General features: G+C 37.0%; 94 protein-coding genes, 2 pseudogenes and 2 riboswitches (2 of these 98 running past the window's edge). Of the genes and pseudogenes, 23 read left to right on the top strand and 73 right to left on the bottom strand.

Annotated features, from left to right (window positions below; translation table 11 throughout):
* The 24 genes from NST21_RS12290 to NST21_RS12175 all read right to left on the bottom strand — a co-directional run.
* Window positions 1–1428: the 5' portion of a nitrate/nitrite transporter gene (locus tag NST21_RS12290; RefSeq protein WP_340889348.1), read on the bottom strand. The gene continues 78 nt to the left of window position 1, outside the view; only the first 1428 of its 1506 coding nucleotides appear in the window; its start codon is at window positions 1426–1428; its stop codon lies beyond the left edge, outside the window.
* A complete protein-coding gene (locus NST21_RS12285; RefSeq protein ID WP_340889347.1) occupies window positions 1421–1741 on the bottom strand; it encodes a hypothetical protein in 321 nt (106 codons plus the stop codon). Before NST21_RS12285 ends, NST21_RS12290 begins: the two co-directional genes overlap by 8 nt.
* Entirely contained in the window at window positions 1695–2006 is a 312-nt protein-coding gene (locus tag NST21_RS12280; protein ID WP_053345815.1) for a hypothetical protein, read from the bottom strand. Before NST21_RS12280 ends, NST21_RS12285 begins: the two co-directional genes overlap by 47 nt.
* Window positions 2007–2011: 5 nt before the next feature.
* Window positions 2012–2203: a hypothetical protein gene (locus NST21_RS12275; protein WP_053345814.1), complete on the bottom strand. Its 192-nt coding sequence runs from the start codon at window positions 2201–2203 to the stop codon at window positions 2012–2014.
* Window positions 2193–2720 (bottom strand): Rieske (2Fe-2S) protein, encoded by a 528-nt coding sequence (locus NST21_RS12270; RefSeq protein WP_056527086.1) that lies wholly within the window; start codon window positions 2718–2720, stop codon window positions 2193–2195. Before NST21_RS12270 ends, NST21_RS12275 begins: the two co-directional genes overlap by 11 nt.
* 11 nt (window positions 2721–2731) lie before the next feature.
* Window positions 2732–3292, bottom strand: coding sequence for a 4Fe-4S dicluster domain-containing protein (locus NST21_RS12265; RefSeq protein ID WP_053345812.1), 561 nt, complete (start codon window positions 3290–3292; stop codon window positions 2732–2734).
* Complete coding sequence (locus NST21_RS12260; protein ID WP_053345811.1) at window positions 3293–5461, bottom strand: molybdopterin oxidoreductase family protein; 2169 nt, start codon at window positions 5459–5461, stop codon at window positions 3293–3295. It abuts the gene before it with no gap.
* A complete protein-coding gene (locus NST21_RS12255; protein ID WP_340889346.1) occupies window positions 5448–6530 on the bottom strand; it encodes a hypothetical protein in 1083 nt (360 codons plus the stop codon). Before NST21_RS12255 ends, NST21_RS12260 begins: the two co-directional genes overlap by 14 nt.
* A gap of 322 nt (window positions 6531–6852) precedes the next feature.
* Complete coding sequence (locus NST21_RS12250; RefSeq protein WP_340889345.1) at window positions 6853–7848, bottom strand: 5-oxoprolinase subunit C family protein; 996 nt, start codon at window positions 7846–7848, stop codon at window positions 6853–6855.
* The gene (gene pxpB, locus NST21_RS12245; protein ID WP_445670508.1) at window positions 7845–8612 is read right to left on the bottom strand and encodes a 5-oxoprolinase subunit PxpB; all 768 of its coding nucleotides are present in this window, start codon (window positions 8610–8612) and stop codon (window positions 7845–7847) included. Before pxpB ends, NST21_RS12250 begins: the two co-directional genes overlap by 4 nt.
* A gap of 13 nt (window positions 8613–8625) precedes the next feature.
* The gene (locus NST21_RS12240) at window positions 8626–9417 is read right to left on the bottom strand and encodes a putative hydro-lyase (protein ID WP_340889342.1); all 792 of its coding nucleotides are present in this window, start codon (window positions 9415–9417) and stop codon (window positions 8626–8628) included.
* Between the two features lie 76 nt (window positions 9418–9493).
* Complete coding sequence (locus NST21_RS12235; protein ID WP_340892521.1) at window positions 9494–10633, bottom strand: NRAMP family divalent metal transporter; 1140 nt, start codon at window positions 10631–10633, stop codon at window positions 9494–9496.
* A gap of 118 nt (window positions 10634–10751) precedes the next feature.
* On the bottom strand, window positions 10752–11513 hold the full coding sequence (gene pxpA / locus NST21_RS12230; RefSeq protein ID WP_340453697.1) for a 5-oxoprolinase subunit PxpA: 762 nt from the start codon (window positions 11511–11513) through the stop codon (window positions 10752–10754).
* Between the two features lie 479 nt (window positions 11514–11992).
* Window positions 11993–13117 carry an N-methyl-L-tryptophan oxidase gene (solA, locus tag NST21_RS12225; protein WP_340889341.1) on the bottom strand — a complete coding sequence of 375 codons (1125 nt, stop codon included), beginning with the start codon at window positions 13115–13117 and terminating at the stop codon, window positions 11993–11995.
* A 173-nt stretch (window positions 13118–13290) separates the two neighbouring features.
* Entirely contained in the window at window positions 13291–14850 is a 1560-nt protein-coding gene (gene hutH, locus NST21_RS12220; RefSeq protein ID WP_340889340.1) for a histidine ammonia-lyase, read from the bottom strand.
* Between the two features lie 93 nt (window positions 14851–14943).
* Window positions 14944–16329, bottom strand: a complete 1386-nt coding sequence (locus NST21_RS12215) for an MFS transporter (RefSeq protein ID WP_340889339.1) — start codon at window positions 16327–16329, stop codon at window positions 14944–14946.
* A gap of 504 nt (window positions 16330–16833) precedes the next feature.
* A complete protein-coding gene (locus tag NST21_RS12210; RefSeq protein ID WP_162878834.1) occupies window positions 16834–16980 on the bottom strand; it encodes a hypothetical protein in 147 nt (48 codons plus the stop codon).
* Window positions 16981–17052: 72 nt separating this feature from the next.
* Window positions 17053–18345, bottom strand: coding sequence for a Glu/Leu/Phe/Val family dehydrogenase (locus tag NST21_RS12205; protein WP_201180865.1), 1293 nt, complete (start codon window positions 18343–18345; stop codon window positions 17053–17055).
* Between the two features lie 409 nt (window positions 18346–18754).
* Window positions 18755–20077: an MFS transporter gene (locus tag NST21_RS12200; protein WP_201224740.1), complete on the bottom strand. Its 1323-nt coding sequence runs from the start codon at window positions 20075–20077 to the stop codon at window positions 18755–18757.
* Between the two features lie 83 nt (window positions 20078–20160).
* On the bottom strand, window positions 20161–20421 hold the full coding sequence (locus tag NST21_RS12195; RefSeq protein ID WP_340889337.1) for an arginase family protein: 261 nt from the start codon (window positions 20419–20421) through the stop codon (window positions 20161–20163).
* 186 nt (window positions 20422–20607) lie between these two features.
* Complete coding sequence (gene hutI / locus NST21_RS12190; RefSeq protein ID WP_340889335.1) at window positions 20608–21867, bottom strand: imidazolonepropionase; 1260 nt, start codon at window positions 21865–21867, stop codon at window positions 20608–20610.
* On the bottom strand, window positions 21864–23543 hold the full coding sequence (gene hutU, locus NST21_RS12185; protein ID WP_057215142.1) for a urocanate hydratase: 1680 nt from the start codon (window positions 23541–23543) through the stop codon (window positions 21864–21866). Before hutU ends, hutI begins: the two co-directional genes overlap by 4 nt.
* 195 nt (window positions 23544–23738) lie before the next feature.
* A complete protein-coding gene (locus NST21_RS12180) occupies window positions 23739–25208 on the bottom strand; it encodes a response regulator transcription factor (RefSeq protein WP_340889334.1) in 1470 nt (489 codons plus the stop codon).
* A 506-nt stretch (window positions 25209–25714) separates the two neighbouring features.
* A complete protein-coding gene (locus NST21_RS12175) occupies window positions 25715–27034 on the bottom strand; it encodes an MFS transporter (RefSeq protein ID WP_053345797.1) in 1320 nt (439 codons plus the stop codon).
* A gap of 488 nt (window positions 27035–27522) precedes the next feature.
* Between NST21_RS12175 and NST21_RS12170 the strand changes: the two genes are divergently transcribed.
* From NST21_RS12170 to NST21_RS12160, 3 genes are all read left to right on the top strand, one after another.
* Window positions 27523–28131: a TetR/AcrR family transcriptional regulator gene (locus NST21_RS12170; protein ID WP_340889333.1), complete on the top strand. Its 609-nt coding sequence runs from the start codon at window positions 27523–27525 to the stop codon at window positions 28129–28131.
* Window positions 28132–28289: 158 nt separating this feature from the next.
* A complete protein-coding gene (locus NST21_RS12165; protein WP_340889332.1) occupies window positions 28290–29720 on the top strand; it encodes an FAD-binding oxidoreductase in 1431 nt (476 codons plus the stop codon).
* Window positions 29717–30274 carry an MFS transporter gene (locus NST21_RS12160; protein ID WP_340889331.1) on the top strand — a complete coding sequence of 186 codons (558 nt, stop codon included), beginning with the start codon at window positions 29717–29719 and terminating at the stop codon, window positions 30272–30274. The genes NST21_RS12165 and NST21_RS12160 overlap by 4 nt, the downstream gene beginning before the upstream one ends.
* 257 nt (window positions 30275–30531) lie before the next feature.
* Here NST21_RS12160 and NST21_RS12155 read toward each other — a convergent pair whose 3' ends face one another.
* Together NST21_RS12155 and NST21_RS12150 are read right to left on the bottom strand one after the other, a co-directional pair.
* Complete coding sequence (locus tag NST21_RS12155) at window positions 30532–31416, bottom strand: DMT family transporter (RefSeq protein WP_252431970.1); 885 nt, start codon at window positions 31414–31416, stop codon at window positions 30532–30534.
* Window positions 31409–32377 (bottom strand): DMT family transporter, encoded by a 969-nt coding sequence (locus NST21_RS12150; RefSeq protein ID WP_252431969.1) that lies wholly within the window; start codon window positions 32375–32377, stop codon window positions 31409–31411. The genes NST21_RS12155 and NST21_RS12150 overlap by 8 nt, the downstream gene beginning before the upstream one ends.
* Window positions 32378–32493: 116 nt before the next feature.
* Between NST21_RS12150 and NST21_RS12145 the strand changes: the two genes are divergently transcribed.
* On the top strand, window positions 32494–33837 hold the full coding sequence (locus NST21_RS12145; RefSeq protein WP_340889328.1) for an aminotransferase-like domain-containing protein: 1344 nt from the start codon (window positions 32494–32496) through the stop codon (window positions 33835–33837).
* Between the two features lie 153 nt (window positions 33838–33990).
* On the opposite strand, the gene NST21_RS12140 is transcribed toward NST21_RS12145, so the two are convergent.
* The 7 genes and pseudogenes from NST21_RS12140 to NST21_RS12110 form a co-directional block, all read right to left on the bottom strand.
* Window positions 33991–34590, bottom strand: coding sequence for a nitroreductase family protein (locus NST21_RS12140; RefSeq protein WP_056520999.1), 600 nt, complete (start codon window positions 34588–34590; stop codon window positions 33991–33993).
* A 124-nt stretch (window positions 34591–34714) separates the two neighbouring features.
* Window positions 34715–35692 (bottom strand): ring-cleaving dioxygenase, encoded by a 978-nt coding sequence (locus tag NST21_RS12135; protein WP_328115333.1) that lies wholly within the window; start codon window positions 35690–35692, stop codon window positions 34715–34717.
* 462 nt (window positions 35693–36154) lie between these two features.
* A pseudogene (locus NST21_RS12130) lies at window positions 36155–36367 on the bottom strand (nitroreductase family protein); the annotation flags it as partial.
* A gap of 312 nt (window positions 36368–36679) precedes the next feature.
* Entirely contained in the window at window positions 36680–37549 is an 870-nt protein-coding gene (locus NST21_RS12125; RefSeq protein ID WP_340889326.1) for an aminoglycoside 6-adenylyltransferase, read from the bottom strand.
* Between the two features lie 51 nt (window positions 37550–37600).
* On the bottom strand, window positions 37601–38848 hold the full coding sequence (locus NST21_RS12120) for a dihydrolipoamide acetyltransferase family protein (protein ID WP_445670594.1): 1248 nt from the start codon (window positions 38846–38848) through the stop codon (window positions 37601–37603).
* A 40-nt stretch (window positions 38849–38888) separates the two neighbouring features.
* Window positions 38889–39872, bottom strand: coding sequence for an alpha-ketoacid dehydrogenase subunit beta (locus NST21_RS12115; RefSeq protein ID WP_056520993.1), 984 nt, complete (start codon window positions 39870–39872; stop codon window positions 38889–38891).
* Window positions 39873–39884: 12 nt separating this feature from the next.
* Window positions 39885–40880, bottom strand: coding sequence for a thiamine pyrophosphate-dependent dehydrogenase E1 component subunit alpha (locus tag NST21_RS12110; RefSeq protein ID WP_098174708.1), 996 nt, complete (start codon window positions 40878–40880; stop codon window positions 39885–39887).
* Window positions 40881–41741: 861 nt separating this feature from the next.
* Between NST21_RS12110 and NST21_RS12105 the strand changes: the two genes are divergently transcribed.
* From NST21_RS12105 to NST21_RS12095, 3 genes are read left to right on the top strand one after another with little or no spacing between them, the layout of a single operon-like run.
* A complete protein-coding gene (locus NST21_RS12105; protein WP_328115327.1) occupies window positions 41742–42224 on the top strand; it encodes a MarR family winged helix-turn-helix transcriptional regulator in 483 nt (160 codons plus the stop codon).
* On the top strand, window positions 42221–43945 hold the full coding sequence (locus NST21_RS12100; RefSeq protein WP_340889322.1) for an ABC transporter ATP-binding protein: 1725 nt from the start codon (window positions 42221–42223) through the stop codon (window positions 43943–43945). The genes NST21_RS12105 and NST21_RS12100 overlap by 4 nt, the downstream gene beginning before the upstream one ends.
* On the top strand, window positions 43942–45801 hold the full coding sequence (locus NST21_RS12095) for an ABC transporter ATP-binding protein (RefSeq protein WP_340889320.1): 1860 nt from the start codon (window positions 43942–43944) through the stop codon (window positions 45799–45801). The genes NST21_RS12100 and NST21_RS12095 overlap by 4 nt, the downstream gene beginning before the upstream one ends.
* 268 nt (window positions 45802–46069) lie before the next feature.
* Here the strand turns inward: NST21_RS12095 and NST21_RS12090 are convergent, their stop codons facing one another.
* Window positions 46070–46522 carry a MarR family winged helix-turn-helix transcriptional regulator gene (locus NST21_RS12090; protein WP_340453663.1) on the bottom strand — a complete coding sequence of 151 codons (453 nt, stop codon included), beginning with the start codon at window positions 46520–46522 and terminating at the stop codon, window positions 46070–46072.
* A gap of 125 nt (window positions 46523–46647) precedes the next feature.
* Here NST21_RS12090 and NST21_RS12085 point away from each other — a divergent pair, with 125 nt between their 5' ends.
* Both NST21_RS12085 and NST21_RS12080 read left to right on the top strand, forming a co-directional pair.
* Complete coding sequence (locus NST21_RS12085; protein WP_340889319.1) at window positions 46648–47088, top strand: GNAT family N-acetyltransferase; 441 nt, start codon at window positions 46648–46650, stop codon at window positions 47086–47088.
* Window positions 47089–47090: 2 nt separating this feature from the next.
* Window positions 47091–47732 carry a YczE/YyaS/YitT family protein gene (locus NST21_RS12080; RefSeq protein ID WP_445670507.1) on the top strand — a complete coding sequence of 214 codons (642 nt, stop codon included), beginning with the start codon at window positions 47091–47093 and terminating at the stop codon, window positions 47730–47732.
* Window positions 47733–48058: 326 nt separating this feature from the next.
* Here the strand turns inward: NST21_RS12080 and NST21_RS12075 are convergent.
* From NST21_RS12075 to NST21_RS12025, 11 genes and pseudogenes are all read right to left on the bottom strand, one after another.
* Window positions 48059–48209: pseudogene (locus NST21_RS12075) on the bottom strand (DDE-type integrase/transposase/recombinase); the annotation flags it as partial.
* A 319-nt stretch (window positions 48210–48528) separates the two neighbouring features.
* Entirely contained in the window at window positions 48529–49530 is a 1002-nt protein-coding gene (locus tag NST21_RS12070) for an LLM class flavin-dependent oxidoreductase (protein WP_056520984.1), read from the bottom strand.
* Between the two features lie 285 nt (window positions 49531–49815).
* The gene (locus NST21_RS12065) at window positions 49816–50526 is read right to left on the bottom strand and encodes a GntR family transcriptional regulator (RefSeq protein WP_340889316.1); all 711 of its coding nucleotides are present in this window, start codon (window positions 50524–50526) and stop codon (window positions 49816–49818) included.
* Window positions 50527–50988: 462 nt separating this feature from the next.
* Window positions 50989–52059 (bottom strand): YeiH family protein, encoded by a 1071-nt coding sequence (locus tag NST21_RS12060; RefSeq protein ID WP_340889315.1) that lies wholly within the window; start codon window positions 52057–52059, stop codon window positions 50989–50991.
* A gap of 74 nt (window positions 52060–52133) precedes the next feature.
* A complete protein-coding gene (locus tag NST21_RS12055) occupies window positions 52134–52877 on the bottom strand; it encodes a PIG-L family deacetylase (RefSeq protein WP_340889313.1) in 744 nt (247 codons plus the stop codon).
* A 136-nt stretch (window positions 52878–53013) separates the two neighbouring features.
* Window positions 53014–54372, bottom strand: a complete 1359-nt coding sequence (locus NST21_RS12050) for an aminotransferase (RefSeq protein ID WP_176527411.1) — start codon at window positions 54370–54372, stop codon at window positions 53014–53016.
* A gap of 175 nt (window positions 54373–54547) precedes the next feature.
* Window positions 54548–56311, bottom strand: coding sequence for a sulfoacetaldehyde acetyltransferase (xsc, locus tag NST21_RS12045; protein WP_056520978.1), 1764 nt, complete (start codon window positions 56309–56311; stop codon window positions 54548–54550).
* Between the two features lie 194 nt (window positions 56312–56505).
* The gene (gene phnX / locus NST21_RS12040) at window positions 56506–57342 is read right to left on the bottom strand and encodes a phosphonoacetaldehyde hydrolase (RefSeq protein ID WP_340889309.1); all 837 of its coding nucleotides are present in this window, start codon (window positions 57340–57342) and stop codon (window positions 56506–56508) included.
* A gap of 373 nt (window positions 57343–57715) precedes the next feature.
* Window positions 57716–59128 (bottom strand): amino acid permease, encoded by a 1413-nt coding sequence (locus tag NST21_RS12035; RefSeq protein ID WP_340889307.1) that lies wholly within the window; start codon window positions 59126–59128, stop codon window positions 57716–57718.
* 514 nt (window positions 59129–59642) lie between these two features.
* Window positions 59643–60269 (bottom strand): YitT family protein, encoded by a 627-nt coding sequence (locus NST21_RS12030; protein WP_340889306.1) that lies wholly within the window; start codon window positions 60267–60269, stop codon window positions 59643–59645.
* A 497-nt stretch (window positions 60270–60766) separates the two neighbouring features.
* The gene (locus NST21_RS12025) at window positions 60767–62221 is read right to left on the bottom strand and encodes a sigma-54 interaction domain-containing protein (protein WP_340889305.1); all 1455 of its coding nucleotides are present in this window, start codon (window positions 62219–62221) and stop codon (window positions 60767–60769) included.
* A gap of 217 nt (window positions 62222–62438) precedes the next feature.
* Here NST21_RS12025 and NST21_RS12020 point away from each other — a divergent pair, with 217 nt between their 5' ends.
* From NST21_RS12020 to NST21_RS12010, 3 genes are all read left to right on the top strand, one after another.
* Window positions 62439–63644 (top strand): iron-containing alcohol dehydrogenase, encoded by a 1206-nt coding sequence (locus tag NST21_RS12020; protein ID WP_340889304.1) that lies wholly within the window; start codon window positions 62439–62441, stop codon window positions 63642–63644.
* A gap of 438 nt (window positions 63645–64082) precedes the next feature.
* On the top strand, window positions 64083–65408 hold the full coding sequence (locus NST21_RS12015) for an MFS transporter (protein WP_340889303.1): 1326 nt from the start codon (window positions 64083–64085) through the stop codon (window positions 65406–65408).
* Between the two features lie 901 nt (window positions 65409–66309).
* Window positions 66310–66807: a hypothetical protein gene (locus NST21_RS12010; RefSeq protein ID WP_340889302.1), complete on the top strand. Its 498-nt coding sequence runs from the start codon at window positions 66310–66312 to the stop codon at window positions 66805–66807.
* Between the two features lie 1508 nt (window positions 66808–68315).
* Here NST21_RS12010 and NST21_RS12005 read toward each other — a convergent pair.
* Window positions 68316–68723, bottom strand: a complete 408-nt coding sequence (locus tag NST21_RS12005) for a YbaN family protein (protein WP_223305294.1) — start codon at window positions 68721–68723, stop codon at window positions 68316–68318.
* A gap of 1580 nt (window positions 68724–70303) precedes the next feature.
* Window positions 70304–70603: a hypothetical protein gene (locus tag NST21_RS12000; protein WP_340889301.1), complete on the bottom strand. Its 300-nt coding sequence runs from the start codon at window positions 70601–70603 to the stop codon at window positions 70304–70306.
* 683 nt (window positions 70604–71286) lie between these two features.
* Between NST21_RS12000 and NST21_RS11995 the strand changes: the two genes are divergently transcribed.
* Entirely contained in the window at window positions 71287–73692 is a 2406-nt protein-coding gene (locus NST21_RS11995; RefSeq protein ID WP_340889300.1) for a M14 family metallopeptidase, read from the top strand.
* Window positions 73693–73931: 239 nt separating this feature from the next.
* Here the strand turns inward: NST21_RS11995 and NST21_RS11990 are convergent, their stop codons facing one another.
* Window positions 73932–74207 carry a hypothetical protein gene (locus NST21_RS11990; RefSeq protein WP_053345766.1) on the bottom strand — a complete coding sequence of 92 codons (276 nt, stop codon included), beginning with the start codon at window positions 74205–74207 and terminating at the stop codon, window positions 73932–73934.
* A gap of 74 nt (window positions 74208–74281) precedes the next feature.
* Here NST21_RS11990 and NST21_RS11985 point away from each other — a divergent pair, with 74 nt between their 5' ends.
* Entirely contained in the window at window positions 74282–74611 is a 330-nt protein-coding gene (locus tag NST21_RS11985; RefSeq protein ID WP_340889299.1) for a hypothetical protein, read from the top strand.
* Window positions 74612–74861: 250 nt separating this feature from the next.
* On the top strand, window positions 74862–75107 hold the full coding sequence (locus NST21_RS28810) for a tyrosine-type recombinase/integrase (protein WP_445670593.1): 246 nt from the start codon (window positions 74862–74864) through the stop codon (window positions 75105–75107).
* A 279-nt stretch (window positions 75108–75386) separates the two neighbouring features.
* Here NST21_RS28810 and tatC read toward each other — a convergent pair whose 3' ends face one another.
* The 3 genes from tatC to NST21_RS11970 form a co-directional block, all read right to left on the bottom strand.
* On the bottom strand, window positions 75387–76121 hold the full coding sequence (tatC, locus tag NST21_RS11980) for a twin-arginine translocase subunit TatC (protein ID WP_340889298.1): 735 nt from the start codon (window positions 76119–76121) through the stop codon (window positions 75387–75389).
* Between the two features lie 217 nt (window positions 76122–76338).
* On the bottom strand, window positions 76339–76551 hold the full coding sequence (locus NST21_RS11975; RefSeq protein ID WP_201254572.1) for a twin-arginine translocase TatA/TatE family subunit: 213 nt from the start codon (window positions 76549–76551) through the stop codon (window positions 76339–76341).
* Window positions 76552–76635: 84 nt separating this feature from the next.
* A complete protein-coding gene (locus tag NST21_RS11970; protein ID WP_340889294.1) occupies window positions 76636–78384 on the bottom strand; it encodes an alkaline phosphatase D family protein in 1749 nt (582 codons plus the stop codon).
* Between the two features lie 600 nt (window positions 78385–78984).
* Here NST21_RS11970 and NST21_RS11965 point away from each other — a divergent pair.
* Window positions 78985–80352 carry a beta-propeller fold lactonase family protein gene (locus NST21_RS11965; RefSeq protein WP_340889293.1) on the top strand — a complete coding sequence of 456 codons (1368 nt, stop codon included), beginning with the start codon at window positions 78985–78987 and terminating at the stop codon, window positions 80350–80352.
* A gap of 648 nt (window positions 80353–81000) precedes the next feature.
* On the opposite strand, the gene nikE is transcribed toward NST21_RS11965, so the two are convergent.
* From nikE to nikA, 5 genes are read right to left on the bottom strand one after another with little or no spacing between them, the layout of a single operon-like run.
* Window positions 81001–81795, bottom strand: coding sequence for a nickel import ATP-binding protein NikE (gene nikE / locus NST21_RS11960; protein ID WP_340889291.1), 795 nt, complete (start codon window positions 81793–81795; stop codon window positions 81001–81003).
* Between the two features lie 19 nt (window positions 81796–81814).
* Window positions 81815–82786, bottom strand: a complete 972-nt coding sequence (locus NST21_RS11955) for an ABC transporter ATP-binding protein (protein WP_340889290.1) — start codon at window positions 82784–82786, stop codon at window positions 81815–81817.
* A gap of 15 nt (window positions 82787–82801) precedes the next feature.
* On the bottom strand, window positions 82802–83632 hold the full coding sequence (gene nikC / locus NST21_RS11950; protein WP_340889288.1) for a nickel transporter permease: 831 nt from the start codon (window positions 83630–83632) through the stop codon (window positions 82802–82804).
* A 2-nt stretch (window positions 83633–83634) separates the two neighbouring features.
* On the bottom strand, window positions 83635–84573 hold the full coding sequence (gene nikB / locus NST21_RS11945) for a nickel ABC transporter permease (RefSeq protein ID WP_340889287.1): 939 nt from the start codon (window positions 84571–84573) through the stop codon (window positions 83635–83637).
* 36 nt (window positions 84574–84609) lie between these two features.
* Complete coding sequence (gene nikA / locus NST21_RS11940; RefSeq protein WP_340889286.1) at window positions 84610–86241, bottom strand: nickel ABC transporter substrate-binding protein; 1632 nt, start codon at window positions 86239–86241, stop codon at window positions 84610–84612.
* A 155-nt stretch (window positions 86242–86396) separates the two neighbouring features.
* A riboswitch (cobalamin riboswitch) is annotated at window positions 86397–86585 on the bottom strand.
* Between the two features lie 585 nt (window positions 86586–87170).
* Here nikA and NST21_RS11935 point away from each other — a divergent pair.
* A complete protein-coding gene (locus NST21_RS11935) occupies window positions 87171–87341 on the top strand; it encodes an aspartyl-phosphate phosphatase Spo0E family protein (RefSeq protein WP_152952351.1) in 171 nt (56 codons plus the stop codon).
* 517 nt (window positions 87342–87858) lie between these two features.
* Here the strand turns inward: NST21_RS11935 and NST21_RS11930 are convergent.
* From NST21_RS11930 to NST21_RS11885, 10 genes are all read right to left on the bottom strand, one after another.
* A complete protein-coding gene (locus tag NST21_RS11930; RefSeq protein ID WP_057214893.1) occupies window positions 87859–88947 on the bottom strand; it encodes an ABC transporter substrate-binding protein in 1089 nt (362 codons plus the stop codon).
* An 82-nt stretch (window positions 88948–89029) separates the two neighbouring features.
* Complete coding sequence (locus NST21_RS11925) at window positions 89030–90106, bottom strand: acyl-CoA dehydrogenase family protein (RefSeq protein ID WP_201249616.1); 1077 nt, start codon at window positions 90104–90106, stop codon at window positions 89030–89032.
* Complete coding sequence (locus NST21_RS11920; RefSeq protein ID WP_340889283.1) at window positions 90103–91257, bottom strand: acyl-CoA dehydrogenase family protein; 1155 nt, start codon at window positions 91255–91257, stop codon at window positions 90103–90105. Before NST21_RS11920 ends, NST21_RS11925 begins: the two co-directional genes overlap by 4 nt.
* Window positions 91258–91434: 177 nt before the next feature.
* Window positions 91435–92253: an enoyl-CoA hydratase/isomerase family protein gene (locus NST21_RS11915; protein WP_340889282.1), complete on the bottom strand. Its 819-nt coding sequence runs from the start codon at window positions 92251–92253 to the stop codon at window positions 91435–91437.
* Window positions 92254–92273: 20 nt separating this feature from the next.
* Window positions 92274–93014 carry an IclR family transcriptional regulator gene (locus NST21_RS11910; protein WP_057214882.1) on the bottom strand — a complete coding sequence of 247 codons (741 nt, stop codon included), beginning with the start codon at window positions 93012–93014 and terminating at the stop codon, window positions 92274–92276.
* A gap of 66 nt (window positions 93015–93080) precedes the next feature.
* On the bottom strand, window positions 93081–94268 hold the full coding sequence (locus NST21_RS11905) for a CaiB/BaiF CoA transferase family protein (protein WP_201249619.1): 1188 nt from the start codon (window positions 94266–94268) through the stop codon (window positions 93081–93083).
* Window positions 94269–94570: 302 nt separating this feature from the next.
* On the bottom strand, window positions 94571–96958 hold the full coding sequence (locus NST21_RS11900) for a heavy metal translocating P-type ATPase (RefSeq protein ID WP_445670592.1): 2388 nt from the start codon (window positions 96956–96958) through the stop codon (window positions 94571–94573).
* A gap of 104 nt (window positions 96959–97062) precedes the next feature.
* Entirely contained in the window at window positions 97063–97269 is a 207-nt protein-coding gene (gene copZ, locus NST21_RS11895) for a copper chaperone CopZ (RefSeq protein WP_053345683.1), read from the bottom strand.
* Window positions 97270–97285: 16 nt separating this feature from the next.
* A complete protein-coding gene (locus tag NST21_RS11890) occupies window positions 97286–97642 on the bottom strand; it encodes a metal-sensitive transcriptional regulator (RefSeq protein ID WP_201180927.1) in 357 nt (118 codons plus the stop codon).
* 430 nt (window positions 97643–98072) lie between these two features.
* Complete coding sequence (locus NST21_RS11885) at window positions 98073–99266, bottom strand: nucleoside transporter C-terminal domain-containing protein (RefSeq protein ID WP_053345682.1); 1194 nt, start codon at window positions 99264–99266, stop codon at window positions 98073–98075.
* Window positions 99267–99485: 219 nt separating this feature from the next.
* Window positions 99486–99589: riboswitch (purine riboswitch) on the bottom strand.
* Window positions 99590–100325: 736 nt separating this feature from the next.
* Between NST21_RS11885 and NST21_RS11880 the strand changes: the two genes are divergently transcribed.
* The 3 genes from NST21_RS11880 (at window position 100326) to NST21_RS11865 (ending at window position 104162) form a co-directional block, all read left to right on the top strand.
* Window positions 100326–101207, top strand: a complete 882-nt coding sequence (locus NST21_RS11880; protein ID WP_377374123.1) for a permease — start codon at window positions 100326–100328, stop codon at window positions 101205–101207.
* 14 nt (window positions 101208–101221) lie between these two features.
* Entirely contained in the window at window positions 101222–102058 is an 837-nt protein-coding gene (locus NST21_RS11875; protein ID WP_340889279.1) for a TIGR03943 family putative permease subunit, read from the top strand.
* 1315 nt (window positions 102059–103373) lie between these two features.
* Entirely contained in the window at window positions 103374–104162 is a 789-nt protein-coding gene (locus NST21_RS11865) for a carbon-nitrogen family hydrolase (protein WP_340889276.1), read from the top strand.
* Window positions 104163–104395: 233 nt separating this feature from the next.
* Here NST21_RS11865 and NST21_RS11860 read toward each other — a convergent pair whose 3' ends face one another.
* From NST21_RS11860 to NST21_RS11850, 3 genes are all read right to left on the bottom strand, one after another.
* Window positions 104396–105361, bottom strand: coding sequence for a S8 family peptidase (locus tag NST21_RS11860; protein WP_056522946.1), 966 nt, complete (start codon window positions 105359–105361; stop codon window positions 104396–104398).
* Between the two features lie 416 nt (window positions 105362–105777).
* Window positions 105778–107040 (bottom strand): group II intron reverse transcriptase/maturase, encoded by a 1263-nt coding sequence (gene ltrA / locus NST21_RS11855; RefSeq protein ID WP_053344638.1) that lies wholly within the window; start codon window positions 107038–107040, stop codon window positions 105778–105780.
* 868 nt (window positions 107041–107908) lie between these two features.
* The gene (locus NST21_RS11850) at window positions 107909–109318 is read right to left on the bottom strand and encodes an FMN-binding glutamate synthase family protein (RefSeq protein WP_340889275.1); all 1410 of its coding nucleotides are present in this window, start codon (window positions 109316–109318) and stop codon (window positions 107909–107911) included.
* Between the two features lie 223 nt (window positions 109319–109541).
* Between NST21_RS11850 and NST21_RS11845 the strand changes: the two genes are divergently transcribed.
* From NST21_RS11845 to NST21_RS11835, 3 genes are all read left to right on the top strand, one after another.
* Window positions 109542–110288 (top strand): YqjF family protein, encoded by a 747-nt coding sequence (locus NST21_RS11845; RefSeq protein WP_053345673.1) that lies wholly within the window; start codon window positions 109542–109544, stop codon window positions 110286–110288.
* Between the two features lie 377 nt (window positions 110289–110665).
* Window positions 110666–111019, top strand: coding sequence for a PadR family transcriptional regulator (locus NST21_RS11840; protein WP_340889273.1), 354 nt, complete (start codon window positions 110666–110668; stop codon window positions 111017–111019).
* Window positions 111020–111048: 29 nt separating this feature from the next.
* Complete coding sequence (locus NST21_RS11835; protein WP_340889272.1) at window positions 111049–111810, top strand: HAAS domain-containing protein; 762 nt, start codon at window positions 111049–111051, stop codon at window positions 111808–111810.
* Window positions 111811–112118: 308 nt separating this feature from the next.
* Here NST21_RS11835 and NST21_RS11830 read toward each other — a convergent pair whose 3' ends face one another.
* The 4 genes from NST21_RS11830 to NST21_RS11815 all read right to left on the bottom strand — a co-directional run.
* Window positions 112119–113498 (bottom strand): LLM class flavin-dependent oxidoreductase, encoded by a 1380-nt coding sequence (locus NST21_RS11830; protein WP_340889271.1) that lies wholly within the window; start codon window positions 113496–113498, stop codon window positions 112119–112121.
* Between the two features lie 209 nt (window positions 113499–113707).
* Entirely contained in the window at window positions 113708–114250 is a 543-nt protein-coding gene (gene resA, locus NST21_RS11825; protein WP_340889270.1) for a thiol-disulfide oxidoreductase ResA, read from the bottom strand.
* A 19-nt stretch (window positions 114251–114269) separates the two neighbouring features.
* Entirely contained in the window at window positions 114270–114650 is a 381-nt protein-coding gene (locus NST21_RS11820; protein ID WP_201180937.1) for a hypothetical protein, read from the bottom strand.
* A 136-nt stretch (window positions 114651–114786) separates the two neighbouring features.
* Window positions 114787–115343 carry the 3' portion of an ABC transporter permease gene (locus NST21_RS11815; RefSeq protein ID WP_340889269.1) on the bottom strand. It continues 214 nt past the right edge of the window, so the window shows 557 of its 771 coding nt (coding positions 215–771); its start codon lies beyond the right edge, outside the window; it ends in the stop codon at window positions 114787–114789.

Raw genomic sequence — 115343 nt, 5'->3', positions numbered from 1 at the left:
TATTGCACTAATTGTCAGCCATTGTAGATATTGTTGTCCATCCTTACGGCTATTCAAGATTTCACCTTGCCAGAAACCATTTTTTTCAATAGATTTCCATAAATCCTTATAAAAAGTTTGAGGCTGTTTACCTGACTTAAGTATACTAGGATTCTTTCCAATTACTTCATTTTCCTGATAGCCCGTAATACTTGTAAACGCAGGGTTTACTGAAATGATTTTACCACTGGTATCGGTGATCAAAATGCCTTCTATTGTATGGTCAATCACTTCTTTGGCAAGCTCCATTTTACCTTGGAAATACATCCAGACGACTAAAATCAAACTTGCAAGAGCAACTTCTGACAATGCCATGAACCCGATTGCATAATGGCCTGTGATATTGAATAACAAGGATAGAATTAACGGCGGGAAAAATCCTCCCAAACCGCCCATTGCGGACACAATTCCATTCACAATACCAGCCTGTTTTTGGAAATACATGGGCACTAGCTTAAAAATAACACCATTTCCCATTCCAGCACATAGAGCAATACTTAAACAGCCAAATGTGTACCAGCCAATTGATGGAGCAAAGGATAGGATCATTGCTGAAATCGTATAAACTCCAAAAACAAACATGAGCAGAATAAGAGAATGGAAGCGGTCGGCAAGCCACCCGCCAATTGGTCTCATAAGAGTAGCAAGGACAATAAAGCCTGCGGTCCTTATACCGGCATCAACTTTATCTAATCCAAAGTTCGCTACAAGAAAGTTTGGCAGGTAAATAGTAAATGCAACAAAAGAACCGAATGTTATAAAGTAAAATAAGCTTAGCAGCCATAGTTTTTCATTTTTGTAGACACCCTTAATTTGTTCTAAAAGCGGTGTTTTAACTCTCAGTTCCCTTTTATCTCCTAATAGGAAGTTACCTGCAATAAAGACTGCCAAAATTACAAGGTAAAGCTGCACGGTTGTAGACCAGCCAAACTTCGTAGCTACAACAGGTGCTGCAAACGCTGATATAGCCGTTCCGAGGTTTCCTGCACCGTAAATTCCGTTTATAAAGCCATGGCGTTCCTTAGGATAATACTTTGGTAAAGAGGTTACTCCTACAGAGAATACGGCTCCCCCAATACCAAGAAAAAGCCCTCCAATCAACAAATCAGCAAGAGAGTCCGCGATACTGATATAATAAACAGGGAATAACAGCGATATAAAGCTAATCAGGAAAATTTTCCTAGCCCCGAACTGATTGGCGTAAAAGCCAAGGGGAATGCGAAGAATAGATCCTAAAATAACCGGAACAGCTGTTACCAGTGCAAGCTGACCATCCTGTATAGCGATATCTTCTTTAATAAAAGGCAGCAGGGAAGAAATTAATACCCACACCATAAATCCTACAACGAGATTTAAGGTTTGTAATGGAAGCTGAATTTTTCTAAACATCCTGACCACTCTCTCTTCTAATTATATATTGTAAACCCGAATTTTCATCAAAAGCTGACCACTCATTTTCATTTTTAGTCACATTGGATATCAATGGGACAGCGAAAAAGTTAATGTCGTCAAAATAAATACGCAGATGTGTTATGTCAGGACAAAGCTCCACCTTAACAATCGTTTTAGAAACGAAAGGAGCTTTATCCTGGCCATCATCATCTAAGATGGCTACTCTTGCTTTTTCCGATACTAATGGTTGTATATCTTCTACATTAATTTGTTCCACAGGTATTGCACCCTCTCTTTGCCATGTAAACATTCATCTGATAACCCTGCAAATATTTCCAGAATGTATCTTTTGCATGATTCTCGATAAATTCAATTGTTTCCTCTTCAGACTCCCATCTGCTCATTCCCTTTACTTCGGCAACTACAATATCAACCCCATCTATTGACTTTTCATCTAAATACCAGTTAAGACGGACATCTTTAAAAAGGTCTGAAAGAAGCTTATCGATTTCAGTAGCAAAATTTCCAGATGCTTCTTTTATAAAACAAAAATCAAGGTATGTTTCACTGTTCATTTGATTCACGCCTTTTCATTTTTCGTTTTTTTATAAGTAAATAACGCTAAGGGAAACACCACAATGTTTAATCCCCCAAATATTAATACATTTACATAATTTTCATAATAATATTGGTGAACCATAAATTGGGTAAATACAATATTCATCATAAAGAAGGCACAAAGCAGCGCGACACCAATAAACTTAAGCCTCATAACGCTTCACCCTTACTGCGTATACCGCGCCATTTTCAACTTTCACCTGAATCTCAGGCAGCGGCCTTCTTGGCGGACCGGCAGTTGGAGCACCTGTTTCAACATCAAATTTTCCATGATGACAAGGACAAATCATCTCTCCTTCTTCCTTCACCCAGAAAACCGGGCAGCGAAGATGTGTGCATGCATTTTGGTAAGCTACGTATTTCTTTTCTGACAATCTGATCAAAAGAGCATCATCATGATCACCTGGAAATTTAAACTCTAATGCGTCACCAATTGCAAGTTTGCTTACATCTGTGATTTTTTTGTGAGGATACTCCTTTTCCCCAAGCCCCAGCAATTCTTTAGCCGCTACCGCCCCCCAAGGAAGGGAGGAAATTGCGAATACGCCAGCAGCCCCTACTAATGTTTTCATGAACCCACGTCTGTCAAGCTTTCTTTCATTATTCCGTTCAATATTATGAGTGTAATTATCTTCATTAAAGGGAATTTTATTATTTTTATCTGACGGCATCTTAATCCCTCCTAAAATAGCTTTGTTATCCCCTGTAAAATACCAGGCAAATTTACTTTAACGTTCGTTTCACCTTCAAGATACGGTATGCTAGTCACCCATTTTCCATTATCTAGATTAAATTGTTTTTTCTTATTTTCAATTTCTTCATCTGTTAGCCATTGAAGTGTATTAGACGGACAAACACTTGCACACATTGGCGGGATACTGTCTTTTGTCCGGTCGATACATAAATCACATTTGTACATTAAGTTTTGTTCAGTATCAAATTTTGGTATTCCGTATGGACAAGCAATCGTACAGTTTTGGCAGCCGATACATTTTTCAACGAGAGCTGATAATACGGCCCCTGTTTCATGGATTTGGATTGCCTGGGCTGGACAGCTTCTTGCACAGGCCGGATTCACACAATGAAGGCACATAAGAGGCATGGTTTGCCGATTAACCATAGGGTTTACATCGTAAACGTAGTTTCTGTTCCGCTCTTCATGCCCTCCGCATTGTGTACATGCTGCAAGGCATGAACGGCATCCTATACAGTTTTCAAGTTCTAAGTACAGCCTCTTTTTCATTTATTGCACCTTCTTTATTTCTACTTTTTCCAATTGAGCAGCACATGCCTTATATTCCGGCATACGGGAAATCGGATCCAGTGCTGCAATGGTTAATAGATTGATAGATTGCTCGTGACCAAAGTGGTACGGAACAAATACAGTATCTTTACGAATTGCTTCTGTAATTTTCACTTTATAGATCGCCTCACCTCTTCGGGTAAATAGGCGGACTCTTTCTTCATGTTCCATATTGTATATTTTTGCTGTTTCCGGATGTACTTCGACGTATGGCTCCGGACACATATCACGCAGGAACTGGATTCTTCTCGTCTGGTTCCCTGATAAGTAGTGGTAAACGACACGTCCAGTTGTTAAACGAAGCGGATATTTTTCATCTGGCTCTTCAGCAGGGGGGCGGTAAGGAAGCGCACAAATTTTCGCTTTGCCGTCTGCGTGATAGAATTTTTTATCCAGGAACATATGCGGCGTTCCCTTATCATTTTCATCCTTGCAAGGCCAAAATACACCGTCCTGTTTGTCGATTTTATCCCATGTAGCACCGTAATAATCGGCATATCCGCCTTTACTAGCCAGTCTGAATTCATCAGCTATATCTTTTGCTGTTTTCAAATATGAAAAATATTTTCCTCTTCCGAGACGTTCTGCAAGCTCTACTTGTATTTGCCAATCGGGCTTAGATTCACCGATTGGTTCTTGTGCCTTATTTATCTTAATAATTCTTCCTTCCAGGTTTGTAACTGTCCCTTCATCTTCTGACCACGTTACAGACGGCAAGATCACATCCGCAAACTCTGCTGATTCAGAAAGATAGAAATCCGAACACAACATAAAATCCAGGTTTTTCATCGCGCTTCTGACGAAATTTAAATTCGGCGCGGATACTGCAGGATTAGAACATAGCAGATACAATCCGCGGATCGTTTTTTGTTCCATTAGTTCAAACATTTCATAAGCAGAAACACCCGGCTGAGGCATTTCTTCCGGAGTGATTTTCCATACTTTACAAACTTCTTCTACATGTTTAGGATTTGTAATTTTTCGGTATCCTGGCAATAAATCCGCTTTCTGACCATGCTCTCGTCCACCCTGTCCGTTTCCTTGACCTGTGAATGTTGCTACACCAGACTTCGGACGGCCAATCTTACCCGTTACAAGCGCCATGTTTGTATATCCAGATACATTGTCAACACCCTTATGCTGCTGTTCAATTCCACGGGCAAACATGACAACTGCATTCGGTGCTTTTCCATAAATCTCTGCTGCGCGAATGATTTTTTCCGGTGCCACACCTGTAAGCTCACTCGTATATTCCGGTGTAAATTCTTTTACAAGCTCTTTTGTTTCTTCAAATCCGTTAGTATGATTATTAATAAACTCTTTGTCAGCATAACCCTTTTGAATTAATAAATTTAAGATTCCATTAGCAAGGGCAAGATCCGTTCCCGGTTTCAGGTCAAGGTGCACATCTGCTCTTCTCGCAATAGGCGTTTCGCGGGGATCCACCACGATAATGTATCCGCCTCTTTCTTGAACGTTCCAGACTCGGAACATAGAAGTTGGATGACATTCTGCTGTGTTACTTCCAGCAATAAATAAGCAATCCGTTTCATGAATATCTGTCCAGGGTAATGTTGAACCTCTATCTACGCCGAAAGAACGAAGGAATCCTCCGGCCGCACTAGACATACAGAAACGGCCATTATAGTCAATGTAGCGCGTTCCAAGAGCCACACGTGCAAATTTCCCTGTTAAATAGCATTTTTCATTTGTCATTGATACGCCGCTGAAAACGGATAATGAATCTTTTCCATATTTATTTTGAAGCTCACTGAACTTTTTCACGATTAAATCATATGCTTCATTCCAACTTGCTTCACGAAAGCCTTCCTTTGTTCCCTTTAATGATGCATCATCACGAATAAGCGGTTTTAAAATACGATCATCATGGTTCGTCTGCTGGTAAGCTGTAACCCCTTTTGGACACATTTTTCCAACCGTTACAGGCCAGTCATAACGTGGTTCAACCCCAATGATTTTATTTGTCGCTCTATTTACCCTTAAATTCATTCCGCACTGCATTCCACAATACGCACAATGCGTTTTGACCAATGTTTCATTCGGGTGTATCACATTCTCTACTTCTTTAAAAAACTTATCCCTTTGCATTCTGGTTTGCCTCCTTAACTTTTAACTCATGGATAGGGAAACCGGAAAATTGAGCAATCCGGTATTTTCTTCGGCAAGGTAGGCACATTTCAGCGAGATGATGGCCTTCCTTCGTTTGAAATTCGATATCGTTCACGCCGAGAACCTCTACGACATCTTTTGATTGTTCTGTTGAAACAAACTCATCACCACATACTTTGCATCCTTTCATGGATTGTTCCGCATAATGCTCTCTGTAGTTTCTTGCAAATACACTCATTGGGCGGAATGGTATGTGAGCCAGTTTTCCGAACGGAAGATAAATCAATGTAATAATGACTGACCACTGGTGAATCAGGGACATAGCTGGCTGACCTGCACCGTGCAAAGAGATGTTCATAAACGTTAGTGACAAGCCTGTAACGCTAACTAATAACAGCATATATAATGGAAGAAAGTCATACATGAATTTTTGTTCTGCTCTTGCCTGCATATTTTTCAAACGGCGGTATAGAGCCATGCATACTCCGGCGATAACCATCACAGCTGTAATGTTCAGAGCGTTATATGATAAGTTCGCAATGATTCCATTAGCTGGTACAGTTATTACCCGGATCCCCATTGCGATAATGTTGTAGTGGCCATTGTCGTCCATGGTGAAGTACATCCATCCAAATACTAGAGGGAATGTCACGAAGCAGGAAAGAATACATCCCCATCCGATTAGAATGTGCTGAGTCCATCGGTAAATTCCCCTATTCCAGATGAAATTGTATGTTGCTAAATGTTCAACTGATGTTTTAGGCGTTGATTTTCTAAATAGAAGTTTGATGCCTTTTTTTATAAAAATCTTTGTTGGCGGCCTTTCTCCCCATGCGATAAACCTGTAAAAGAACCCCCCAATAAAAATAATCGTCCCCACCATATAGCCATAAAGGTTTAAATCTACGTGTGTAAACATTCTTGTGCCAAAAAACGATAAGGTTACAAGTCCGCAAACTGCTAGAAACATAGACTTAGCAAAATGTGATGCAAATGCATTATCAATTGATTTTCCTGTTTTTTGATTTGCTGCGACTTTTGCCTGCATTACTATTCCTCCTCATTACTAACAATTACCATACCCTTATTGTAAGAGGTGCCCCGATTTTTCCATATCGGGGAACTTCCCTATCCTAAGGGGAAAATTCCCCTATCTTTGAAAATAAAAAAACAGCTCTGATGTGCAGAACTGCCTGTACTTTATTACAAACTTACTTTTTCTAATTTTTGTAATTTATTTTATATAGAAGGAAATACTGAGGGAATTTTTTCTTGATGTTAGGCTGTTTTCGGAGAATAAACAAAAAAAAGAAAGTGCCCTTTTAATAAGAGTACTCTCTTCCTTTTTGCTACTTCTTGATGTGAAATAACTATATAATATGCTGTTTTTTTAGAGCTAATGAAATTGAAACCTTTAATTCATTTAATTGTTGTTCTTTTTGAAGGAAAAGCTGCTCAGCTTCTTTTAAGGATACTCGTGAAAATTGAATAGCTTCCCCTGGTTTGACCTGAGCAATTAATGGTAAATCTGCAGTTATCACTTGAGCTATCTTAGGATACCCTCCCGTTGTTTGGCTATCCGCAAGAAGAATGATAGGGTTTCCATCAGGAGGAACTTGAACAGACCCGTTAGTTACTGCTTCAGATAATAGCTCACGTTTTTCTTGTAACTCCAGCAAAGGGCCTGATATTCTATAGCCCATACGATCAGATTGGTTTGAAACTTTAAACAAATTCTCTGTAAAACTAACTTTACTAGAGGCCGTAAAATAATCGTACTGGCTTCCATCTATGAAACGAATAACTGGCAAGCGACTTGGCATAAACTCCTTTTCATTGACAAACCACTTTGGAGCGGTAAACGCTTCCTTAAACTTCCGGTTAGCTAGAATAGTAGAAGTTTCATTAAATTCCACAACATCATCTACTTTTAATGCTCTTCCCTTATAGCCGCCAATTTCCCCTCTTAAATATGTACTTTTACTATTCATAACTGTAGAAATAGCGTATCCTCCCGCTACAGACAAATAAGCCCTACAACCTGATTTACATCCAGCGAATCGAAGAATCGTGCCTTTTTTTACATAAACAGGCTTCCACATTGGAACAGCTTGACTGTCAATAGTAGGTGATAAATTTCCACCTGTTATCGCGATCAAGCAATTTTTTTCTATTTTAAGAGTCGGACCCATTAACGTAATTTCCAGGGCCGCTTCACCTTCTTTATTGCCAACTAACATATTGGCAATTCGTAGGGAATATGCATCCATTGCCCCGCTTACAATCACTCCATGTTGCTGAAATCCTTTTCTTCCAAGATCCTGAATACTAGTTAATAATCCCGGCTTAATTACACGCAGGCTCACTGTAACCCCTCCTTTAGAATAATTTCTTTATACTCTTGATTAGAAATTGGATGGAATTTTACAATGTCTCCTGCTTGTAATAAACTTGGAGGATTTACATTTGGTAAAAATAGTTTGGTTGGCGTTTGTCCAATTAATTGCCACCCTCCAGGTGTTGATATAGGATATACACCCGTTTGCATACCTGCAATTCCAACTGCTCCTGTTGGTATGGTCATTCTAGGAGAAGATCGTCTAGGCGTTGAAATTTTTTCTGATAGTCCACCGAGAAATGGAAAACCTGGTGCAAATCCAATCATATAGGCTAAGTACTCACCGTTTGAATGAATATGGATGACTTCATCAGTAGTTAAATTATTATAACGAGCTACATATTCCAAATCCGGGCCATATTCATCCCCATAACATACAGGAATAGAAACTGTTCGATGTGTCAGCTTTTTATCTTCTTTTAACCACTGTAGTTTCCTTTCCATGATAGAACGAACCACTTCATATGGAGAAATTAATTCATCGTTATTGCTTTGTTTTTGTTTCTTATAGATAACTAGAGGATTATAAAAAACTGTCAAATTTGTAAAAGCCGGCACACATTCTATAAATCCAACAAAAGGTTCATCTTCTAGCAAATCCATAAACATTTTAATTTTTTTGTGAATGTCGTATTTAATTTCATTCCCAAATGTAATCACGATTGCAGAATCGCCTAAGGGAGACAGTACGCATGTAGTATTATTCAAAAGCTTTTCCGGCATAGAACTCATCTCTTTCTGTTAGTTATAGAACTCCTAATTTTTCATCACGAATATCCGTTATAAACATATGTCCTGGTGCATGCGTAATCATAATCGCCGGTTTTGTTTCCATTGCGATAGATTGAGGCGTTACTCCACAAGCCCAGAAGACTGGCACTTCTCCTTCACGAATCGTTACTGCATCACCAAAATCCGGCTGCTGAATGCTAGAAACACCAATCGCCTCCGGATCTCCAATATGGATTGGACCACCATGAACAGCAGGAAAACGCGATGTAACTTGAGCCGCTCGCACCACATCTTGCTGAGGAATCGGACGCATGCTGGCTACCATTTTCCCGTGAAAGATCCCGGCTTCAGTACATGAAATATTCGTTTTATACATTGGTACATTACAGTCCTCTTCAATATGACGAATGGAAATATCATTGTTTAAAAGGGCATGTTCAAATGTAAAGCTGCAACCGATTAAAAATCCAACCATATCATCTTCCCAATAATCTGAAATATCCGTTACTTCTTCCACTAATTCACCATATTTATATATCCGATATTTTGGAATATCTGTACGTATATCTCCAGACTGAGCAGCAAATTTAGGAATAGGAGAACCAATTTCTGTCACGTCTAGAAGTGGACAAGACTTAGGATTACGCTGACAAAATAATAAAAAATCAAAAGCATGCTCTTTTTTTAAGATGGCTAAGTTTGCTTGTGCATATCCGTTTGCCATTCCAGCAGTCGGTTTAATCAATTCATTGTTGCGGATCATTGCGCGCAATTCAGCCGGGGTTGCTTGCGAAAGATTAATCATATTATACATCTCCTATAAGTAACTAGCAGTTTTTCACAAACTGCTAGTCGTAATAATTAGATTGAATCTATAGTTATTAAAATAGTGATGGTAGTTGAGTAATTAATGTATATCCACCCATTAACGCCATAACAATAACCACAAATACACCTGATATCGTTAACCATAAAGGATGTTTATAATCACCCACAATATTCTTCTTATATGCCGCAATTAAAAGTGTACCAAGTGCAATTGGTAAAATCAGACCATTAATTGCCCCCACTACAAGTAGTACTTTAACTGGTTGGCCAATTAACAAAAAGCAAATTGTTGAAACGACTATAAAGGCAATTATAATCCAGTTCGCCTTTTTATTTATTTTTTCACTGAATGTTCTGATAAACGAAACAGAAGTATATGCAGCACCAACTACTGATGTGATTGCGGCAGCCCACATAACAACACCAAAGATCTTATAACCAACATTTCCAGCAGCAAGTTGAAAAACGGATGCCGCAGGGTTTCCTGAATCAATTTGCAAGCCTTTAGATACAACACCTAGAACTGCTAAAAATAATGCAACTCGCATAACTGTGGTTATTAAAATACCCATTACTGAACTCTTTGTGACTTCTGGCAGTGCTCCGACACCTTTCACGCCTGCATCCAATAGACGATGCCCACCAGCAAATGTAATATACCCACCTACAGATCCTCCAACTAAAGTAACAATTGCGATAATATCAATCTTGTCGGGTACAAATGTCCTTACAACTGCTTCACCAACTGGAGGGGATGTTGTCCAAGCAACGTACACCATCAAACAGATCATGAATACGCCGGCAATTTGTGTAAAACGGTCCATCGCTTTACCTGCTTCTTTTACAACAAAAATTAATATTGCAATGACGGCACTAATTGCCGCTCCAGCAGTTGGGGAAATTCCAGTCATCGCATTTAGACCAAGTCCAGCTCCTGCGATGTTCCCTATATTAAATGCTAGCCCCCCCATAACTATGAGTGCCGCTAGAACATAACCTAGTCCTGGAAGAACCATGTTTGCAATCTCTTGTCCTCGTTTTTCAGATACAGCAATAATGCGCCATACATTTGTTTGTGCAAAAATATCAAGAATAACTGAAATAAGAATAACAAAACCAAAACTTGCTGCAAGACTTTGGGTATAAACAGTTGTCTGCATTAAAAAACCAGGTCCTATGGCTGATGTTGCCATAAGAAATGCTGCACCTAGCAATAATGTCCGGTTAGTTTTTGGCTTAGAATGATTTTTTGTCTGGTCAGTTGTTATATTTTTGATTGGCTCCAATGGAATCTACCCCCTAGATGTGATTTTATTTAGAAATAGACTTAACTGTAATTTCAGATATTTCTAAGGATTTTTTTACATGACGAGCAAAGGTTAAAGCATGTTCTCCGTCCCCATGAATACAAATTGTATCTGCCTTTAAAGTCACATCAGTTCCTTGCTGTGATAATACCTTTCCTTCTTTAACCATTCGAATTACTTGTGCAACGGCATCATCATCATTTTCTATCATTGCATGCGCTTCCATTCGAGAAGTCAATGAACCATCTTTTTGATATGTCCGATCCGCAAACACTTCACTAGCGGTTTGTAATCCAATGGTCTCTCCAGCACGTATTAATTCACTTCCCGATAAGCCAAATAAAATGAGCTCAGGATTAATTTTGTATACAGCTTCAGCAATGGCAAGAGACAACTCTTTATTCTTTGCCGCCATATTGTACAAAGCACCATGTGGTTTAACATGTTGCATACTCCCGCCTTCTGATTGCAAGAAGCCATTTAATGCACCAATTTGATATACAACAATATCATAAGCTTCTTGTGGAGAAATATTAATATTGCGTCGGCCAAAACCTATTAAATCTTGTAATCCAGGGTGGGCACCAATTTTGACATCTTTCTCTAAAGCAAGTTGAACCGTTTTTCTCATAACGGTCGGATCACCAGCATGAAAGCCACAAGCAACATTGACAGATGTTACATAATCCAAAATCTCTTCATCATTTCCAATTCGATATGTGCCAAAACTCTCTCCTAAATCACAATTCAAATCAACTGTATTCATTGAACACTCCTCCTATTTACAGAAATTTCGAAAATTAAAACTTATAAATATGTAGAAAATCTGTATTTCACTTTCATTCAATTTCACAAATCCCGAAATTCGGAATTAGTGTTTCATATTTCGGAATATTCTCATTCTAGCATGTTTTTTTTATTTCGACAATATAATTTGTTAACTAACCTAACATATGTTTTTGTATTTTTTATTAACCTTGAATATATTGATATATTCAAGGTTGTTAACTTAGATTAAACAGAAGGTTATGTACATAGATTAAAGTGAAAAAATAATATATAGGTGTATTATTAATAGACCGGTAAAAACATATACTAAGCCTTTTTTTCCTTAAAAAAAGTCGTTGATTCCTATGATAAGGAATCAACGACTTGGATTTTCATTCTATATGTAGGTTCATGTTAAACTTGCGACTTTGTATTTTTATCCCGATGGCAAAATATTTTTTTCAAGTCTTCTCATTTTTAATTAAATCGATTTATAGAAAATACTGAGATATCATTCTCACTCTTACCTGAAATAATAAGGTCACTTAAAATCTCTCCAATAACACTACTGAATTTAAACCCGTGTCCAGAGAAACCTGCTGCAATAGCAATGTGTGGATAATTAGGATGGGTATCCACTATAAAGTTCTCATCAGGGGTCATTGTATAGATGCAGTTTTTCCCATATTTTATTTTTTGACCGGTAGGCATAAATTGTTGTAGGAACTGTACCAAATCTCCCTCATCTTCATCCAATTCACCAAACCCTGCTATAGAATCATCAGGATTAATGTAATTTCCCCCATCATGTCTCCCTAATTTTAAACCACTGTCATTTATACTTGGAAAGCCATAGTATGTACCTACAGACGTATCAAAAGTGAAGGCCGGAAAGTTTTTGTAATTATATAATTCATTTGCTTCAAACCATGCAAATGTTTTTCTGATAGGGGCTAGAGGAACATTTAAGTCTAACATCGCTAAAAGTTTTGGTGACCATGCTCCTGCTGCAACAACTAATGCTTCTGCGTAGAAAGTCTGTTCATTAGTTTTAATCGTGACCCCATTTCTATGAACACATATCTTCCTTACTTGGCTATTCACAATGATGTTAGCACCATGTGACTCCGCAAGTTGTTGATACGCTCGAATACACTCTTCACTTTTTAACACACCCGAAGTCGATTCAAAGCAACCAATATAATCTTCTGGTAGTGAAATACCTGGCCATCTTTTATGGATTTGATTTGAATCTAGGATTTCTAAAGGTAAATTAAATTTATTTGAACTTGCGATTACTTGCTTAATAAATGTGGATTTTTGACTGCCTGCATTCAGTACACCTGTTGGAAGAAATAACTGTTTATCCGTAAGTTTTTCTAAGTCATTCCATAGTTTTTGAGATTTAAGTGCCAAAGAAACATACTCTTCCCCTTCACCATAAGCATGTCTTATAATTCTTGTTTCTCCATGATGACTACCTTTATTATGAGGAGGAACATAAGAGTCTAATAATAATACCTTTTTTCCATTTTTAGATAGGAAATATCCTGCGGACATTCCCATAGATCCAGCTCCAATGACAATTACATCATAATGCATTTTTACTTTACTCCTCCTAAATTAGGTGATTAAGCATTTTAGATAGTATAGTTGTGAAAAAACTATGCTTTCTGCTATAAGCGTGAAAATAATAAATTCCTAACTTGATGAAAGATAAAAAAGGAAGCCGCTTTACTTAGATTGGTTAGAGTAAAACAGCTTCCACTATAGTTTTAGAACTCAATTTCACCAATCTTCATTTCGACTAGTTTGACTATTTCTCCTTCGTGAATTTGCTCATAAATCGTTTCGATATCAGGATAAAAAAATCGATCTTCTTTTACCATTGGGACTTGGTCGCGTATTAAATGGTACACACTTTCCGTAATCGGCGACGGTTTCAAGGGGTGATGAAAATCCATTGCTTGCGTGGCCGTCATAAGCTCAATGGCTAAAATATATTCAAGTTTCTTTGAAATCTGATATGCTTTCTTCGAAGCATAATAGGCAAAACTTATCAGGTCTTCTTGGTTAGCGCATGTTGGGACATTATCTACGGTTGCAGGATGTGAAAGAACTCTAATCTCATTCAATAGTCCCGCAGCTGTATATTGTGGAATCATGTAGCCGCTATTTAACCCTGGATTAACTACTAAGAAATTAGGAAGTTCACTAAGGTGATGGTTTACTAGACGATCAATTCTTCGTTCGGTAATTTTCGCTAAATTCGCTAAGGCAATGCACATCGTATCCGCGTAGATTCCTACGTAGGAACCATCAAAATTTCCACCCATGAGTGCAATTCCATCTTCCTCTTCCGGAAATATAATTGGATTGTCACTTGCAGAGTTCATCTCATTCTCAATAGTAACCGCAGCATCCTTCAATACTCTCTTTATGGCACCATGAACTTGTGGAATACATCGTATGCTAAGCGCATCTTGTAATCTATGTTCCTTGTATGTATCAATGATTTGGCTGCCCTCAAGTATTCTTGTTACATTTCTGGCTGTCTTAGCCTGTTCCTCATGTTTCTTTACGGTATGGGAACGAGGATCAAATGCTTTAATTGTACCTTTTAGCACTTCTAAGGACATAGCTCCCGTAATGTCGGCAGTTTTCGCTGCTTGCATGCTATTGTATAAGGCCAAGATAGCCATAGCTGTGACAGAAGTAGTTCCACTTGTAAGTGCCAATCCTTCTTTAGCACCCAACGTAACAGGTGCTAATCCAGCTTTCTCTAACGCTTCTATTCCAGGGATGAGCTCATCTTTATACCATGCCTTCCCCTCTCCAATCACTACTAAGGCCATGTGAGCTTCAGGAGAAAGATATCCCACTGACCCATCACCTGGAACAAACGGAATAATATCGTGATTTAAAAGTGAAGCAATTAGATTTAATACTTTTAATCTGACTCCTGAAAAACCTTGACCTAAATTCACAAGAATCATCAATTGAATGGCTCTCACTACTTCTCTTTCTAGAGGCGGTCCAACAGAAACTGCATGAGAACGAATAATATTTCGTTGAAGAGTTTCTGCATCTTCAGAAGAAATTACCTCTGTCATATTACTGCCAAATCCTGTTGTTACACCATAAATCAATCGATTTTCATCTAAAAACTTGTCTATTAGGCTACGGGATTTATCCACCCTATCACAATATGTTTGAGTAAAGGAAACGATCGCCCCATATCTAGCAACCGCAATCACTTCTTGGATTGAGATAGCACCATCCCCAAGTACAACCTCTTTAATATCTTTAGGGTGTATACAATTTATTGTTGTCATGATTCAACACTCCTCTCCTTTCGAAAATATATTCAAGATTAAACAAGGAGACGATAGTAACGTTTCTTCTCAATTATTTACTAGAAAATAATCTTATGTTATTTTCTTATTTTCTGTAAAGAGAATATCAGTTCCTTTCGGAGAGTTACCCGCTTCAAGCAAAGGGTCACTTGCTTCATGTAAGGAAAGATTCTTCGTTTCAGGTGCCCAGGCAATCGATACAATCAAACCGATTAGCAGAACTACAGCCATACCAATCATTGAAGTACCCAATCCGAATGAATTTAGACTAATAGGCAGCAGAAATGTTCCAATTGCAGAACCAATCCGACTAATTGCTGTTACCATACCTATTCCAGATCCACGAATCTCAGTTGGAAAAAGCTCTGCTGGGTATACTAATGTAAGGTTTGATGCTGCTGACATGAAAAATGTAAAGATCAAGAAGGCTATCAACATTAAGAATTGAGAACCATTATGTAAGAAGCTGAGTGAAAACAATGAAACAGTAAGGATAGTAAAAGCCCCAATGGTAAATCCTCTACGTGAAAATTTTGCAAGCAACCAAAGACCAAAAATTGCCCCAATAAGCAAGAATAGATTTAACATTGTATCGGCAAAAAAGTTTTGTTCAAAACCCATTGTACTTAGTATGGACGGTAGGAAAGTGTAGATTGCAAAGTACGGAATAACAAGAGTTAATTTGAATATTCCACCAAAAGCCAAACGCTTACGAAGCTTTTTACTGAAAAGTCCACGAAATCCTAGAGTCTTTTGATTTTCAGTACCAGTAGTCGTTTCACCCATTTCAACGTTCGATCCAAGGTGTTTCTTTACAATCTGGCGAGCTTCTTCGACACGCCCCATGCTGACAAGCCATCTTGGTGATTCAGGCGTTCCTATTCGTAAGATTAAAACCACAATAGCGGGAAAAGCAGCACTAACAAGCATCCAACGCCATGAGTCTGAACCAACCTGTCCCAAGTAATGACCAACAAAGTTTGATGCTACATATCCAAGCGTCCATACTACGTTTATAGACGCGAGGAGCGAGGAGCGATACTTTTTTGGTGAAAACTCGGCGAGTAAAGTCGTACCGACAGCGTAATCTCCTCCAAGTCCAAAACCAATTAGTAACCGTAAAATCAAAAGCTCTTCTGGACTACTAACAAAAAATTGTAAAATAGTAGCAATCGTGATAAGTAAAAAGTTTACGAGAAAGATTTTCTGCCTGCCTATACGATCAGAAAGCCTTCCAAGTACCAAAGCTCCCGCAAAAAGACCGACTAATGCAGAACTTCCGATCAATCCCGTCCACATTGCATTTAGCTCCAATTGAGGACCAAGTACTGTCAGAGCCATCGCGATGATTCCAAGTGAATAACCATCACAGAAGCTTGATCCAAAAGTAAGGCCAGCAATACGAAAATGAAACTTTTTAAATGGTGCATCGTCAATCGTGAATTTTTGTTCGCTCAAAGAATCCCCTCCATTTTTAGATTTTTCAGATATATCAACTTAAAAAAATACTTTACAATGAAATATCAGTTAGGACATATTCCAACAAAATTACTAAATTTCCCTGCCTCCGCAACAACTAATTCAAAATGAATAATCTATATACAAAATGCCAACTCCAGCATACTGTACATTCATTATTTCACCATTTGTTATCGCTTTGATATACTTTTACCTCCTAGCTATGAACCTAATTTTATTATGAAAATCTCACAAAAAATATTATAAATTAATGATTATCTTATTATTTATATTATACTTCTATTGTATTTTTATTAAAAAACACAAAACATTTATAAATATAAACACTTATAACGAAAATTTCGCTAGTATTATCTCTTTTGTGCCAAACTAATGTAACTCAAGTATTATAGATCTCATCATTTTGCAAATACTTGCAACTATCCTCAATTTTCTATAAAAGAGTCTTCTACCAAATCACCTATGGAACCGAAACTATCATGATTAAGCTAAACAATAATCATTGAAATAAATGACTTCACTAAGGATTTTACACCCTTGTATTCTCTCGAATTTTGCCCGTGCTTCCTTTTCAGTGTCATACTCAAACATTTTTATACTGTTCTTCGCATGGACAGTGATTATCCACATAAAAATTCCCTCCCCTTAGAAGATTTTATTTTAAACCCCTTATTTTCCTATTTAAATAGAGATTTTCACATTTTATACCCAGCCACGGAAAGACGAAGCTTCAGCCGACTTTTTAATTCCAACCATATAGGCGGCTAAACGCATATCCACTTTATAAACCTGTGCGTTTTGATAAATATTTTCAAAAGAATCAATCATTACTTTACGCAGTTTTTCAACAACCTCTTCCTCTGACCAATAATACCCTTGATTATTTTGAACCCATTCGAAGTAAGAAACAGTTACCCCACCGGCACTTGCCAATATATCCGGAACAAGGAGGACTCCTCTTTCATCCAATATTTTGGTTGCTTCGAGGGTTGTTGGCCCATTTGCTGCCTCCACCACAATCGATGCCTTAATACGATGGGCATTTTGTGCTGTAATCTGGTTTGAAATAGCTGCCGGTACAAGAATGTCACATTCTTTTTCAAGTAATTCTTGATTCGTAATAACATTGGTAAATAAGTTCGTTACTGTTCCAAAACTATCACGTCGATCAATCAAATAATCAATATCAAGTCCTTTTGGATCATAAAGAGCACCATTTGCATCAGAAATGCCGATCACCATAGCTCCTGCATTATGCATAAATTTTGCCAGAAAGCTCCCTGCATTCCCAAAGCCTTGAATAATGATGCGTGCACCATGTAAGTCAATGCCTTTTTTCTTTCCCGCTTCTTCAATGCAAATAGTTACGCCACGTGCAGTAGCCGTTTCACGACCTTGTGACCCTCCTAATACAATCGGTTTTCCTGTTATAAATCCAGGAGAATCGAATTCTCGAAGGCGGCTGTACTCATCCATCATCCACGCCATTATTTGAGAATTCGTATACATATCAGGTGCTGGTATATCTTTTGTAGGGCCAACAATTTGGCTAATAGCACGAACATATCCACGACTTAATCTCTCAAGTTCTCCAAACGACATTACCCTTGGGTCGCAAATAATACCACCTTTTCCCCCGCCGTAAGGAAGATCAGTAATGCCGCACTTTAAACTCATCCAAATGGATAATGCTTTTACCTCATTTTCATTTACTTCTGGATGGAAGCGAACGCCTCCTTTCGTAGGTCCTACAGCATCATTATGTTGAGAACGGTAGCCGGTGAAAACTTTAACAGAACCATCGTCCATTTTGACAGGTATACGAACTGTCAGCATTCGAAGAGGCTCTTTTAATAATTCAAATAATTCGTTTGAGTAACCTAGTTTATTCAGCGCCTCTTTGATGACCGTTTGTGTTGAAAGAAATAAATCTAGTGATTCATTTTCCTTTTTCTGTTCCTCGGATAAGCTCTCCGAAGTCTTTATAATTGACATGATATCCACCCCATTATTAGTAATTAAATTTATCCCTCGTTGTCTTTTCTATTGCAGTGGAGGATTAAAAATATTTAGAAAAACAATTTTGAGACGCATCATACAAATAGAACATTTGCTTTGTGTCTCGTACTAATCCATGAAGCGGAAATCAAGAGAAAGGATGTGTAAAGGATTGTCAAAAAAGAAAACATCCAATGCAACATCCACTTATCTTGGATTAAGAAGCTAATCCAACCTCTCTTATATCAATATTTATTGTTTCTCTTTTAGCATCATCTTACAAAAAAGGAGCAATCGCCGTAACCATTGCTCCTTTTAAGCTGTAAGTTCTTATTTATTGGTCTTAATCTCTTCTTTCTAATTTACTATCTTTGTTGAAACCCTATTTCCTAGAAAGACTATGTTTTTAACTGACCATATCATTGGTTGATTTAGACGAGTTACTTTGTTTACCTGGTTTCACAAAAACCATGGCTATCATTCCTATTGTTACTGCAATGGATGCTGCAATAAACATTGCATTATATCCATGTTTTGCTACAAGACTTCCTGTTAGGGTCGGTGCAATAATAGTAGCTAGATTCGCAATAAAATGAGTTACTCCCCCAAAAGTTCCTGCTTTATTTGGCTCTGTATCAAGAACAACAATCCAATAGATAGAATTTGGTAAATAATTAAAGGCATTGCCTATACACATTAATGCAAGTACTGCTGCTGCACTCTCAACAGTTGGGATCAACATAAAACAAACAGCTGTACAAAATAAGGAAACTACTGTGAACCAAGATCTAGCAATACGTAAATTCCCTGTTTTTCTACGTAATATATCCGAGATTTTACCACCTAATAATCCAGTGATAATAGCTCCTACCCAGGGAATCATACCAATATATGAAAGAGATGAAAGTGAATAATTAAATTCATCTTGCAGATATTTGGGAGTCCATGTAAGTAATAAAATATTTACATATAAAAAGGCAAAATATCCAATGGCATTCATTACTAACGTAGGGTTTTTAAAAAAATGATACCACGGTACATTTATTTGTTCGTCTAATTTCGTTTCGCCTTTAATTAATATATCTGCACTTCGAATTTCTTCTAGTTCGGTTTTCGAGACTCTTGGATGATCTTCAGGTAGGTTTGTAAATACTTTGTTCCAAATTACTACCCAAATAAAACCTAATAAACCGAGAATAACAAATGTTACTTTCCAGTTAGTGAATGTTAGAAGACCTACTACGATGGGTGCAGTAATTAATGCTCCAATTGGCGTCCCAACTAATCCAAGTGCTACAGCAAACCCTTTTTCTTTAGGAGATACCCAGTTTGCCATAGTTCGGTTCATTGTTGATAAGGTAGGTCCTTCAGCGAACCCAAATAAAACACGAAACACCGCAAATCCTGCCAATGCAGAACCTCCAAATAATGCTGCACCTATATGACCTGCGAATATTGTCCCAATTTCAAAAAAAGACCATGTAGTTCCAGCAATGATCCACATAAATTTAGGACCTTTCTTATCTGCTAAAGCACCACCAAATAGCGCTCCGAATATATAACCATATCCAAAATATCCTAAGATTGCTCCCCAACTTACTGGATCTAAATTGAACTCCTTGATGATTTCAGCTTGGGCATATGAAAGTGCACCTCTATCAATATAATTTATGATTGTAATAAGAATAATCATAAAAATAATAAAGTAACGATATTTATTTCTCAACATGTAGTTCCCCCCTTGATGTGTGATAGAGAGCAGCAATACTTACTGATTTTAAACATAAAAACAGTAATCAAAAGACCCTTTATCTAGTCTGTATTATGCAACCTGTAATAAATTGCAGCTATGCATACCCTAACTTTGACTGTTTCGGCACCCTTATAGGCTTTGCTCGGATCAAGACAGACGAAATCAATTTGCATGACAATCGGGTGCTGGCCAATATCTAGTAAAATATCAATCAACTCATTAGCTGGCATTCCACCATGGGTAGAAGCATGTACACCCAGCGCAACTAAAATATCAAGTATATCTCCTGCATTGACAACTCGGAATTCTGTTAGACCCACTTTTTCATCCAAGTTGTAGGTAACAAAGCCTTTTCACATCCGCCGAAATTCCAGCGGATATAAAGAGGCTCCTGATACACTGATGAAGGACCGTGAAATGGGTGCTCCATAAAGGATAAGGTAAGGCGTATCTTCTTCTGGTACATTCCAAGATCATCAGGCTTTTGAAGTCATTCTTTCTCTATATTATTTCACCACTTGTACGCCTTTTTTCCATACGGACTTAACGTGGTTAACTCCAAATAAATATTGCAATTCCTGATAGTTTTCTACATTCCATAAAACAACATCTGCTTGTTTTCCGACTTCCAGCGATCCTACCTTTTCCTGCCTATTGATCGCACAAGCAGCATTGTATGTCGCCGCCGTTAATGCTTCTGCTGGGGTGAGCCGCATCGAGATGCATGCTAGATTCATAACAAGGGGCATAGAAGTCGTCGGTGAGGACCCGGGATTGCAATCCGTCGAAATGGCCACCGCTACACCTTCATCAATCATCCGTCTTCCTGCAGCCGCCTCTTCACGTAAATACAGCGCTGTGGCTGGAAGGAGGCAGGCAATCGTTCCTGATTTGGCCATATCTTGAATGCCCTCTTCTGAAGCTTTCAATAAATGCTCGGCTGAAATAGCTCCTATTTTCGCAGCTAATTCTGCGCCACCATAAGACTCAATTTCATCAGCATGAATTTTAGGAATCAAACCGTAATTTTTTCCCGCCTCTAGAATCCGCTCCGATTGTTCAGGTGTAAACACGCCTTTTTCACAAAATACATCATTAAACTCTGCCAGCTTTTCTATTGCTACAATGGGAAGCATTTCATTAATCAAATGATCGACAAAGTCATCTTCACGACCTTTAAACTCATTCGGCACCGCATGTGCTCCCATAAAAGTTGGAACAAGATCAATAGGATGCTTTTCCTGAAGCTTTTTCATCACACGCAACTGTTTCAACTCGGTTTCCAGATTCATACCGTAACCGCTTTTTCCTTCCACCGTTGTCACACCATGAGCGAGAAACGAATCAAGTCGACGTATGGTTTGTTCCATCAATTCTTCTTCACTTGCTTCCCTTGTCATACGGGTGGTTGCATGGATACCGCCACCCGCATTCATAATGTCCATATATGTTGCACCTTCAAGACGCATTTCAAATTCACTTGCTCGACTCCCGCCATATACAACATGCGTATGGGGATCCACTAGACCCGGTGTTACAAGATGGCCAGACGCATCGAAAACTTCAGCTTCTTGCAATCTATCTGCAAAAAGTTCCTCTATTTCTTTAGTCGTACCGACAGCTTGGATCAAGCCATTTTCCATCCACAAGCTGCCATCTTCGATCAATCCAAGGTCAGACATAGCCTCTTTTGAACGGGGACCTTTTTTTACTGATGCAAGAGTAGCGAGATTTGCTGCATATTTTATCCATATTGGTTTTGTCATGACTTATCTTTTCCTTTATCAAGCATTGGGATATTAATTCCTTTTTCACGAGCAGTTTTCTCTGCTAATTCATATCCTGCATCCACATGTCGCACTACACCCATACCCGGGTCTGTTGTCAATACACGTTCAATGCGAGCCCCTGCTTCTTTTGTACCGTCAGCCACAATAACCACACCTGCATGTAGTGAGTAACCCATTCCTACTCCACCACCGTGATGTACGGATACCCAGGTAGCTCCGCCCACTGCGTTCACCATAGCATTTAAAATTGGCCAGTCAGCTACCACATCTGAGCCGTCTTTCATTGCTTCTGTTTCACGATTTGGCGAAGCAACAGAGCCTGAATCCAGATGATCACGCCCAATTACTATTGGTGCCTTTAATTCTCCGCTCGCGACCATATCATTTAGAATTTTTCCGAAACGGGCACGCTCGCCATACCCCAGCCAGCAAATCCTAGAAGGGAGGCCTTGGAATTGAATTTTTTCCTGAGCCATTTTAATCCAATTGCATAAATGTTCATTATCTGCAAATTCACGTAAAATCGCCTGATCTGTTTTATATATGTCTTCAGGATCTCCAGACAGTGCTACCCAACGGAAAGGACCTTTTCCTTCACAGAATTGTGGGCGGATATAAGCTGGAACAAATCCAGGGAAGTCAAATGCATTTTCCACCCCTTCATCTTTCGCCACTTGTCTAATGTTATTGCCATAGTCAAACGTCACTGCACCTTTTTCCATCATTTCAAGCATTGCTCTTACATGTTTGGCCATAGAAGCTTTAGAGCGTTTTACATACTCTTCTGGATTCGATTTGCGCAATTCAGCTGCTGCTTCAAATGACATACTTGAAGGTGTATAACCGTTTAGTGGGTCGTGTGCAGATGTTTGATCGGTTAACACGTCCGGGATAAAGTTTCTCGCAATCATTTCAGGAAGAATGTCAGAAGCATTCCCAATCAGACCAATGGATAAAGCTTTTCCTGCTTGTTTTGCTTCTATAGCTAAACGGATGGCCTCTTCTAATGAATCCGTTTTCACATCCGTGTAACGAGTTTCAATTCTCCGGTCAATTCTTGTCTCATCTACATCAATTCCGATACAGACACCGCCGTTCATTGTTACGGCTAGCGGCTGTGCCCCACCCATACCGCCAAGACCCGCTGTTACTGTGATAGTGCCTCTTAAAGTATTATTGAAATGCTGCTTCGCTAGCTCCGCGAATGTTTCGTAAGTTCCTTGTACAATTCCTTGAGAACCGATATATATCCAGCTGCCAGCTGTCATTTGTCCATACATCATCAACCCTTTTTTATCGAGTTCATGGAATGTTTCCCAATTTGCATAAGCCGGGACAATGTTCGAATTTGCAATAAGTACACGTGGTGCATCGGTATGAGTTTTAAAAATAGCAACCGGTTTTCCAGATTGAACAAGTAAAGTTTCATTGTCTTCCAGTTCTTTCAGTGATTTGACAATTGCATCAAAGCACTCCCAGTTACGAGCTGCTTTTCCAATTCCACCGTATACCACAAGATCTTCTGGGCGTTCAGCTACTTCTGGATCTAAATTATTCATCAACATTCGAAGGACGGCCTCTTGTTGCCACCCTTTTGTATTCAAATCTGTACCTTCATATCGTATAACCTTGTTTTTTGTATTAGCATTCATTTTTTACAACCTCCTTGATGTGTTATATTTTCATTTTAAACTAAAAATTCAATTAATTTATTATAATTTGATGATATTTTTATGAATGGTTTTCATATTTTTTTATTTATTTTATATTTTTATAATAAATTTCAATTTTTTTCATTTTAGTAGCCAAATAAAAAAGCGATTCAGTATTAGCTGAATCGCTTTTTTTCATAATCCAGACCGATAAGCAGATGGTGTACATGCTTCAAGCAGTTTGAATTTTGCATTAAAATATGTTTGATGTGCATAACCCGTTAATTGTGCAATTTCTTCCAATGATAAATCCGATTCCTTTAATAGACGTTTAGCCTCTCTAATTCGAACTTGATGCAGGGTATTGCGAAAAGACTGACCGGATTCGGCTGCAAAACGACGGCTTAGAGTGCTTTTATTAATACGAAGCGCATCAGCGCATGTTGATAAACTCCATTGGGCATCCCAATAGTTAGACTCAATTAACTCCCTTGCTTTTTCCACAAGTGTGCGCGCCCCATTTTGTAATTGCTCATGATCCTGAAGAAGCAAACGGGTGGTAAACATAAGCAGCTCTTTAACAATTTGATAAATAACTGGTTTATGTACTATTTGCTGAAAAACTTCATGATAGATTGCTTCTAAAGAAGAGTTTTGGAGGTTGTATGATTTCATATGCCTCCTGATCTGTGCAAGAACACTTGTAAGGCGAATGCGAACTATTTCAGGGTCAGGGTATGGTTGCTGAAAAGTCAGAAATTCATGCTCGACCCAATTCCTAATCGCTTTCGTATCTCGTCTTTCAAGCATTTCAATCCATTGCCGTTGTTCCAGAGGAGTGAGAAATGGATCCATCTCTTGAGAGGACATTTGTTGACTTTCTGCTAAAATAATATCATAACCTTCGAAAAAAATTCGCCTCGTCAATTCACGAGTTTGCTGGTATGTATTTTTTAACGAATCATCTGAAGTTGCTACTTTGATTATTATGGCAAGAGGCTCATCCATACGTTCTTTCCAGTGAGCAAGAAACGCTTGATACTCTTCCTTATATACATCGACTTCCTTAGTTTCCTGGACGCATAAAATAAAATCCGATAACGCAAATATTTGATTATTGCCGGTAAAAGAATAACGTTGTAATTCATCATAAACTAAAGGAAGCGTGTTATGATGAGGTGTCAAAAATGCGACCATCGTTAACCTACTGTTATGTCTCCGCTCTGTCAAAAAGAAATCAGGGTAACCGATGGCCAACGTATTCTCTACTTCCATTGTGTTATTTGAGAGATAACCTTGACCGTTTCTCAATTGATAACGTAATTGTTGAATATGTTTTACTAAGTCTACAGAAGAAAAAGGACGGAATAAAACATCTTCCGCACGAAAACGAAGCGCTCGATATGCAGTTTGAAAGATTCGCTCAGATGAAACTCCTAACCATCGAATACCTCGTTGCTTTAACTTCACACCCAACATCTCACTTTCACTCGTCCATAAATCCATATCCAAAATGACGAATTCTGGTTGCTGATTTTGCATACCCACTTCAAATTCCTCAATTGTTTTCCACAGAATTAATCGAACTCCAGTAAGATGAGACTCCACTATCCACCGGATTCCTTGAGCTTCTATCTCATCTTTTGCCACCAAATGGATTTCCACATTATTCCCTCATCTCTTCTTGCATTTAACTTTCATCAAGGAAACGTACCTATACATTAAAGTCGCCCTTAAAAGAAAATGAATAATACAATTATTTTCTAAGAAGCTTTCACCTTTCCTTCAATTCTATTCCACACAGAATGTTAAGAACAAGTCTTGTTGAGCAGCTTCATCCATTAGGATTTATTAAAAGTTTTTACAGAAGGAACTAACATTAAGAGCAACTACTGAAGATAACTGCTATCTTACAAAGACTTACCATTAATCTAAATACGAGTTATTGTTCGTTCATGAGTTTCTTATTCTTAGTATATTAATCGTCTTTCCAAGTTTTCAATTCACGCTTTCTAAAAAATGGGTGGGGCAGTAAAAGAGCTTGTTCCTTCATTACGATACAACTATATTAAAAAATAAAAAGAAACACCAGAGAAAAATCTTACACTTTTCAATGGTGTTACTTTTTATATCCCTTTTAAGGCACACAATTTAATTTTCATTTAAATCAGTTATAATTGATTAATATTGACTTCAACTTCTTTTACGATGTTTTCATCTGAAGCACTTGTCAATTTTAATGATAATAGGGTGATGACTCCTATTACAAGTAATCCAGATAAGATAAACATACCTTGAGTAAAAGCAACAGTTCCGAGAATCATCGGTCCTACAAAACCGCCTAAAGCCGCAAATGAATTGACTAGGGCTATTCCAACTGGTGCAGTGGATTCAGTGAAGAAAAATGTCATATATGCAAAGAAACATCCACTGAAACCGTATAACCCGAAAGATGTAATCGTTAACATAAGCACCATCATAAAGACACTATCTGAAAAGCCGCATCCAATAAAACCGATAACTGCTATCATGAGACAAACGAGCAAGTGTGATTTATGTGCATTGGTCCGATCTGAATTCCAGCCTACAAACATAACGGCAGGTATACCGACTAACGATGGAATCATTGCTAACCATCCAATTTCTAAATTGGTTGTTGCATTTTCCGATAAAGATTTTATGATGGTTGGCATCCAGAATGACAATCCATAGATAGATGTGTACCCTGCAAAATAGAAAAGTGCCAACTTCCATATTTTCGAATCTTTCAGCATATCAAGCTTTGTGACTTTATTTATTTTCGAGCTTAGTTTTCTTTCCGCACTCAATTCCCCTTCTAACCAATCACTTTCTTCCTTAGATAACCATTTAGCGTTAGTCGGTCTATTAGTTAAATAGAACACAACAACAATTCCAATAATAATGGCCGGAATGCCCTCAAGGATGAACATCCATCTCCAGCCTGCCATACCAAACCAGGAAATATTGTCAAGAATCCACGTCGACACAGGCGCACCAATCAATCCGCCAATCGGTAAGGCTAAAAGCAAAACCGCTGTTGCCCGTCCTCTTTCGCGGGCCCTGAACCAATAAGTTAAATACAAAATAATACCAGGAAAAAAACCCGCTTCGGCGACACCTAATAGAAAACGGAGAATGTATAAATGCATCGTTGTTTGTGCAAAGCCTGTTAATATTACCACGAGTCCCCACGAAATCATTATACGGGCAATCCACATCCGAGCTCCCACTTTATGCATGATCATGTTGCTTGGAACCTCAAAAAAGAAATAGCCTATGAAGAAAATACCAGAAAGCAATCCAAAAACTTCAGCGGATAAGGCTAATTCAGCATTCATTTGTAAAGCAGCATAGCCTAAATTGACCCTGTCCAAGTAAGCAATGATATAAAGGATCAAGATAAATGGAAGAATACGTTTCATCGTTTTACTGATCGTTCTTTTCTCTATTTCACCACTGGAATGATTCATGATTATTCCCTCCCTTTTCATGCTACTATTTCCCAAAAAATAATCCGTTTACTGCACATCTCTTTTCGTGCTTCCCGACTCTCTGGTTCATTCCTAGGACTATCAATTTGTCCTGATACCACCTCCCTCCATTTACATATACTGAATCCAACAATATTATAAATACAATCCATATACTCAGGGCTAAAGAGGAATAGCCTTTCTACATGACAGTAACCGATTGTATAGGAATCTTCAGAAAAATCTAACGAACCTTTTCACCTAATTCTTCTACTTTGAAAAACCTCCTATATAAACTGAATGAACCTCCCCCATACTTATCTTGAATTTTGTAAATGCCTTCTAAATGTGCAAAATGCAATTAAGAAAGCGTTGTGATTATTCATGATCTACGTTAGATTAAATAGACCACTAACCTTTTAACTAGACTGTAGTCTGATATTAAACTATATAGGAATATTCTGTCAATTAACATTTGGAGGTTTTTTATGATTGAACCCAGAAAGAAACAGCTTAGGGGAGAAAAGACTCGTGAAAAAATTTTAAAAATATCTTTAAAGCTATTTAGCGAAAAAGGTTATGATAAAGTTACCGTTGACGAAATCGTGAAAAAAAGCGGCACATCAAAAGGGTCATTTTATCAACACTTCTCAGCGAAATCGGACATCTTTTTAGTGAGATTCACAGAAGTCGATGATTACTATCGCGAAGTCTTCTGTTCGTTCCCAGTCGATATGGACCCTACCGAGAAATTGTTTATTTTCATACGCAAATTGATGCGTTTTCTGGAAGAAGAAATGGGCAAAGATTTAATGAAAGTGATATACAGTTCCGCTTTAGATTCAAAAGAACATACTTACTTTTTAAATTCAAATCGCTCACTCGTCCAAATTATTCGTTCATTAATTGAAGAAGCGAAAGAACAAAACGACATTGGCACTGGCCAATCAGTTAACGAAATTTCACAACTTATCACCCAAAGCCTGATGGGAATCATCTATCATTGGGGATTAAACAACTCAGAACAAAGCTTGGAATCACTATCCATACCGCTAACCGAAACAATCATTTATGGGCTGAAAAGAACTAATACATAAATCAAAAGATTCATATTCAAAAAATCTGACATTTAATTCAATATTAACCCCAATCTTACTGAATGGTCAGGGTAACTCCATTAATCTATAAAGTTCATACATTTTCATTATTTCACTTGTGTCAGACATTTTAAACGAGGAGTCGAAAGCCAGATATTATGAAACGATTTTTCTTTATCATCCTATATGCAATCTTATTTGGATTATCACTGCAGGCTTTTAATTTCAAGCTTGACCACCCTATTGCAGAAGATATCAGCCGGCTGATGCCAGTTAATATGAAAGCGATAAAGGCAGAAGATAGTGAAGAAGCAATCAAAAAGGTCGTTTTAGAAGCCGGAAAAAACGATGATCATATTTCCATTGCCGGAATGCAGCATAGCCAAGGAGGACAGACATTATATCCAAACGGTATTCTGCTAGATATGAAACAATATGATAAAATACTTGATTTGGATGTAAAAGAAAAACGCATCACGGTCCAAAGCGGAGCAACCTGGGCTGTTCTCCAGGAATATATCAACCCATATGGACTTGCACTGAAGGTCAGTCAATCTCAAAACATTTTTACCATAGGCGGTTCTTTGAGCGTTAATGTCCACGGCCGCGATATTCGGCATCATGCCTTGATAGAAACTGTGGAGTCTTTTAGATTGCTAAACGCAAAAGGACAAATCTTAACAGTGAGCCGCAAAGAAAATTCGGAGCTCTTCTATTCGGTTATTGGCGGGTATGGTTTGTTTGGAGTAATACTCGACGTGACACTCCAACTTACCGATGACGAACTTTATAAAATTAAAACTAAATCACTCCATTATGATGAATATACGTCGTACTTTAAAAGAGATGTTCTTCAAAACGATGATGTTAAAATGCATCTGGCAAGAATATCGGTTGCTCCTGACTCCTATTTGGATGAAATGTATGTAACGGATTATTATAGGGCAAATGACCAAACACAGCTAACTAACTACAATACTCTCAAACGAGAAACGATCATTGCCGTGCCTAAATTCTTTCTTGGCCTCTCCCGTTATAATGACTGGGGTAAAAAAAGGTTTTGGGAAACTCAAGAAACCTACATGGCCAATATTGATGGTAACTTGATTTCCAGAAATAATGTGATGCGGTCTGACTCTGCTTTTATGGATTACAGCCACCCCTCCAAAACTGAAGTTCTGCAAGAATATTTCGTTCCGATTGATCAATTTGCTGATTATATCGATGATTTAAGAAAAACCTTATCTGATGAAAAAGAGTTTAATTTATTAAATATTACCATTCGTTATGTGGAACATAATGATGAATCACTCATGTCCTATGCCAAGGATGATATGTTCGCTCTTGTAATGCTCATCAATCAAGGTACAGATAACGAAAGTAAGGAAAATACGGGAAGGGTCATCCGTAACATGATTAATGTGACGCTTGACCATAACGGCAGCTACTATTTGCCCTATTATGGGTATCCAACAAAGACACAATTATTTGAAGCGTATCCGCGTACCGATGAATTCTTTCGATTAAAGAAGAAATATGATCCTGATAATCGCTTCATGAATCTTTTCTATAAGGAGTATCATCCATGAATTATAAACGTTTTGTTTTTTACCAAGGCATTGTTGGAATGGCTGCCAGCATGATTTTCCCTTTTTATATTTTGCTAATCAAAAATGTAGGCACCAGTTATTCGCAATTCGGATGGGCATATGGAATATTCTCACTGACTGCAGCACTAAGCTATCCTTTAATCGGAAAATTCACTGACAAAGCCGGTGACAAAGCATTTCTCCTTTTCTATTCATGGGGAATGGCACTAATCCTTCTTGCCTTTCCTCTCGCATATGAAATTTGGCATGTCTATCTCCTGCAGATCATAATGGGGCTCCTTGGAGCTGTACAAAAAAACACTGAAAAAACGGTACTTGCAAGATATGTTACGAAGACAACAGCGGGTGAGGAAATTGGAAACTACCATGTCTGGACATCCATCGGTGCTGCAGCTGCGGTGATTGCAACCGGATATTTAGTTGACTTTTTAACGATTGGCAGTATTTTTTATCTAGCATCCCTAATTTTTGCCTGGAGTGGTTTTATTATTATGAAGATGGAGAAAAACACATCACTATATAATGTAGAATAAATAAAAAAATATAAGGATTTATTACTGGTTAGCGCTAATAAATCAGTTACCCCTTTTAGTAGAAGAAGCATCTGCATTAACCTCAGCAGATGCTTCTTCTACTATATAAATCATTTGCGGATCAAAAAATGATCATACAAAGATATATTAAACCTGCTCCCCTTTTCTCAATTTGGTTTCGTTAAATATACGAATTCTAAAATTACTTTGTTTATAAGTATAAAGATAACGGACCAGAGCTCAAATAATATAAAAAACTACTTTCTTATCAACATGGTTATTATTTTTTCGTCTGATAAAACTAATGACATCATAATAACACCCATTCCAATCAACTGTTGAATAGACAATACTTCATGTAAAAAGAAAAAGCCTAAAATCATTCCTATGACTGGCACTATATAATTACTAAATGACGTAAATAACGCGCCTTCTTGCCGAATCAGCCTATTAAATAATGCATAAACAACACCAGCGTGGAAAATGCCTAAAATGACTAAGTAAATAGTTTGAGATCGTTCTAAATCCAATTCGAAAGATTGCTCAAACACAAGGGACATTGGGATGAGCATTGCACTGGCAATAAGTAATACATTTCTCATATGAATAACGGAAGATCCCTCGTTTAATTTCTCCAGGATAATCAATGATAATCCAAAACTCATAGCTGCTAATATCAATAGGATATTACCCTGAATGCTGTTGAAAAGATCTTGAAAACCGTGTGTTGGCCAGGAAAGAAAGACAATACCTGCAAATCCGAATAGGATACTTGTAATCTCCGGCATTGTGCTTTTTCTTTTGAAAAATGCTATTAAAAAGAGGATAGTAAAAACAGGAACCATTCCAATCAACATCGCTGCGACACTGCTAGGCACCGTTTTCTGGCCTTGTGCAATGAATGCAAATGGGAGTACAACCTCGAAAACCGCAATGATTATATACCATTTATAATAACTCTTATTTACTCTTCGCTCTTCTTTCGATAAAAAAAAGCCAATGAAGAGTAAACAGATACCACCAATACATGCTTTGATGGCTGACAAAGTAATAACCCCAACATCATCTATAACTAATGCAATAAAGAAGAATTGAGATCCCCATATACAACTAATCAAGAGTAATAAAACATATTTATTCATTCACTTTACTCCTCTTTTTCATCAAAGGATCGGCAATAGTCTTACTAATATGCTTTGACCGATTACTACCAAAATAGTTTGTGCCAATTACACCAACAAGAATAATCATCGCACCTACAACGTGATAATAGTGAATGGATTCATGTAAGAAAATCACCCCAGCTATGATCGTAATCAGTGTTGCTAAATTACTAAAAACGCTCATTTTAGAGGCAGGTAATATAGATAATGCATAGTTTGATAAAAACCCAGTAAGCAGTGACGATAATGCACCAAGATATACGATTGAAATGAGAAATGAACTACTTGTTAAGGGTAAAAAAAAGCTAATAATTGATTGGTTAATTATATGGTTGATGATGGCCATACTATTAAAAGCAACAAAACCAACGAACGTCATCACATAAGTTAACGTAAATAGTGAATATTGCTTTGTTAATGTCCTTGCTACCACATTATAGAAAGCGGCAGCAATCGAGGATAATAAGATCAGTATCGTTCCTTTTAAACTATGAGCCTCAAGTTGCAAGTCGTTCATGACAAAGATAAAGATAACCCCCATCACAGATAAATAAAGAAAAAATTTTTGACCTTTACCAGCATATTCTTTCAAAAATAATGAAGCTGATAATAACGTAAAAATTGGTATGGTCGCTTGGATAATACCCGCTTCTGAAGATGAGGTATAAACGAGACCAAACACTTGAAATGTAAAGAATAAAATTGGATAAAGGAACACCAACGGAAGAATTTTCAAAGTATCCTTTGCCCTCATCTTCACTGAAGTCCTCCTATACAACAGCTTTAAAATTATAGCGATCAAAAAAGCCATCGTAAATCGATGTGCTAAAGTATCTAGCGGACTCGCTTCTATTAATGATATTTTTGTAAAGATAAATGAAAATCCAATAATAATGGCATATACTATCGCCGCAAAATAGGCTTTTTTTTGTTCTGACATGTGTGTAAATCCTCCTTTTCATCACCCGGCCGGTTGTTAGTATCGTATTAAAAGTTCCACTACGATACAATACAAATAAGAAGCATCTGTAACGGTACAGTTAATAGGAGGTATTCATGCTAAAATACGTAGCTTTGTTTAATGAATTTGAATCTCTCATCCAGAATGGACAGCTCAAAGCGGGCTTTAAACTCCCATCTATTCGTCAATTAAGCGATAAACATCAATGTAGTAAAAGTACAGTCTTGAAAGCCCTGCAAGAATTGGAAAAGAGGCATTTAATCTACGCGGTTCCTAAAAGTGGATATTATGTCGTGCAAAAAGAATTTGATGCTAAAAGTGAACCAACTTCGGAAATCGATTTTGTTACCTCCGCTCCTGCTTGGCATCAATTTCCGTATCATGACTTTCAACATTGTATCAACAAAGCTATCGATACCTATCAGCAAGAATTGTTTATCTATGGCACTCCAAAAGGACTTCCCTCTTTAATTAAAGTAATACAAAAACAATTAGAGCAATATCAGGTATTCGCAAAAGAAGAACAGATTTTCATTACTTCTGGCGTGCAACAAGCACTTTCCTTATTAACGTTCATCCCCTTTCCAAATGAACGTACCCATATACTTGTGGAACAGCCCAGCTATCATCTATTTGTGGAACAATTGAAAGCGTACAAGATTTCCGTGCTAGGAATCCAAAGAACAGCAGAAGGTATTGATTTAGGGGAATTAGAGAGGATATTTAGAAGTCAGGATATTAAATTTTTTTATTCGATGCCTCGTTTTCATAATCCGTTAGGGACTTCTTACTCTAAAAAGGACAGAGAAGAGATACTAAAACTTGCTGTAAAGTATGGTGTTTATATTGTAGAAGATGATTATTTAGCAGATTTCGAAGAAAATTTGAAGGTAGACCCTATTTTTTCCGAGGATACTCATCACATGGTCATTTATTTAAAAAGTTTCTCTAAAATAATGTTTCCAGGATTACGCATAGGTGTCGCTGTATTGCCTAAATCATTAGCAGACAGCTTCCAACTTTATAAAAGAACAGCCGATATTGATAGTTCAATGATTTCACAAGCAGCCTTGGAAATCTACATAAAAAGCGGCATGTTTGAACGTCATAGAAACAAAGTACGTCTGTCCTATTTAATGCGTGCAAACTTGCTATATGATGCTCTAGAAAAGCACTCTACCCTAGGCTTTTATCGCCCAGCATCCATATGTATGAATTCTCATATCGTGCTACCTCATCGATTAAATAGTGCTCACCTCATAAAAAACTTACAGAATCAACAAGTACTTGTAGAGACGATAGGTCAAAATTATATAGACGGCTTTCACCAAGAAAAAATATTAAAATTAAATGTGTCCAATACAAATATACAAAAGCTAGACCAAGGAATAGGTCTCATTTTTAAAGAATTGAATAACAAACAGAACTATTACCTATAAACTAACTTAAAATGCAGCTTTACATTTTGAAATATCATTTTCAGGATAACATTTACATTTGTGATTCTGAAAAAGCATGTGCAAAATGAGTACAAACAAAGAAAGAGCCAATTTAGAATTGGCTCTCAACAAAGTTTTTCTTCCTAGTCCACTTTATTTGTAAAATTTAATACGGTCTTCAAGTGGTTGGAATTCTTTTTCTCCCGCTGGAGCAGTTGGATTACCAAATGGCATTTGCGCAATCAGTTTCCAATTATTTGGTATACTCCATTCTTTTTTCACTTCATCATCAATTAGTGGATTATAATGCTGCAAAGTTGCTCCTAATCCTTCTGCTTCCAGTGCAGTCCAAACAACCAGTTGATGCATACCTGAGGTGTGTTGTGACCAGATTGGGAAGTTATCAGCATAAGTTGCAAATTGTTCTTGAAGCGATTTCACAACAGATTCATCTTCCAAGAATAATATTGTTCCGTATCCAGATTTAAAGGAATCCATTTTTTGTTGAGTACCTGTAAAATCTCCCCCTCCAACCGCTTTTCTTAATGTTTCAGTCGTAATATCCCATAATTTATTATGTGCTTCACCAGTTAACACAACAAGACGGGAAGATTGAGAATTAAATGCCGATGGGGTATGTTTTACAGCAAATTCAACAATCTCTTTAATCTTTTCATCTGATACTTTTACCTCATTATTTATTCCATAAATAGAACGTCTTTCTTTAATAGCTGTATAAAAATCTTTAGTCATAACTCATTCCTCCTGAACTATTTTTTAAATGTATCTTGAATCATTCTTTTCATATTATTTCTACCTGTTTTAGTATTAGGAACAAACCAGCATATAATTCGTTTAAAGATGTAATTCACATCAATTATTCTTTAATGAATTCCTTTGTACTTCTTACTGTATCAATTGGACGAACTAATTTTTCGATTTGTTCACGTTTTGGTTCTAAGAAAGGCGGTAAAGATAATTTTTCTCCTAGCGCTTCGTATGGCTCATCTCCCATAAAGCCAGGGCCATCTGTTGCAAATTCGAATAAAATTTGCGGTGCCACTCTTACGTAAAGTGACTCAAAAAAGTGACGGTCTACATAACCAGACGTTTGAAATTGGAAGCTTTCCATTCTTTTAATCCATTCTTCTAAAACAGAACGGTCTTCAACACGGAATGCAGTATGGTGAACAGTACCAAAACCTTGCCGTGCTTGAGGAAGAATCGCATTATGCTCTACAATTACTTGAGCACCATTCCCACCTTCTCCAACTTCAAATAAATGAAATGATCCTTCTTTACCTATTTCTTTAAATAATAAAACTTTTTCCAACATTTCTTTAAAATAATCAAAGTTGGCAATCCGTATAAAAATCGGGCCTAATCCTGTAATAGCATATTCTAAAGGAATAGGTCCTTTTTGCCATGGTATACCCGCAGCAACGCCTTCATTGTTTTCATCTGAAATCAATTGATATTGCTGGTCATCAAAATCAACAAATGAAATGATTTTTTTACCAAATTGTTCTTGAATTCCGGTATTTTTAACCTCTAAACGATCAAAACGTTTAACCCAATACTCTAATGCCTCATCATTTGGTACACGGAAAGATGTTTTTGAAATTTCATTAGTGCCATGTACTCCTTTTGGAATACCAGGGAAGTCGAAGAAAGTCATATCTGTACCTGGACCACCAACATCATCTGCAAAAAATAGGTGATATGTTTGAATATCATCTTGGTTAACCGTTTTTTTGACTAAACGCATTCCTAATATATAAGTGAAAAATTCATAATTCTTTTCTGCACTACTTGTAATGGCTGTTACGTGATGGATTCCTTTTAATTCATTCATTTATATTCCTCCTATTAAAATCGACAATTTGGATTATTGGGTACTGCTGCTTTTTGTTGATTCAATCATTCGTAATCGGTTACTACATTTTTCCTTTAAGATCGATTGTCTATTCAAGTGATATTGTGTTAGAGTTTTATCTCCATTCAATTATCTCGAATTAATATATCTTTATTTAAAGATAATTTATCATGGATATCATACTCTGTCAACAAATATGGATTATGATTGCAATTATGCAACTTTGTTAATATGACCTTACTTGAACCCAATCTTTTTACTCGCTGTTACTCATCATTATAAAAATCCATTTATTAACAGTTCTCTATCTATTGGCATAGAAAAACCGAATAGAAGACTTTTTTAGTGTCGCTGCCATTCGGGGGTTATGAACTTCTTAGATATATAACTTTTCGCTAATACGTAATGTAGCTACTAAAAGTTATTTCTTCCTAATCCATTTTATTTATAAAATTTAACATGATCTTAAGTGGTGAAATTCTTTTTCTCCCACTGGAGCTGTTGGATTACCAAATGGCATTTGAGCAATTAGTTCCCAGTTACTTGGATGTTCCATTCATTTTTCACTTCATCATCAATTATAGGATTATAATGCTGTAATGTTGCTCCTAATCCTTCTGTTTCCAATGCTGTCCACACAACTAATTGATGCATACGTTTCATACTGATCTAGTTGTATTACTGACAGGAAAAGGCGTCTTTTCTTCTGAGAAGTCCTTAGTAATGCCTGCTTATCCGAGGCTGGGCTATAAATGATGAGTGATTGTATATGGGATAAATTAAGAAGTTGCTTAATTTGAATTAATAGGAGGCTAGTTTCATGAAGGTTCAGTTTTGGGGGAACAGGTAATTGGAGATGTCGCTAGTATCGGAAAAATCCGCTTCCAATTACCTTATACTTCACTTGTTTAGAAATACATCCTATATTCCCCAATTCATTTGTACTTACATGTTTGCTAAAGAAGCTTAAAAAATGTCAGTAGCATTTGGCGATAAGTTTTGGATATGTTTTAGGTATGTAATAACACTCTTTTCATTTTCATAAGGATATTCATAATTCAAATGTTTTCCAACATACATCGCTGTACTATCAAAAAGATCACACATTGAAAATAATGCTCTCCAAACACCATCATAACTTCCATTTGCATAAGTGGAAAGAAGCTTCTGCCAACTCTTTTCTGTCAAAAAACCCTCCAAATATTTGCCGTGTTTACCAACGCTTACTGAAAAGTTCGTTTCAATACCTACCTGCCATTCTAGCATTTGAATGAGCATTGATCTGACATTGTTAAGATGCTCTTGTGCATATAGAATTTCCTTTCTCCATAAACCCTTTGCTACATAAGTTGATACCCACCAAAATTCATTGCAACAATCATCAAAGAATTCGGTAGAAGGTTTTTTAATCCAATAATCTACATCGGTCGGATCAGGAATTGAAGGAAGGCAATTATCCTTGTCCATTAAAATAATCGTAAGTTTATCCTCTTTGCAATAAACATCTTTTTCATCGAAAGAAACTAATAATAAGTCAATACGGTTTCCGTCTGTAAACTGCATTAAATAAGAGAAACGCCCTCCTAATTCTGGTGGAAATAATGACATTTCTTCAGGTTTTTGCATAATGATTCGTTCACCAAAAACATCAATCCATTTATGGTCTCGTATGAAAGATTCCATTTCGGTCACAATATAAACGATATCATAATCCTGAAACACATCTTTTGGAACTTTCGTATTCGTTCGTGAACCATTCATTCCCACAGCACGGACTCGATCATCTTTTTCTGCAATTTTTAATATTAATTCAATCATGTCAGCTTCAGTCCGCATACATTTACCTCCAGTTAATTAAACACGCCTTATATGTAAGGTATATTTTTCTCAATAAATGGAGGCACCTTCCTGAAAGGCAGTTTCAATAATTTCTTTTATTCTAGCTAAAAATTTACCGCATACTAAACCATCAAGTACCCGATGGTCAATCGACAAACATAAATTCACCATATTCCTTACCGCGATCATATCATCAATGATTACTGGACGTTTGACGATAGACTCAACTTGAAGGATGGCTGCCTGTGGATGGTTAATAATTCCCATCGACTGAATAGATCCGAATGCCCCCGTGTTATTAACCGTAAATGTCCCGTTCTGCATATCTTCTGGTTTCAACTTTCCTGTTCGCGTTTTTTGAGCGAGTTCATGAACCTCCCTGGCTAGTCCCTTAATTGATTTTTCGTCCGCATGTTTAATCACTGGAACAAAAAGAGCATTACTCGCAGCTACAGCAATTGATATATTAATATCCTTTTTTTGAATGATTTTATCACCAGCCCACATAGAGTTCATCTCCGGATATTCGGTTAGAGCTTGTGATACGGCTTTGATGAAAAATGCAAAGTATGTTAAATTATAGCCTTCTTTTTGCTTGAATTCAGCTTTTAATGAATCGCGATTCTTAACAAGGTTTGTTGCATCGACTTCGACCATCATCCAAGCGTGCGGGACTTCATGTTTACTTTTCACCATATTGGCTGCAATTGTTTTTCTGATTCCTGTAATAGGAATCTCTATATCGCCAACTGATTGGACTGATGTCTCAATGGAAGAAATCGATTTTTCAGCAGGATCCTGTTTTGAAGCAATAACAGTTGGTGCCAATTCATGACTTTCTTCAGATTTATCCACTCCTTTTTCAAGAAGCTTCACTAAATCTTTCCGGGTGATTCTTCCGTCTCTTCCCGATCCTTTGACTTTAGTTAAATCAATGCCATTTTCCTGTGAAATTTTTAATACGGCTGGTGAATATCTTGTTTTAAGGTGAATAGAGCTAGTTGTTGTTTCAATCGTTTTCACGCTTTCGACTAATTGTTGGTCACTGTCATCCTTCTTTTCACTGACATTTTCCACTTCAATCGCACAAATCACTTCGCCAACTACCATTGTCTCATTTTCTTTTGCAAAAATTTCTATAATCTTTCCGGTAAAAGACGAAGGGATTTCCGCTGTGACTTTATCAGTCATCACTTCCGCAATTGAATCATATTTATTCACATGGTCTCCAGGCCTAACGAGCCACTTGCTGATTGTTCCTTCCGTAACACTTTCCCCTAGCTGAGGCATTTTCATTTGTTGTATTTTCAATTTCCATACCCTCCCTGCCGATAATTTAATAGGCTGCAAGATCCCGTAGAGCTTTTTCTACTTTTTCAGGATTCACCATAAAGGATTTTTCCAATGGTGGAGAATATGGCATGGCTGGAACATCCGGACCGGCGAGTCTCATTATCGGTGCATCCAGATCAAAAAGACAGTTTTCTGCAATAATGGCTGACACTTCACTAATAATGCTTCCTTCTTTATTATCTTCTGTAATTAATAGAACTTTTCCAGTTTTGCATGCTGCTTCAATAATGGCTTCTTGATCTAATGGATAAATGGTTCGTAAATCAAGAATATAAACAGATATCCCATCACTGGCCAATTTTTCAGCTGCCTGAAGCGCAAAATGAACACAAAGACCGTAAGTAATTACGGTAACGTCCTCACCATAACGCTTTACATCTGCTTTACCAATAGGTAATACATAATCATCAGTCGGTACTTCTTCTTTAATTAGGCGATAAGCACGTTTATGTTCAAAGAAAAGAACTGGATCTTCATCGCGAATAGCTGCTTTCAATAACCCTTTCACGTCATATGGCGTGGATGGCATGACAATTTTTAGCCCTGGTTGATTGGCAAAAATAGCTTCTACGGATTGTGAATGATATAGCGCCCCATGGACTCCGCCGCCGTATGGAGCTCTAATGACTATTGGACATTGCCAGTCATTATTAGAGCGATAACGAATTTTTGCAGCCTCTGAAATAATTTGGTTGATTGCAGGCATGATAAAATCAGCAAATTGCATTTCTGCAATCGGCCTCATTCCATACATAGCTGCACCAATGCCAACACCTGCTATAGCCGATTCAGCAAGCGGAGTATCAATAACCCGTTGTTCTCCGAATTGTTCATATAAACCAGTTGTTGCTTTAAAAACGCCGCCTTTTTTCCCTACATCCTCACCTAGTACAAATACACGCGAATCGCGTTCCATTTCTTCGCGTATAGCCATTATCACTGCATCTATATAAGAAATTACAGCCATCTTCTTTCCTCCTTACTTATCTGCATAAACGTATTTCGAGAGCGTTTCTTCGTTTGCATATGGGGCGTTTTCTGCATAATCAGTCGCTTCGTTCACAACGTCCATTATCTCGTCATTAATTTGTTTCTCAAGTTGATCATCTAGGACCCCTGTTGCTTTTAAATAGGCACCAAATGTAATAATCGAATCTATTTTTTTTGCTTCTGCCACTTCATCAGGTGAGCGATACATACTGTCATCATCATCGCTTGAGTGGGGTGTTAACCTATATGAAACCGTTTCTATTAAACTTGGCCCATCGCCTCGTCTGCCTCTTTCGGCGGCTTCTTTTACCACCTGGTATACTTCAATCGGATCATTTCCGTCAACCGTTACACCTGGCATTCCATAACCAATGGCCCGATCCGATACTTTTTTACACGCTAACTGTTTTTCAATTGGAACGGAAATGGCATATTGATTATTCTCGCACATCAAGATAACCGGGAGTTTATGAACGCCAGCAAAATTTGCTCCTTCATGGAAGTCACCTTGATTAGATGAACCTTCTCCAAAAGTAACAAATGAAACGATATCTTTCCCTTCCATTTTTGCAGCTAGTGCAATTCCAACCGCATGTGGTACTTGAGTTGTAACAGGCGATGAACCCGTCACGATGCGATTCTTTTTTTGCCCGAAATGGCCAGGCATTTGACGCCCCCCTGAATTCGGATCTTCTGCTTTTGCAAAACTGGATAACATTAAATCTTTAGCGGTCATCCCAAACGCAAGCACTACTCCAAGATCCCGATAATAGGGAAGAACATAATCCTTTTCACGATTTAATGCAAACGCAGCCCCTACTTGAGCGGCTTCTTGTCCTTGACAAGAAACAACAAATGGAATTTTCCCTGATCGGTTTAACAACCACATCCGCTCATCTATACGTCTTGCTAATAACATCACTTTATACATCTCAAGCACTTTTTCATCACTGAGACCTGCCTGTAGATGACGGTTTTCAACCATACGTCATCATCCCTCCTAATAATTAGTACATTTTTCTTTTAAAACCGAATGTTAATCCTCATACTCGCACCCTTAAATACAAAACGGAGCGCTGTAACCTGAAACACAATACTTTCTCTTTAACTGATTTTGACTGTCGCGACAAAATTAATTTTGGTTATGTATCCACCAGGGATGAAAAGTTCCTATTATGTAATACATGCTTTCTATTTAACACCATTACATTCTCATTTACGTTATCATCTAGTATTATTACCTGGTACTAACTTTAGTAATATTATCCTAACACTTTCTATCACACATTTTCAACTAATTCCACTTTGGTAATCAGATTATTTTCTTGTCTTTTTGAATTAAGAGCAAATCAAACAACCCACAAGGCATCGTTAAGAGCACTGCTTTATCACTATTCTTCCTTCCACTTTCATAACGCTTTCTAGGGTAGCAAATGGATTTTAGTCAAAAGAGAACTCTATATACTATAAAAAAATCACTCTAGTACGCAATTTAATATTGTAAAACAATAAAGCACCCAAGCTCTATCAAATTCGAAGATTTCCTTATTTATCAATTTTTTTAGTTTGTATTCCAGAACTCAATTATTGAATTAGTTGTCCATATCCCCTAACCGAATAATCGAGCCGCATAGATAAATCCCTTACCTTCTTTGTTGAATAAGTTTAGTACTTGACTGAAGTTTAAAACTTGCTTTTTAGGTTAGCACTAAGGGCAAGATACACACTGAAATAATGCAATTGTTTTTTGCTTGACTAAGCGGAAAAATAGATGTAAATTTATATAATTCATAAAATGAACTGTTCGTTATGGAACAGTTCAAAGTAGGAAGAATGGTGATGTTGAGTGGAGAGTGAAAATCAAGAATTAATGCGTTCAGTACAACTATTACGTTCATTTTGGAACGTGCAGAAAAATATCATGCGTTTCGTTCAAAAAACAGCAGTAGAAAATGGATTAACAGTTCCCCAATATTCTATTTTGATGGCCATTATTCTTCACGAGGATATGACTCAAAAAAACGTAGGGGAGAAAACATTTCTTCCAAAAAGCACACTGAGCCAAGCGGTAGATGCTCTCGTTCGAGCTGGCATGCTCCATCGTGAGCATGTGGAGGGCAACCGGCGTGAAATCCAGTTGTCCATCACCGAAAAAGGGAAAAATTTGTTAAAAACGATTCATATGCATGATGGCAGTATTCACCAAATCTTTCAAACGGTCATTGAATTGCTTACCGAAGAACAGTTTGAAGAGTTACTTGAAACGCATCTTCAAATTACAAACTATTTAGAAACACAAGCAACAGAACAAGGAGAGTGTACAAAATGATAAAAATACTGAAAAATTTATCCGTTTATAAGTGGATTATTTTAGCAGTTTTCGGTCTAGTCTTTGTTCAATCAATGTCGGACCTCTTTTTGCCTACACTAATGGCCGATATTATTGACAAAGGTGTCGTTCCTGGAGACACCTCCTACATTTGGAAAATTGGTGGTTTGATGTTGTTAGTTTCAGCTCTTGGCGCTTGTGCTTCTATTATCGCAAGCTACTATTCGTCAAAAGCAGCAATGGGAATGGGACGCGATGTCCGCCTGAAAGTCTTTAATCATGTTGAAAAATTTTCGTTACAAGAATTTGACGAAGTCGGTACCGCGTCACTAATTACACGGACGACCAATGATATAACACAAGTCCAGCAAGTGGTTATTATGATGCTTCGTATGGTTATCAGTGCACCTATTATGCTAGTCGGTGGAGTGATTATGGCCGTTTCGAAGGATGCCAAATTATCCCTTGTTATTGTCGTCGCAATGCCTGTGTTGATTAGTTCAATCCTGCTTATTCTATATAAAGGTGTGCCTCTTTTTCAAACGGTGCAAAAACGATTAGACCGGTTGAACCTTGTATTACGAGAAAATTTAACTGGGATTCGCGTCATTCGTGCCTTTAATCGTGAACCCCAAGAGAAGGAACGCCTTAAGAAAGCTAATAAAGAATTGACAGATGTCTCGATTAAAGTAAATAAAGTTATGGCGTTTATGATGCCTATAATGATGCTTGTCATGAACTTGACGGTTGTTGGTATCATTTGGTTTGGTGGAGTTCGAATTAATAATGGCGGTATGCAGATTGGGGACTTAATGGCCTTTATCCAATATGTAATGCAAATTATGTTCGCACTTGTTATGGCATCCATGATGTTCGTTATGGTTCCTCGTGCGGCTGTGTCGGCAACTCGGATAAACGAAGTCCTTGACATGAAACCTTCATTCCTAGATGAGGGAACAGATAAGGCAGATCGTGAACACGGTACACTTGAATTTGAACATGTATCGTTCAGTTACCCAGGAGCAGAAGAACCTGCATTATCGGATATTAGTTTTTCTGCAAGACCTGGTGAGATCACCGCAATCATCGGTGGAACAGGTTCAGGAAAATCAACGCTCGTCAATTTGATCCCTCGCTTTTATGATATTTCAAGTGGATCTATTCGCGTTAATGGTGTTGATATTCGAATGGCATCACAAGATGAAATTCGTTCAAAAATTGGCTTCGTGCCACAAAAAGCCATCCTTTTTACGGGTACAATTGCTGACAACATTCGCTTTGGAAAACAAACCGCCACACAGGAGGAAATTGAGCATGCGGCTCGCATTGCGCAAGCAGAAGATTTTATAAGCAAAATGAAAGACGGCTATTATGCAGAAATCGAACAAGGCGGCTCAAACCTATCAGGTGGACAAAAACAACGACTCTCGATTGCAAGAGCACTCATTCGAAAACCAGATATTTATATATTCGATGATAGCTTTTCTGCACTTGATTTCAAGACAGATGCCAACCTTCGTGCAGCCCTGAAAGATGAAACAAAAAATGCGACGGTATTACTTGTTGCACAGCGTGTTAGTACGGTTGTAGACGCTGACCGAATCATCGTGTTAGATGAAGGACACATTGTAGGCATGGGTACACACCAAGAATTGCTTAGTACAAACGACGTATACCGTGAAATCGCCTTATCACAGCTCTCAGAGGAGGAAATTGCATGAGTAATCAAAAAAAACCTCAAAGCGGCGGGCAAATGGGGCATGGCCCTGGTGGCGGTAACATGATGATGATGGGTCAAAAAGCAAAAGATTTTAAAGGAACACTAAGACGTCTCTTGGCTTATTTAAAACCCCGACGCAACAAATTAATTGCCGTGTTCTTCGCTGCAATCATGAGTACAATTTTTATGATTGTAGGGCCCAAAATCATGGGAACGGCGATTACAGAATTATTCGAAGGAGCTTATGGGAAATTCCAAGGAGTACCAGGAGCAACTATTAACTTTGATAAAATTGGCCAGATTCTTCTACTACTTGCTGGACTGTATGTCTTAAGCAGTCTTTTCAACTATGTACAACAATACATTATGTCTAGTGTTGCACAAGATACAGTATATGATCTTCGAGATGATGTTAATAAAAAGCTTGAGAAACTTCCTCTCAAATATTTTGAAGGACGTCCTAACGGAGAAACACTAAGCCGAATGACAAATGACATTGATACAATCGGGAGCACCCTTCAACAAAGCTTAACGCAGTTCATCACATCAATTGTAACAATTTTGGGGATTATCATTATGATGCTTTCGATTAGCCCGTTATTGACATTAATCTCGATTGTCAGCTTACCTTTGTCAATATTTGCAATCCGGCCCATTTTAAAAAGATCCCAAAAACATTTTGCCGATCAACAGCGCACACTCGGACAATTAAATGGGCACATTGAAGAAATGTATACTGGCCATCAAGTCGTTAAAGCATTCGGACATGAAAAAAAGGCAAGCGCACAGTTTGTTTTGGTTAATGAAGAATTGTATAAAGCGGGAAGGAAAGCACAGTTTATATCTGGTATCATCATGCCTATGATGTTCTTTATCGGAAATTTGAGTTATGTCCTTATCAGCGTTGTCGGCGGGATATTGGTAACGCAACGTTCGATCTCAATTGGTGATATTCAAGCATTTATCACATATTCAAAGCAGTTCACCCAGCCGATCACACAAACAGCTAACATTGCAAACATTATTCAGTCGACGGTTGCTGCAGCTGAGCGTGTCTTTGAGCTACTCGATGAAGAAGAGGAAATGAAAGAAAAAACGACAGCTAGTATAATGAGAGCAAATGGCGATGTAACTTTTGAACATGTAGATTTTGGATACGGTGAAGACTTGTTAATTAAAGATATGAACATTGATGTCTTGTCTGGACAGACGGTCGCAATTGTTGGACCGACTGGTGCTGGAAAAACGACAATGATAAATCTCTTGATGAGATTTTATGAACTCAATGGCGGAAAGATTAAGATTGATGGTCTAGATACACGGAATATGTCTCGGAATGACCTTCGAAAGAACTTTGGGATGGTGCTTCAAGACACCTGGCTCTTTAATGGTACGATTAAAGACAATATCGCTTATGGAAAAAATGGAGCAACAGATGAAGAAATTTTCGCAGCTGCTCGTACGGCACATGCCGATCATTTCATTCGAACACTACCAGATGGTTATGAGACAGTCTTAAACGAAGAAGCCTCGAACATCTCACAAGGTCAAAAGCAGCTTTTGACAATCGCACGAGCTGTCCTTGCAGATCCACCAATCATGATATTGGATGAAGCGACGTCAAGTGTGGACACTAGGACCGAAGTCTTTATCCAAAAGGCGATGAAGCGACTGATGGAAGGACGTACTAGCTTTGTAATTGCCCATCGTCTCTCAACGATTAAGGATGCAGATTTGATTCTTGTTATGGATCAAGGAAAGGTGATTGAGCAAGGAACACATTCAGAACTTTTAGAGGTAAATGGTTTCTACGCAGATCTTTACAATAGTCAGTTTACTGAAAATGTAGCTGGATAATAAGAAAGAGGCTCAATTTCAAATCGAAATTCGAGCCTCTTTCTTATTATCCACAACTATATAAAATTTTGAACAACTCCATCAATCTTTAAAACACAAAGATTATCCAAATTAATCTCCAGAACGGGTTATAGGTGTTGGAGGTTTTTACTTTATTCACTTTACATATCTTTCTCAACTTAGAAGTACAGATGCAAATTAGCTTATGTTGCTTCACCTAATGCCCCGTTTAGTCATCTATGAAGCAGGGATAATATATAAGCCTATATCAATACCCCCTTTTATTTCCTTTTTTTACGAATTCCCAATCTACCTCAATATTTTTTCTGACCTTTTGAAGAAGATGAAATATTGTTTCTGTTTCTTCAAAAGAAAATCCAGATAATGCAACCTTGTCGGTATACTCTCCTTCTTTCTTTAAAAAGGGATAAACATTTTCGCCCTTATCAGTTGGATATAACTTTTTAATTTTTTTGTTGTTATCATCATTTTTCTTTTCAATAAAACCTTGAATCTCCAGTTTTTTAATTGCACGAGCTGCTGTCGTGCGGTCAACCTTTATCATTTCTGCTACCTTTTCTTGAATGATTCCGGGATTTTCACATATTCGAACAAGATACAAATACTGCCCTTTTGTAAGGTCAAATTCTTTAAATTCTATATTACTTATAGAGTCCAATGCCCTTGCTATCATTCCAATTTCACGAAGTATTTCCTTCATCAAAAAAACACCCCTAACTTTTTTGTTGTATTTACAACAAAAATAATTTCATTTATACTAATAAAAGGTCATAAAGTTATTATGACTTGTACAATTAAATAAATCTAGAAAAGGGAGGAAGATCATTGGATTCAAAGAGAATAACAGTAGATAGCGATTTAAAAAATGCTTTTCATATCAGAAAAGAAGTATTTGTTGAGGAACAAGGTTTCTCATTAAAAGATGAATTTGATGAATTTGATACACTTAATGGACTATCAGAACATATTTTAGTCTATTATAATGAAAAACCTGTCGGAACTGGAAGGTTAAGAGTTGTTGATGGTTTAGGTAAATTGGAGAGAATTTGTATCTTAGAGCCTTACCGTAAATTTGGTCTTGGAAAAATAATTATTAAAACATTAGAAGAAATCGCAAAAGAAAAGGAAATATCCCAGGTTAAATTACATGGGCAAACACAAGCAGAGGGTTTTTATAAAAAACTCGGCTATCAAACTTCATCAAATGTTTTTATGGAAGATGGTAGTCCACATATTTTAATGATAAAAGAATTAGCTAATGAATAAATGTGTTAAATGTGAGTAACACGAAATTTATCCTCTATGTGTTAGGAATCATAATATTAGCCCTTGGTTGTTCTTTAACCATACAATCAGGTCTTGGTACATCACCATTTGATGCCCTTTTGGTCGGCCTTTCTATACAAGTCGGACTAACGGTTGGAAGCTGGGAATTTATAATAGCATTTATTATGATATTTTGTAATTCACTTTTAAAAAGACAAAGACCAGAATTTTTTGGTTTACTAACAGCTTTTATAACAGGTCTTGGAATTGATATATGGCTTTTTTTATTACATAACTTGGTTCAGCCAGAACAAATACTCATTAAACTTGTTTGTTTAGGGGTTGGATTAGTTGTTATAGGACTAGGAACAGCTATCTACTTACATGCAAATTTTGCTCCAATTCCTGTAGACCGTTTAATGTTCATCATTCAAGATTTAACTGGAATGAATATACTGTTTTCAAAAACATTAATTTATCTTGTTTTCTTAGTAATGGCAATCACATTCAATGGACCAATTGGTATCGGAACTCTATTAACCGTTTGTTTAGGAGGGCCAATTCTCAATTACTTCGTCCTATTAATTGGTAATAACCCTAATCCATCAGCAAATAGTGATACAGATAAAAACCATTCGATATAGGATGGTTTTTATTTGCAAAGAATTATCCTTTAGTTTGCACAATAATCTTTAGTCCACAAATCTGGCATGAACAAAGATCAACATGCAATCTTGAACTCCCTCAGTTTAATAATGAAAAAGCTGCCTTAAAGACAACCTAAAACCACAGAAAAAATAAGTAAATCAGTGATATTCATTCGCCTTAACCTTATACTCACCATCTGTTTTGGTGCTCAAGCAAAATACTATTGAATCCGAAAGTATAGAGTATGTATAACCTTGAATTTATCCACCTAATCCCCATTTTACGTAATGACGCGAGGTTTAGAAACATGAAAAGACCGTTAAGCTTTCTTGAAGAAGTGTTTGCAGCCTTTTTGTCTCTTGTTTTACTGAGATAAAAATCAATCGTGTTTCCTTTGGAATCCACTGCACGATACAGATACATTCATTGACCTTTTACTTGATATACGTTTCATCGACTCTCCAGGAGTCATTTATGGTAGCTGCTTAAGAATATCAATAAAGTAATATAAAATTATAATGATAGCTGAATGCTAATCCTCAAGAAAAACTAAAATAGCTTTAATTAACAAAAGTTGATTCTCAAACTATTTATTTTGAGTATAAAAACTTTTTAATTGCCAATATCCTGTTCTATGTAAGCAAAAAGTATTTCGCATAGGAAGTTAGCTTATACAATAATCTTCAACTATAGCGCCCCGATTGTTGAATAACAGTCCAATCTACGATATGGTCCTTCTAGTAAAAAGCAAACCCTATCGCGTAGACAGGGTTTACTTTTTACTTTCATTCGTTAATTGCCATCAACCACTTCTTTTAAAAGTTCATAAGAACGTTTTTGTTTGTCAGGATTATAAATATAAGATACGGCCATGATTTCGTCCACGTTATACTTCTCTTGAAAACTCGTTAACTGTTCTCGTATCGAAAGTTTACTTCCTAACAAAGTCACACTGGACATCGATGTAGCCATTTCTTTCTCTGGCTGACTCCAAATGTGATCCATGTTTTCAATAGGAGGACTTAACAGCGTTCGTGAGCCTCGCACAACATTCAAGAAAAATTGCTGCATCGTCGTCGATTCAAATTTGGCCTCTTCATCACTTTCTGCTGCAATCACATTAAGACATACTATCATATATGGAGAGTCCAGATATTCTGATGGCTGGAATTGATTACGATAAATTGAAATGGCTTCATCCATATACCTTGGTGCAAAGTGGGAAGCAAATACATACGGCAAACCTAATTTAGCTGCTAAAACCGCTGAATCCGTTGATGAACCGAGGATATAAATCGGAAGATTCGTGCCAACACCTGGATAAGCTTTTATATAACCTTGAAGCTCTTCGGGCCCAAAATAAGCAAGCAAATCCTTTACATCTTTTGGAAATGTGTAGACTGAATCATTTTGAGAACGTCTCAATGCACTTGCGGTCATCATATCTGTACCAGGAGCCCGGCCAAGACCCAAGTCCAATCGATTAGGATAGATAGTTGCCATGGTTCCAAATTGTTCGGCTACTACCAAAGGAGAATGGTTAGGCAGCATAATTCCGCCAGACCCAACTCGTATGTGTTCTGTATGTTCCAAGATATGTTTAATTAAAATCGAAGTAGCTGAGCTCACTAGTGTTGGCGTATTATGATGCTCTGCAACCCAATATCGTTTATAACCCATTTTCTCAGTGGCTTGCGCCAAATCAACCATTGCATCAATGGCTTCTTTTGCCCCCTGCCCTTTGCGAATAGGGGCCAAATTTAAGACCGATACAGGTATTTGTATATTTGACATTTAAAATTTGTCCTTTCTTGATGAAGTTTCAATTCTATACTAACAATTAAAACCCTAGAAACAAACTTAAATGCTTGGGTGGAAAATCAAATGCATAATAAGTGCCTCAGGTAGGTCAATCAGGCCCTTTAAAGGAATAACTTGACTTTCGTTTTTATCTGTTCAAAACCATCTAAATCTACATTAAAGATTAGAGAACCAAAAATAACCTAAGCCTCTCTACTTTCTTAGAAAGGCTTAGGTTATTTTATCCAGTCAGTAATACTTATTAATACATTTACAAAATTAGTTGTTCTTTCGGGACATTTTCATCGCAAATGAGTACATATCTGATCGGAATAAACCTTTATAATATTCTACTAAATTACCGTCAGAATCAAAAATCATTCGTTCTGTAATTAGCAAGCACATAGTTTCGGATATACCTAAATGTTCAGCATCTTCTTTAGTTGGAAATCCGCATGTTATAATTTGTTCTGCTTCACAAAAGTTAATGTTTAGATCACCTTCGAGCGCATCATACAAAACAGTAGTACTTAAATCAAATTTCGTTAATTTTTGTCCAAGTTCTAAAGAATAGTAATGCAATTCAATTGCGATTGGTAAATCCCCCTTTAACCGTAGCCTCTTAATATGGTATGATTCATCCTCAAACCCATTTGCATCGGCTATATTTTCAGGAGTCAATACACGACCATGATTTAGTAATTTAATCCCCATATTTTTAGTCGTCTCAGTAAAACTAATCATTTTAAGCCATTCTTGAACTGGTTTAAGAGATACAAATGTCCCCTTACCATGCCTTTTTTCTAATATCCCATCACGAACTAAAATAGATACAGCTTCTCTTACAGTGCTTCTACTAACAGAATACATATCCATGAGTTCTCTTTCACTTGGGATCTTGTCCTTATAATAACCTTGTAAAATTTGGTCTTCTAATATTATTTTTAATTGAACATGTAATGGGATTGGATTGTTAAAGTCTAGCTCCATAAAATTTCCTCCAAACAGAAAAAGACATTGTGATGTTCGTATCAGTGATTATATTGTAAACCAAATTGTAATAATATTCAAATAAATCGGTATCAATTGATTCTTATACTTGTCTAGTTTTGAAATTAACGTGAGATGTTCCCTGTCTTGTGTTCTATTACAACTCTCACTTTCGAACAATCAGAAAAGTTTTGTACATTGTTTGGTCTCTAAACGGTTCCAATGATTATTATAAATAATTTCCTATGTTCATACTCTTCGCATGAATTAAACGAGTATCTATGGATATAGAAAACCCTGAATAGTGCCAACTATTCAGGGTACAGTTGAAAATGGGAAAAGATGTTTTCGTTCAAAAAATACCCTCACTTCCGTATGATGTCATCTGTATTCAATAATACCCTTGTGAATCTATAGACAACACTGGAAGGCTGCCCTCTCCAATTATAAGATCCTCTAGCTCTAGACTATAAAGTACGAGATTATAGAAAGAAGCAACGAGGTAATGGTCATTGCCAAAAGTGGACGCATGGCTTTTGTACGAAGAGCCTGCAAACTGACATTAAGTCCAAGACCAATCATAGCCATAGTCAAAATAAATGTAGTAGTTTTAGAAATACCCTCAATTACGATTGGAGAAACTGAGATATATGTTCCAAACACATAGCTTCCAATTAAACTCATCATAATAAAACCAACGAGGAACCATGGAAAATCAATTTTTGCATCTTTACCCGTTTTTTCCGAAGAACGTTTTTTCATCCAATACATAAAAATGAAGCATAATGGGATAAGTAAAAAGACACGACCTAATTTAGCCAATAGCGCAATAGCTAGCGCATCTTCACCTGCTGGGGCTCCTGCCAATGCAACATGAGCTATTTCATGAAGACTGATACCAGACCATATACCATAATCCATCGCTGATATCGGAAGGATAGGTCGTATTAGGGTATAAATTATAGAAAAAAGTGTCCCCATTAAGGCGATTATACCTACACCTATGGCCGTATCTTCTTCTTTTGCTTTCACGATAGGAGATATTGCTGCGATTGCTGCTGCACCGCACACACCCGTTCCTACCGCGAGAAGAAGCGAAATTGAAGGATCAGCTTTTAACCACTTTGCAATCAGAACCATTACGATTATCGCAAAAGCTACGGTTCCTATGTCACGAACCAATAATGGCAAACCTTGATTAAAAATCACATCAATATTTAATTTCAAACCATATAAAATAATTGCAAAACGGAGAAGTTTTTTAGCGGAAAATTCAATGCCCTTACGGAATTTTTCAGGATAGCCTGCAATTTGGCGATAAATGACCGCAATAATAATTGAGCAAGCAAGCGGTCCAATTCGATCAAATCCTGTAATTTTAGACAGCCCCAAACCTAAAAGTGCGATAAAAAATGTAAAAGCAATACCACCAATCCACAATAGTAAGCTTGATTTCTTTTCTTGAAGAGGTAATTTTGAATTTTGTTGTTCCTCACTTGTTTCCTCTAGGGGCTTATATTTTTCTAATTGCATTCATTCCTTCCCCCTTTCCAGATAAAATTAAGACCACTTGTAACCCGGTTTGCTTTAAAAATCATGGATCATCGCTACATTTCTATTGTTTGAAAAAGATCAGTTTCTTCTATAATATAGGGAGGATTTCCTTTAATAAAATACTCGTATTCTTTTAAAAAAGGTAAAGTAGGTTTTTGATTATCCCATAATTCAGGAACGGCTAAAGTTTGGGAACGATGAGACCTTAAAGCCCGAATCTTTTTTTGCAGAGTTTCTGAGATATTTATTTTAGTCACACTTTTCAGCATGCTCTCTTTTATCCATTTTTCATAATATGTATGCCAAAGGACAAAGTACAGTCTCTGAGCCTTAAAGGCAGAGAAAACAGAATCTGGATAAAAATCTGAATCACCTGATTTTGAAAATGCTAATGTCGCTGCACGACCAATTGCACAATGGTCTGGATGTCCCCCATATTTCTCATTAAACGTTACTATTACTTGAGGTTTAATTTCTCGAATCACTTTTACAATTCGCTCCACTAATAAATCTATATCTTCAAACTCAATTGTTTTATCCCTTAAATTTAAATACCGCAGGTCGTTAATCCCTAATACTTCGCATGCGTTTTTTAACTCTAGTTCTCGTAATTTCGGCAATGATTCTCTCGTTGTAAGAATGGGATTGCCCATACGCCTGCCCATCTCACCTTTTGTTGCGCAAAGTAAGGTTACCTGTACACCAAGTTTAGAAATTTTGGCGATCGTTCCTCCACAAAGAAATGACTCATCATCAGGATGCGCAAGTATTACCAATAACTTTTCTTGAGATACCATAATACCTCCGCTTTTGTATTAGTCTATCAGCATTTATATAAAAAAAACGGACATGGATGTCAAAACAGTTAGACATATCATGCCCACTTTAATCGTGACCAATAAAGTTATCTGAAGCCTTTATCTACATTAAGGGTTAACACAATTCATACAAAACAGATTTAACAGTTTCAATGACAAAGTGTAAATCTTCAACAGTTGAGGATAAAGGCGGTGCAATAATTAATACATTCCCGTATCCAGGAACGGTATCTCCGTTTCGGCCAATAATCAGGCCTTTTTTCTTACAAGCCCCAATTACCTTTCCCATTAGCTCTTCAGATACAGGTGTTTTTGATTTTTTATCTTCTACTAGTTCAATTCCATATAAAAATCCAATTCCACGCACTTCTCCAACTTTTTCTAGAGCAGTCAATTCAAAGAGTTCACTTAGTGTTGATTCACTGAGTTCAGATACTCGTTGAACAATATTTTCATTTTCGATAATTTCAATGTTCTTGAGGGCAACTGCGCAAGATGCAGGGTGACCTCCGTAGGTTGACACATGTCTAAAATGATTTAAATTTCCATTCTCCTTAAATTTTTCATAAATCCTAGAGTTCACAGCTGTTGCTCCTAGTGGAAGATAACCGCTGGTCAATCCCTTTGCCATTGTTACAATATCAGGTTGAACCCCATCAGAGTGCATAAATCCAAACATTTTTCCTGTTCTGCCAAAACCTGAAACCACTTCATCCACAATTAAAAGAACATCATGCTTCTTACAAATTTCCGAAACTTTTGTTAAGTACTCTTTTGAAGGGATAAGGACCCCGCCGCCTGAAATGAATGGTTCAAGTATAACGCCAGCTACAGTCTCTGATCCTTCAAAGTTAATAACCTGATCAAGATATTCTGCTGCAAGGAGGTCAGAGTTCTCTGCGTTTTCTCCAAATGGGCTTCGATAACTATATGGTGGTGGCACATGCAGAAAACCCGGAACCGCTGGGTCATATTTCACTCTCCGATTCGCCTGAGCTGTTGCACTTAAAGCACCGAAGGTATTACCATGATAGGCTCGATACCTAGAGATGAATTTGTATTTCCCCGGGTTTCCATTTTGAGAATGATATTGGCGAGCGATTTTAAAAGCGGTCTCATTCGCTTCAGATCCACTGTTAGTGAAAAAAGTTGTATATGAACCTTTTAAATGTTCACTTATTTTAGAAGATAGTTCAATAGCTGGCTTATGGCTTAAAGTTAATGGGAAGTAAGATAAATTCACCATTTGCTCATACGCTGCTTGAGCAATTTCTTTTCGTCCATGGCCTAAATTCAAGCACCATAATCCAGAAACCCCATCTAAATATTTATCGCCTTTTGTATCGGTAAACCATGAGCCGCTTCCTTCCGTTGCAATCATGGGACTTTCCTTTTCGTTATAACGATGCATCGCATGCCATAAATGATCTTTATCCATTTGAACAAGGTCTTTCGTTTCAGTTTCTAATTTCAATATTGAAACCCCCTTTTTATTTATTGAAATGAATTTTAGTTAAGTTACCTATACCGATCCAACTCAAAATAGAAAACAAGAGTATGAAAATATTGATGTTAAGTAGTAAATAGACGCGATAACTCAAAATACATCCATTAAGTATCGCGTCCGTTATAACATTCTTTTTTAGTAATTATTTATCCCAGTTTTTATGATCTAAATGAGCGTACTTTTCTAATAATCTAGTAGGCATTTTTAAAGCGTCTTTTCTAAATGGAGGCGCTAATTGGGTTCCATCCACCTGAATATCAATGACGGTTGGTTTGTTTGATTTTATTGCCGCTTCTATGACAGGTCCTAATTCTTCAGGTTTTTCCACTCTAATTCCAACTGCCCCCATCGAACGAGCAACTTCTGCAAAATCTGGATTTTGGATATCTGCCCCAACAAAACGATTATTATAAAAATCGACTTGGTTCTTTTTCTCTGCACACCATGCATTATTATTAAAGACGCACGCGATGACTGGAATGTTTTCTTCAACTGCTGTACTTACTTCATGTAAGCTCATTCCCCATGCTCCATCTCCAACGATTGCTAAAACAGGTGTATTCGGCTCAGCTAATTTGGCACCAAGTGCAGATGGATAAGCAAAACCGGTGTTTCCGAATGTAAGGGCAGCGATGTGTCTACGACTCTGGTTAAATTTCAAGTAAGCGTTTGCAGTTGATGATACATTACCAATATCTGTTGAAACAATAGCATTCTCAGGTAACACTTTTGTTAATTCTAAGAGGGCGCGACGCGGGTTAATTGGCGTCCCATCTATCATCGCAAGTTCTACTAGTTCTTCTTCCCATTTTTGTTTTTCATTTGTTACCTCTACCATCCGCGCTTTTTCTTGTTTTAGGTTAGGTTTAATTTCCTTTAACCGTTTCATAATTTCTCGACTAGCTTCACGAGCATCACCGATAATACCAACTTCAACTGGGTGAGTTCTAGCGATTTGTCTTGGATTAATATCTATTTGAATTATTTTTGCATCTTTAGGGAAATAATCAATGTCATAGCATGGTAATGTTCCAAATACGGATAATCTTGTGCCAACCGCTAAAATAACATCTGCTTTCTTTAGTGTATTCATAGCAGCTTTAGATCCCATATATCCTATTGGGCCAACAGCTAACGGATGATCTGCAGGAAATGCATCATTATGCATATAGGATACAGCTACCGGAGCTGTCAAGTGTTCTGCTATATTCTTAATTTCCTCAATACCATCTGAATCAACTGTCCCTCTACCTGAAATAATAACTGGATACTCAGCCTCAGCTAAAATTTCAGCTGCTCTATCCAAGGATTCAGATGACCCGCATCCTCGTGAATCTACGCGATATTGATGTGGTTGAAGAATTTGATCCTCCACTTCACCATAGAAATAATCACGAGGGATATCAAATAATACAGGTCCTCTTTCAGCATAAGCAATTCGAAATGCTGTCCGTAGACAATCAGCGACTCGACCTGGGTGGGTCACTCTCACAGTTTCTTTTGTGATGGCCTTGAAAATGGAAACCTGATCACATTCCTGAAAACCATCCCATCCAACTGTTGGTGTACCTGCTGAAGGAGATATTACTACCATAGGAGTATGAGCTTGATTGGCCGCTGCTACAGAGGTTACCATATTGGTCATTCCAGGTCCGTTTTGACCGATAACAACCCCAGCAACACCTGAGACACGACAATAAGCATCTTCCATATGAGCAGCACTTTGTTCATGTCGAACTCCAATAAATCGAATGCCTGCTGTTGGCAATAAATCAAGCATATCCATAAAAGCAGAACCTAGAATTCCCGATATATGTTTGACTCCCTCTGCCACTAATGTCTCAACAATAGCTTCACTTGGTGTCATTTTTACTTTCGTTCCTCTTAACATTTTTGTTTCGACCATTGCACATTCTCCTTAACTTTAATGTATTTCTGATAATGACGTTGCAACGTCCGTACCAGTTATAAGATGTATAATACTACCATTCCATCGAACAGTCAATGAATAAATTGAATATTTTGAATTTATTTAAAATTAATATTCTTGCACATACAGATAAAAGTGGTAATATCACATTTTTTATTAATATATCTGTTTTAGCCCCCGATAAAAGTTTCTTTTTTTTCTGTCACTCTGTAATTAATTCTATCAATTATTTCTAATAAATCTCCTATTTCATCAATAACGAAGTCGGCACCTGCATTTAGAAAACGATTTTCAGCATTCTTCATTCGCTTTTTGAGCTCATACGGATCCATTTCGTTGATTTCTTGTTCAGAAAGGCCTATTTCGCTGCCGCCTTTTAATACACCAACAGTCCACATTCCAGCATGAATCCCCTCTTTGATGTCACTGATTGTATCACCAACCTTTACAATCTTACTTAGTGGATATACTTGTAGGTTAATAGCTGTTTGAAAGCACATCCAAGGAGCAGGACGTCCTGTAGGCACTTCTGAAGACGCGACAATAGAGTCTGGTTGATAGCCCCACTTTTTTGCCTCTCCTGCTACAACATCTATCATTTCACGAGTATAGCCAGTTGTTGAACCGATTTTTATTCCTTGTTGTCTTAAACTGCTAACGAGTTCAATTAAACCAGGTACAGGCTTGGCGTAATTTTGGAGAACCTTGAATAACAAATCCTCAAAGTCCCTATATAGAGCATTTACATCTTTTTCATTTGGTTCTTTCCCAAATGCTGTAACCCATAAATTCGAGATCCTAGTCATTTTCAGGAGTTCCCTTATGTGGTCAATTTTTAATAAGCCCATTGGTTTTCTTGCTTCCTCAATGGTAATATCAATCCCCCTTATACTAAATACTTCTACAAACACTTGGACCGGTGCAAAACAACCATAATCAACCGTTGTGCCAGCCCAATCAAATATAACTGCCTGAACCTTCCCATTTAGTTCATTTGTACTTTCCAAGCTGTTTCCCCCTCCCAATTTATTGATCCCTCACAAAAAGGGCTTATTCTAAAAAAGCACGTAAAGTCCTCTTGAGACTTTGCGGTAATTGTGGACTGACAATGAAGGAATGTCTCATTTATTATAGAGTAAGACAATATGATTTACCTGAAACTGAATTCTATTAAGTACTTTTTACAGATAAATATTAAGGGAATCATATAGTCTAGCTAAATAATGCTGATATTTGAAGAATGTTCATCTGAGGAAATCCATAGAAGCAAACGTAGCAATAAATATACTGATTTTAATTGGTTAAGTTGAATCCGTATAGCTTTGCAATTGTCATTTTACCAATGTCTATTGATTGCGTAGTAGTTTAGATTAATTATATTTAGAATTTCTCAGAATTAGGGGGGCTAGGAACAATATTTAATTCATTCTCCATATACTTCGCTTTTTTTCGTCGAAATAAAAAGAAAGAACCTATAACTATAAAACTGAATAGCATCGTAAAAATAAACTGTGGACGCTGTGAATCTATAAATGCCATTAATATTAAAACGGAAATCATAGAAATGATGGTTGCATAAGTTAAATATGGAAATAACCACATTTTAATCTTGAAAATCCCAGGATTCTCTTTTTCCATCCTTTTCCTTAAGCGGAGATGAGAAATCGCAATGGCTAGATAGACAAGAATTCCAATTCCTCCAGAAGAATTTACTAAAAAGAAAAATATTTTGTCAGGAGAAATATAACTAAAAATTGTGCTAATAAAGGCAAACAGTGTACTTGCAATTACTGCAAGAACTGGGACCCCATTCTTGCTCACTTTTGAAAATAATTTTGGGGCATCACCCTTTTTTGCAAGAGAAAATAACATCCGAGAGCTCGTATAAAGTCCTGAATTTAAGCAGGAAAGCAAAGCCGTTAGAACTACGATATTCATAATTAAAGCAGCCGAAGGAATACCCATCATTTCAAGAACAGCAACAAAAGGACTTTTAAGCAAGGATGCTGAATTCCAAGGCAAAAGTGTCACTAGTATAGCTATTGAGCCGATATAAAAAATAAGTATTCGCCATACCACGCTATTTAACGCACTTCTTACAGACTTTACTGGATCACTAGTCTCTCCAGCTGCAATGGCGGGAATCTCAACTCCAACGAAAGCGTGAAAAACAATCGCTACACCAACAAGAACTGAACTAATCCCGTTAGGAATAAAACCACCAAAGTTCAAAAGATTAGAAGCGCCAGGTGGCTTTATCGTTGGTATTAAACCCAGAATCACCGCTACTCCTAGACATAAGAATAGAATAATACTGACTATTTTAATAATAGAAAACCAATATTCAAATTCGCCAAATGATTTAACAGAAAATATATTTGTTAGTTTTAATAGAATTATTAATGAGAGACTTATTAACCAGACTGGAACTGAAGGAAGCCACTCATGTATTATCGCTGCCCCTGCTGTTGCTTCTAGTGCAATTACAATAACCCAAAAAAACCAATATAACCAACCTGTAGTAAAACCGGCCCACTCACCAATCCCTTCTCTTGCATAAACAGCAAAAGATCCTGTATTAGGGTTTACTGTAGCCATTTCTCCGAGCATTCTCATGACTAAAACAACGATTAAGCCTGCTAATACGTATGATAAAATCGCTCCGGGGCCTGTTTGACCAATAATAATACCGCTTCCTACGAATAAACCAGCTCCTATTACACCACTCAAAGATATCATTGTTAAATGTCTTTGTTTAAGACCAGGTTTCAATTCTTCTTGTTGATGTTTCATAACCTCCACCAACTTTCAGTAATTTGGGGAACCACCTATTGATAACGCTTACATCTACTTAAAAAGCCAGGCTACTCTAACACAACTACATAAACTACCTTTCCCTTACATACTCACAAAATAGTGAAAAAAATCATACATAACCATAAAACGGTGAAGATTTACCAATGAATAGACATTTCCGAAACAAACACTAGCGTTATTCTTATGTGTGTAGACACATAAGAATAGGTCTTTTCAGCTTATTGCTTAATATTATTCCCGCAATCTAAGAGACGAAGCTCTAGATTTTCTGTTATCCTATTTCCTCCTCCATATAGTTTATTATGACAATCGAAACGGAACTAACATCACTACGTCATGATGTTAGTACCACTTTCTATGTGTATAATACACTCTGACTTTTTTAAAGTCAATTTAAAAATCAGAATATTTGGACAAGTGTTCAAGAATCATTATAAGAACATAATTTTAATGTTTACAAAACACCAGACTGACTCCTGATCTCGTAATTCTATTTTTCCGTTTTAGCTGTTTTGTCCAATTGCCCTTCGGTATCTATCAATACTGCCTTCTGATTTCTATTAAGCATTTTCTTTAAAAGTGACGAAAAGATCAGCGTAAACGCAACACCCTTAATGATCGAAGTATAACCATAAACAAGCAGACCCAATAATAGTACGATAAGATTAATTATCCTGATTGTCGCTGCTATATCTATTTTTTTATTTTTGTGATGTAAAATTAAAGCTATAACATCAAACCCCACAGTGGATGCATTTGCTGTTATACATAAATAGTATCCTAGTGCTATCAAAATCGAAGAAATGATAATTACTACAATGATGTTTACATCAATGCTTATATTAAGTGAATAAAATAAGTTAAAAAAAAGCATATAACTAAGGGAACTTACTATTGATTTGAAAAAGTATTCTTTCCCTAGAAAAACTAAACATATAATTAATAATAGTCCTGTAACAAAATTAGCAAGCATGGCTATGTTATAGCCAGATAAGGCATTTAATAGTAACGCGGAACTCGTCACACCACCATTAATAATTTCATTTGGTACGATCAAATAAGCATAGGCAAAGGTCATTGAAATATTTCCCACAATAATTTTAATGAAGTCCTTCATTAATTTTGTCACCTTCCTATTACAATTTAATAAAAAGTCTAAAAATTAGCCAGTATAGCTTTCTCCTCCTTCGATATAAATATTTATACTTGAACTATATGAACAACATTCATTTGTAAGTTCAAATATTCAAGATTCGTTCAAGTTACATTTAGTCTTTACCGCCACTGCTTTTTGATAAAAGTAGAATGAACTCCTTGCTAGAAGCTCTCTTCCCTCCTTATCACCGTAATATTCATGCAATCTGACAATAATTGTATTAAGCCTCCTATTAAGTTAAAAAGAATCTTATTTAGAAATAGTCCTACTCTCAGAATCCATTATCAAAATAAAATGGGAGACAAAGTAAAAAACCGCGGAATTATCAAGTGCAGTCAGCAACATTTCTTCCAGAACTATCAGATATGTTCGAGAAAGCATAAGAGTATATTCTTGCAAACCAAACCTATTCTGAGTGAATACTCAAATGAAGAATATTATTGCTAAAATTAAGAATCTTATCTTTTGTATGAAAATTGGATTCCGAGACGTTTCATTCTCCTTATCAGATTTGCATGGTCAATGTCGAGCTTAATGGCAGCTTTTCTAAGGCTTTGTGAAGATTGAAGGGCATTTAAGATCATCTGAGATTCAAATTGAGCCATGGCTTCCTTTAGATTAAGATTATTTATGGATAATAGATTATTATCTGACGTTTCATCGCGGAAACTTTCTTGGGGAATTTCTAATTTCCAATTATCTCTTATATGTTCTGGCAAGTCTCTAGGGGTTATGAATGGTACTGATGTTGATACTACTAAAAACTCTATAATATTTTTTAATTCACGAACATTACCAGGCCATTGATAGCTTTCCATAATCTTTAAAGATTCAGGCATGATTTGTTTTTTTAATCCGTACTTCTCACAAAGCATTGTAAGGTAAACGTCTATAAGAGGTAAAATGTCGGATTTCCGCTTGTATAACGGTGGAATATTCAAATGAATCACATTAATTCGGTACCACAAGTCTTCTCTGAATTGTTTTTTATTAACAAGATCCCTGAGGTCTTTATTGGTAGAACAAACTAACCGAAACGTAAGAGGAATTAGCTTCGAATCACCTATTCGAGTAATTGCTTGATCTTGAAGAACACGAAGCAATTTAGCTTGCATCAACAATGGTAGTTCACCAATTTCATCTAAGAGTATGGTGCCTGTATTAGCTTTTTCAAAAAGACCAGCCTTCCCTCCTTTTTTGGCCCCTGTAAAGGCTCCTTCAGCATATCCAAATAATTCAGACTCAAATAATTCAGCTGGAATCGCAGCACAATTGACTTTAATAAAGGGGGCATCTTTTTGAGGACTATACTGATGAATATAATTTGCTAACACTTCTTTTCCTGTTCCGGAATCTCCCGTGATGAGTACAGATGTAGGGAAAGCAGCAACCTTTTTTACCTTTTCCATTAAATTTTGCATTTCCTTACTTCTAAAAACAATTTGTGAAGTATTAATTCTTTGTTCTGCTTCAATTTCTTTATCAAGTTCAATTTTTCTTGTTTGACTTTGTAAATGATTCAAATAAGTTATATCTCTAACACTGGTAACTACCATCTTTACTTTTTTCTTTGATTCGTCGAAACTGTCAAATACCGGAGTAGCTGTTGCCACAAAATATTTACATTTGTTAATTCTTTGCATGATTGTGGTCGTTTGTTTAGATTGTAATGCCATATATGCAGCCGATTGATCGAAATACTCTAATAAAACTAGATCTCTAATATCCTTTCCCACAACTTCTTTTCGATCTATTCCCGTCATTTCTTCATAAGCCTTATTGACTTCTAAAGTGATTCCATCTTCATCCACTACATATAGTCCATCTGAAGAAAAGTCAATGATCGTACGCATTTGTTTATTAATTGCCTCTAATTGTTGAATCTTCTCTAAAAGTTCAATTATTTCCACCATTATCCACTCTCCTTTTGTAGTCATTTTATTACCAGGTTGGTGACAATTCAACACCATTATTATTTAAGTTGATATATACTTTCTAAATATTACGAACATTTAAACTTTGGCATAGTTCTTGCATCAGTAAATCAATAGGTACTGAATCCTAAACTTTTTGAAGCTTGATAAAAAATTGAGAAGACTTTCATAAAAAAACTAAGAAAAGGGTGGTAAAATGGCTATACTTGATTTGCCGCGAAATATTTTGATTGAAAATGGTGCCATTAATAGTTTAGATAAACTCATTGCATCAAAAGGTGGGAGAAAAGTATTTATACTCATGGATTCTTTCTTGGCTAAATCTCCGCTAAACCTTCATGAAAAGGTAAAAGAAATCTTAATGAAAAGTGGTATAGACTGCAAATTTTTCACAGATTTTTCAGGGGAACCGTCAACGCAAAATGTTGAAGATGCCCTAATACAATTCAATGCTTTTCAGGGAGATTGTGTAATCGGTATAGGGGGAGGCAGTGCCATTGATTTAGCAAAAGCATTATCTGTTTTCGGCAAAAAAATGGATACAGAATGGAGTAGTATACCGCATTATCAAAAGTTAGATCGTCTACCGCTTTTTGCTGTACCTACAACGGCCGGAACTGGATCAGAAGTGACTAAGATCATGGTAATTACCAACCTTGGCACGAATATAAAAATGAATCCTAGTCATCCCGACCTTGTTCCGGATGTGGCAATTCTAGATCCAGAATTAACTTTAAGCCTACCATCCAATTTTACGGTATACACTGGACTCGATGCTCTTTCACACGCTATCGAAGGACTTCTATCGAACAGGGCGACAGTAATGACCAAACTATTTTCCCTTGAGGCTATTAAAATAATCGGAAGATCACTTCCAAAAGTTTTCGAGAATGGCTCAGATATCGAAGCACGAAGTGATATGATATTGGCAAGCTGTTATGCAGGCATCGCTTTTTCGAATGCATCCACAAATTTAGCCCATGCAACAGGAAGATCGTTAGGTGCCCGTTTCCACATTCCCCATGGTCTTAGCGTAGCTTTACTAATGCCTTTTGTAATGAGATTCAGTCTAGATTCCTGCAAGGAACAATTTGCTGATATAGCAATTGCTTTAGGTGCGTCCCCTTCTCTGAGCAAAGATGAACTGTCTTTATACGCAATTAAAATCCTTGAAGACTATAATGAAAGGTTCGGGATTTGGAATAACGGACTTAAATATATAGACTCCCAACAGTTGATTGCTGATATCCCAACAATGGTTACAGACGCTCTTTCAGGTAATGGCATAGCCACCAATAGAAAGGTTCCAACAGAGCATGACATACAGGTTATTTATTGCTTATTAGCTGAAAAGCTTTCTAAAACAAATTCACATACTGTAACAGAAATTATTAACAAATAAACTACCTCAATAAAATGAAAGCGTATACTAAATAAAGAAATCAATTAGCTTAAATAGATAAGTACAAACTCATTAAACAAAAAAATAAACTGACACTGAGAAATTCAAATAGGTGTTCTGTATACCGATATGTTCGTCTTTTATAGAGATATGCACTCCCGATTTCCAACTGTTTGAAATAAGTTTACCTCTGTCAGGCATGTACCAAATACAGCTCACATGAAAGATGCTTACTCACTCAAGCGATAAGTTTTAAGAGATGTCAATTTTGCTAATTGGGATACTAGTAATAAAGCGTTATATATAGGAGGTCAACCCTTCTGGTTGTCCTTCTCCTTCTTAGAATGATAAAAATTATATTGGTATATTGTAATTTTTCTTTATTTTCACATTTGGAATCAATTATATGATTATATTTATGTTAGGGAGGGGAAAAAGATGGGAAAAACAAGGGATAAAACACTCTCACGCGTTGTGGGAGCTAGCCTCATCGGTTCTACGATTGAGTGGTATGATTTTTTTCTATACGGTGTAGTAGCTGGAATTGTATTTAATAAATTATACTTTCCTGTTGAAGACCCAATTGTATCCACATTGTTAGCCTATGCCACTTTTGCAGTGGGATTTGTAGCTCGTCCAATTGGAGGAATAATATTTGGTCATTTCGGCGACAAAATTGGCCGAAAAAGTATGTTGATAACTAGCTTAGGTATTATGGGCGGAAGTACGGTATTAATCGCTCTAATACCTACATATAACCAAATTGGCATATGGGCTCCCATCTGCTTGCTTCTTTTGCGAATCCTGCAAGGGATTGGGCTAGGTGGTGAATGGGGCGGTGCTGTACTAATGACTTTTGAACATGCTCCACTAAAAAAAAGAGGGCTTTATGCAAGCTTGCCACAAATCGGACTGTCGATAGGCCTACTTTTATCATCTGGCGTTGTAGGACTCCTTTCTTCTACTTTATCTGACAGTCAGTTCATGACTTGGGGATGGCGAACCGCTTTCGGGCTAAGCTCCATATTAATTTTTTTAGGTTTATGGATTCGACTAAATGTTTCGGAATCACCGGAGTTTAAAAAAGTTAAAGAACGCAACAACGAATCAAATATGCCTATAAAGGACATGTGGAAGAATAATACCGGCAATGTACTTGCTGGCATGGGTGCACGATATATAGACGGCGTTTTCTTTAATGTCATGGGTGTTTTTTCAATCACCTATTTAACAAGCTCCCTTGATTTGTCACGAACCGAAGCATTACTTGGCGTTTCCGCCGCAGCATTTGTCATGTGCTTTTTCATTCCTCTATTCGGTCATGTATCAGACCGTGTTGGAAGAACTCGAACCTATTTGATTGGTAGCCTAGTAACAGGGTTTTCTGCACTTCCGGCTTTTTGGGTAATGTCGAACAGTAATGGCAACATTCTTCTGATCTGGTTGTCACTCATCATTCCTTTGGGAATCTTGTATTCTTCTGTCTATGGTCCTGAAGCTGCTTTATTTGCAGAGTTATTTGATGCCCCCGTTAGATATACTGGAATGTCTTTCGTTTATCAATTTTCAGGAATTTTCGCAAGCGGTCTAACGCCAATTATTGCGACTGCATTGTTAGGCTATAATAATGGCTCACCCATCTTACTCAGCCTTTATGTCATATTTGCTGGTATAGTGAGCGCAATTTCAGTCTGGTGGATAGGTAAAAATAAAGTTAAAACAACCCAAAATATACAATCAGAAGTAATTATTAAAAAAGGATAGTTTATTAAACATTTTTTAGTAGAACTTCCCCCAATAGAGTTATTGCCTGGTTTACCATGCTTTCTTCGCATCAAGGATTTATATGGTTCTTCTTTCTCTATTATAAATTTTAAAATTTCATCTATTATTATACTATAAAAAAGTTGAGGGCCTTTTACGCTTCAACTTTTTTATAGTATAAGAGGAATATCTATTTCTAATACATAACCATTTCTATTGTTAAGAATAAAAATCAAGCAATTAAGTAAAATCACGTATTATCAAGATCTAAGTAATTGCTACTTCACTGTATAATGTTTACATTCCAAGTAAAAAGTAGTCTGATAAAAATATGTAAAGTGGTCTATAAAGGAAGTTTTCTTAACCCTACATATCAGAAGCATTGTTGCCTACTCTCCAAAAACGAAATAGGATTATCCTGTGACTGTTTAAAACGACTCAGGTTCTACCTCTATCCATCCTTCTTTAGCTTTCTCATCATAGAGGTATATGATTATATACTTCTAAAGACCCTCTTTTTCTATTTTTTACTTATTAGACAGATGATAATCGTTTTAGGCATTATCTAAATATTGTTAGGTGAGAATAAAGTTGCTTAATTTACAATAAAGTCGTTTAAAACATAATAAATATGTTTAATAATAAACATGTTATTCCATATAAGGGCCATTTTCTGAAAAGAGGATTATTACTATTTATGTACCATTTAGTAGAGTTCTTTATAAATAGTAGAAAATACGATGATGAAAATATTTTTTATGTAGAATCCTTGAAATACATTTAAAAAACGTGATAACATTGTTAAATCAGTGTGTAGAGATATTGGTCTTTTTTATTGACCAAAAATATATGTCTCATGATACGTCTACCATCTGAAATATTTTTAATGGAGATGATCAATATGCACGAGGAAACAAGATTACCGCGAAACGGAAAAGAATTTGTATTATTCTTAGCCATCATTTCAATACTTTCAGTCAACATTATCGCACCTCTTATTATGGGATTTAAATTTGGATTCAGTAAAGAAGTGTATTTTGAAACCTTACAAGTAATTCCGTTTGTATGGATTTGTGTTATTTTATTGGTAACACTTGTTGCAAATCCAATTGTTAATAAACTCGTACAAAAGTTTATTGAACCTACGGACAGTTTTAATGCAAGAGTTTTATTCACGATATTATTTAGCGTAACCATCCTGTCCATTTTACTGACAGTTATCGGATCTTGGATTGGCATGAGAGAAATTAGTTTGAAACCGATTCAAACGTTCTTTTATGACTGGCCACGTAACTTTTTCATCGCATTTTGGGTTGAAGTTTTGATCGCACAGCCGATAGCAAGATTTGCAATGAAAAAATTACATGCAGGTCAGACGCGTAAAGCAGTAAATGCGTAACAATCAAACAAATTAAAAGCCCATATAGCCGATTGGTTTTATTAAAAAACCAGTCGGCTTTTTCTTGTAGAAAAGTGTGAGTGTTAGAACATATCATTAGTTTTGCAGTATGCGAGCTAAAGAGGAAGATTGATAGATTTTATATTATATAAAATTACTGTGATTCTAGCATAGGTAATAGCCTTTCCCAAATTATTAACCTCTACTGGGGAACTGATGATATTGGTAAGGACAAGGATATACAATAAATCGAAAGTGTGCATTTGAGCTACTGCTTTTTTTCCACTCAACCTTAAAAATAAATATCCTACAATAAAAATCAAGAATGTACGGTGAAATGTTTCCAATTTTGCATCAACTTTTATCAAACGTCCTAACTGAATAAAAGTTATCTTTAGTAATAGAAGTTTAATTCGTATCTAAACCGGATAATTTGGATTTGCAAAAGTCAAGTAAATCATTTTAGACAAACACGACTTAAATGCTCAATATGTTCAATTAATCTTCTTGAAAAAAAGTGCATTTTGATCATTTAATCCCTTTTTAATATTTTGGAGATGCACTCGGAGGAATCTACAAGGAGTCAGTACTGAATGCAGCGCTAGCATAGGACGATTAATAGAGGGAATCGAGTCTCCAAAAATGACAACGGTAAACAGTATGTGGTGAAATTTCTGTCCAATCTTGCGGATAAAAAGTACTAGCTCATGAGTTTATTGCAAATGAGTTAGTAAAATTTCTGGGCCTCCCCATTTCAGATGGAAAAGCCATTTACTTTTCGAGTGGATTAATTGACCATACCCCTAGAGGATGCCTAATTGATTCACGATTAAGCTGCTGATTTGTCCGTATACTTTTGATTTCCGAAAATCAAGTATTAAATAATCGCATCAAATTAGGGAATGATTCTCGTAAGCTTTATATGATAGATCATGGCGTGTCAAAAATCGAATAATGCGACTGTGGAAATGCTAAAAAGTGCATAGAAAAACGGCTTCATTTGGGCGTACACACGTTGTTCTATTGGATTAGCGATTCCTTCTTTTTATTGACCTTTTAACAAATAATATAATTAGTAAAACAACTCCAAATACACTCAATTGAATTAGAATATCTACTAGAACCAAAACAATTCTCCTCTAAGTTTTATCGTTGTCCTTTCTTTCCCCATGTAAATAGTGACCTGAACGAAAGGTTAAAGAGATTGCTATCAACAGTTGGCAAACATCCTTCACAGTAATATTTAACATGGGTTTTGTGTTGTTCATATAAAGGTGTTATCGGCACCATGTCGAACCACTTACCGCAGTATGTACACATCTCTCGCTCTGGCATATAGGTAGCTCCTCATTTCAGTATTACCATGGCATAGGTAGCTTCATATAATATTTCTCTATTTTTACTGAGACACCTTCTTCAACAAAACTGCCCATTTAGCTCCATAAGAAAAAGAGCTGCCGAAGCAACTCCCTTATTGAAGTAAAGCACCCGTTATTTGAAGAAAATTTTCAAGAATCTCTTTGTTTCGTACTGTTTCGGTCAATTGTCTTAATTTTTTTAATGAAATAATAATGTTTGTAGAGGGCGAGCACTACCAACAGGATTTTCACTAAAAGGATGTCCACAAAAAATACAGAAATTATGATGAAGAAATCAGCAACTAAATTGATTCTGATTTTCTCTTTTCGAGTCATACCTTTTTTTTGCAGGAATGCTTCAACGTATTTTTCATATAATGAGGTGCTTTTGAACCAGTTTTCAATCGACTTGGAACTTTTCGCAAAGCAAAAAGCAGCGAATAAGTAAAACGGACCGCCCGGCAGAACAGGTAACACAGTCCCTGCAACACCAATCACAAGTGATATGAATCCAAGAAGCAAAAATAGGATGCTTTTTACTTTTTTAATTGTAATCACCTTTTTATTTATATTCTATTCCCTTATAACGTAAAAGGGAAGTCCAATTGATTCAACATCACTGATTAGTATCTTACCATTTTCTTATTGACTCCCTCAGTTTAATACGATTTTCTCACAAATACTCGCTTAATCGCAGGATTTCATCACCCTTGAATTTAAGTTCACGGTTAAATGGAGTGATTTCAGGACATGAAGATTTCGTGAAGGCATAGTGAAATAAAGGAGTTACACAAGACTCCACATTTCACCATATAATGTACATTCTCCACGCCGCCCTGGAGGCTTTCCCTCCCATGTCTCAACGGGTCAATTGCACTATCATTCCTTGACAGAAATTCAACAACGATTAGGACATACAGATATTCAAACAACGTTGAGCATCTATGCCCATATGACTGACAACATGGAAGAAAAGGCCTCCCATCAAGTCAGTAAACTGATGGAAGACCTTCAACTTCAAATTTTTTACATGTTAAGTGAGCAAATAGGTGAGCATTTATTTACTCGTTAAACCCCTATATTTCAAGGGATTTAAGCAATGATTACATCATGCCGCCCGTTCATTTTCATATATAATAGAAACAAATAGTGTTTAAAAAAAGGCGTTAAATCAATGTTTTTAAGTAGATTGACTTAAATGTTTTAAATGCGATATAAAACATTGGAGGACAAATAGGAGGACAAAAGAGGACTACTAATGTATATATTAAGCCCTTCTCAATTGAGTGGGGCTTTTCCTCTTCAACAGACAATCCTTTTTATTTTCTTTTTCCACGCTCTTTATTCAATTCTAGGCATACTTCAAAAAAGAGCCAGCTCCTATAAAGACTTGCCTTCATTAAGTTTGATGACGTGGTCCCTCTTTAAGGTATGAATGTCCTTGTTATTTAAAGTCAATCAAGTTAATGTTATGGTCTTTGAATAGATTAGGGTCTTTTTCTCGATAATACCTTTCAGCAGATAGACAAATGCACTCACATAATTTGTCTATATTTACTGTGACTATTTTTGTCTTTATTATTTTTGAGTTATTATTAGTTTGGTTTACCCAAGATAAACCAGTTGAGTCTGCTCCACTTATTGCTAATTTAAATTCGTATGAATAATGAAAATCTGCGTCTTCTTTGTCGCCCCAGTTTTTTATATCCGAATTTCCATCATGTAAGAAAGAACAACGTAGAGAATAACACATTTCTCCTGTAAAATATGGATTCTTTGCTTTAGCGAAATCATTTGTCCAACCTGTGTTGTCTGCATAATATTGGTTTACCCAATCATCAAACCATACTGCATATTGTTTTCCTACATTACGTTTTCCGTTGTTGTATTTAAAATGTGGATATTCAATTTTCCCACAAATATCAGGTAAAGTTAAAGATAGTGCAAGTGCTGATAAATAACTTTTATTATTAAGAGCTAGGTTAATGTCCTTTATTTAATCTAGCATATTATCTCCCTATTGTTTTTATTTAAATTATTTTGGATGGCGACATATTTTTATATATTTGGTATTTTTTCCACCTCATAAAATTCGTAGTGTAGCTTTGAAATAAAGTTTGATCAAAGATAGCTAGTGCCTACTCTTCATATTCCTTCATGATTTTATAAAATGTATTTTTCTTTAGATCCATTTTATTCATAAATTCAACTGCCGTTATTTCGTTCTTTTTCCATGATTCATATTTAGTTATTAAAATTGCTTTCTGTTTCTCATTTAATGATACTAGGCTTATTTTCGGTCTGCCTAGATGTTTGCATTTTGCTTTGGCCGATTGAATTCCTTCTCGTTGCCTCCTATTAATATCCTCTCTTTCTTTTTCAGCAACGAACGAAAGAACCTGCAATACTATAGTAGTATCAATGGTGACAGGTACCACAAAAATACACTGTCCACGCGGTGTGGACAGTCATCTGAATGTGATTTTTTATACTATGAGATTTTTATTTATGGCGGCAGTTTTTGCAGACTTTGATGGTTTGGTTTGTTTCAGTTTTGTGCGTGTAGAGAAGCTTTACTCCTGTTCTTTCACACAGTGGGCATGTCCCTCTGCCATTTGAAGGCAAGTAGCTGATTGTTTTTCCTCGGTTTCTTTTTGCCATTCCCCATCATTCCTATTCATAATAATTCTTGTTTCTTTATTAAATGTTGGACTGGCACAAAGGTTGATAGGCATTTAATGGTTTTTAACAATAGAGCCGCAATTCACATGAAATATATTACAACTTTCCTTTTACAAAATTAAACAAAAAGCAACAATATTAAAAAATATTAAACAATAAAAACAGTTGATTATCAATATACAGTTTATAGGAATTATAATGGAATAAAATCTAGTAATTTTGTGCTCCTAAAATTACTAGATTTTTCGAGTGGAACAGTACTTTTTAAATAGGAAAAACAGCCTAAAATTTAATCTTCTAAAATAAAGTATTATATTTTCTTAATAAAATTTTTGTAGAGCGGATTTTTAACTGCCCCTGATTTTACGACAAGATATTAAGTACATTCAATTTACAATAAGCTTGTATTAAAATTTCTAGCATTTTGGGGGTGCAGTTTTTGACAAAACAGAAAAAGCAGAAATGGAAAAGGAATTTAGTGGTGATGACTGCCATAACCGGACTAGGGTTCTCTACATTTTATCCAGGCCTAAGTATTCCGGTTGCAGCGGTCGAACAGCCTGACCAGCCGATTCCTAAGGAAGAATCGGTCTCAATTGTTCAACTTGTAGTACCAAATGATAAGGCAAAGGACAAGCTTCTTGAGCTTGGAATTGACCTTACCCACAGAATCGAAGCACACGACGGAGTCTATGAAGTGGATGCCGTTGTCACACCAACAGAAATTGCCATGTTAAAGACCTTTGGCATCAATGTAAAAGAGACCCTGATCACCGAAAATCAATGGAACACACGCGTGGCAGAGCGGCAATCTACTGTCCAGCTGCAAGCCAGTCTGGCAGCTTCCGAGGATACACTTAAAGTCCTTAGGGCAAACCATTTTACCAATCAATCAGGCACCTTCCTATATCTCGAAGTGAAATCAAGCGCCGGTGCGACTGCTAGCACAGCACTTAAAGCAACTTGGACCGAGAACGGTGAGGAAAAATCTGCTACACTTTCTAGATTGGTAGATTACGGTGAATATTTATATCACTATTTGCTTCTACCAGTTAGCGCCATTCCTTCATCTGTTAAAATTGAAAGTAATCTTGGAGGAACAGCTACGAGCACCATTACTGAATGGTTAGGGAAAGAGCCGAAACATCCAAAAACAGATTATGTTACGGATTTTGTTGACCACTATATGGCACCAAATGAATTATATGAACGTGCCGAAAAACTTTCAAAAGAATTCCCGAACTTGGTAGAAATCATTGATATGCCAAATAAAACAAATGGTTACAGACGTCTTGCCCAAGCAACTATCGGCGGCACGACCAATCTCGCAGTTGTTGTTTCCTCAAAAGCATGGGGGCATGAAGGCGGGAATGATGTATCGGTAGAATTCAAGAATCCGGGAATCAATAATGCACCACTAAAAGTGACTGTGGATGGTACCAAGATTTTAGTAGATTTAGCTACTGATTCGTCAGGAAAGGCAACAAGTACTGCCGCACAAGTGGTTAAAGCACTGAATGAGAATGCTAGCCAACTTGTCACTGCGACTACATACCGCGGTAATACTGGTGCTGGTGTTGTCGCACCAACTACAAATGCTGCGATATTAACTGACGGCTTGAAAGCTGGGGCAGACGTTTCCCGTGATCCTTTTACAGTAAAAGCGATCCGAATCGGCAAGCATCGTGACGGTTCTAAACCAGGTGTTCTTGGATATGCTCAGGAGCATGCCCGTGAATGGGTGACCCCACTCGTAACAATCGAAACGGCGGAAAGACTACTGCGAAACTATAGTCAAGATAGTGAGACAAGAAAGCTTGTCGATAATCTTGATATATTCCTTGTACCTTCAGTAAACCCTGATGGTGCCAATTACAGCCTCAATGATTACAATATGCAGCGTAAGAATATGACCAATCACTGTGGTCCCACTGCCTCTGACCCTGGGTACCGTAATAATTGGGGAGTTGACCTTAACCGCAACCATTCTGTTGGTTCCGTTTTTGATGGCTATATTGGCGGAGGTACAAGTTGTACGGGAGAAACTTACGCTGGACCAGCTGAAAACTCTGAGCCTGAAGGAAGAAACCTTGTCTGGCTTGCTGACAAAAACCCAAATATTAAGTTTGCAATGAATATTCATAGTTATGGCGGCTACTTCATGTGGTCCCCTGGTGCTTACGATTCAAAACGTACAACACTGCCACGCCCCTCAGCTGGTGAAGAAGCGTTTTACTGGGCAGCTTCTGATAACATCTTAAATGATATTCAAGACCACCGCGGAACGGTCATTCTACCTAGCCGTACAGGTCCAATTCCTGACGTACTATACTCTGCTGCAGGTAACTCTGCGGACTACCTATGGTATGAAAAGGGGATTTATGCCTGGAACTTCGAAGTAGGGGCAGATTTATGGAATAAGGATACAAAAAGATGGCAGGCAGTTGGATTCCAGCCAGCCTTTGTAGAAGGTCATGAAGAAGCAATGGAATTTGCCAATGGGTTGATTGGCTTAATTAAAGTAGCCTACAACAGTGCAAAAGACCATCAGCCGCCTTCCTCAAAAGCTACACCTGGAAACGGTAAATACACAGGTCCGGTTGATGTTAAGATTGAAACAAGTGAGCCAGCCACCATTTATTATACGCTTGACGGCAGCCGCCCTACCTTCCAATCAGCTAAAATTAAATTAAGCGGCACCCGTGAATTTGCAGAAACATTAAAAATTGAAAAGACAACAACCATCAATTATTTCACTGTGGACGCCGCAGGAAACATTGAGAAAAACTACAATCCACTTGGTAATGGGAAAAACTATAATTCTGTAACGCTTACAATAAAATAACGGTTTGCAAGGGGTTGGCCTTACCGGGTCAACTCCTTTTTCATTGGTACTGATAGACTTTCTATTATATTGGGCCTTCTTTTTATATTTCAGCCTCTTTAATAGGTGGCCATAAAATCAACAAACCTCTAGCAAATGCTTCTGCTATTCCAAACCCGTTGTCACATAGCTTAATAGGATTAAAGGCGATAACCCTAGTACAAATTATCGCACTTTTCAACTGTAATTATATAGAAATACTATGGTTTCCAAATTTTTAAAACAGGCTCCTTCGTATTCGTAACCTTCCCCTTTTCTTCCAGATATCTATATGTCGCCTTTAGATTGTGATACCAAACATCGATCCCTGTTTCACCCTCATATCTCGGTTCATATCCTTGGTTCATTGCTGCAACCTTAATATAAACATCCCGGTAAGAAAATGTCCTGTCAACAACACTCTCCTCACACAGCTGGCAATAGCGAATGCAAGCTTGCAAATCTCCTTCTTCGATAGCGGGAGAAAGGCTTTCCATTTCTTCATGCCTTTTAACTCTATCTTGCCACTCTTGGCGTCAAGATTAGTAGCGTAAGAGCCCGAGAAAAGGAAATGAAGCATTTTACCTCTGTTTGGGGACCTTATCCAATCAGCCGCATTACTAAGAAAATGTATGAAGAAAGGATTCTGGAATTAAACGAAAAATACAGCCAAAATTATATGGATGGTATTCATACTTGTGGAAAAATGATTTTTCGGAAAGCATTAACTCAAGGCCTGATAAAAAATAATCCTACTGAGGATTTCAAAATGCCTAAAAAGCAGCAAAGTGTTGAAGAACTGGAGAAAGCAGAAGAGGATATTGTCTTTCTTGAAAAAGAGGAGCTTGCCCATTTTCTTAAATTATCCTATACAGACGGGCTTGAAATGGGGGGATTTTAATGAAAAGCAAGGTTCTATTAGAGTTACTAAAACTCTTTATAACCCTAACAATCATTTTGAAAAATATCAGCTTTTAACGCCAAAGACAAAGGGCTCTGTCCGAACAATCAGGATTGATGAAATGGTGATCAACATGTTAAAGAAGCATCGGCTTAAACAAAATGAAATTAAATTAAAAAACAGACTTGTTTACCAAGATAACGGATTTATTTTCGCTCGAGAGAATGGGCATCCATAATTAAGAAAAGTTATTGAGACCCGGCTAAAAAGGCTTCTAAAAAAAGCAGAAATAGAAAAGAACATTACTCCACACTCATTTAGACATACGCACACTTCATTATTAATTGAAGCTGGAGTTGGCATTAAAGAAATACAACAGCGACTTGGACATACAGATATTAATACTACAATGAATATCTATGCTCACATGACCGCCAATATGGAAGAAAAGGCCTCCCAACAGTTTAGCAAACTGATGAAAGACCTTCTCCTATAGTTAGCTTTTTTGTCACAGGTTGCTGTGTTTTTTAAAAAACGAGGACAAATCCGAGGACAAGAATAGCATATTATCATTTTAGACGTTGATATAACAAGGTTTTTAACCCCTTATTACATCATGCCGCCCATTCCTCCATATTAGGCAGGCCCAAGCCACCTGCACCAACAGGTTCTGGTTTAGCTTCTGTTTCCTAAGAAGCTAGGAATTCCCCTGCTGGTTTAAGAGACTATGGGAATAAGATGATCCATTCAATAATGGACGTGCTGAATTTCCCTGTCATGTAACAGGAAACACTGATTGCTCTCTTAAAAGCCTTTTTCGATAAACAATATTAGAAAGCTGTACACTAACTTCATAAAGAACAAGCAAAGGGACAATAACCAAAATGTCCGAAATTAAATCCGGGGGCGTAATCAGGATTGATACGATAACCAGGGCAAAATAAGAAATCTTACGTGACTTTTTCAGCCTTGTAGGATTTAATATTCCTAATCTTGTTAGGAACATGACCACAAGCGGCATTTCAAATAAAATACCGAATGGTAAAATCAAGTTAATCATAAACCGAAAATATTTTTCCGCAGTAAACATCATCTCGAACTGCCCAGCGGAAAGTGAAGTCAGAAACCCTAAAACAATAGGAAATAACACAAAATATCCAAAAGAGATTCCTATGATAAATAAGATGAATAACCCAGGGATAAAACGAAATGTAACCTTCCTCTCCTCAGGTTTCAATGCAGGTGCTACAAAGCGCCATACCTGAAATGCAGCTAGCGGAATAGTTGCAGCTATTGCACATACAGCAGCGATAATCATATAGACCCACAGGATCTCACTTGGACCGAGAACTGCAAGTTTTCCTTCTAAATCCTTAATAAGCAGTTCATATATATCCTGTACGAATATGAAACTCAATATGAAGAAAGCAACAAAACCTATCAGAGTTTTTATAATTCTGCTTCGGAGTTCCTCCATATGCTCAATAACGTGCGAATCCTTGCTTTCCATATTTGCTCCTCCTTTTTTGGTCACTTTGCGTACAAACCAATAGCCCCCCGAGTGGTGGCAAGTATTTCAATAATATAGCTTGAAGAAAAAAACGCGGAAATACTATTTAAGCTCCGTCTAGACTGAATTTCTTTTGAACTTATTGGCAACAATTATTACAATATTGACATACAAAGAAGCAGACGAGTCTCCCCGCCCGCTATCTCATCATTCCTATTTATCCCTCTTTTTTAACAGCTGTCACTTCAGACTTATTCTCTTTTTCTTCCTCTTTATCTGAATCAGATACTAATCCTTTGGTTGCACCTTTGAATTCTGATAAAGTGCGTCCAAAAGCCCGACCGATTTCCGGCAGCTTGGAGGGTCCAAAAATGATTAGAGCAATAACGAGCACGATGACCAACCCAGGAATTCCGATATTTGAAAGCATTCTCAGACCCACTCCTTTTTAGATACTTTTCCATTTTATATATATTAACTATTATTAACCTTCAAGTATAACTCTGGATAACTATTAATTAGTGACTTTCCCCTGCTTGTTCATCCTTTGTTTTTCATGTGCACGATTATGGGCGCGCGTACGATCTTCTTCGACTTCATTAGTTTTTTGGACACCTTCAGCAACGATGGCTGATGATACTTTTCTGAGTCCAGCTTGATCCTTATCAAAAACAAAGGATGCTCTTGTTGAAATATCTGCCCCAGGTTCTGTTACGAATGGAACCACACGGTAATCCGCCCTCCATTGCTCTGGTGTTACCTTGCATCGGACGTACCCACGGTAATCATTGAAGAATTTAATATGTGAATTTTGGCTTAATATTTTGTCAGTATCTGCTCGTTTGTCTGCCCCGTTTCCACCAGATGTGATGGATGTACCGACAAATTCCACACCGAAAGTCTTTGAGTTTGGATCATTGAAATCAGTTTTTAAATTGGAAGCCCAGCTAGCATGTACATCACCGGTCAATACTACCAGATTTTCAATGTTTTTGCTTTTTACTACATCTATCAAACGGTCGCGTGCAGCCGGATAACCATCCCAAGAATCCATGCTATATTTTGGAGCAGTAGGTGTTCCATAATTCCGCTGTGCAAAGAATATCTGCTGAGGAAGCACATTCCACTTTGTTTTTGAATTCGAAAGATTCTCAGTTAGCCACTGCTCCTGCTCTGGTCCGAGTAATGAACGCTTCGGATCAAGAGACTCTGGCGTTTGCGGTGAGCTTCCATCGCCGTTTGCCTGATCATCACGGTATTGCCGTGAATCAAGTACAAAGAAAGAAGCCAGATCACCATATGAGAAATTCCGGTATAAACGCATATCAGCCCCCTTTGGCAATGACGATTTACGAAGAGGCATATGCTCGTAGTAAGCCTGATAAGCAGCTGCCCTGCGTTTGATAAATGCCTCCACTGATTGTCCCTTTTCCGGAATTACATTTGCATAGTTGTTTTCAACTTCATGGTCATCCCATGTCACGACCCATGGGAATGCAGCATGCGCTGCTTTTAAATGTATATCAGAACGGTATTGAGCGTATCTGTTTCGATAGTCCTCAAGTGTAATAATCTCCGGACTGTTATGTACACGGACATTACCCGTAGATGAAACATATTCATTTGGACCGTACTCATATATGTAATCGCCAAGGTGAAAGACAAGATCAAGATCTTCTTTTGCCAAATGTTTATAAGCTGTATAATAGCCATGTTCAAATTGTTGGCATGAAACAAAAGCGAATGTCAGACTAGAAACACTGGAACCTAATAACGGGAGTGTTTTCGTTTTCCCTGTCTGGCTTACTTCCCCTCCACTTTTAAAACGGTAAAAATAAACCTTGTCAGGTTTTAACCCGCTTACTTCCACATGGACAGAGTGACCCAGTTCTGGCCTGGCTATTTCCTTGCCATTCTTTACAATTTTTCTAAAATGCTCATCCTTTGCAATTTCCCATTTAACTGAAACAGCTTCATGAGGCATTCCGCCGCCATTCAACGGATCTGGAGCCAACCTTGTCCATAAAACAACACTATCTGAGAGTGGATCACCAGACGATACACCAAGAGTAAATGGATAATCGCTGAATTTTGGGGCAGCATTTACCTCAATCCCCCCCATTGATTGCGCAAGGGCAAGACCCAATGAAAGTCCGGCAAGCTTACTCGCTCCCTGGATAAAGTTCCGGCGGTCCATATTTTTGCCTAAGCTTTCTTGGCTCCAATTCTTAATCAATTCATCCACAGCTTTTTCATTATTCATTGCTCTTTCCCTCCTAAATAAATCTTTGAAACTGGTTTTAGTATAAGAGGACTTTTTAAAAGGCGTATTAAGGTCTGTAAATCACTAATTTTCTAATTAGGTATTTCGTTTTAGGACTTTGGAATCCATTAACCAAAAAAACTATATGACTCGACCTTTCATTTATTAAATCCTGTAAAACCCCACAAATATTGACAGTCTTTTTTCCTAATTTTCTTCATAAATCCTTTATTTAATCGTTACAAATAATTGGGTTTAAGATCGTTTAGGTTAGTTTAAGTGACTTTATTTTCCCGTGTAGACGATCCAGTTTCCTTAAAAGAGTCTATCAACATATCAAAATCGCAATTAAACTGGATCCAATACAATTCACTCTAAACATGAATCATAAATTTTTTAATAATAATCAAACCAATATCCTCCTCGATACGTTTATTTATAGTGAAGGGAGCAAAATATCGTCTTGATTAAAAAATTTCAAAGAAAGGTATTAAAAAACCTGCAACATATTGATTGGCATTCGATTCTCCTGTTCATCTTTCTGGCTTAAAGAATCGTATTTTAACATTTATCAAGAAAATAATTTCACGGGGTGAAGAAATGTTGAAAAAAATGAAGTTTATAAGTGTATGGATTATAGCCTTACTTTCTGTGGTTATTCTACCAAATGTAATTGGTGCTTCTTCTACTAAAAGTAAAATTCCAGTGTCAGAGACAGGCTTTGACACCCACATCACCAACAATTCCCTTGCCGTAAGTCCGGATGAGCAAATAGCCGTTGTCTCAGATAGCCGTGAACAATACGTCCTAGTCTATGATCTTACAAAAGGCAAGCTGCGCAAAAAGATCGACGGCTTTGGTTCACCGAGAAACATCGTGTTTATTGATGGTGGCTCCGAGTTTGTCGTCTCAGACAGCACGCTCGGTACGCTTCGTTTTTACAGCACAAAAAACTTCACCTTGAAAGATGAAGTCGTCGTTGGTCAAGGTGCATTCGGGACTGCTGTCAGCCCTGATGGAAAGATATTGTATGTGAACAATCAAGCACACAATTCTGTCACTGTCGTGGATTTGGAAAAACGAAAACCGTTGGCCGTCATTACCGGTTTCGCCCAACCAAGACAAGGCATAAAAGTCTCTCCAGATGGAAAATACATCTTTGTCACGAACTTTCAAGGAGATAAAGTATCCATCGTTGATGCCGCAACACAGAAAATCATTCGTGAAATATCAGGTTTCTCTATGATTCGCGGAATTTCGATCACTGCTGATGGAGGTACATTGTATGCCGCGAACAGCGGACGCAACAGCATTTCCGCAGTTGATACACTTGACGGCAATATAAAGAGTGAAATCAAAGTGGGTCGTGAGCCATATGGTGCTTCTCTTTCGCCTGATAACAAGCTCCTTTTTGCAAGCAATAAAGCTGACAATACGATTGACGTAATCAATGTCTCTGATCACCGCGTAGTTAAAACAATTGACGGTTTCAATGAACCAAGACAAGCAATTGTCTTTAGCCACGACGGGGAACGGGCTTATGTATTAAATCGGGATCTCACTATTGCACGTGTGAATGTTAAGACCTTCTCCATCACGGATATAATTCAGGATGAGTCAAAAAAGTACAAGCTTAAAATGCTAAGATCAGACAAAGTAGGGACATATTTAGCAGATCAAGAAGGAATGACCCTTTATTATTTCACAAAAGATGATTCTAGCGTCAGTAATTGCAAAGGTCAATGTAGTGAAATTTGGCCGCCTTTCCATGCAGATAACATTATCTCCGCTAAAGGATTCAACAAAAAAGAGTTTAAAACTATCATAAGAGATGACGGACAAAAGCAAACAACTTATAAAGGGCATCCACTTTATTACTTTGTGAAAGATAAGCAGGCCGGTGATATAAATGGACAAGGCGTCAATAATGTCTGGTTTGTTTTAGGCAAAAAGGTTTTTGAGGAATAATTAAGTTTAGTTTTGCACAAATAGTTAGAAATCTCTCAATAAAACCGTTCATATTTGAGCAGATGAAAAATAAAAGAAAAATAGTTTTGTTTCACAAAAAATGGTCCTAAAGTATAATAAATGTCACTTTTTTATTCTAGAATTTGCTTAGCGCATGTTTTCCGCAAAAACTACCTAGACCCCTTATATAAAGACTGAAAAAAAGCTGAACAGTATATTGCTGAACGTTTTTAATGAAGTACCGTTATACCAAACCGGATAAGCTGTTGTTTTTGAATAAAGATTGTTAATAATGGTTTCCTATTCTTGAAGAAAACTCTAAAAAATTCAAGCCACCTTCTAATGATAGGTGGCTTTGTTTTATTCGAATAAGGTACTGGTTTAAAATCTTCATAAAATTTTAACTTGATGGTGATAGATTCTGCCGACAAAACACAGATATTATACGCTATCGCGTTTTTCACTTTAGACCTCATTAAAGAATAAATCGGCACTTATATTATTGATAAAAACAACGGAGAACGGAATCCCATATAGATATACCAGTATAAGAGATGGAATGGCTTTACAGCGGAGCTTAAACACTTGATTTTTCAGATATTCCGTTACTAACCTAATTTCCCACATCACAAACCTATAATTAACGCATCACAATATTCCCGGATATGGAGGCAGCACAGAAGACAATAACTTTTTAGAAACAGGATGTTTTAATCGTTCAAGTTGTTCCAAATCATCTAACCATTCAACAACCTCACCATTGTACATTACCGCTAGACGGTCTGCGATGTAATTGACTGCCTGTAAATCATGGGAAATAAAGAGATATGAAAGTTGAAACTCTTCTTTTAATTGTGCCAAAAGATTTAATATTTGTACTTGAACAAGAACATCTAAAGCACTTACAGCCTCATCAAGAATAATTAACTTTGGCTTTAAGGCAATCGCTCTTGCGATATTGATTCTTTGTAGCTGTCCTCCACTGAACTGGTATGGGTATTTACGAATATCTTCTGGGCTTAACCCAACGATCTCCAAAAGCTCCTGTACTTTCTTTTTCTCTTGAACAGACGTAAGCCTTTCGTAATTTCTTAACGGCTCAGCAATGATCTCCCCTATAGTTAGTCTTGGGTTAACAGCGCTATAACAATCTTGAAAGACAACTTGCAGATTTCGCCGTAACTCCTTTAATTCTTTTGCTTTTAAACAATAAAGGCTCTTCCCCTGAAACCATACCTCTCCCTGATCCGGCTTTTCCAGTCCCAGAATAATTTTACCCAGGGTACTCTTTCCAGATCCACTTTCTCCAACGAGGCCTAAACATACTCCTTCTTCCATAGTTAGAGAGATGCTCTTAATGGCTTCAACAGATTTACGCTTCCCAAAAACAGGGTTCCCCAACAAGTATGTTTTCTTTATTCCTTTCAACTCAAGCAAGCTCACTCTTCATCCACCTAACTCTTTATCTTGATTTTACACATCGTACTAGATGGTCTTTTTCATACTCTTTAAATTCAAGATTATAACTTGAACATGTATAATCTGCGTCCTCACATTGTTCTAAAAATGGGCATGTTTTTTCACTATTTATTAAATTGGGGCGCGAAACGCTGGCACGTTTTTCAATCCTTATCTTTCTTCTTGTTAATCCAAGTCTGGATTCCAACAAGACTTTGGTATACGGGTGCATTGGGCTATTTAACAACTTCAACACTGGTGCTTTCTCAACGATATAGCCGCCATACATCACAGCTACTTCGTCAGCTAACTGAGCAATCACCCCTAGATCATGTGATACTAATAAAATGCATGTATTGTATTCTTTCCTTAACTTATCCAACTGTTTCAAAACCTGGAGTTGGTTTGTCGAATCAAGTGCAGTCGTCGGCTCATCAGCGATGATGATAGATGGACTTAAAGACATGGTAATCGCAATCATAACCCGTTGCAGCATCCCGCCGCTTAGCTGAAACGGATATTGATTCAAGACATTCTCTGGATTAGGCAAGTCCGTTTTTTCTAAATACTCCACAGCTATTTTCCGCGCTTGCTGCTTCGTTATGGGCAAATGAGTTCTAAGTGTTTCAATAAAATGCCGCCCTATCGTCCTCACAGGATTAAAGGCGATCATAGGGTTTTGCATAATCATAGCGATCTCACTACCCCGTACTTTCCTTAAGTCTTCTGTGGAAACATTTAAAAGATCAATATTTTTAAACTTGATACTCCCTTGTACCACCTTTGCCTTTTCAGGTAAAAGATTTAACAAAGACATGCATGTCATCGTTTTCCCTGATCCACTTTCTCCGACAAGGCCCAACACTTTCCCAGCCTCGAGCTTAAAGCTGACATCATGGACAGTTTGAGTCACTCCATACGGTGTCGTTACAATAACATTCAAATTGTCTACAGTTAGAATGGGGTCTTGTCCCATCTTCTATCCTCCCTTCTATTCCTTTTTTAGGTCTAGAGCATCCTTCAAAGCTTCGCCAAACAAGTTAAAAGCAATCACAACGATGAAGATCATCATCCCAGGGTACAGCATCAATGAAGGGGTTTCTCTAAAAAATGGCTTACTATCATTGATCATCATTCCCCACTCTGCATCTGGAGGCTGTATGCCCAGACCTAGAAAAGAGAGACCAGAAATCGCCAAAATAACTCCTCCGATGTCCATAAAGATTAATACAACAACTTGAGAGATGATGGCAGGTAAGATATGTTTGATGATAATGATACTCCTTGGTGTCCCGCATATTTTGGCTGCTAAGACAAAGTTTTGCTCCTTTACACTAAGTACCATACCTCGAATGACGCGTGCATAAAAAACCCATTGGACAAGCACCATCGCCAAAATCAGATTGCCAAGACTCGGTCCTAAAATCCCGACTAAAGCAAGGGATAGAAGAAAGCTTGGGAATGCCATGAGTATGTCACACATTCTCATGAAAAGATAATCAACCTTACCCCCTATAAAGCCTGCATACATACCAAGTGGGATACTAATAATCATCATTAATCCCATGACAAGGAAAGCTGTTCCCAACGAGGTTCGTGTTCCATAGATTAATCGGGACAAAATACATCTCCCTAAATGATCAGTCCCCAATGGAAACTGAGATGAGGGCCCTTGCAGCTTCTGAACGATATCAATCAAGTTCGGATCATTAGGAGCCAAAAAAGGAGCAAAAAGAGCCAATACTGTCAGGAAGGAAATAATCATGATGCTGATCATCATGAGCTTATGTGTCATCAGCTTTCGTTTCACGTTTTGCACCACTCTTATTTCTCTCCCTCCCAGCGTATACGAGGATCCAGGAAAGAATATGTAAGATCCACAAGAAGATTACAGACCACAAAGATCACACCCATAAATAATACACACCCCTGAATCATCGGATAATCTTGATTTAATATAGATGTGACAAATAACTGTCCCATGCCGGGCCAAGCAAAAATTGTTTCAACAATAACCGCTCCGCTTAGCATGTTACCGAAGCTCATGCCAAGTCCAGTTATCACAGGTAGTAAGGACTTTTTTAAGACATGTCTGATAACGATTAGTCTTTGGCGCAACCCTCTCGCTCTAGCATAAACAACAAATGGCTCATTCAAATTTCCCAGCATACTAGCACGAAGCAATCGCATATACGTACCTATATACGCAAAAGCCAATGTCAAGGAAGGAAGCACTAGATGAGCCAAAGTCCCCCTTCCCAATACAGGAAATAAATCTAACTTTACTGATAAAAAATAGATCAAGAGAAAGCCAAGCCAAAAGGTTGGCATAGAGACACTTACAAAGGCTAATATTCTGCTAAACTGATCAACAAATTTCCCCTTGTAAATAGCAGAAAACATTCCTAAGGGTAAACTAATAACAACAATAAAGATAAGCGAAGCAAATGTTAATTGAACTGTTGGGAAGAAATGTACCACAATTTCTTCCCATACAGAGTTATTGGACACATAAGACATCCCTAAATCCAATTGCAACACTTTTCCCAGCCACTCAAAATACTGGACATATAAAGGCTTGTTTAATCCAAGCTCAACTCGAAGGGCTGCCACTGTCTCATCCGTAGGAGGAATATGTGACGCCCTTAAGTAAGCTACTGCCGGATCTCCAGGAATTAAGTGAAGCAAGATAAAAGTGATGAGAGAAATTCCTAATAAAATTGGAATTAAACTTGTGAGACGTTTAAAAATAAACCAACTCATGTAGCACTCCTTAAGTTGTTTTTAAGTATCCCCACTTCAATTAACGTCAATTGAAGTTAAAGGGACCTCAGCTTCTTGAGGTAAAAAATCTACTCCACTAATGTTTTTTTGATATACTGCTATATTAGACTGATAAGATATCGGTAAATAAATTGCTTGTTCGTGCAATGTCGTTAATATTTCTGAATATAGTATTTTTCTCTCTTCTTCGTCTGTAGTTAATAATACTTTCTTAATTTTCTGGTCTATTTCTTTTTTTATTGGCAACCCTAATTGAGCGTTATAATCTGGACCACCATTTTCCGTATTTGTCGTCATAGCTGCTAAATAGGAATGTGGATCAAATGGTACAGCCCAAGTAGATGTAAATAATAAATCAAATTCACCTTGAAATGCATTTGTCCAAAAAGTATTAGTTTCTTGACTAGTCAACTTAACATCTATTCCTAGCTTTCTAAAATCACCTTGGGTAAATTCTGCGATTGACTTTTGGATGTTGTCTGTACTATTAAACAGTAATTCCAATTGCAATTCTTTTCCGTCTTTTTCTCTAAATGGTTTCCCCTTCACTTGTTTCCATCCAGCTTCATCCAATAACTGTTTTGCTTTTTCTGCATCATATTCATAAGGCTCTATATTAATTTTCGTGTATGGCAAAATAGGTGGAAACAAAGTATCAGCCTTTTTTTCCATACCATAAAAGATCTTATCAATAACAGCCTGTTTATTAAAAGCATGTTGGAGCGCTAACCGAACTTTAAGATCTTTAGTCGCTTCTCTATTTGAGTTAAGAAGCAGCGTTCTTGTAGCTGTAGGTTCTGACAATTTGGTTTCATATTGCCCTGAATTCTTCAAAAATTGGAATGAATCTTGGCTTATGACCCCGTTTCCAAAAATAAAGTCGAGTTCTTTTTTCTCAAAAGCTAATACTCTTGACTCACCGTCAGTAATGACTTTAACAACCACCTTATCTACTTTAGGTTTAGTACCCCAATACTGTTCATTCCTTTTAAAAACTGCAAACTCATTTTTCTTATATTCACTCAATACCCACGGTCCTGTGCCAATCGGAGACTTGAGTCCGTCCTTAAATGTGTTTTGACTGTCAGGAAAAGCAGCTTCGCCTACAAATCGCAACGGTCTGATGTAAGTTAGTTCTTGAAGAGTTGGATAATACGCGTTGTTCAAAATAAGTTTAAATGTATATTCATCTATTATTTCAGTACCTTTGATTTGGTTAATTAATTCCACCCATTCATGTTGTTTGCGATTAACTAAAATGGTATCAAAGTTTTTCTTAACGATTGCAGCATTAAAGAGGGAACCATCGGAAAATTTAACATCTTTCCTCAGATGGAATACATATTCTTTTCCATCTTTCGATATATCCCAGCTCTCTGCAAGCCAAGGCTGAATTTCTCCGCCTTCACCGTAATAAACAAGGGATTCATATACCATAGCCTGGGAAAAAAACTCATTCGGAAAATATGTGTGTGGATTTAAGTCACCTATATCCCCTGGCCATGAAAAAGTAACAACTTTTTGTTTATCTTTATCTGATGTATTTTCTTGATCTATTGTTGTGTTGCTGCAACCAGTAACAAAAATTGTGAAAATTACTAGTAGTCCAACAAAAGAATGGAATAAATTAGACCGTTTTAAAAACATGTTTTCTCACCTTCAATTATGGAATTTTATCTATTTGAAAAATTACGAAATATAAAAAAGCATTTCCAACCAGATTTAACGGTCAGAAATGCTTATAGTTTAAGAACAAATTCGTCTTCTAGCACTCTAACACCTCCCTATCTCCCGTAGGTTTAACAGCATTTTTAGAACGGGCAGGTTTTCTGACTTAGGTTCATCATCTCCATGCGTCTTCCCGGATATTATCCAGTGACTTCCTTGCATAGGACTCACCATTACAGCGGCGGGACCGTGCCGGATTTTGCACCGGCTTCCCTTTTAAATATTCGCATTTAAACGAATATACCCATTCCAATACTATATGAAATTTTCCCTCATATTCATAGTAAATAATAGAGCTTGTCTATCCTAAAATTATTTTGTCGAAACCATTTGTTACTTCTTAACACTTTATTAGTTTCATCTCTAAGTAATTTTTGATAAACCCAGCTACTAATCCTATCCATCTAGCAATAAACGAAATACAGTTAGTAAAAAGGAGAATAAACAGGTTCTCTTTAAAATTCAACAAATTTTAAATTCTCCTAAATTATACAGTTTTACGATTACAACTCTCTCAAAATGGAGATATTCACTATATGAAAATAAAACCAAAAAAAGTTTACCTAATACAAATTATATTCGTTATTGCAAATTTATGCTATATCAAATTAAAGTCCTGATGTTTTTTAACGGCTCGTTATGTATGGAAGTAATAATTTTATATATGAATAGTTATCTGTAACGACATATATCGAATGATAGTGAGGAAGATTTGTATTGCTCCCGTCAGAATTTGTTTACTTTAAATAAGTAAATACTTACTATAATATTTAAAATCATCCTAATTTATGTAATAATAAATATACTACAATAAAGGAAAGGTTTTGAGGGGATTTTCGTTGGAAAGTATGGAACTGCTACATAATAAAATAGAGACAATGAGGAAAGAATTAATAAATACAGCCTTGAAACATGGATTCTCCTCACCAAAAACATTACATTTGAGCCAAGAACTTGATAAACTCTTGAATATACTTGTGCATGAACAGGAGTCGCTAACTCCAATAGGCCTTCAATAAGATGTAAGGGTGCTTCTCCACTAAGTAAGTAGGCTTGAAGCCTGATGATCATATTTTCTCCTTTCTACCATAGGGCTTCATGGTTCAATAGCGGGAAAACAGTTGGATCCCTACTTAAAAAGTTCATGAAAAGAATTGATTTCCTTTCTGTTTTTTAAAACATATTAACTCCTACTGTAGAGAACGGATTTATACGTTTTATCATATATCATCCGTACATAAAAAACATATGCAAATATCATTCATTAAGGTAGTGGTAGTGCAGCTGGAAGAAAGCAAAAACTCCCCTCTTTTCTTGTGAAGAGAGCTTAGCTTGCATATTGAGGTCCTTTATTGGATAGAGTACGCGAATACAATTGAATATTAGGAAATGCACACCATTATCCATATTTAAGAAAAGTGATTATAAATAAAATCTCTAATTGAAGAACCTTAGCTAGAGTTGCCTCAAACGTTACAAGGTTGCCTATTGCCATACTAGAAACCTATCGAAAATATAGAGAGCCTCTTAAAACATTTATTTTAATAGTTTTCCAAGTTCAGGCGTTACTTCTTTTGACCACCTGTCTGTCCATTCACTTCGGATTTCAGCTAACTTCTTAACATCAGGCTTATATGTCTTATCTGATTCTTTTAGTCCAATGACGCTTTCGTATTTCTCAGGTAGCTTCATACCTTTAAGAACAGGATAGAATCCTGCTTCTGCAGATGTTTTTTGTGATTCCTCACTAATTAAGTAGTTAATAAAATCAATTGCTTCTTGTTGATTTGGAGAATTTTTCACCAACGTTGCACTAAAGGCGTGCATATATACTCCTTCTTTTGGCACGACCATTTTCAAAGGTAAACCAGAATTTACTGCTAGGTCAGCAATTACATAGCTTCCCATTACAGTAACATCGGCTGCCCCTTGTTGAATAGCGGGCATCATCTGAGTAGAATTTTTATAAAAAGTAGAGGAATATCCGGCTAGTTCCTTTGCCTTTTTTAACCCAGGTTCTAAGTTATCTATACTACCTCCGTTGGCCAACGCAAAAGAATATAGGGTGTTAAAGCCCCAGTCGTTAGAAATATCAGCAAATGCTGTTTTCCCCTTATATGCAGGACTCGCTAGGTCATTCCAAGATTCTATTGGCTTGATTTTATTCTTTTTAAAAGATTCTGTGTTGTATGCAGGAGCATTAACAAGACCAAATGCAGGTGCGGCAACATTATCTATAGCTATAAAACGAGAATCAACATTTTTTAAGTTAGGCACCTTTGTTTCATCAATGACTTCAACAAGCCCTTTTTCATTTGCACGAGGTACATCTAATGGAACAAAGAAAGCAATATCAATTTGAGGAGCTTTTTTCTGTAATTCTACTTTTGAAAGAATCTCACCTGATAAACCAGCAATATAATTGATTTCAATGCCAGTTTCTTCTTTGAATTTCGGTGCAATTTCTTCACGAATTATTTTCTCGATTTTTCCACCATTGCCGGCAATAGTGATTTTTTTTGTAGTTCCTTCCCCTGAGGCACCGGTTGATTTTTGTGGTGTGGGGGCACAGCCAGACATAGCAGCCAGCATCAATACTACAAGCAAGCTAAGAATCTTTTTCATCTTTCATTCCTCCTTGTTTTGGATGTTTAGTCGAAAGTAATTTTTTGAAATCGCTTTCATTTATATCATTTCTACTACACTGTTAAACAATCTTACTGTTCATCGAAGTAATTAACGCCCATAAATTATCCGCCCCTGAACTTAAAACTTCCTCACCCAGTTTTTGAGACCAAAAATCCTCATTTCCAAACTCATCACGCCATGACCAAAGTCTTCTAGTGCTATGTTGCAAAGAATGTTCATCCGTAAAACCCATTGCACCATGAATTTGATGTGCAATGGGTACCCCAAGACTGGCAGCATCCCCTACTCTAATTTTAGCTATCATGATTTGTTTTTCTCCATCTTCTGCTATAAACGCCTTGATTGCTAAATCAGTAACCGCTTTTGCTGCGGAAACTTCACCTGCTAAAATTGCTATCTGTTGCTGCACGGCTTGAAATTTCGCTATTTGTCTTCCAAATTGTTCTCGTTCAGTTGAATACGCAACGCTAAGTTCTAAAACTCTTTCTAGCGCCCCAGTCATTTGAACGGAACGAACTAATGCACCTAAATACAATATCTTATCTTCATCAATTTCCACACACCCCGAAACTGATTTATTTTCCACAAATACATTTTTGAAATCCAGGTGATCTCTTGATTCACCTGCGAGGTTTTTTCCTGGCTCAATTTGACATGCATCTTGATCTACAATAAATACCATTTTTCCTTCATCTGAATCTCCTAAAACTACAATTGTTTGAGCCGTACGAGCCCATGGAACGTTTTTTGCTGAACCAGATATAATATAACCATTTGATTTTTCTGTAAAACTAATTTTTTGCTCTTTTGAACTTAATACTAGTGTCATAGGCTTATTTGATATAGGTAAACCGGCTTTGGATAAAATCCAATTCGCTATAAAAGTTTCTGCGATAGGCACCGGAGCAGAGAAATTTCCTGCAATTCTTAAGAAGTTAAATGCATCAGTTAGACTACCGCCAGAACCACCGGATTCTTCAGATATCCCTATAGTCGTCATGCCTGTTTCATTTAACATTTTCCATAATTTAACTGGAAATTCACCTTCTTCAGAATCATCAATAAGATCTTTTGTACATAAGTCTTTTAACAATTTCCGAGATGTATCCTCTATAATCTGGCTTAAGTCAATCACTTTATTCCTGCCCCCTTTGCAATAATTCCCCTTAATATTTCTGTTGTACCACCACGAAGTGTAAAACCAGGGGAGTGTAAAATTGCTGTAGCTAACAAAGAATTAAAACGTGGATTCGAGTTCTGTGATGGTAATGAGACAAGTAAACGCGCGACTTCTGCGACTTTACACTCAAACTGGGTACCTAAATCTTTTACTAAAGCAGCAGTAATGTCGGGAGAAATACCTTTTTGAAGTAAACGTGCCACACCTAAAGATAACTCACGTAATGTAGTTAGATGGGCCACCAATCTTCCAATGGAGATGTTACGGTGCTTATCTAATGTATCCTGTTGTAAGACACGAATTAACTCAACAAATAATGGAAATGTACTTAAAAAGCGCTCTGGGCCACTTCGTTCAAAAGCCAATTCAGCCAAAATTTGTTTCCAGCCATCTCCAATTTTTCCGACAGCCATTCTATCCGGAATGAACACGTCTTCTAGGATGACCTCATTAAAATGATGTTCCCCTGTCATTAACCGAATAGGACGTATCGTTACACCTGGCGATGATAAATCTACAATTAATTGACTAAAACCTTCATGTCTATTTTCTGTTCTAGGTGAGGTTCGACATAGTGTCATCATGTAGTGCGAGAAATGAGCTCCACTTGTCCATACCTTACTTCCATTAAGTAGCCAGCCTTTATCAACTTTCTTCGCACTTGTTGATATTGATGCTAAATCTGAACCTGAATTTGCTTCACTCAGTCCGATTGAGAAGTATACCTCACCTCTAGCAATGCGTGGAAGTATCTCTGCTTTTTGACTTTCATTTCCATAACGTAATAAAAGAGGACCTGACTGTCTATCTGCGAACCAATGTGCTGCAACAGGGGCACCGATAGCCAACAATTCTTCAGTGACAACATAACGTTCTAATGCTGTTCGTTCATGTCCGCCATATTTTTTAGGCCAAGTCATCCCAAGCCATCCACGCTGACCAAGCTTACGGCTGAATTCAGGATCATATTTACTTAGCCATGAATCACAATGGGGCACAAAAGAACCCTTTTCCAATTCCTCCTTAAGAAAACTACGAACTTCATTTCTTAGCTCTTCTGTCTTTCCTGATAATTCTACTGATTGTAACTCTAAACGCTTTACCATACAATTTCACCCCTGAAAGTGTTATTTAGCATAGATTATCAACCTATTGTTCTTTCTAAACGCCTAAACTAAATTTCCTCTACTAATTGTTCCAAGAAATAAAGAATGATTTAATTTCACAATTTTTTTCGCCTTTATACCTCATTTAATTTGCTCACAACGTTAATATTATCTGAATCATTTAAAGTTTGGCTTACGTTTCTCCATCATTGCATTCATGCCCTCTTGATAATCTGGATGTTCGGTAACTATCCCCATAAAGGAGGAAACCATATCGAGCGATGTTCTTAAGTCTGTCTTTTGACCATGATACACCGTTCGTTTTATCAACCGAATCGCTTGTTGCGGACCTCTGGCAAGACTACTCGCCAACTGATAAACTTCCTCCATCAACGAATCATGAGGGACATGTCGTGTAATGACTCCTAAATCGAAAGCTTCTTCTACATCAATAATTCTTCCTGTCCATAATAGTTCAAGTGCTTTGTCCAACCCTATCAGTCGAGGTAAATAATAACCACCACCATCACCTGGTACAAGCCCTAGTCTTACGTATCCTTCGCCAAGTCTCGCCCTTGATGAAGCTATTCGCAGGTCACAATGTAAAGCCATATCTAGTCCTGCACCTATGGCATCACCATTAATCGCAGCAATTGTCGGCTTATCTATTTCTTCCATTAGAAGTGGAATTCGTTGAACATACTTCCATAAACTATTCTTCCGATTTAATCCTGTAGTAGAAAAATCCTGTTCATTATCCCCATCAAGATTCAAAAATCCTAGCCCTTCTTTCATTGCTTTAAGATCGCCGCCTCCACAGAAAGCACTGCCATTTCCAGTCAAAACTAAAACCCGAATATCATCGTTGTCCCTTACTTCTTCTAAAGCCTTAATCCATGAATTAATCATCTGTATACTGAATGAATTCTTTGCATCCGGTCGATTTAATGTAATTGTAGCCACACCTTCTTGTACTTTAAAAATCAAATCAGTCATATCGTCACCCCTATAATTATTTAAGATAATTTTTTTGAAATATTAAATGCAGTTTCTTTTACAAGTTTTATATACAATTCTATTTTTGATTCATCTACTCTTGCTGTTGGGATAACCAAGGAAATAGATAAAAAATCCTTGTTATACCGCTCTTTAATTGGGGCACTAATCGAAAATGATCCAACTACACGTTCACTTTTACTCATCGCATAGCCTTGTTCTCTTATGACCTGAATTTCTTGTTTTAATTTTTCTTTATCCGTAATCGTTTCCTTGGTTATGGGCTCTAAAGTCATGCTGTCTAATAGCTTATTAACTTCATAATCCGAAAGTAAAGATAATAACGACTTAGCAGATGCACCTGCATACAATGGTGAATATTGACCAATATATGTGAGAGACCTTAATTCATGGTTACTTGCTACATATCCAATACACTTCCTCATGTTTTGATGGATGATACTTAAACAGACTGTTTCACCGAAAAATTCAGACAAGCTTTTCATTTCTGATTTTGCTACAGACATGAGATTAGAGTTTTTTTCCACCAGATGGCCTAAAAAATACAGTTCAATACCTAGTCGATAAGATTTCCTTTCCTCATTCTTATCAATTAATCCTTGTGATACCAATGTATTTAATATTCTTTGCAGGCTTGATTTAGATAACCCTAATTTTCGATGAAAATCAGCTAATGTAAGCTCTTTCTCTTCTGGTGAAAATGATTTTAATACTTCAATAGCTCGATTGATTGTTTGCATATCGACATCTTCCTCGCACTTTTTTTACAAACTTCGATTTTTTGAAAGCGTTTACTTTTTTGTGTTTTAGATTACTCCTTCAGATTTTAATCGTTCTATTTCATTCATATCCAATTTTAATTCTTCTTGAAGAAATGACACTGTATGTTCACCTAGTAGTGGAGGGTGCTTCCTGATAGTCATTGGGGTATTTGAAAAACGTATTGGATTCCTTACTAGTTTAACCTTGCCTAATGTAGGGTGAGGAACTTCTTCCACCATCTTTCTCGCTTTAACTTGTGGATGCTTAAAAGCCTGTTCTATGTTGTTAACTGGACCGGAAGGAATCCCATTTGTAGAAAGGATTTGGAACCATTCATCTGCACTTTTCGTTAAGAATATTGGTTGAATTTGTTCTGTAAGTTCATCACGATTTTCAACTCTTGAACTATTGAATCTAAATTTATCATCAGATAGCCATTCAGGGCGGTTAAGCACTTCACAAAATTTATTAAATTGCTTGTCATTCCCTACTGCAATCATCATTGGCCTATCACTGCATTGAAACACCTGATATGGAACGACATTATTATGCTGATTACCTAACCTTTTAGAAATATAACCAGACATTAAATAACTACTAGCAATATTCGCTAATGAACTGATCTGCACATCTAACAAGGATATATCGATGTGTTGGCCTTCTCCCCCCTTATCCCTAACCCTTAATGCTGTTAAAATACTTATTGCAGCATAGAGAGAACTGTAAATGTCTACGACAGGAACCCCAACTCTAGTAGGATCTCCTTCAGCTGAACCTGTAACATCCATTAATCCACTTATCGCTTGTATTACCGGGTCAAAACCAGGTTCATTGCTGAATGGCCCCGTTTGTCCGTAACCTGTAACAGAGCACAAAATGATTTTAGGATTTTGCTGTGTTAAAGTCTCATAGCCAATCCCTAATCGATCTAATGTACCTGTTTTATAGTTTTCAAGAACTACATCAGCACTTTTTACTAGATCTAAAAACAATAACCTCCCCGTTTCACTTTTCAGATTAATAGTAACGGAACTTTTATTTCTATTCGCTGATAAATAATAAGTGCTTTCACCTTCAACAAAAGGTGACCAATCACGCATACTATCCGTTCCTTTTGGAGATTCAATTCTAATCACATTTGCACCTAAATCCCCTAATATCATCGAACCTGCAGGACCTGCATATATCCTAGATAAATCTAGAATTTTAATATCTTCTAATGGTAGATTCAAAAGTATTCCTCCCATTCATAAATACTAATTATCCTAGCCAACATGCAAAGTATGTACCGTTAATTGGTACGCCATACCATTTAAAAATATGTTACCATATATTTTACATTTATTCCATTATTTATTTTTTGATTTTTCTGAAAATAAAGTTAAACGACTTTAATATAATTTAAACAAATTTATTATCACCCAACATCAATCTCATTTGAATGAGAAATCAACAATATCCTTTACCAGAGCCAAAACGTAAAAAAAAGCATTGATACAAGTACCAATGCTTCTCCGAAATATTAATTTTATCTTTAAAGCTTTACCCTTTGCAGTCGAAGTGCATTTATAACAACGGATACAGAACTAAATGCCATGGCAGCACCTGCTAACCAAGGGGCAAGTAGCCCAATAGCCGCAATCGGTATTCCTATTACGTTATAGGCAAAGGCCCAGAACAGGTTTTGTTTAATATTCCGCATGGTTTTTCTACTCATGAGGATAGCATCGGCAATGCTGTTTAAATCCCCACGAATTAAAGTAATATCCGCAGCTTCCATGGCCACGTCTGTCCCCGTCCCGATAGCCATACCAATATCAGCTAGGGCAAGTGCTGGTGCATCATTGATTCCATCTCCAACCATAGCCACTTTCTTTCCAGCTGCTTGAAGTTTTTTCACTTCTTCCGCTTTCCCTTCAGGAAGTACTTCCGCAATGACCTGGTCAATGCCAACTTGGTTTCCGATGGCATGAGCAGTCCTTTGATTATCACCCGTTATCATGATGACCTGAATATCCATCTCTTTTAACCTTTTTATGGCTGTTTGAGAAGTGTCTTTTATGGTATCCGCCACAGCAATAAGACCTGTATATTCACCATCAATGCTAGCCAACATCGCGGTTTTACCTTGCCCTTCAAGGTCTTCCATGGCCGGTAGTGCTTTTGTAATATCCACGTTATTTTGCTTCATTAATTTCCGTGTACCCACCAGTAACACTTTTTGATCCACAACAGCTTTTACCCCGTAACCTGGAATAGCTTCGAACTCCTGAACCAATGCAAGTGATATTTTTCTTTCTTGAATTCCTTGAACAATTGATTGTGCAAGTGGGTGTTCAGATTGTTTTTCAGCGGCCCCGATAAGAGATAAAAAGTGTTGTTCACCCATTCCATTTTCGATGAGGACATCGGTTAACACTGGTGTACCATTAGTAACAGTTCCCGTTTTGTCTAAAATAACCGTATCAATATGGTGAGTAGTTTCCAGGTGTTCTCCGCCTTTAAATAAAATACCGAACTCTGCGGCACGCCCTGACCCGGCCATGATTGATGTTGGGGTAGCCAAACCTAAAGCACACGGGCAAGCTATTACAAGTACCGCAATCATCGCTTCAAAAGCTGGTGTAAATTCACCAGGATTAACCCAGATCATCCATACGAGAAAAGTTAAAAGGGCGATTCCGACAACAATGGGTACGAAAACACCAGAAATTTGGTCAGCGAGCCTTTGAATTGGAGCTTTAGACCCTTGAGCGTCTTCTACCACCTTGATGATTTGCGAAAGAGCGGTATCTCTGCCGATTTTTGTGGCCTTCATTTTGAGAAAACCATTTTTATTCAGGGTTGAACCAATCACAGTATCTCCCATGCTTTTATCTACTGGAATGCTTTCTCCTGTTAACATGGATTCATCGACGGCAGAGTTCCCTTCGACGACCTCTCCATCCACCGGGATTTTTTCACCTGGCTTCACCAAAACTGTATCTCCAACAATGACTTCTTCTAGAGGTATTTCGCGCTCTTCACCATTCCTCAGCACCAACGCTGTTTTGGCCTGAAGTCCCATCAATTTTTTAATGGCTTCTGATGAACGTCCTTTTGCTTTTGCTTCAAAGAGCTTCCCTAAAAGAATGAGGGTGATAAGGATGGCACTAGTTTCAAAATATAGTTGTGCAGTATGGTGGTGGACTCCAATGGCGATGATCGATTGATAGACACTATAAAAATAGGCAGCGGACGTTCCCATTGCAACTAAAACATCCATATTCGCACTTTTGTTTTTCAAAGCCTTATATGCCCCTACATAGAATTGCTTACCAATGAGGAATTGCACAGGCGTTGCGAACGCCATTTGCACCCATGGATTCATGAGGAATTCCGGCATATAAATAAACGAAGTAAAACTAAAATGACTTACCATCGCCCATAACAACGGAAATGACAAAATTACGGCGAAAATAAATTTTCTCTTTTGTTTTTGAATTTCTTTCTGGCGAAAATCCACCGATTCCTTGTTATCATCCTTGATGATCGCCCCGTAACCCAACTTTTCCACTCGTTGAATAATATCAATTGGGGAAGCTTCAGAAGGATCATATTCAACGGTCGCGTTTTCAAGTGCCAGGTTTACATTGGCCTTGGATACTCCATCCATCTTATTTAGCCCTTTTTCAATTCGTGTTGCACAGGCCGCGCAGGTCATTCCCGTAATGGTAAACTCTTTTTTCTCTTTTACCACATCATAGCCAAGATCTTGAATTTTCTTTTCAAAGTCCTTGGTACTTAATTTTTCTGCATCATAAGTAATGACTGATTTTTCAAGGGCCAAATTAACAGTGGCCTCTTCAACACCTTCCATTCTATTTAACCCTTTTTCAATTCGTGTTGCACAGGCCGCGCAGGTCATTCCTGAAATTTGCATACTTGTTTCTTTTATATGGTTGCTCACTTTATCCCCGCCCCTTTATACCACCATGGGGTATAATATATTGTAAAAAAGAAGTGCTTTAAAAGCACCCTTATTCCTTATTCAACATCGTAGCCTTGATCATCAATGGTTTCTTTTATTTTTTCAAGTGATACTTTTTCATTATCAAACGCAACATCTACTTTTCCTGCGTCTAAATGTACTTTTACACTTTCTACACCCGAAAGCTTTCCTACATTCCCTTCAACTGCATTCACACAATGACCACATGACATTCCAGTTACCTTCAATGTTACGTTTTCCACCCTAATCACTTCTCCTTTATTTTTTCATTAATTTTTGTATCGTTACTAGCACTTCGTCAATGACCTCGGTATCCCCATCATTCAGTCGGTCTACCACACAATTTCTTAAATGACCTTCTAATAAAATTTTTGCCACACTATTCATGGCACTTTGTGTCGCAGCTATCTGGGTAATAACATCATCACAATAAGTATCTTTTTCGATAAGACCCTTAATACCTCGAATTTGACCTTCGATACGATTTAAGCGGGTCGTTAAATTCTTTTTCACTACTTCAGAGTGATGACTTTTTCGGCCGTGGGAAGAGGTAATACAGCATTCGTCATTTTCATCTTCAATGAACGAATCTTGCTCATTTATTTTTTTATCCATCTCTCACCCCTCCTTAAAATCATAATACCATACCCCCCTATCCTATGTAAAGAGAGAAGCTTATGTGTCAATATTTCTTTATTCTTTGCTTTTGAAGGATATCTATTCCTTAGAAATCTGTTTAACAAAACCACACACAAAATACCCCATGTGAAGCTAAACAAAAGGTTGAACTAACTGAGTCTTCTAGCGATGCAAATAAAAACACTCATCTCCGGAGAAATGAGTGTTTTTAGGTCCTACCACACTAGGCTGGAATAATCCTGATTAAGTTCAACGGGTTTCTATTTTTCACTTGCAAGTTCGTTGTCTGTTCTAAAATTGTAGTTAACACACCGAAATTAATAGATATATTTGTTTTCAAATAAAGAGTGGTCTTACTACGTACCTTTTAGTTGATTACACGAAAAAGTCATATGTTTTTTAATGATTACCAAACAAATAATCCTACAATCATAGCACTTAACAAGGAAACAGCCATCCCGCTAAGCAACAGCTTCCAAACATTCCGACCGATAATGTTCGATTTCTCATCATTAAGGATGGAATTGAATGTTCCATAAATCATGCCTACTGTACTGAAGTTGGCAAATGACGTCAGATAAGTGACAGCAACAGCTACTGTATGCGGGGGTAGTGTACTGATTTTATCCTTTAAATCGAGCAAGGCAACGAACTCATTCGTGGCAAGCTTGATTCCCATCAATTGAGCGACATACATGGCATCATGTCCAGTTAATCCAAGCAGGAATGCAAATGGACTAAAAATCACAGAGAAGATTTTTTGAATGGTCAGGCCATCCACAAAGAAACCAAATATCCCATTCAAGCTTGCTGTTAACGCCACATAACCGATAACCATTGCCATGATGACGAAAACCATCTTGGCTCCCACTAGCATGCTGTTAGAAATGGTGGAAAAGAAATCTTTACGTTCCTCTTTAGTAGGAACATAAACGACATCTTCTTCTTTACTGACACTGACTGGGTTGAGCATGTTTGCAATCAGCAAGGCATTTAAACAGTTTAAAGGAATGGCGACAAATACATATGTTGCAGGTACCATGGATAAATATGCTCCAATAATGGAGCCACTGATACTACTCATACTCATGATTCCAAATGTCAATAAACGCTGATCTTTAATCGCAGCGAGTTGAATCCGGAGAACGGCAAGTGCCTCTGTATTTCCAAGAAACATCATCTGGATGGAAAAGAAACTTTCAAGTTTTGGCAATCTAGACACTTTTGAAATGAGCCATCCTACTTTATCGATAATCCATGTGAGTATACCGAAATACGATAAAATATCAAAAAACGTAATAATAAAAATAATTGGCATTAAGGCACTGAAAAAGAAATCAACTTGCTCATTTGCCATAACAGACGGAAAGACAAAGGAAATCCCTTCATTTGCACATGAAATCAACCAAGTAAAGAAAGATGCAATTTGATTAATGACCCATGCCCCTATTTTAGTCGATAACATAAACCAAGTAATAAGTAACTCTAACACTAACAAGCTAAGAATGGCTTTCCAATTAACATTTCTTTTATTAGGTGAACAAAGGTAAACGATGCCCATCACAACTAAAACACCTAGTATATTCAACAAAAAATACATGCTATCATCCCCTTTGATTTATCTTTTCCAATTTTTTTAATATAAAAAGCATTATTTAATATAAAAAGCCCTTATTTTTCACACTTTCAGCCACAGGACAGAAAGAATGAAAAATAAGAGCTTTTAAAAACAAAGTATCTTGAGTCAAATAAGAACCTTTTATAAGCAGCAATATCAAACTTACTTAGGGAACGAGTGACTAAATACCTGTTAGGACTCTATTATTTCATACTTCCCTGTAGTCCGGCATTTTTATGGCAGCCAGGTAGAAACTATCAGACCATTTACACTGATATTATACAAGGATATTAATTTAACGCGTTTTATAGGAATGAGTAACATTGTAAATTAATTTATTTGTAAATACAATACACTTTCTAATAATCCGAATTATTATATTAATATATTTTTTCAGATAATTAGCGAAGGAAATTTATTGTTCCACCATCAATTCATCTCCTTTACAGTATGTTAGCCATTACAACTTCTCCTTTACATTAATGTCTATTACTTATTCTAATCAATAATATTAGTTGTCAATTACTTCCAATGAGCAAAGACAGCAACAATCAGCTGAAAGTAAATATTACAAAAAAAAGGCTAAAACCCTTGATACATCAAGGGTTTTAGCCTTTCCAATAAGTCGTCCTGTAGTGGAATTGAATAAATAGAGTTCATTAAAGTAAGTCTAGACTTCATAAAAAGCTACCGTATTAATTATAGCTTTTCTATACAGTCTCAACGTTAAACAATGTTATAATCCTCCCGATTCATAGATCGTTGAAATGGCTCTGCGTGACTGATCCTAATGTTTACAGAACTTTGCAAAATTATGCTTTTGTGTAGGAAATACCACTTTGACCCTTCCAGCGGTAAAAAGTTGCTTCTCTCGTATACCTGTTAACCTTCCGTTTAAACCTGGATACATTCCGTAATATTCCTACTTTACTTATATTCTCTTACTCAATCGAGTTCTAGACTATTATTCCAGAAATAAAAAATTGACTTCCCTTTATAACAAAACTAATATGGATAAGTCAGCTTTATGGAAGGTGGTTTATGATGAACTATCAGGCACTTTTGCAAATGAATACCATTTTTATTAGCATCCTAATTGAATCCCTTCCCTTCATCCTATTGGGAGTCCTTATATCTGGAATAATCCAAATGTTTGTGTCTGAAGAGATGATTGCAAAGATTATACCGAAAAACCCAGTCTTGTCTGTCTTATACGCAATAGGTGCAGGAGTCTTATTTCTTGCATGCGAGTGTGGAATTGTCCCGATTACCCGCCGCTTAATTGCTAAAGGTGTTCCTCTTTCAGCGGCCATTGCCTTTATGCTTTCTGCACCTATTCTTAATCCAATTGTTCTGTTTTCCACTTATATTGCATTTGGGAATAGTTGGAGTATGGTTTTCTATCGTGGCGGAATTGCATTTTTGGTCGTCATTATTATTGCATTCATCCTATCCTTTCAATTTAAAACTAATCAACTGAAACATGATCATATAGGACATACACATCACCATTCTCATACATTTACAGACAAAGTAAAAGGAATGTTTAGACACTCGATTGAAGAGTTCTTTTCTGTAGGAAAATATTTAATTATTGGCGCACTTCTGGCAGCTGCCATTCAAACCTTTTTGAAAACATCCCTATTGCTTGAAATTGGTCAAGGAAATCTATCTGGGAATGTAGTAATGATGGCTTTGTCTTATGTCATGTCCTTGTGTTCTCAAGCAGACGCCTTTGTTGCAAGTTCTTTTAGAAGTACCTTTTCGACCTCTTCTCTAGTTGCTTTTCTTGTATTTGGGGCCATGTTCGATATCAAAAATACGATAATGCTTTTAGGTACGTTTAAAACAAAATTTGTTTTATGCTTAATGGCATATATTTTTATTTCCGTACTTGGCTTAACTTTATTGTTTATTTCTTAAAGAGGGTGTTATATATGGTTCGTTTATTTATATTACTTGGACTTACTTTTTTATTTATGCATTTACACGCCTCAGGGAATATATCGAAATATATTAATATGGAGTACTCTTATGTTTCACAGATTGCTATCTATATACTTGCTATTTTTACGTTAATGGGCTCTTACCTTTATTTAAAAGAAGGAGATCAAGAAGAGTGTGAAGAGTGTCATCAAGGACATGATCACTCTCATGAAAACAAGATATGGAAAAAAATCCTTACTTACTTGCTATTTTTGATTCCCATTATAACCGGCCTTTTTCTGCCTGTTGCCACAATGGATTCAAATATCGTAGAAAAAAAAGGATTTCATTTCCCAGTATACGATGACACAGATGAATATAGTCAGCATCAATTTCTGCAGCCTGATACGAGTCTTTATTATGGTAAGGATGACTATTTAACTTTAATGGACCAGTCGCTCAAAAGCTTAGTCGAACAAAATAGTCTTCATTTAACCGACGAAAACTACCTTACCGATTTAGAAGCCATCTATTACTCTCCTGGAAAGTTCACCGGTAAACAAATTACGTTAACCGGATTTTCCTACAATTCAGAGGATGTAGCTAAAAACCAAGTATTTCTGTTTCGTTTCGGTATCATTCACTGTGTCGCAGATTCTGGGGCATTCGGTATGTTAATCGAATTTCCGGAAGGGATGAATCCTAAAAATGATGAGTGGTATTCCGTGACAGGAGAATTAGAAACCATTTATTATCAGCCATTTAAGAAAACCATTCCGATACTCAAAGTATCATCATATAATAAAACCGTTGAACCTAAGGATCCATATGTATATAGACAATATTAGGAACTTAGCCATTAAAAGGTAAGGATACGATATCCTTACCCTTTCTTTGTGGTGAAAACCTATAAGGATACAACAGGTTACTCAAGTCTTCGCTTTGTAATTTAATATCTCTTTCCCTGTGTTTTCCCTTTAGATTTAAATAGCCTTTAAAGAGGATAAAATGAGCTTTCTTTAATCCCGGAAATTTCTTTCGTTCTAATCCAATGCTTTAGTCACAACGAGGTTGTACTTATCAACAATGGTCTATGATTTAGGAAAAGTTTTCCAAAAGCTATTTACTACAAGACAAAAAGAGCAATCTTAAGATTACTCTCTCTTTTGTTTATGAGTTTTTATATTCTATTTGCAAACTGAGTTTGTATATTAACCTATTCATTTCATAAAAAGATTGGCTTTCATTACCTCTAATATACGTCTGCTTTGTAAATAATCTTGTTCCCGTTCTTGTTCAACCTTTATACGTTGCTCCAGTTTTTGAGCATATTGTGCATAACCGATCCCATGAGCCCGAAACATAGCTTTTTCCATTGCCAACGTGTACGTTAAATCGAGAAAATTAATGAAGAATCAATCCTTTCTATATTTAATATCGTACACATCCTATCATTGAATGAGAAAACATGCAAAACTGCTCTGAACCTATATTTACTGATAATCGGGCTTCTAAACGATTGGTCTTCATTCAGTGCATGTAAACGCCATATCCCTCCACTTCCCTTTATTTCCCTTTTCCGCATCATATATTTTTACATTCTTTTCTTCATCTTTTAATATGAGTGACTTAATAAAATCTTAAAAGTATGGTCTTCAAAGTGATGATCAAAAATGTATATTTCCTCTATATTTGATATGGATACCGGTATAAAAAGCTCATTAAGTAAAACGTTTAAACATTATATTACCAACCACCCCTTAGCCTACAAAAGAGAGAAACTGCATCATAAATTGATCAAGATATATTTTAACTGCTTAATAAATGTAAAGAAGGATATGTATAACAATCTTATCACTTTAAATTGACTGAATTTTCACGTTTGTACTAATAGTTAGTGAATGAACAAGAAAAAGAATATATACTTGTAGACAGAGGACTTGTCGAAACCGCTAAAGTTAGAGTGTTCCATATCAGGTTGGATGAACTTGTGGGGAAATCTAGGAGCATTTGTCTCACCGTTATTATGTGGATGGTTAGCAGAAATTTTTGGTTGGCATATCACATTAGGAGTAACTGTAACCCTTGTGTTTTTGCAGCTATCTTATGGTTGTTTGTGAAACCAGATACTTCATTATTAAATAGTATTGAGGAGTGAATTATATGAATTATTTAATATTTCAGATGGAATTAGAAGTTGGGAATCCAGAAGAGAATAGGAAAATCATTGAACGCTGGTTAGAAGCTAACTACAGTGATGATTTGGATGTTGTAGTACTTCCTGAAATGTGGTCTACGGGTTATGCGTTAGAAGAATTGAAAGAAATCTGCAAAGAGGATGGTAATCAATCAATTGAATTTTTACAATCACTGGGTAAGAGGTTTAATGTAAACTTGGTAGGTGGCTCGATTGCCGTATTAGACGGTAAAGATATCTTCAATCGTGCGGTAATTGTAAATCGAATGGGTGAGATTGTTCACACATATGACAAGATGCACCTTGTTCCGATGTTAGATGAGCCCAAGTTTTTAACGGGCGGTCATAATCAAGTTAAAGTATTCGAACTTGAAGGTGTGAAGATGGGGATTATTATTTGTTACGATTTACGATTCCCTGAAATTATTCGTGACTTAGCATTACAAGGTATTCAAGTATTACATATCGTAGCAGAATGGCCACTCGCAAGGGAAACACATTGGAATATATTACTTCGTGCGCGCGCAATTGAGAACCAAATGTATGTTGTTGCATCAAATGTGGCGGGAACAAAGTTAGGAGTGGAATTCGCAGGTTCCTCACAAATTGTAGATCCTTGGGGAGACGTTGTTCAGAAATTAGATCAAGAAGTTGGTGAATTAAAGGCCACTTTAGATTTAGAGAAAGTACCGCAAATAAGAAAAGAAGTTCCTATATTCGATTCCAGAGTACCAGAGAAGTATAGAAAGTTATAAAGTAGACGCTACTTCAGAGTTCAATCTTTGAAGTAGCTTTTTAGGTTTAATAATGGTTTCAAGCAGCTTGTAAGACTTAGAGTTTTATTTTCATGGTAGTTCAATAAGCAAAAAACTCACAAAAAAAAACCCTTAGTTACTCCCAGAGGGTTTGTATATCTTTATATGCGAGTCCCTAAACTAATATGCAATGAAATTAGGATCATATACATACCTGTTCTCTATCTGTAAGGCTACCTAAACTCCTTTAAAACTTTTTTTATTTTTTCTAATTTCTGATGATTTAGTTTCAGCATTCCATGCCCTTCTTGAGTCTTTGGTTTACCCAGCGAAACTGTATTATTTAAGAGTTCATTAAATTCTTCTGACTCTGTTAATCTTCGGCCAAGTTTTGTTTCAAATTTATTTATTAAAAGCGCAACAGCCCCTGACACATGTGGGGCAGCCATGGATGTACCTGATAAGACAGCAAACTGGTTACCAGGAAATGTTGATACAACTTTTTCCCCAGGGGCCACTAAATCCACTTCACCATTAGAATTACTAAATCTGGAAATCCGTTCACGCTGGTTAACTGAGCCTACTGCCACAACATCCGGGTATGCAGCTGGATAACTGTACTCGTTTGTTTCGGCCTTTCCATCGCCTTCATTTCCTGCGGCACACACGACCATTATATTAGATTGAACAGCGTTTATAATCGACGAATGTAAGGCCGGGTCATCATCCGGTCCCCCTAATGACATCGAGATAACCCGTACTTTTTCGCCATTAGGACCTGTCCAATTGACAGCGTAATTAATAGCTGAAGTAATGTTTTCTGTTGTTCCTTCTCCTGATCCAGTTAAAACCTTAAGTACCAGCAACTTCGCTTTAGGTGCTGCACCTACAACTCCAAAACCATTTTCTGCTGCTGCAATGGTTCCGCAGACATGAGTCCCATGTCCGTTATTATCGGCAAAGTTGACAGGATCACTATAATAATCTTCAGTGAAATTATATCCTCCAATAATTTGACCAATTAAATCAGGGTGATCTGGTTGGCATCCTGTATCTATTACGGCTACTACTATGTTCTCACCCTTAAACCCTTCTCTCCAAATAGAGCGTGCACGAATCATTTTAATACCTCTTGGAACTTCCAAAGTGTTATCTGTTATTCCTTCTACTTGGAAGGGTACTAATTGAACATTTGGCAATTCTAGCCTCTCCCTTCATATAAACCCTAAAACCGGGTAGAAACACCGCCTTTTGTAATGACAAATGAGGGCATCCACACTTAAAACCCGTTTGGGAAAGCTGTATCCAATAACATTGATTACAGCCTTTCTTTATCCTATGAATGGAGACAAGCTTTTGCTATAAACCTTAGTCCAATTTGATATTTTAGTTTACTTAATCAAAATACCTCTAAGTGAGATGAGGTAGATATATCACTGCTTACAATTACTTAGTAAGATAGTTGAAAAAAAGAAATAAAATATATAATCAGTCAGAACCTTAGTAAAAATAGTAATTACATGAACGACCTTATCGGAAAATCGAGTAGGAGGAGGCGCCTAGCCTCCGACCTCTCACACCACCGTACATACCGTTCGGTATACGGCGGTTCAGTTTAAGTCTGACGTAGTTTTGTATATCGTTCATATAGATTTACTAACCCATGATGGAGCCAATAAACATTATTAAGGGTTTTGTCTAGAATAGGACTATGCGCTATGCGCCAATAACCCTTTCTGCTATTTCCCCATTCATATGCTTTTCCAAATGGGACGCCTAATCCTTTGAGTTTCTTCACCCTCGTTCTTGGCAATTTCCATTGCTTCCATAGGCACATCCTGAGTCTTCTTCGAATCCATGAATCTAAATTCTTCAATACGTTCGGAGTATCAATGAGGGCGAAATACCCCATCCAACCTCTAAGGTATTGCTTTAACTTATTTATTCGGAGTTTCATGGGTATCGGTAATTTTCTCGAGGTCATTTCCCTGATTCGTTTCTTTACTCTCTTCACCGTTTGTTTAGCCAGTAGAACCTTCGGGTTCTTCTTTGACTTCGTGAAACTAAAACCGAGAAACGTTCTGTTCCAAGGGCGATCATACTTCGACTTCTCGTAGTTGACCTTTAGCTTCAGTTTATTTTCAATGAAGCTTGAGATATTTCCCATTGCACGTTTGGCGGCTTTTCGTGTCTTCACAAAGATAGTACTGTCATCCGCATACCTTACGAATCGAAGATTGCGTTTCTCTAGTTCTTTATCTAAATCGTCTAACATGATATTAGATAATAAAGGACTTAACGGACCTCCTTGCGGAGTTCCCTCCTCACTTTTATGAAAAAGTCCGCCTATCATAATGCCTGCTTGAAGGAATTTACGAATCAGTTTGAGAACTCGTTTATCTTCAATTTTCCGCTCTAACATTCCCATGAGCTTGTCATGATTCACTTTATCGAAGAACTTCTCCAAGTCCATATCCACTACCCATGTATAACCTTCGGTTATATAGGACTTTGCCTTTCGAACCGCCTGGTGCCCTTGTTTGTTAGGGCGAAATCCATAGCTATTCTCCGAAAAGGTTGAGTCATATATCTTAGTCAATATTTGGGCAATGGCTTGTTGAATGAAACGGTCTAGAACGGTTGGAATACCCAATAGCCGAACTCCGCCGTTTGGTTTCGGGATTTCGATACGACGGACGGGCTGCGGTTGATAGGTACCCTGTAAAAGGGCAGTTTTCATGTTGTACCATTCGGTTGCGAGGTGCGGTCTCAGGTTTTGAACCGGCATTCCATCTACACCATGGCTTCCCTTATTTCTTTCTACACGCTTCAATGCCTGTATTAAGTTTTCCCTCTCTAGTATCTGTTCCATTAACATCGTTGATATCCTTTCCCTGCGTGGACGAGATGGTCTATTTGTGCCTTTATCTGCTCCGCCCTTTTGAAGTTCCCCGTGTATTCACCACTTCTTCCTTCAAATAAGTTCCGTTAGGAATTGTTTGCTTCTTCGCAGATAACGAACGCCTAGTATTCATCCTCCTTAATCTGTTCGGTCCTTCCTTATCTTCTCGAGTAGACAAGTACTATGACCTCTGCTGACTTCTGATGATTCAGCTGTCCATCACTGGACAGGTTACCAAGTGTACTTGGCTGTCATCAGACCTCCCCGGGTAAGAGTGCAATCTTTCCCTCCATCTATCTGCTTCATTTACTCTGTACCACCTTCGGCAGTAAGGACTTTGTTTTGTTTCGCAAACTCATCCAATGATACCTAGCCTTATATGAAGTTCGTGTTCCTCAGACCGGAGGTTTGCCGCTTGCTTCCTTCAGATTCCACGTCACCGTGGACACCCTTGCATTAAGCTAACCACTACTACTGCCTTCATGGTTCGGGACTTTCACCCTATAGATTGCACCCATGCCGGGCGCACGAAAAAAAACTGCCTCCTCGGCAGCTTTTGCTGTTCCATTATAATAACCAACGTAGGTTTACCTTTATCATGCATATAAATATGGACAAGGTAAAGGTGGAATAATTGATGACTAAACAAACTCTTTTTTAGGAACTATGTTTCTTAAAGCCGTATGATTTACAAATTTACAAAGGTATTTGGATTTACCAAAGGAATAATAAACTTAGCATCTCTGGATCCCTCTGCCCAAAAAGCTTATGCAACAAGTTGGTATAAATAATTCTGTTCCTATTTTTCGTAAATTTGCTAATAGGTACGTACGCACGTATTCACTTATTTCTCTTGTTTGTCTTCCCAAGGTTCAAATGAAAATGGAATTCCAACCATTTTAGCAGTCAATTCATCATAGGAAACTAAATCTTTTTTTGACAACTCTTTTAAAGAGCGTTTCCCCATCGCTCTTAATGCGATTTTCATTTCTTCTATACTTGCTGTAAAGAATTTCTCTGCTGCTTTTACTCCATCTTCTATCTTAAATTGATCCTTGAATTTACCTTGATTCCAAACAACTTGTGTAGGTGGTTCAAAGGGAAGAGTCTTCAATGCTTGATTATGGGAGACAGCAAATAATATAGCAGATCCTACATAAACAGCATCAGCACCGAGGGCAAGTACTTTTAAAAAGTGCCCAGGTACTAATAGCCCTCCTGAGACAATTAAACTAATTTGTCCCTTCATTTTTCTCTTTTCTAAATGATTAACAGCCCGGACAACTGCATGCAATGTCGGTATTCCCATGTCATCGGATAAAATCGGTGGTGCACCATGTGTGGCTGCTTGGCCGCCATCAATCGTTATGAAATCAACACCAAGTTCAATTAAATGATCTATATCTTCTTCAATTTTCCCCCCTGCCCCCATTTTCACACCAATGGGAACACCACCAGTTATACTCCGAAGTTCGTTAACAAGTTTTTTAATATCTTTCAATGTTTGATTTTCAAAAAAATGTTCAAAAATGACTCCATCCTCATTTTCTTTTAGCCCCATCACTTCACGAGCCCGACCTGTTAAATTTTTGGGTGAAATTTTCCCACCCATCCCCAATAATGCTCCTTGTCCGAACTTAATTTCAATCATGTCGGCACGCTTAATAAGATCTTCTTCCTTTGACCATTCTGTTTTTGAAAATTGTAAAATATATTTTCCTGCTTTATCTAATTCTTCAGGTATTACTCCGCCTTCTCCGGAATTAATCGCAGTTCCTACATTTTTTGCTGCTTCCGCCAAAGAAAGCCTCGTTTGTTCACTAAGTGCGATACCATAGGCCATCCCTGTAATCATAAGAGGAATTTTTATTTTCATTGGTTTTTTTGCTTTTGGTCCAATGGTTACCTTGACATCAACGTCTTCTTCACCATCAATAGGAAACGGTGTCGTTTGTGCAGGGATAAAGGTAATTGGATCCAAATGTGGCCATTTTTTTGAAGAGCCAAGCGGGCGATGCAGTAAGTCGCCTGTTTCTGCACGCAAGCTATTTTCAAGCATATTTTGAACGCCCATATGCCTTAGGCCTGGCATCAACTCCATAATATTTTCTTGATAGCTGTCGGTTAAAATGATTTTTCCCATCTTCTTAACTATACGTTTCACAATCCAACGCCAACCAACTAGCATAAATAAAAATAGGACAAATATTATTGCAATCATAACAAAAGATAAATAGGATAGAATGTTCGACATATTCACTTCTCCACAATCAAATTAATTAAACGGTTCAATATTGTTGTTATTTCCGAAAAAAGGTAAATTGTGTTATTTTATAAAGATATCACTCACCGCTTTATAGGGGGTAAGTCACGAGCAATTGAAAAATACCTGTAGTTTTTACAAGCAACACCAAATGATTTTCTGAATTTTTTTGACCCTTAGCTAAGTTAATATAAAAATAAAGGAGATACTTTTCATGAACTTACTAGATGATAACGCTCACCGTCCTTGGCCAATTCCTTCAAAAAAATGGATTATGCGACAACCTTGGAGAAATCTCTTGTTTTCCCATTGGCCTATTCCAGCTGAAACACTGAGACCACATATTCCTCCACATTTAGAAATTGACACCTTTAATGGATATGCCTGGTTGGGAGTTATTCTTTTCGTTATGGAGGGAATTTATCCTCGTGGATTGTCATCTGTATCACTAACCCCTAAATTTTCAGAAATCAATGTAAGAACATACGTTCAATGTGATGGTAAACCGGGTATCTTTTTCATGTCTCTTGACGTCGAGGACTGGGCCTCCTATACAATAGCCAAGAAATGGTTTCGTTTGCCCTATTATTCTGCACAAATCTCTTTTGAAAAAAAAGGACAAACCTTTCATTGTCAAAGTATTCGTAAAGGAAAAACAAATACTCCAATTAGATTTAATGTAAAATACACTCCTTTACCAGAAGTTTTTTTTCCTAAAAAAGGAACTTTAGACCATTGGCTCACTGAGCGATATTGCTTGTATAGTACGGATAATGGAGTCAATATCTATTGCGGAGAAATACACCATCGTCCTTGGCCGTTACAAACAGTAGAGGCAGAGATATGTAGGAATACACTTTTTACTCCCTTTAATTTTGACCTTACTGAAGTCAAACCGATTTTTCATTTCTCTAAAGGTGTCGATACACTTATATGGAATATTAAGAAAACACGGTTCTAGTGTAAAAAGATTTCTTAGTACTATTCATTTCTTTCGAATTCGGGGATTAAGAAACTTCAATTAACTTCAATACTCAAGATCCCCTCACATCTAATATTTACGTACCTAGTAAATCACTTTCAGGTATTCCTGTTTCTTTATTAGTAGGATAATTAATTATTTTTCAAAAAAAGATTTTGGTTATATCAGACGACGATATCATTGTTGAGTATCCCTTAATGGTCGTTTCGATACTACCTTATAAACCACTTATAAAATAATCCTTAGCGTGTAAGTAATTTTGAAACTCACCGCAATTTACATAAAAATAATTAAATATTATCTTGCATTACAAGGTATTCATCTTCATAATAATCATATACCTTGTATTGCAAGACATGGAAAGAGGTGACATTCATTTGACCACTACACAGATGATGAAAGGGATATTGGACGGGTGTTTATTGGCAATCATCAAAGATAAAGAAGTATATGGGTATGAGTTAGCTGAAAAATTAGAGGGATATGGATTTAATTCATTTAGTGAGGGAACCATTTACCCTTTATTGATGCGTATGCAAAAAGAAGAACTGGTAACATCTACATTAAAAAAATCAACTGCTGGGCCTAAAAGAAAATATTATTCCCTGACCCGAAAAGGAGAACAGGAATTAATAAACTTTATGGAACGATGGGAATATTTGCAGGGCAATGTCAATCGGGTATTAAACCATGAAGCAAAAAATGATTAGTTTTAATAATCCAAAAAGGGGATGAAGAGTTGAAAAGTGCTGCTGTAAATCTATCTTCTAAAAGTAAATCTTTCTTAGAGGATCTTCGAGTTTATTTATTTTCCAGTGGAAAGAATTCAGATGGAATTGAAAGTATCGTGGAAGAATTAGAGGTTCATCTTATGGAAGCAGAGAAAAAAGGGAAGTCAATCGACAACATTATTGGCCAATCACCTAAAGAATACATGGATCAGATATCAAACGAGATGACTACTGATTACCGATCTTGGTTTAAATATATCGTCATTATCATTTTTGGTGCTTTTTCTTTCACAATTATCAATGATTTATTCAAAGGAAACCTTTCCTATTCACTACTGGAATTAATCGGGCATGTATGTATTGCTGCGATTTTCATATTGGGCATTTTTAGTGCGTTTAAGTATGTTTCTGCAAATAATATTTCCAGAGGAAAAGAATTTGCAATTTATTATGTACTTGGGATGCTTCCGCTTGGTCTGTATATTGGCTTGATTTTCTTTAATAGAATAATTGAAACACCTGTGATTCAATTTGGGACTACGTGGACGAATATTACAGCAATTATTACTTTTGTTTTTCTTATTGCAATCTCGTGGTGGGCTAGATCATGGGGCGTCATTATTATTTTAGCACTTTTAACATTACCGGATTATTTGCTAAGTCAATTTGCACTTCATGATGACACCCAATTAATAGTAGGTACACTTATTAGTTTTGGAGGCATTGCTGTTTATCTTTTTATTACAAGTAAAATGAGCAAATTTGATTAACAGCAGGTCCAATATTTATATATCTGCTTTGATTTGGGAGTAAAAAATGGCGTATCAATGTACGGTTTCATCGCCTACTTACTCAAGGTTTTTTTGTGCCCCCTTTTTAAAATCATGACAATGTTCACAATAATGTTGTTAATATGAATAAATAGGATTCCAAAAAAAACAGTATAATAACAATTGCTATAAAATCAAAAAAGGTATGGGATGATTGCCCTCATACCTTTTTCAGACAATAAATTAATATTGTCTATTTATTTATGCGTCATCCGGTTGAGCACTATTGTCATCTGAAAATTCCTTAATTACTGTTGAATACCTTCTTTAGAGGCAAAAACACCTCTATATCGTGCAGCAGGGTGACGCTCGCTGAGACGATTTACTCCAAAAAGCTTATGACGAAGTGTAGCTGGTTCACCGTTCTCAGCACGAGCTAAACCACGCTGGCGAAGAACAGGCATTACTTGATCGATAAACTCTTCATAAGACCCTGGAATGGTTGCATTTATTACATTGATTCCATCGACGCCTGCATTGCTCCACAGCTCAAGCTGGTCAGCAATTGTTTCAGGAGTCCCTACGATACGTGTCGTTCTACTACGCATTTGGGCAATGTCTTTAACATTAGGCGTACGTCCTGGTGTGCTTTGCTTTAACCATTCGAATGTGCTTCTTATTCCCTCAGTTTCGATATTTTCAAGCGGTGTATCAAGCCCAACGTTCCCTAGGTCAACCCCCATACCCCCTGCCATATGAGCGATCATCATATCGAAATCAACCTTATTATCTAGTTCAAATTCTTTACGCCGAGCATCTTCTTCGGTCTCCCCAACGACGAAAGACAACCCTTGATAAAAGTGAATATCATTACCATCCCGACCATTTTGAATAGCTAGACGTCGAGTATCATTGATTAGCTTACGAGCATTTTCAGGATCAGGGGCTACAATAAAGACAGCCTCAGCATTTCGAGCAGCAAAGTCTCGGCCAGCAGGCGATGATCCTGCTTGAAACAACACTGGCGTTCGCTGTGGTGATGGTGAAACAAGATGCGGACCTTCGACTTTATAGCGCTCACCAACATGGTTTATTTTATGAACCTTTGCTGGAGCTGCATGAATTCCACTCTCTCGATCTTGTAATAGCGCTCCCTCATCCCATGAACCTTCCCAAAGTTTATACAATACATCTACATATTCATCTGCCCACTTGTATCGCTCATCATGTGGTACAAGTTCATCGTAACCAAAGTTTCGAAAAGCATTTTCCAACGAACTAGTAACCATATTCCAAGCAATACGCCCCTTAGAGATATGATCGAGCGTTGAAACTCGGCGAGCAAAATTAAAGGGAGGTTCCTGCAGTGGAGCTGCAGTAAAAGCTAATCCTAGATGTTTTGTATTCACTGCAAGAGCGGACATTAATACTATTGGGTCATTACTGGGTATTTGCAAACCGGTTTCAACATGAAAATCCCAACCGCCACGGTGGTCACCGTACAAACCGATTACGTCTGCGAAAAAAATGGCATCAAAACCACCATCCTCAAGCCTCTTAGCCAAAGATACCCAAAGATCTACATCGTTAAAGTTCAACTGATGACCTTCTTCATCACGCCACATTCCGTGAGTGATGTGAGATGCTGTATTCATAACAAAAGCAGAAAATGATAGGGGTTTAGTCATGTTAATTCGTCTCCATTCTATGAAATAAATTCATTTTTTTATTTTCAAAACGCCCTTTTATATTTGAAATCTATAATTCTGAGACTTTTTCTCTTTTGTTACCCACTACTATCTAATTATTCAAATTATTTATTCGTTTTTTACAATTTCATTTTTCACAAGCCATAAAAACACGTGTTTGGTTTGCATCAATACAATCTCTCTAGTCATTAATTCGGAATAATGCTTTCTACATAACTACGAACCTTCTTTTCTGTCAGTTCTCCAGAAATGGTTTGAGTAATCTCACCATCTTCATTAATTAAATATGTAACGGGGAGATTATTAACCTTATATTGCTCAATAGCTTCCCCAGTCCGATCAAGTAAAATGGAAAAACTCAATTTTTTTTCTAAGACAAATGGACTGACTATGATTCTTGGTTCTTGCGCATTTACAGCTAGAATTTCAATTCCCTTATCTTCATATTCTTGATAGACGTTATTCAAATAAGGCATCTCCTTTTCACAAGGTGGACAATAGGTTGCCCAAAAGTTAAGTATCACACCTTTTCCACGATAATCCGAAAGTTTTACTTCATTACCTTTTAAATCTTGCAAAGTAAAATCAGGAGCAAGATTACTTTGATTTATAGTTACTGCTTCTTTTTTAATAATTAAATTCGTGTATATTGTATAACCAAGTCCTAACACTAAAATCGCAGTCACTAAACTTTTTATAAAGAAGTTCACTGGCTTTTTTTCTTTACTCATTAGAATGACCTGGCTCCTCTCAATTACTTACCTGGAAAGATAGTTCCGGCATTTCATGCAAAGTTTTATAGCTAACATGTGCAATCACTTTTTTCTGTCCTTGATCAAAAAACTTTGTTTCTAACAAATACTTTCCATCTCCCTTATTCTTAGGAAAGACTGATCCAATTGATATTCCATTTTCAATAATTTCAAATTGAACCTCAGCCTCTTTGCTAACATTTTCGGTCCCATATTTCACTTCTGCTGTAAAAGCGACAGCTTCATTGATCTTAATTTTTTTAGGATTACTTTCCAATAATACCTTCAACGATTTCGGTTGCTCTAATTGTTGTTTATTACCTGAATCGGAACATCCTATTAACAAAAAAATTGATAGTATAAATATTATCGATTTCACAAAATAGCTCCTTCATCAAAAGTAAATTCTCTTCTATAATCTATTAAAATTAAAATTGCAGAGAGAACCTCATCATCATTCTTTTAACTAAACTTATTAGTCTTCTTCGTTTCCTCTTAGTATTTTTTCTTTTCTCTTAATTGGCCTCATTTTTCAAGTTTGTCCAAAAAAGAATACGTTTTTTGATTTTTTCAAAAGTAAACATAACCAATAAGATAACGATACTATTAAAAATTAATCCAGCTAAAACATAATCATATTGAGTAAAATCAGTGTAGAACTGGATAAAGTAGCCCATCCCCGATTTAGCTCCAAACATTTCTGCGGTCATTAAAATTAGAAAAGATAAATTAAGTGCTGTTCCTGTACCACTTAATATAAATGGCGAACTTGCTGGAATGATTACTTTTAAAATCAAATCTTTCTGCCGTAACCCGATTGTTTTTGCATTATCCCAAAAATGATTATCAACCAATAACACACCTTGAATCGTACCTAGAAAAATAGGCCAAAAAGCTGCAAGGAACAGAATGAAAATAGACGCTAATTCAAATGTTGGTAACAACGCAATAGCATATGGAATAAATAATGTTAAAGGCAGTGGACTAAAAGCATTAAAAAATGGTGTTAAGATTTTCCTTGATTTTGGATGAAGTCCAAAGAACAGTCCCCCTCCAATTCCTAGTATTAGAG

The organism is Peribacillus sp. FSL K6-1552, assembly GCF_038005205.1.
Lineage (GTDB): Bacteria > Bacillota > Bacilli > Bacillales > DSM-1321 > Peribacillus > Peribacillus butanolivorans.
This window is presented reverse-complemented; position numbering and strand designations above follow the sequence as displayed.

Excerpts from the sequence above, each read along its gene's own strand:
- NST21_RS12285 (WP_340889347.1), bottom strand. The coding sequence starts at position 1,741 with ATGTTTACATGGCAAAGAGAGGGTGCAATACCTGTGGAACAAATTAAT.
- NST21_RS12280 (WP_053345815.1), bottom strand. The coding sequence starts at position 2,006 with ATGAACAGTGAAACATACCTTGATTTTTGTTTTATAAAAGAAGCATCT.
- NST21_RS12275 (WP_053345814.1), bottom strand. The coding sequence starts at position 2,203 with ATGAGGCTTAAGTTTATTGGTGTCGCGCTGCTTTGTGCCTTCTTTATG.
- NST21_RS12270 (WP_056527086.1), bottom strand. The coding sequence starts at position 2,720 with ATGCCGTCAGATAAAAATAATAAAATTCCCTTTAATGAAGATAATTAC.
- NST21_RS12265 (WP_053345812.1), bottom strand. The coding sequence starts at position 3,292 with ATGAAAAAGAGGCTGTACTTAGAACTTGAAAACTGTATAGGATGCCGT.
- NST21_RS12260 (WP_053345811.1), bottom strand. The coding sequence starts at position 5,461 with ATGCAAAGGGATAAGTTTTTTAAAGAAGTAGAGAATGTGATACACCCG.
- NST21_RS12255 (WP_340889346.1), bottom strand. The coding sequence starts at position 6,530 with ATGCAGGCAAAAGTCGCAGCAAATCAAAAAACAGGAAAATCAATTGAT.
- pxpB (WP_445670508.1), bottom strand. The coding sequence starts at position 8,612 with ATGAGTTCTATGCCGGAAAAGCTTTTGAATAATACTACATGCGTACTG.
- NST21_RS12240 (WP_340889342.1), bottom strand. The coding sequence starts at position 9,417 with ATGATTAATCTTTCGCAAGCAACCCCGGCTGAATTGCGCGCAATGATC.
- NST21_RS12235 (WP_340892521.1), bottom strand. The coding sequence starts at position 10,633 with ATGGCAACATCAGCCATAGGACCTGGTTTTTTAATGCAGACAACTGTT.
- pxpA (WP_340453697.1), bottom strand. The coding sequence starts at position 11,513 with ATGAATACAGTTGATTTGAATTGTGATTTAGGAGAGAGTTTTGGCACA.
- solA (WP_340889341.1), bottom strand. The coding sequence starts at position 13,117 with ATGCATTATGATGTAATTGTCATTGGAGCTGGATCTATGGGAATGTCC.
- hutH (WP_340889340.1), bottom strand. The coding sequence starts at position 14,850 with ATGACAACAATAAATTGTATACACCCTAAAGATATTAAAGAGGTTGTA.
- NST21_RS12210 (WP_162878834.1), bottom strand. The coding sequence starts at position 16,980 with ATGTGGATAATCACTGTCCATGCGAAGAACAGTATAAAAATGTTTGAG.
- NST21_RS12205 (WP_201180865.1), bottom strand. The coding sequence starts at position 18,345 with ATGTCAATTATAAAGACTTCGGAGAGCTTATCCGAGGAACAGAAAAAG.
- NST21_RS12200 (WP_201224740.1), bottom strand. The coding sequence starts at position 20,077 with ATGTTGAGAAATAAATATCGTTACTTTATTATTTTTATGATTATTCTT.
- hutI (WP_340889335.1), bottom strand. The coding sequence starts at position 21,867 with ATGACAAAACCAATATGGATAAAATATGCAGCAAATCTCGCTACTCTT.
- hutU (WP_057215142.1), bottom strand. The coding sequence starts at position 23,543 with ATGAATGCTAATACAAAAAACAAGGTTATACGATATGAAGGTACAGAT.
- NST21_RS12175 (WP_053345797.1), bottom strand. The coding sequence starts at position 27,034 with ATGAATCATTCCAGTGGTGAAATAGAGAAAAGAACGATCAGTAAAACG.
- NST21_RS12170 (WP_340889333.1), top strand. The coding sequence starts at position 27,523 with ATGATTGAACCCAGAAAGAAACAGCTTAGGGGAGAAAAGACTCGTGAA.
- NST21_RS12165 (WP_340889332.1), top strand. The coding sequence starts at position 28,290 with ATGAAACGATTTTTCTTTATCATCCTATATGCAATCTTATTTGGATTA.
- NST21_RS12160 (WP_340889331.1), top strand. The coding sequence starts at position 29,717 with ATGAATTATAAACGTTTTGTTTTTTACCAAGGCATTGTTGGAATGGCT.
- NST21_RS12155 (WP_252431970.1), bottom strand. The coding sequence starts at position 31,416 with ATGAATAAATATGTTTTATTACTCTTGATTAGTTGTATATGGGGATCT.
- NST21_RS12150 (WP_252431969.1), bottom strand. The coding sequence starts at position 32,377 with ATGTCAGAACAAAAAAAAGCCTATTTTGCGGCGATAGTATATGCCATT.
- NST21_RS12145 (WP_340889328.1), top strand. The coding sequence starts at position 32,494 with ATGCTAAAATACGTAGCTTTGTTTAATGAATTTGAATCTCTCATCCAG.
- NST21_RS12140 (WP_056520999.1), bottom strand. The coding sequence starts at position 34,590 with ATGACTAAAGATTTTTATACAGCTATTAAAGAAAGACGTTCTATTTAT.
- NST21_RS12135 (WP_328115333.1), bottom strand. The coding sequence starts at position 35,692 with ATGAATGAATTAAAAGGAATCCATCACGTAACAGCCATTACAAGTAGT.
- NST21_RS12125 (WP_340889326.1), bottom strand. The coding sequence starts at position 37,549 with ATGCGGACTGAAGCTGACATGATTGAATTAATATTAAAAATTGCAGAA.
- NST21_RS12120 (WP_445670594.1), bottom strand. The coding sequence starts at position 38,848 with ATGAAAATGCCTCAGCTAGGGGAAAGTGTTACGGAAGGAACAATCAGC.
- NST21_RS12115 (WP_056520993.1), bottom strand. The coding sequence starts at position 39,872 with ATGGCTGTAATTTCTTATATAGATGCAGTGATAATGGCTATACGCGAA.
- NST21_RS12110 (WP_098174708.1), bottom strand. The coding sequence starts at position 40,880 with ATGGTTGAAAACCGTCATCTACAGGCAGGTCTCAGTGATGAAAAAGTG.
- NST21_RS12100 (WP_340889322.1), top strand. The coding sequence starts at position 42,221 with ATGATAAAAATACTGAAAAATTTATCCGTTTATAAGTGGATTATTTTA.
- NST21_RS12095 (WP_340889320.1), top strand. The coding sequence starts at position 43,942 with ATGAGTAATCAAAAAAAACCTCAAAGCGGCGGGCAAATGGGGCATGGC.
- NST21_RS12090 (WP_340453663.1), bottom strand. The coding sequence starts at position 46,522 with ATGAAGGAAATACTTCGTGAAATTGGAATGATAGCAAGGGCATTGGAC.
- NST21_RS12070 (WP_056520984.1), bottom strand. The coding sequence starts at position 49,530 with ATGTCAAATATACAAATACCTGTATCGGTCTTAAATTTGGCCCCTATT.
- NST21_RS12065 (WP_340889316.1), bottom strand. The coding sequence starts at position 50,526 with ATGGAGCTAGACTTTAACAATCCAATCCCATTACATGTTCAATTAAAA.
- NST21_RS12060 (WP_340889315.1), bottom strand. The coding sequence starts at position 52,059 with ATGCAATTAGAAAAATATAAGCCCCTAGAGGAAACAAGTGAGGAACAA.
- NST21_RS12055 (WP_340889313.1), bottom strand. The coding sequence starts at position 52,877 with ATGGTATCTCAAGAAAAGTTATTGGTAATACTTGCGCATCCTGATGAT.
- xsc (WP_056520978.1), bottom strand. The coding sequence starts at position 56,311 with ATGGTCGAAACAAAAATGTTAAGAGGAACGAAAGTAAAAATGACACCA.
- NST21_RS12035 (WP_340889307.1), bottom strand. The coding sequence starts at position 59,128 with ATGAAACATCAACAAGAAGAATTGAAACCTGGTCTTAAACAAAGACAT.
- NST21_RS12030 (WP_340889306.1), bottom strand. The coding sequence starts at position 60,269 with ATGAAGGACTTCATTAAAATTATTGTGGGAAATATTTCAATGACCTTT.
- NST21_RS12025 (WP_340889305.1), bottom strand. The coding sequence starts at position 62,221 with ATGGTGGAAATAATTGAACTTTTAGAGAAGATTCAACAATTAGAGGCA.
- NST21_RS12020 (WP_340889304.1), top strand. The coding sequence starts at position 62,439 with ATGGCTATACTTGATTTGCCGCGAAATATTTTGATTGAAAATGGTGCC.
- NST21_RS12015 (WP_340889303.1), top strand. The coding sequence starts at position 64,083 with ATGGGAAAAACAAGGGATAAAACACTCTCACGCGTTGTGGGAGCTAGC.
- NST21_RS12010 (WP_340889302.1), top strand. The coding sequence starts at position 66,310 with ATGCACGAGGAAACAAGATTACCGCGAAACGGAAAAGAATTTGTATTA.
- NST21_RS11990 (WP_053345766.1), bottom strand. The coding sequence starts at position 74,207 with ATGGAAAGCCTTTCTCCCGCTATCGAAGAAGGAGATTTGCAAGCTTGC.
- NST21_RS11985 (WP_340889299.1), top strand. The coding sequence starts at position 74,282 with ATGAAGCATTTTACCTCTGTTTGGGGACCTTATCCAATCAGCCGCATT.
- tatC (WP_340889298.1), bottom strand. The coding sequence starts at position 76,121 with ATGGAAAGCAAGGATTCGCACGTTATTGAGCATATGGAGGAACTCCGA.
- NST21_RS11975 (WP_201254572.1), bottom strand. The coding sequence starts at position 76,551 with ATGCTTTCAAATATCGGAATTCCTGGGTTGGTCATCGTGCTCGTTATT.
- NST21_RS11970 (WP_340889294.1), bottom strand. The coding sequence starts at position 78,384 with ATGAATAATGAAAAAGCTGTGGATGAATTGATTAAGAATTGGAGCCAA.
- NST21_RS11965 (WP_340889293.1), top strand. The coding sequence starts at position 78,985 with ATGTTGAAAAAAATGAAGTTTATAAGTGTATGGATTATAGCCTTACTT.
- NST21_RS11955 (WP_340889290.1), bottom strand. The coding sequence starts at position 82,786 with ATGGGACAAGACCCCATTCTAACTGTAGACAATTTGAATGTTATTGTA.
- nikB (WP_340889287.1), bottom strand. The coding sequence starts at position 84,573 with ATGAGTTGGTTTATTTTTAAACGTCTCACAAGTTTAATTCCAATTTTA.
- nikA (WP_340889286.1), bottom strand. The coding sequence starts at position 86,241 with ATGTTTTTAAAACGGTCTAATTTATTCCATTCTTTTGTTGGACTACTA.
- NST21_RS11935 (WP_152952351.1), top strand. The coding sequence starts at position 87,171 with ATGGAACTGCTACATAATAAAATAGAGACAATGAGGAAAGAATTAATA.
- NST21_RS11930 (WP_057214893.1), bottom strand. The coding sequence starts at position 88,947 with ATGAAAAAGATTCTTAGCTTGCTTGTAGTATTGATGCTGGCTGCTATG.
- NST21_RS11920 (WP_340889283.1), bottom strand. The coding sequence starts at position 91,257 with ATGGTAAAGCGTTTAGAGTTACAATCAGTAGAATTATCAGGAAAGACA.
- NST21_RS11915 (WP_340889282.1), bottom strand. The coding sequence starts at position 92,253 with ATGACTGATTTGATTTTTAAAGTACAAGAAGGTGTGGCTACAATTACA.
- NST21_RS11910 (WP_057214882.1), bottom strand. The coding sequence starts at position 93,014 with ATGCAAACAATCAATCGAGCTATTGAAGTATTAAAATCATTTTCACCA.
- NST21_RS11900 (WP_445670592.1), bottom strand. The coding sequence starts at position 96,958 with ATGCAAATTTCAGGAATGACCTGCGCGGCCTGTGCAACACGAATTGAA.
- NST21_RS11890 (WP_201180927.1), bottom strand. The coding sequence starts at position 97,642 with ATGGATAAAAAAATAAATGAGCAAGATTCGTTCATTGAAGATGAAAAT.
- NST21_RS11885 (WP_053345682.1), bottom strand. The coding sequence starts at position 99,266 with ATGTATTTTTTGTTGAATATACTAGGTGTTTTAGTTGTGATGGGCATC.
- NST21_RS11880 (WP_377374123.1), top strand. The coding sequence starts at position 100,326 with ATGATGAACTATCAGGCACTTTTGCAAATGAATACCATTTTTATTAGC.
- NST21_RS11875 (WP_340889279.1), top strand. The coding sequence starts at position 101,222 with ATGGTTCGTTTATTTATATTACTTGGACTTACTTTTTTATTTATGCAT.
- NST21_RS11865 (WP_340889276.1), top strand. The coding sequence starts at position 103,374 with ATGAATTATTTAATATTTCAGATGGAATTAGAAGTTGGGAATCCAGAA.
- ltrA (WP_053344638.1), bottom strand. The coding sequence starts at position 107,040 with ATGTTAATGGAACAGATACTAGAGAGGGAAAACTTAATACAGGCATTG.
- NST21_RS11850 (WP_340889275.1), bottom strand. The coding sequence starts at position 109,318 with ATGTCGAACATTCTATCCTATTTATCTTTTGTTATGATTGCAATAATA.
- NST21_RS11845 (WP_053345673.1), top strand. The coding sequence starts at position 109,542 with ATGAACTTACTAGATGATAACGCTCACCGTCCTTGGCCAATTCCTTCA.
- NST21_RS11840 (WP_340889273.1), top strand. The coding sequence starts at position 110,666 with ATGGAAAGAGGTGACATTCATTTGACCACTACACAGATGATGAAAGGG.
- NST21_RS11830 (WP_340889271.1), bottom strand. The coding sequence starts at position 113,498 with ATGACTAAACCCCTATCATTTTCTGCTTTTGTTATGAATACAGCATCT.
- resA (WP_340889270.1), bottom strand. The coding sequence starts at position 114,250 with ATGAGTAAAGAAAAAAAGCCAGTGAACTTCTTTATAAAAAGTTTAGTG.